Genomic DNA, 115244 nt, shown 5'->3' with positions numbered 1-115244 from the left:
ATGAAAAAACCAACTTTCCAACCGAATAATCGTAAACGTAAAAAAGTACACGGTTTCCGTACGCGTATGAGTACTAAAAACGGCCGTAATGTATTAGCTCGTCGTCGTCGTAAAGGAAGAAAAGTATTATCTGCATAGGCCACTGAATGTCAGTGGTCTTTTTCTACTTTTAAAAGAAGGAAGTTATGAGTAGAATGTTGAATGATTAAGTTCAGATAATATCTTGGATGCTTGAGGTGTACGTACATGAAAAAGGAGCAACGGATCAAGAAAAATGAAGATTTCTCGTCCGTATTTAAAAAAGGGCAGTCCGTTGCCAATCGGCAATTTGTTCTGTATTCCTTAAAAAAAGAGGGACAAGCTAGTTTTCGAATTGGGTTGTCGGTCAGCAAAAAGGTAGGGAATGCTGTTGTGCGTAATCGGATTAAGCGTTATGTAAGAACGGTGTTCCAAACATACCAAGATGAGCTTCCAGGCGGCTATGATTTTGTCATTATTGCAAGACATCCAGTTAGTGAGATGGATTTTCACCAAGTGGAATCAAGTCTTAAGCATGTGATGAAAAAAGCTCGTCTTTTAAAAAAAGTTGATCATACGTCACAAAAATGATTAGAACTTTCTATTAGTAAGTACTTATCATTCTAAGGTAGAGTTCTGATTGATTCGTGCGTTCATATAAATAGAACGAAGATGGACAAGGAGGAGAGCTCGTGCTCAAGAAGTTTGGCCTAATAACAATGATAATTGGTCTGCTCTTTGTTATGACTGGGTGTTTTGACATTGATCAGCCGATTACAAGAGACAGTGAAGGGTTTTGGAACTCTTACTTTGTTTACCCTCTATCATGGCTCATTATTTATTTTGGAGAAGCCTTAAATAGTTACGGACTTTCTATTATTGTCGTAACCATTTTATTACGTCTTTTAATTCTTCCGCTTATGATTAAGCAGACGAAGAGTGCAAAAGCAATGCAGGCGATCCAGCCTGAAATGCAAAAACTACGTGAGAAGTATAGTGCGAAGGATCAAAAAACGCAGCAAAAACTTCAGCAAGAAATGATGGCGATGTTCCAAGAACGCGGTGTAAACCCGTTAGCTGGGTGTTTGCCGTTATTTGTACAAATGCCGATTTTACTTGCGTTTTATCATGCGATTATGCGTACTGATGTCATCGGTAACTATTCGTTCTTATGGTTCGAACTTGGTGCACCAGATCCATTTGTTTTGCCGATTGTTGCAGGGATCACAACATTCATCCAACAAAAGATGATGATGGTCACAGACAATCCGCAGATGAAGATTCTTCTTTATGTAATGCCAGTTATGATTTTTGTCTTTGCGATGTTCTTCCCAGCAGCTCTTACGCTATACTGGGTAGTAGGTAACCTTGTTATGATTACTCAGACGTATTTCATTACAGGTCCAAACGTTGGCAAAGATAAAACGGCAGAAGCTGCAGCAGGAGGGAAGAAAAAGTGACCCATGTGACTGTATCAGGTAATACGATTGAAGAAGCTGTTCAAAAAGCATTGTTGGAACTTGAAACAACGGAAGCACGTCTTTCTTATCAAGTAGTCTCTGAACCGAAAAAAGGTTTTCTTGGATTTGGATCAAGACCCGCAACAATTGAAGCTCACATCAAGCCTGATCCGATCATGGAAGCTTATTCATTTCTCGAATCGACCGTTACATTAATGGGTGTTTCTGCAACGATTGTTCAAGAGGACATTGATCAAGGCGATAAACAAGTTCGCTTTGATATAAAAAGTTCGAATGAAGCAGGCCGTTTAATTGGGAAGAGGGGGCAAACGCTTGAGGCGCTTGATTACCTCACCAATCTTGTTGCTAACCGCCATAAAGAGGCAGGATTTGTAGCTGTTGAAGTTGATGCTGAAAATTACAGAGAGCGGCGCAGAGAAGCTCTAATGCAGCTTGCTCATCGCGTGGCTGAAAAAGCAAAAGCAATAAATAAACCTGTTTCACTTGAACCAATGAGTGCTAAGGAACGAAAAATTATTCATTCAACACTGCAGTCTGTTTCAGGTGTTGAAACCTATTCAAAAGGGCAAGGACGGGATCGTCATATTGTTGTCCGAGCGAAATAAGGATTAATCAGGATGGCTCTTTTTGAGTCATCCTTTTTCTCTGAAAATAACGAGAGCCTATGACATAGCTTTTCAAGTAGGCGTGTGCTATTCTAAACATTTAGGAGTTACTTTTTTAATGTTGTATGTAACCATATCATAGATGTTAACAATAGAAAGAAAAGGAAAGACTGTGAGGTGAAGGATGATGGAATTTGATACAATAGCTGCGATTTCTACGGCTCTTGGCGAGGGGGCGATCGGGATTGTTCGCTTGAGCGGTGATGAGGCCGTGGCAATTGCTGATAAGATCTATAAAGGAGCAAAGCCGCTTTCTGAGGCTGCTTCTCATACGATCGTGTACGGCTATATTATGGACGGTGAGACAAGAGTTGAAGAAGCGATGGTCTCAATTATGCGTGCTCCTCGCACATTTACAAGGGAAGATGTTGTAGAAATTAATTGTCATGGCGGACTGGTATCTGTAAATAAAGTGCTGAAGCTCGCATTAAAGCATGGTGCAAGATTAGCTGAACCCGGTGAATTTACAAAGAGAGCCTTTTTAAATGGACGAATTGACCTTTCTCAAGCAGAAGGAGTGATGGACTTAATCCGAGCAAAAACGGATAAAGCAATGAATGTCGCACTCGGCCAAGTTGAAGGACGTTTGTCGAAGAAAATAGCTATCCTGCGCCAAGCCTTGCTTGAAACGGTTGCTTCAGTAGAAGTGAATATTGATTACCCGGAATATGATGCAGAAGTCGTAACACATGACTTATTAATAGAAAAAGCGAATTTCGTCGAACGTGAAATTGACAAGCTTCTTGGGACGGCGAATCAAGGAAAGATTTTAAGGGAAGGTCTGTCTACTGTTATCGTAGGCCGTCCTAACGTAGGAAAATCTTCATTATTGAATAGCTTGGTTCATGAAGAAAAGGCGATTGTCACAGATATTGCAGGTACAACTCGAGATGTGATTGAAGAGTACGTCAATGTACGAGGAGTCCCGCTGCGTTTGGTAGATACGGCAGGAATTCGTGAAACAGAGGATATGGTTGAACGAATTGGTGTCGAACGATCTAGACAGGTATTAAAAGAAGCGGAATTGATCTTGCTCGTATTAAATTACGGCGAGGAATTGTCTAGTGAAGACGAGGCGTTGTTTGAAGCAGTCAAACATTTAAATGTTATTGTAATTGTGAATAAGACAGATGTTGAACAGAAAATTGACTTGAATCGTGTAAGGGAGCTTGCAGAGGGCCGTCCGGTTGTCACTACTTCTCTTATAAAAGATGAAGGAGTCGATGAACTTGAGAGTGCAATTGCTTCACTGTTCTTTGAAGGAGATCTTGAGAGCGGTGATGCAACATATGTATCAAACTCTAGACATATCGCATTATTAGAACAGGCAAAATCCACTATTCAAGATGCGAAGTCAGCGATTGACATGGGTGTGCCGATTGACTTAGTGCAGATTGATATTACTAGAACGCGGGAGCTTTTAGGAGAAATTATTGGTGATAGTGTACATGAAAGTTTAATTGATCAGCTGTTTTCACAGTTCTGTTTAGGAAAATAAATAATAAGGAGGTTTTATTATGAGTTATAACGGTGGAGATTTCGATGTTATCGTCGTTGGTGCAGGACATGCTGGTGTCGAAGCGGGACTTGCATCGGCTCGGATGGGTGCTAATACGTTAATGTTAACGTTGAATTTAGATGCAGTTGCCTTTATGCCGTGCAACCCTTCAGTCGGAGGTCCGGCAAAAGGGATCGTTGTGCGTGAAATTGATGCATTAGGCGGTGAGATGGGCCGTAATATTGATAAAACGCATATTCAAATGAGAATGTTGAATACAGGGAAAGGCCCTGCCGTACGTGCGCTGCGTGCTCAAGCAGATAAATTTCTTTATCAGCATGAAATGAAAAAGACGATTGAAGAACAAGAGAACCTTTTGCTTCGTCAAGGGATGGTTGAACGTCTTATTATTGAAGATGGTGAGTGCAGAGGGGTTATTACCAATACAGGAGCAGAGTACCGCAGTACATCTGTTGTTATTACAACTGGAACATACTTGCGTGGAAAAATTATTCTAGGGGAACTGGCATATGAAAGCGGACCGAATAACATGCAGCCATCTGTGCAGCTGTCCTATCACTTGCAAGAACTAGGCTTTGATATGGTTCGCTTTAAAACAGGGACACCTCCGCGTGTAAACGGGAATACCATTGATTATGATAAAACAGAAATTCAGCCAGGGGATGATACACCTCGTGCATTCTCATATGAAACGACGAAATATATTACAGATCAGCTGCCTTGCTGGTTAACTTATACAGGTGAAGAGACGCATCAAATTATTAACAACAACCTATCACGTTCTCCTATGTATTCAGGGATGATTGAAGGAACAGGTCCACGTTATTGTCCTTCTATTGAAGATAAGATCGTTCGTTTTAATGATAAGCCGCGTCATCAAATCTTCTTAGAGCCAGAAGGCCGTAATACGACTGAGGTATACGTTCAGGGGTTATCAACAAGCTTGCCTGAAGATGTTCAACTTAAGATCTTAAAATCTATTCCTGGACTCGAACAAGTTCGTATGATGAGACCAGGTTATGCGATTGAGTATGATTCGATTGTGCCTACTCAATTATGGCCAACTCTTGAAACAAAGAAAGTGCCTGGTTTATTCACTGCAGGGCAGATCAATGGTACATCAGGTTATGAAGAAGCAGCGGGCCAAGGAATTATGGCTGGTATTAATGCAGCACGTAAAGCTAAAGGAGAAGAATGCCTTATTTTAGACCGCTCCGAAGCTTATATCGGTGTGCTGATTGATGACTTGGTGACCAAAGGAACAAATGAACCATACCGCCTTTTAACCTCTCGTGCTGAGTATCGTTTACTTCTTCGTCACGACAATGCAGACTTGCGCTTAACGGAAAAAGGCTATGAAATGGGTCTGATCAGTGAGGATCGCTTTAACCGTTTTGAACTGAAGAAAGCAGAAATTGCAGCTGAGAAAAAGCGTCTTGAAAAGATTATTATTAAGCCGTCTGATGAAGTAGCTGCTGTACTTCAAGAAGCAGGAGCCACTCCTTTAAAAGAAGCTGTGAGTGCTGCTATGCTCTTAAAACGTCCTGAATTAACGTATGCACATGTGTCTAAATTAATCGAGGCACCTGAATCTGAAATTAGTGATGACGTAGGCGAACAAGTAGAAATCCAAGTGAAATATGAAGGGTATATTGAAAAGCAGCTCCAACAAGTCGATCGTTCTAAGAAAATGGAAAGCAAGAAGATTCCTGAAGATCTTGATTACCATGCGATTAATGGGCTTGCCACGGAAGCGAAACAAAAATTGAGTGAAGTACGCCCATTATCAGTCGGACAAGCATCGCGTGTATCCGGTGTAAATCCAGCGGATATTTCAATTTTGCTTGTTTATTTAGAACAAGGGAGATTAGCAAAGGTAAAGTAAAGGCTTGGAGGCTATTAAATGAGTAAAGATGTATTTGTATCATTAGTAAAAGAACGCGGAATTGACTTGAGTGAAAAGCAGCTTCAACAATTTGAGCGTTATTTTAACATTCTTGTTGAGTGGAATGAAAAAATGAATCTAACTGCCTTAACAAGCGAGGAAGATGTATATATTAAGCATTTTTATGATTCAATTTCAGCAAGTTTTTTCTATTCATTTGAAGCAGGACAAAAGATCATTGATGTTGGCGCTGGGGCTGGTTTTCCAAGCATCCCTCTTAAAATTTTATACCCGGAAATACATGTGAGCATTGTTGATTCTCTTAAAAAACGTATCGGGTTTTTAGAGCATTTAGCAAGTGAACTCGAGTTAGATGGAGTAGCCTTTTATCACGATCGTGCTGAAACCTTCGGACAAAATCCAGCACATCGTGAACAATATGATATTGTAACCGCTCGTGCAGTAGCTAGAATGTCTGTGTTAGCTGAGCTATGCTTGCCGCTCGTAAAAGTTGGCGGGGAGTTTATTGCAATGAAAGGTGCTGGAGCTGAAGGCGAGCTTACAGATGCTAAAAATGCGCTTATCCAACTAGGGGCTAAAGTGAAGGATGATCATACGTTTAAGCTGCCAATTGAAGAGAGCGAACGTCATATTATGATTATTGAAAAGCAAAAAGCGACAAAGAAAAAGTATCCTAGAAAGCCGGGGACTCCAAATAAGCAGCCGTTGTAGATCTCTATAGGTCATGTTTCACGTGAAACATGACCTTCCTTTTATAAGCGTGACACAAGGTTTTACTTGACGGTATAGGAGAAAGCAGGATATAAAAGAACTAGGAATAAAAAGAAGGAAATTGGCAGTCTTTATCGAATATAGCAAGACGGTTATTATCAGAAGGTGGTGTCAGGCGATGAAGCAACCGTTTTCACGCCTATTTGGCTTTAGTGATAAGCATGAAGAGGTTGAAGTGAGCGGGAATGAAGAAGTACAGCAAATTGCAATTGCAGATATTGTTCCTAATCGTTTTCAGCCGCGGACAGTATTTGATGAGGAACGGATTGAAGAACTCGCTCAGACCATCCGTACCCATGGTGTCATTCAGCCAATTGTTGTACGTGAACGCGATGGGAAGTATGAGTTAATTGCAGGGGAAAGACGATGGCGTGCTGTGACAAAGCTTGGTTGGGAGAAGATCCCTGCTTTAGTAAAGGAATTTAACGATTCTCAAACAGCATCAATTGCCTTGATCGAGAACTTGCAGCGCGAAGGATTAACTTCGATTGAAGAAGCTATTGCGTATGCAAAATTAATTGAACTTCATGGACTAACACAGGAAAGCTTGGCGCAAAGATTAGGCAAAGGTCAATCGACTGTCGCGAATAAATTACGTCTGCTTCACCTGCCTGAAATAGTCCAGCATGCTATTTTAGAACGTCATATATCAGAACGACATGCAAGAGCCTTGCTTGCTTTGAAAAATGAAGAATTACAAGTCCAGCTTCTTGAAGAAATTGTCGAGAAGCATTTAAATGTGAAACAAACGGAAGAAAGAGTTCGAGTGCTTCTTGAAGGGCAGCCTGAACCTAAGAAAAAAGCAACGCGGAAATCATATCCAAAAGATATGCGAATCGCTATGAATACCATTCGACAATCAGTTGATATGGTTTTAAAGAGTGGTTTGCAGGTGGATGCCGATGAAGAAGAGAATGAAGAATTCTATCAATTTACGATTCGTATACCTAAAAAATAATCTATCGACAATCGGTAGATTATTTTTATTATTAGTTGATTAAACATATCTAGCGAGAGATGAAACGGCACTTTTAGAGAAACAGTATAAGTCAGAAAAGAAATTTTGAACTCACGCAACTTTCTAAATTTTTTCATGTGAACTGTGTTAAAATGAAGTGGAACTTATCAAATTTTGAACGATTATTACAAACCATTCATTCAAACATGTACGTTAATGATGATAGTGTACATACATGATTTATTAAGATAATAGTTGTTTCACATACAACAGTAAGGTGAACGGAAAGTGGGTGACAGCATGGCCAAAGTCATTGCTGTAGCAAATCAAAAAGGCGGAGTTGGAAAAACAACAACGGCTGTTAATTTGAGTGCTTGTTTAGCTTATATTGGAAAAAGAGTTCTATTAGTTGATATCGATCCTCAAGGAAATGCTACAAGCGGAGTAGGTGTTGAAAAAGGCGATGTAGATGAATGTGTATATGACATTTTGGTCGAGGATGTTGAGGCGGTTAGCGTTATCAAAAAAACATCGGTAGAAAACCTTGATGTCCTGCCGTCTACCATTCAACTTTCTGGAGCTGAAATAGAGCTTGTACCGACGATTTCACGGGAAGTTCGTTTAAAAAGAGCGCTGCAGACTGTATCGAAGAATTACGATTATATCTTTATTGATTGTCCTCCCTCGCTAGGTTTATTAACGATTAATGCTTTGACTGCTTCAGACAGTGTATTGATCCCAGTTCAATGTGAGTACTATGCCCTCGAAGGATTAAGTCAGCTTCTAAATACTGTACGACTTGTACAAAAGCATTTAAATACAGAGTTAGCTATTGAAGGGGTTTTATTAACAATGCTTGATGCTAGGACGAACCTCGGTATTCAAGTTATTGAAGAGGTGAAAAAATACTTTCGTGAAAAAGTATTTGATACCATCATCCCTCGTAATGTGCGTTTAGGAGAAGCGCCGAGTCATGGTCAACCGATTATTATTTATGATGCCAAATCTCGGGGTGCACAAGTATATGTAGATCTAGCAAAGGAAGTGGTGTCTAGTGGCTAAAGGATTGGGCAAGGGCTTAAAAGCCTTTTTTCCAGAACATAATGAATCAGCTCCAGATTCAGTCCAAGAAATTGCTATCAATGAAATAAGACCGAATCCATATCAACCACGAAAGCTTTTTTCAGAAAAAGCGATTGACGAGCTGGCCGAATCTATTCAAAGTCATGGAATATTACAGCCAATTATTGCAAGGAAAAGCATTAAAGGCTATGAAATTGTGGTAGGAGAAAGAAGATTCAGAGCGGCTCAAAAAGCCGGTCTTAAAGCGGTTCCTGTTGTTGTACGTGAATTAGATGAACAAAAAATGATGGAGCTTGCTTTAATCGAAAATCTTCAACGTGAAGACCTGAATCCGATTGAGGAAGCGATGGCCTATGAAAAGCTGATGGAGCATCTTGGATACACACAAGAGCAGCTGGCATCTCGTCTTGGTATGAGCCGCCCGCATATAGCGAACCATATCCGTTTGCTGCAGCTGCCTAAGCCGGTGCAGGAGTTTATCTCAGAGGGTACGTTATCAATGGGGCATGGAAGAGCTCTACTTGGTGTGAAAGACAAACAAAAACTCGCAGTATTAGTTGAAACGATCATCAATGAGAGTTTAAGTGTTCGCGAGGTTGAAGAGTTAGTTAACAAGATGAATGACCGTGTTTCACGTGAAACGTCTCGTAAGAAAATTCAGCTTACTCCGCAGCTAAAAGAATATCAGGATACGCTGCGTTCTCGTTTTGGTACATCGGTGTCTATTAAGCCGGGTAAAAATAAAGGTAAAATTGAGATCGATTATTTTTCAGAAGATGATTTAGAAAGAATTTTAGCTTTGCTGAAATCTGAGAAATCTTAAGTGTTAAAATGACTAAGAACATGAATAAATGGAGAAGTCATCAATTATGATGGCTTCTTTTTCTAGCAGATATCAGGATTAAGCAAAAAGGAGAGTCTTTATGATTTATTTTGATCACGCCGCATCGTCTTATCCTAAGCCAAAAGCTGTAGGGGAAGCGATGATAGAAGCGGTGAATGAATATGCGGCTAATCCTGGAAGGGGCGGACACCAGCTCGCTGAAAGAGCAGGCCGAGTGATTCAGGAAGCAAGAAACGAATTAGCTGCCTTTTTTAATGCACCTAATGGCAAGCATGTTTGGTTTTATCAGAACGCAACGATGGCATTGAATCAGGCGATAAGCGGGTTTCCTTTTGAAGAAGGGGATCATATTGTGACAACAGCCTTTGAACATAATTCTGTCTTAAGGCCCCTGCATCAGGCTGCTAAGCTAAGAGGCATTTCGGTTACGTATATCCAACCGGATGAAGATGGCATCATTTCAATCGATGAGATGAGAGAGGCTGCAGGAGAGCGTACGAAAGCAATTATTGTTTCACATGCTTCTAATGTGACGGGCGCTATTGTTCCTTTAAAAGAGGTGAAGCAGATTGCCGAAGAGGTTGGTGCCATCCTTATTGTCGATGCCTCACAAACAGCAGGAACCTTGTCCATTGATATGGAGAGAGACGGAATTGACCTGTTGGCATTTGCAGGCCATAAAAGTTTATTAGGACCCCAAGGGACAGGGGTCCTAATTTCTAAGCATGATTATCAGCTTGAGCCCCTTATGCACGGAGGCACTGGGAGTTACTCAGAGAGCAGTACTCAGCCTTCTGAGTGGCCGGATCGTTATGAGGCAGGGACATTGAATACACCGGGGATTGCAGGATTACTCGCCGCTTTAAAAGATGTTAAAAAGCGAGGAATTGATGAGGTCTATCAACACGAGCAAAATCTTTTAGCCTTGTTCTTAGAAGGGCTTAGGAAGCTAGAAACAGCAGAAGTTTTCGGTCCTGCTCATTTACATCAACGATTAGCCGTTTGTTCCTTCCGGTTAAAAGAGGTGGAAAGTCATGAGCTGGCATTTATTTTAGATGAGCATTACGGAATGGCCGTACGAGCAGGCCTTCATTGTGCACCAATGACTCATCATGCACTTGAAACCGTTGATACAGGGCTCGTTCGTGTAAGTTTTGGCCCTTATAATACAGAAGACGAAGTCAAACAATTAGTAGAGGCATTAATAGAGATAGAGCAAGCATTTTAGAGAAGAGTAGGAGAGAGTGTAGAGATGGTGTTGACTGGGACGCTTGTAAATGGACTTGCCATCATAGTGGCAGCTTGTATTGGATTGTTAGTGAGAGGGATACCAGAGCGAGTGAAAACGACTGTCATGCAAGCAATCGCTTTGGCAGTTGTCGTGTTAGGGATCGACATGGGACTTAAGAGCGAACAGTTTTTAGTCGTTATCGGAAGTTTAGTCATTGGCGGATTAATTGGTGAGAAATTAGATTTAGAAAAGCGTTTAAATCAGGTGGGTGCTTTTATCGAAAGGAAGCTCGGCTCAAAAGAAGAGGGGTCGGTAGCAAAGGCATTTGTCACGACAACTCTTATTTATGTAGTAGGGGCAATGGCTGTACTCGGTGCACTTGACAGCGGACTTCGCGGAGATCATTCGGTTCTTTATACAAAAGCGATGCTTGATGGATTTTCAGCCATTATCTTCACTTCCACCTTAGGTATAGGAGTTATTTTCTCAGCCATACCTGTCGTGCTGTATCAAGGCGGGATAGCAATTTTAGCAACTCAAATTAATGCTTATGTTCCTAGTGAGCTGATGGATATGTTTATTGTAGAAATGACAGCTACAGGCGGAGTGATGATTGTTGCTATCGGGTTGAATATTTTAGGAATTTTGCAGATAAGGGTGGCTAATTTACTGCCAAGTATCCTTGTGGTTGCAGTATTAGTTACGGGCATTTATTTAATTTAATAGGAGATAATAAGAGATCAAAAAGAGACACCTTTAGACGGAAGCTCCGTTTAAAAAGGTGTCTCTTTTTTTGTTTTGAGAAAAATATTAGGCTTTAAGTTTTCGAGTAAAGACGTTGGCTTTGTTCGGTGCGGCAGCTGTTGATCTACAGAGTAAATGACATCAGAAATCGTATCAGCCATTTTCATAACGGTAAACAATCTAGTGTTCTGCAACACAAAATACTCCATCATTCCGCCGATATTGACGATTCCGGTGATATGGATATCACCAACAGCCGGCAATTGTTTGTTAACGGCAGCCCCTGGCTGAACAGGGCCATTGGCAAGTGAGATCTTTCCAATACTGTTCACTCGCCCTAAGCAAGCATCAATGGCTAAAATGTAAGGCCGGTAATGCGATTGTTCGATTTCCTTCATGCGGTCAGCCAAGTTAACGGCATGAACTGGCTTCTCAAGTGTTCCATACACATGAAAACGCTGCAGCTTTTTCTCCGATAATTTAGTACCAATTAATGGACCTAATGAATCTCCAGTTGAGCGGTCTGTTCCGATACAAACAATAATAAGTTCGCGGCGGGTGAGCTCATTTGTATGAGTGAAGAGATTGTGTATGAGTGTTGATTTGGCATCATCTTCATCCATGTGTACTCGAATAGGGGTCAAACTTTTTCCGAAAAGGCGATGGTTTGTACTCATAACATCGGCTCCTTTGCCATAGTAGTAGCAGTATACGGATATTTTTTCCTTTCTATACGTATAGTTGTGAAAATAGATTGTGAAAATTTAGAAAGATACCTTTATGGAGGTCATTCATAGGTTTCACGCAATGAAGGAGAGGAGGGTGCGGGATGTGGTCAGGCGGGTTTAAATGGATGTTTTTAATTATAGGTACGATGATTGGGGCTGGGTATGCTTCTGGTCGCGAGTTATGGGAGTTTTTTGGGGCCGAAAGCGGACTAGCCATCTTTTTATTTGCACTCTTATTTACGATTTGTACAGCGATCATTATGGGGATCAGCTATCAAAAACGGTCTAAACATTATTTACCGATCTTACATGTACTGATGGGGAAAAGGCTTACTAAACTATATGATTTTATGATCGTTCTCTACCTTTTCTCGACAACAGTAATAATGCTTGCTGGGGGCGGTGCTACTCTTGAAGTGCTTCATCTTCCATATTGGTTAGGAATTGTTTTTATCGGAGGCTGTGTCGTACTGCTTTTTGTATGGGATACAAAAGGAATGACGTCAATGAATGCAGTCATTATTCCTGTTTTAATCGTCTGCTTACTTGGTGTGTTGGTTGCTTTTCAGACGTTAAAAGGGTTTCCGATCTCTTTTCGATTAGATGAGCAGCATAATTGGCCGGCGGCGTTAACCTTTACATCTTTAAATGTTCTACCTCTTGTAGCCGTTCTTGCAGCCGTAGGAGGAGAAATTCGCCATAAGGGTGAAATTTGGATAGCGAGTTTAGGGAGCGGCCTTATTCTTGGAGGGATTTCCTTTTTATACAACGAATCACTGCTTCAAGTAGCTGGTGATATTATGCTTTACGAGATTCCTTTATTTGCTATTTTAAAGCACTATCCTTATTTTATGGTCATTGTGATGTCAGGCTTATTGTGGATGGCTATTTATACGACAGCAGCAGCAGGGGTTTTCGGTCTCATCTCTCGCTTACGAGGATATATAAAGGGGAAGGCGTGGCTGATTGCCTTATTCCTCATTTCGTTAATGGCGCCTCTTACAACATTTGGTTTTTCAACCTTAATTGCAATTTTGTATCCTCTATATGGCGTGTTGAATCTATATGTGTTTGGAAGCATCTTGCTTTATCCGATTTTAAACCATTCAGCCAGTGTGAAATAGTTGCTTCCTAGTTTGGTTTACTTGTCCCGTCTAATGTCGTTTTGGTGTATAATACTAAGCAACAAAATGGATAGCTTGGATAGGAGGGCCTAGGATGACAGATAAAGAATTTGCACTCGGGGATGTCGTAGAAATGAAGAAGCAGCATCCGTGCGGAGAGAATCGCTGGAAGATCATACGCATGGGAATGGATGTTAGAATTAAATGCTTAGGGTGTCAGCATAGTGTCATGCTTCCAAGAAAAGAGTTTACAAAAAAATTGAAACGGATTTTAGAGAAGGCGCCAAATTCATAAATAATTCTCAGAACAAGGTAGTGATTCATGATCATTACCTTGTTTTTTTGTGGGTCTGTATCTATAATTGGTAGGGATATTAAGAGAGTATGATCACATAGGGTGTACATTTGATAACTATGTGAATTTGATAAATAAAGGAAGTGAGCCGTTATGGCATTAACAACTGGGATTGTTGGATTACCAAACGTAGGGAAATCAACACTTTTTAATGCAATTACACAAGCAGGCGCAGAATCTGCAAACTACCCATTCTGTACAATTGACCCGAATGTAGGGATTGTAGAAGTGCCTGATCATAGATTACAAACGTTAACAGACCTTGTGGATCCTAAAAAGACAGTACCTACTGCATTTGAATTCACAGATATTGCAGGGATCGTAGAAGGAGCTAGTAAAGGCGAAGGACTAGGAAACAAGTTCTTATCTCATATTCGCCAAGTTGACGCTATTTCTCATGTTGTTCGTTGCTTTGCTGATGACAATATTACTCACGTATCAGGCAGCGTAAATCCGCTTAATGATATTCAAGTGATTAACTTAGAGCTGATCTTAGCTGATTTTGAATCAGTTGAAAAGCGAATCGGCCGTGTGGCAAAGTTAGCTAAAACAAGGGATAAAGAAGCAGTTGCTGAGCTTGAAGTATTAGAGCTTCTTCGTGATGCATTTGAAGAAGAAAAGCCAGCTAGAAGCATTGAATTTACAGAAGAACAAGAGAAGATCGTTAAGCAGCTGCACCTTCTGACAAGTAAGCCGGTACTATATGTTGCTAACGTTAGTGAAGAAGATCTTCTTTCTCCTGAAGACAATGATTACGTGAAGCAAGTAAAGGAATTTGCAGCTGGTGAAAACAGTGAAGTGATCGTAGTTTGTGCGAAAATTGAGTCGGAAATTGCTGAGCTTGAGGGCGATGAAAAGCAAATGTTCCTTGAAGAGCTAGGCATTGAAGAGTCAGGTCTAGATCAGTTAATTCGTGCAGCGTATAACTTGCTTGGCCTTGAAACTTATTTCACTGCAGGTGTCCAAGAAGTACGTGCATGGACATACCGCAAAGGAACAAAAGCACCTCAAGCAGCAGGAATCATCCACACAGACTTTGAACGTGGATTTATCCGTGCAGAGGTTGTATCTTATGATGACTTAGTTGATGCCGGTTCAATGGCAGTAGCCAAAGAGCGCGGAAAAGTTCGTCTAGAAGGAAAAGAGTATGTAGTACAAGACGGAGACGTAGTACACTTCCGCTTTAATGTTTAATTCTATTTACTAGATAAAACATATGAAAAGGTTTGGGCAGGAAGAAACGATCTTTAAGTGAGAAACCAACATCCACCTCTTAAAGTAGTTGTTGATTTCCGCTGCAGGCAATCGCTTTCCGCGGGCGGTCCGGGAGCCTCCTCATCGCTACGCTCTTGTGGGGTCTCCCCTGGCCACGCACATCCCGCAGGAGTCGATTGCCTTCCGCTCCAATCAACAGAGTGTGAAGAAAATAGAATACACTTGCACAAAGAAAGACGACTTGTTATTTCAAAAATGACTAACTCGTCTTTCTAATTTCAACAATAAATATCTTTAAATAGAATGGTTATATCTAACATGCTGAGAAACGAACCAGGCGCTAAACTTAGCGGATGAACTATACGGAGACTCCAGTGGGGACTAGAGCAAAAGTAAGATCCCGGAGTGCGATAGCACAAGGAAGCTCACTAGCTCCCCACGGAAAGCGAAGTATAGTTCAGGAGCGGTGTATAAGCACCCGCATTCGTACTTACTAGTTCATTTTCTCATTTATCAAAACATAGTTCCTAGTCTTTTTTCTATTGAGATGATGCTTGCACCCTATCTTTCATTCTGATATAATCTACTAATGCGAGTGAAATGACTCATTAGATGAGTTTTGCTCCTTGCTCCTTAAATGGAGCCGTTAGACCAAAAGGAGGTGACCGGAATGCGTAAGTACGAAATTATGTACATCATCGCTCCAAACCTAGAAGAGTCAGCAAACAAAGAGATTATCGAACGCTTTAATGGTGTTCTTACATCAAATGGTGCTGAAGTTGAAAAGGTTGAAGAGATGGGTAAGCGTCGTTTAGCATACGAAATCAACGATTATCGTGAAGGTTTCTACGTGCTTTTAAGTGTACAAGCTAACTCAGAAGCGATTGCAGAATTTAACCGTCTTATCAAGATTAACGACAACGTTATTCGTGTCCTAATCACTAAAGACGAAGAATAATTAATGAAAAAGTGGGAGGGGTACGGATGCTAAACCGTGTCATACTAGTTGGACGTTTAACGAAAGATCCAGAGCTGCGTTATACGCCGAGTGGAGTAGCAGTAGCGAACTTTACGCTCGCGGTAAACCGTACATTTTCAAATCAGCAAGGAGAGCGCGAAGCAGACTTCATCAATTGTGTTGTTTGGCGTAAACCTGCTGAGAATGTGGCTAATTACCTTAAAAAAGGCAGCCTGGCTGGTGTAGACGGCCGAATCCAAACTAGAAGCTATGACAACAATGAAGGCCGTCGTGTCTTTATTACAGAAGTTGTAGCGGAAAGTGTGCAATTCCTAGAACCAAGAGGAGCAAGTCAAGGACAAGGAAATGCGTATGCAGGAGGCGGAGCACCAACTGGTGGAAACGATTATAGCAGGCAGAATCAACAACCAGATCGTCAATCTGGCGGATTTAACGATGATCCTTTTGCTAATGATGGCAAACCAATTGACATCTCGGATGACGATTTACCATTCTAATGCCTCTTCTGCTTATTTAACGAAAAAGAAGCATGAATTATAAAACATTTCTATTGAAAGGAGTGCTGTCCAATGGCTCGTCGTGGTCGTCCAAAGCGTCGTAAGGTTTGTTTCTTCACTGTAAACAAAATTACGAAAATCGATTACAAAGATACAGATCTTCTAAAGCGTTTCATCTCTGAGCGTGGAAAAATTCTTCCTCGCCGTGTAACTGGAACGTCTGCTAAGTATCAACGTCAACTTACAACAGCAATCAAGCGTGCTCGTCAAATCGCTTTATTGCCGTATGTAAATGATGTTAACTAATAGCATAATTTATAAAAGCATGGTAGAGCTTCTACCATGCTTTTTGTTTTAGGCGCATACTCTATGTCTGTGCTGCTGTTTCTTTGCTTTTATCACTTAGTCTATGCATAATTTTCTTCTGATCGATTAAGATGATGAATAAGAGATTAGAGGATAGTGTTTGGCTGAGAGCTTTAATTTTCCTCGCAATTACGCTAAAATAGACAAGGATATGAGAAACTGTCAAAAATCCTTGCTTGTAAGCAGGTTGATGGTTGGTTGGAAAGATAAATGAGGTGAATGTGTGAAACAAACGAGAACACTAACAGAAGGAGCAATACTCGGAGCTCTTTTTGTCAGTTTATTAGCCATTACGCTGTATGTTCCATTCGCTGCTTATCTTACGATGTGGGCCCTGCCGCTTCCTTTTATCTTATTTGTAGTAAGAAGAGGGTTGAAGCCAGGATTCATGCTTGTTGCTGTAGCGATTTTGCTTTCTTTTATGATCGCAGGTGTTATTGGAGTACCTGGGGCATTATTTTTTGGAAGCGCGGGACTTGTGATAGGTGAGTTATACCGCCGGAAGTTAGCACCTTTTAATGTGTTAATTGGCGGGAGTTTAATATATATGTTAAATATGCTGCTTGTCTATGTGGGGCTGTCATTAGTTATGGATGAGAATCCAATCAGCTTTATGTCAGATCTCTTGCGCGAGCAGATTCGTCTTGCGGAATCTACATTGATCACAATTGGACAAGATCCTGCTGATTCACTAGCACCTATGTATGAAATGGCAGATATGATTGTCCATTTAGTTCCGATTATGATTATTATGAGCGGGATTGCTTTAGCTGTCTTAACAGTACTGCTTGCCACACTTATTTTACGCAGGCTTGGTACAAAGGTTGAGAAATTTCCTCCGTTTCGAGACTGGCAGTTCCCTAAGTCATTCTTATGGTATTACTTAATTGTCATGATTTTATTGTTAGTAGGACAAGAAGAAGGTTCAACGATGTACATTATTGTATGGAACCTCCTGCCGCTGCTTGAGATTGTGATGATGGTCCAAGGTTTTGCGTTTATATTTTATTATTGTTACCATAAAAAAGTTAACAAAGCACTTCCAATTATTATTGTTATTGTTACATTGATTATAAACCCTTTGACACAGCTTATTCGTATTCTAGGGATTATTGATTTAGGCTTTGATCTACGTAAACGTATTAAAAGCGAGAAAAAATAGGAGCTGACACTATGCCGAAGTTCTTAATGAAGCGGTGGCATGGCTACCACGTAATTGCCCTATTTGCCGTAGCGGTGATTTTCAGCAGTGTGCTGATGATCTATCACTGGCAGGTTGGCGTCATAGGTTTATTTATATTAGGTGTGCTAGCCATCTACACGTCACAAGCGCGTTTTGCGTTTGAACGTGATTTAGAAGCGTATATCCAAACGCTTTCCTACCGTGTAAATAAGGCGGGGGAAGAGGCAGTCATGAAGATGCCTGTAGGAATTCTCCTTTATAATGATGATAAGATCATCCAGTGGGTTAATCCCTTTATAAGCCAACATATTGCTGATGATTTAATTGATAAAAGCTTGGACGATTTACATGATGAGCTGGTTCCGATGATTGAAGACAATGTTGAAGGTGATGTGATCACTTTAGGGTCAAGGTCTTATCATGTTACGTTTGAACCGACAGAGAGGTTAATTTATTTTCAAGATGTAACAGAAAAGGAAGAGACAATAGAATTATATGAGGACACGAAAACGGTTGTCGCTCTTATTTATTTAGATAATTATGATGAAGTGACGCAAGGAATGGAAGATCAAGTGAGGAGCCGGCTCATGAGCCAGGTCACTTCTGCTTTAAATAAATGGGCAAATGATAATGATATCTTGCTCAGACGAACAGCTTCTGACCGATTTGTTGCAATTATGAACTATAAATCACTCATGCAGATTGAAGAAGTTCGCTTTGATCTGCTCGATGAAATTAGAACGCTGACAGGCAAAGAAAAAGTTCCTATTACTCTTAGTATCGGGGTGGGTACGGGTGAGACCTCATTGCGTGAGCTAGGAAAGCTTGCTCAGTCAAGTTTAGACTTGGCTTTAGGACGCGGCGGAGACCAGGTAGCCATCAAGCAAAAGAACGGAAAAGTCCGCTTTTATGGTGGAAAGTCAAATGCAATGGAAAAACGGACACGTGTTAGAGCAAGAGTCATTTCACACGCGCTGCGTGATTTTGTCCTTGAAAGTGACCGTGTCATCATAATGGGCCACAAAAATCCGGATATGGATTCAATTGGTGCTGCGATTGGTGTTTTGAAAATTGCTGAAGTAAATGGGAAGGAAGGCTTTGTCGTCCTTGACCCGAGTGATATTAACCACGATGTTCAAAAGTTAATGGAAGAAGTTGAAAGTCATGAGGATCTTTGGTCGCAATTTGTTACACCAGATGAGGTTCTAGATTATGTAACAGATGACACACTTCTTGTCGTTGTAGATACGCATAAACCGTCGCTTGTGATGGAACCTAAGCTGCTTCCTAAAGTGGACCGGATCATTGTCCTTGATCACCATAGACGCGGTGAAGAGTTTATTGAGGATCCTGTTCTTGTGTATATGGAACCTTATGCTTCATCGACAGCAGAATTGGTTACAGAACTGCTGGAATATCAGCCGAAGCAGCTTAAGATGGACAGGCTTGAAGCAACATCGCTCCTTGCCGGAATTATTGTAGATACAAAGAGTTTTGCTGTGCGCACGGGAGCAAGAACCTTCGATGCGGCCTCATTCCTCCGCTCAAACGGGGCGGATACAACATTGGTTCAAAAGCTGCTTAAAGAAGACATGGACCAATATGTAAAGCGTGCTAAGCTGATTGAGAATGCAGAGGTATATCGCGAGGGAATGGCGATTGCTGTAGCTGATGAAAGTGAGAGCTTAAGCCAGATTGTCATTGCTCAAGCAGCTGATACCCTGCTTACAATGAAAGACGTAGCTGCATCCTTTGTGATTTCAAAGAGAAAAGATGATATGGTAAGCATAAGCGCCCGTTCGCTGGGTGATGTGAACGTCCAAGTCATTATGGAACGTTTAGAAGGCGGAGGACACCTTTCCAATGCTGCTACACAATTACAAGGTGTTACTCTCCAAGAGGCGAGAGAGAAACTAGAGAAGGCCATAGATGAAAGTTTAGAAGGGGGACAATAAGATGAAAGTTATTTTCTTAGAAGATGTTAAAGGTAAAGGAAAAAAAGGTGAGTTAAAGAATGTATCTGAAGGATATGCGCGTAATTACCTGCTTCCTAATAACTTAGCGGTTGAAGCAACAAAAGGAAATGTCGCTAATCTTAAAGCCCAAAAAAACAGCGAGCAGAAGAAAGCCGCAGAAGAGCTTGAGGCTGCGAAAAAATACAAAGAAGAGCTTGAAGCCTTAACGGTAGAAATTAAAGCCAAATCAGGAGAAGGCGGCCGTTTATTCGGTGCCGTATCAACAAAACAGATAGCGGAAACACTTTCCGGTATGAAAATGAAGGTAGATAAGCGTAAAATAATGCTTAACGACCCTATTCGCTCACTAGGGTATACGAATGTTCCTATTAAAATTCACCCAGAAGTGATAGCAACAGTGAAAGTTCACGTAGTAGAAAGCGAATAAATAAAGAAATACGCTTTTCTTTAGACGGTCTGATCTCTCTAGGTGCCAAGAATATCTTGCAATCCCTAGCAAGGTCAGACCGTTTTCATTTTTGTATGTTCGTTCTTATTTTTATATTTATTTTTTATAGAAAGGAAGTAGTGCAATGAGTGATTTATTTGCTGATCGTACCCCGCCGCAAAATATAGAAGCCGAACAAGCGGTACTCGGTGCGATCTTTTTAGCTGATGTAGCACTCGTCACCGCATCTGAACGCTTACTGCCTGAAGACTTTTACCGGGCCGCGCACCAGCGCGTGTATCAGGTGATGCTTGAGTTGGCAGAAAAAGGCGAACCGGTTGACCTAGTAACCGTAACTTCAGAGCTGCAAGACCGTAAATGGCTTGATGATATTGGCGGAGTAGCTTATTTAAGTGACTTAGCAAACGCCGTACCGACGGCAGCTAATGTGGAATATTACAGTAAAATTGTTGAAGAAAAATCAGTGCTGCGTCGTCTAATTAAGGTAGCGACGAATATTGCAGCAGACGGGTATACGAGCGAGGATGAAGTTGATGCGATACTCGATGATGCGGAAAAAACGATCTTAGATGTTGCCCAGCGCAAAAATACAAGTGCTTTTATTTCCATTAAAGACGTTCTCGTTGAAACGTATGATCAAATTGAATTGCTTCAAAACCAAAAAGGAGACATTACAGGGATCCCGACTGGGTTTGTGGAGCTTGATAATATGACAGCAGGGTTTCAGCGGAATGATTTAATTATTGTGGCCGCTCGTCCTTCTGTTGGTAAGACCGCTTTTGCTTTAAATATCGCTCAAAATGTAGCCACTAAAACAGACGAGAATGTCGCTATCTTTAGTCTAGAGATGGGAGCGAGCCAGCTTGTTCAGCGTATGCTTTGTGCGGAAGGAAATATTGATGCTCAGAGAATGCGTACAGGTGCTCTAACAGCAGAAGACTGGCAGAAGCTCACGATGGCAATGGGCAGCCTTGCTAAAGCTGGTATATATATAGATGATACTCCAGGCGTGAAGGTTAATGACATTCGTGCTAAGTGCAGGCGTCTAAAGCAGGAGCAGGGACTTGGTATGATCATGATTGACTATTTACAGCTGATCCAAGGAAACGGTCGAAGCGGCGAGAACCGTCAACAGGAAGTTTCAGAAATCTCTCGTACCTTAAAAGCGATTGCTCGTGAACTAGAGGTCCCTGTAATCGCCCTGTCACAGCTTTCTCGTGGCGTAGAGTCGAGACAAGATAAACGACCAATGATGTCTGATATTCGTGAATCTGGAAGTATTGAGCAGGATGCTGATATCGTTGCGTTCTTATATCGTGATGATTACTATGATAAAGAATCAGAGAATCAGAATATTATCGAAATCATTATAGCCAAACAGCGTAACGGCCCTGTCGGCACCGTTGAGCTAGCTTTTGTGAAGGAATATAATAAGTTCGTTAACCTAGAACGAAGGCATGACGAAAGAAGCATGCCGCCCGGAGCCTAGATACAATTAAAAATAGGCTTCGACATCAAAGTGTTTAACTGAATGGGATATGAAAACATAACAGTCGACCCCGCTTCTACTGAATAAGTACCACCTGCAGTAGTTGTCGATTTCCGCTGCAGGCACACGTGAGCCCGAGGAAGCTCAGCAGCTCACCGCGGAAAGCGAAGCATATTTTAGAAGCGGAGAATCCGCTATTACCTTGTTTGATGCATTTTATGAAATGACCAGACGACTTTTTTCATTTAGTGATGGAAAGTCGTCTTTTTTGTGCAATGTTGTCAACGCACTATCCATCTTTACTGTACGTAGTTTAAAAACACTTCTGTCCGGGCCTCTTTTTGCGTATAGTTTGCATCTTTTAGAAACAATCTAATCATAAATGTATTTCCCACACGAACGAATTTGTGTACATTGTATTAAATGTTCGGGTTTTATTGACGATTGACCTGTATGTTGATATACTTGTCAATGGATTTTGAAATTTCTCGGTTAGAACGTCCGAGACGGAGGTGCAACATATGTCATCAGTAGTGGTTGTAGGTACACAATGGGGCGATGAAGGAAAAGGAAAAATTACAGATTATCTTTCTGAAAAAGCGGAAGTAGTCGCTCGTTACCAAGGTGGAAACAATGCAGGACATACAATTGTTTTCGGCGGAGAGAAGTACAAGCTTCACTTAATTCCGTCTGGGATTTTTTATAAAGATAAAGCGTGTGTAATTGGAAACGGTATGGTTATTGACCCTAAAGCATTAGTAGAAGAGCTAAAGTATCTTCATGATCGTAATGTTGATACAAGCAACTTACGCATCTCTAATCGTGCTCATGTCATTCTTCCATATCACTTAAAGCTTGATATTGTAGAAGAAGAGCGTAAAGGTGCAAATAAAATCGGAACAACGAAAAAAGGTATCGGCCCAGCTTACATGGATAAAGCAGCGCGTATTGGCATCCGTATGGCTGATCTTCTAGATCGTGAAGTATTTGAAGAGAAGCTTGAGCGTAATCTAGAAGAGAAAAACCGTATGTTTGAGAAATATTATGAAGTAGAAGGATTTACTAAAGAAGAAATCCTTGATGAATATTATGAGTACGGACAGCAAGTAGCTCACTACGTGTGTGACACATCTGTAGTGTTAAATGATGCTCTTGATGATGGACGTCGCGTTTTATTTGAAGGCGCTCAAGGGGTAATGCTTGATCTTGATCAAGGAACATATCCTTTCGTTACTTCTTCTAACCCAATTGCTGGGGGAGTAACAATCGGATCAGGTGTTGGACCTTCTAAAATTCATCATGTAGTAGGGGTTTCTAAAGCGTATACGACACGTGTAGGTGATGGTCCATTCCCAACTGAGCTTCATGATGAGATCGGTGATAACATTCGTGAAGTTGGTAATGAGTATGGTACAACAACAGGCCGCCCTCGTCGTGTTGGCTGGTTTGATAGTGTGGTTGTGCGTCACGCTCGCCGTGTCAGTGGAATTACAGATCTTTCTTTAAATTCTATTGATGTATTAACTGGAATTGAGACATTGAAGATTTGTACGGCTTATAAGTATCGTGGTGAAGTTATTGAAGAATTCCCAGCTAGCTTGAAAGTTCTTGCTGAGTGCGAACCAGTTTATGAAGAGCTTCCAGGATGGACTGAGGATATCACTGGAGTAAAATCTTTAGATGAGCTGCCAGTAAATGCTCGCCATTATATTGAGCGCGTATCACAGCTTACAGGTATTCCTTTAACAGTCTTCTCGGTTGGACCTGATAGAAATCAAACAAACCTTGTACGTGGTGTGTTTGCATAATTGATCGAAACCGCCTAGACACGGTCTAGGCGGCTTTTTTATAAATTTGATCAGTTGTTAGACATCGTATAAAAAGCTAGAAAAAGATCTTGCGCTATTCGCCAAAGTTCGCTATTCTTAATGAGTGCTGAAGGCCCGCTAACGGTATGAAAAGTTTTTTAAAAAAGTTTTTAAAAAGCCTTGCACAGTTTAGGAATGCATGATATTATTATTCTTGTCGCTGAGAGTTACAGCGAACGATGACAAGCTTTACTGATTAAAGTGAGCGTCATTATCACTAAGAGCCATTAGCTCAGTTGGTAGAGCATCTGACTTTTAATCAGAGGGTCGAAGGTTCGAGTCCTTCATGGCTCACCATTTTCAACCTTTTATGAAAATGGCCCGTTGGTCAAGCGGTTAAGACACCGCCCTTTCACGGCGGTAACACGGGTTCGAATCCCGTACGGGTCACCATTTACATATTCATACTGGTCCGGTAGTTCAGTTGGTTAGAATGCCTGCCTGTCACGCAGGAGGTCGCGGGTTCGAGTCCCGTCCGGACCGCCATTTTACTTTCAATATTCATTGTGGTAAGATGGACAAGAATTAAAAGATTGGCTTGGTAGCTCAGTCGGTAGAGCAATGGACTGAAAATCCATGTGTCGGCGGTTCGATTCCGTCCCAAGCCACCATTTTTGCCGGTCTAGCTCAATTGGTAGAGCAACTGACTTGTAATCAGTAGGTTGGGGGTTCAAGTCCTCTGGCCGGCACCACTTTTATTAAAACGACAGATGTGCTTAGGCACGCTTTTTTTATTTCGTCTCTGTATTTGTGCAGGGACGTTTTTTGTTATATAGAAATTTGTTATATAGAAAAATGCATAGTTTCATTCGTTAATCAGGCGGACGTGAAGCATAATTGGATGACTCCAGCCCAGTCGCCCATGCTTTTCTATTGTCTAGCATAGGCTCCTAAGTGCTCGTGTGCTTCGATCGATCAAATGAAATCAAAGAGCGATTTCATGTTGCTCGCTCTCCAGCCCAGTCGCACCTGAACAGCCGCCCATGCTTTTCTATGGTCCAGCATAGGCTCCTAGGTGCTCGTGCTTTTCTTTTTTCCTACGTCTTTTTGCGTCTTATGTTAGAATGTGGATAGATATTATTTAAAATAGGTACTATGTCGAATAGATATTATGTTGGATTGGAGCGAATTTGAATGGATAAGCGTATTCTCGTAGTAGATGATGAAAAACCAATCGCTGATATATTAAAGTTTAACTTAGAAAAAGAGGGCTTTGAAGTATTTTGTGCTTATGATGGCAACGAAGCTGTTGAACAAGTAAAAAAAGAAGAGCCTGATCTCATTTTACTAGATATTATGTTACCTCATAAGGATGGGATGGAAGTATGCCGTGAAGTACGAAAAAGCTATGATATTCCGATTATTATGCTGACAGCGAAAGATTCTGAGATTGATAAAGTCTTAGGACTTGAGCTTGGGGCGGATGATTATGTCACGAAGCCTTTTAGCACAAGAGAATTGCTCGCACGTGTTAAAGCAAACTTACGCCGCAGAAAATCCGGTGCTGAAGAAGTGTCAACGCAAAAAGAATTAACGGTAGGAGACTTAACGATTTACCCGGATGCTTATCAAGTGAAGCGCCGCGGTGAGACAATTGAGTTGACACATAGAGAATTTGAGCTGATTCATTACTTAGCTAAACACCTAGGACAAGTGATGACGCGTGAGCATCTTCTGCAGGCTGTATGGGGCTATGATTATTTTGGTGATGTACGTACAGTCGATGTGACGGTTAGAAGACTTAGAGAAAAAGTTGAGGATAATCCAAGCTATCCAAACTGGATCATAACACGACGCGGGGTAGGGTATTATTTATCATCGCCTGAAGATGTGGAGCAAGGTTAATGGATCGAAAGGTTGGATTTTTTAGATCAATTCAATTTAAGTTAATTATCATTTATGTATTACTCATTTTTATGGCCATGCAGATCATTGGTGTGTATTTTACAGGAAAGCTAGAAGAACAGCTTGTCTACAACCATGATCAAATGTTAAATGAGCGTGCTAACTTGCTCGGATACAATGTTGCCCAGGAAATGATGGAGCCGCGTGAAGATCGAAGTGAGCTTTATAATGATATTAATTTACTTTTAAGAGAGACGTTTAATATTGAAAATGCAGAAGTTCAAGTGGTCGATGCTAACAGCGAAATTTTAGGTACGTCTAATTTTTCGAACCGGCATATTGTAGGCCAGCAAACGACGAAATACAGGGTTAAACGCGCGCTTCTTGGAGCGCGAGATGCAGCGATTGAACGTGATCCACAGACGGGTGACCGCGTTCAGGTGCTTGCTGTTCCAATTAAAGACCAAGATAATAATACGCTTGGCGCAATCTATATTGAATCTTCAATGGAAGATATTTATGATCAAATGCAGCAAATTAACAGCATCTTATTGAGCGGCACAGTGATAGCTCTCTTAATTACCGCGGTGCTCGTTATTTTGCTTGCGCGGACGATTACGGCGCCGATTATGGATATGCGTAAACAAGCGCTCAGAATGGGTCAGGGAGATTTCTCGAGACAGGTAACAGTTTACAGCACAGATGAAATCGGACAGCTTGCTTATTCTTTTAATGATTTGACTCATAAATTACAAGATGCCACAGCAACAAGGGCCCGTGAGCAGAAAAAATTAAGCTCAGTTCTGGCTCATATGACAGATGGCGTACTTGCAACAGATCAAGACGGTCATATTATTTTGATGAATAAGCGTGCAGAGGAGCTGCTTGGCGTTCAAAGCTATGAAGTGATCAAATCCCTGCTGCCTGAAGTGTTAAGACTGCCAGAAACGTATGAGCTTGAAGATTTATTTGAGCAGACGGATTCCATTCTCCTTGATTTTAGTGATGACGAACAAGAGTTTCTGATCGAAGCTAATTTCTCTGTCATTCAAGAAGAGGATGGGCCGATTAATGGCTTAATTACGGTACTGCATGATGTAACGGAGCAAGAAAAAATTGAACAGGACAGACGTGAATTTGTAGCTAATGTTTCTCATGAGCTGCGTACCCCGTTAACGACTATGAAGAGCTACCTAGAAGCGCTTGAGGACGGTGCACTTGATGAGCCAGAGCTTGCACGCAGGTTTGTTGGGGTTACTCAAAATGAAACAGAGCGTATGATCCGCTTAGTTAATGACCTGCTTCAGCTTTCTAAAATTGACAGCCACGACTACCGCTTGCAGCTGACATGGGTTGATTTTGGTCAATTCCTGCATGAAGTGATTGACCGGTTTGAGATGGTCGCACAGGGAAGAGATATTCATTTCACGCGCCATATTTCAGGACATCCAACGTATGTAGAAGTGGATAAAGATAAATTGACGCAAGTAATTGATAACATTATTTCCAATGCAATGAAGTACTCTCCGGAGGGCGGCAATATTACGACGACCCTCATGCACCAAGGACATAATGTACGAGTGAGTATTTCAGATGAAGGAATGGGGATCCCTCGTGAAAATCAATCGAAGATCTTTGATCGTTTCTACCGTGTAGATAAAGCACGTGCTAGAAGCATCGGCGGTACAGGACTTGGTCTTGCGATTGCGAAGGAATTAGTGCATGCTCATGGCGGAGAAATTTGGGTTTCAAGTGAATATGGATCTGGTACGACGATTTACTTTACATTGCCTTACTCTACATTTAAGGGGGGAGAGGCATGAATTACGAACACGTCAAAACAGGATTATTAATCGGCTTAGTAGGGTTAAGTATCATCCTGACTTGGCAGCTGTGGACGTTTCAGCCTGATATCAACTTCCTAGGTGAATCAGAAGAATTAGAGAGAACCTCACTGATCAGTGAAGAGGTTAGGTTAAGCGATGTTATTAGGCCAGAGAAGCTGATCACTCATGTAGACGGGCAAACAGCCATGATTCCAAGACATACTGATGCATTTGATGAATTTTTTGATCAGCTTCTACAAGCAGAGCTCGATGAAGGAGACATGCTTGCTACCGGTCCTTTTCCAAAACCGGGTGTTAGTGCAGGGATAGAAGTCATTTTTCCTGCAGTTGTCCCTACAGATACGCTGCTCGCGATGTTTGAAGTGGATAGAGAAGTTTTTAACCTTCCAACCTCTGAGGTAGACCGACTCTATGTCTATATAGATAACAATCAGGATGAAGTAGCGATGCAGCTATTATTTGGCGAGGATGAGCGAGTGGTGGAAGTAGAAACCTCTTTTTCTGCAAATGAGTTTCAAGAGTGGATGAGGGGAGACTACATTCCGGTTACTTCTGTATCACAAGGGCCAAATCATACTCAGCTTCATCAGCATGTGTATGTTCCTGTTGAGCCCGTTGAGGTTGAGCGAATGACATACACGACAAGTCCGATTGATGTAAATTATTTTATTAATGAGTTATTCAACGAGCCAAATTCAGTTCGTGCTAATCTGGCGGATCAAAATGAATCCTTTACGGATGGGAATCGGATTATTCAATTGAGAAATGATGGCGAATTTATGGATTATAACAATCCGCTTTTCTCTGAAAATCAAGAGCGAAGCAGCCGTCATATTGTTCAAAACAGCTTCGATTTTATAAATAGTCACGGCGGATGGTCAGATCCTTATATTCTATCGGATTGGGCAGTAGCAGATGTAAGAGAAGAAGCTGAATATATGCTTCATGTCGATGGTACGCCAGTTATCAGTTATGAGGGTCAAAGTATTATGAGTTTAAAAGTCGGCCGGATCGGCTCCCAAATCGTCAGCTATGAGCGTCCGTTATTTGACCTTGATAATCAGCCGATTAATGCGATCCAACGCTTCGAGCTTCCATCAGGGGAAGCGGTGCTAGAGCGGCTGAATGAACAGGAATACTTTGATCCAAACAGACTTGAAAAAGTAATGGTCGGCTATGAAATGAACAAACAAAATGTTTCATTAGTCACACTTGAGCCTTATTGGTATGTGCTTTATGATGGACAATGGCAGAAAGTTACGTTTAATGATGTAGCTAGTGAGGAGGGGATGCAATGAATTGGAGCCGGACAAAAACCATATTCATCATCACCTTCTTATTCTTAAATATCTTTCTTACGTGGCAGCTGATCGAGAAAAATAACTCGAATCAAATGAACATGATCGCTCAAGCGACGATTCAAGAAGTGCTGCGCGATAATAATGTAACCATTGATGTCGAGCTGCCAGAAGAAACAACGACAGCCGGTCATATTTTAGGAAAGGCCGTGCCGTTTAGTGAAAGACAGATGAACGCTCTAAGCAATCAAGAGGCAGACTTATTAGATGGCACAACGATTATCGCAGAGCTTAATGAGCCTTTTGAGTTAAGAGAAGATCAGTTTTCCCAAGATTTAAATCAGTTTCTTACAAGCTATATAACGAACGGCCGTGAGTATCGCTTTGGCCGGTTTGATACAGAAGCAAGACAAATTCTTATGCAGCAAACGTATGAAGGGAAAACAGCCTACGCGTTTGAAGCAGAACCTCTAGTATTACAGCTAAATGAAGATAGAGAGATTGTTGCCTACGAACAAAGCTATTATGAGTTTGAGCCAACAGGCAGAGAACGAGAAGTGCTAACAAGTATTAAGGCCATTGAGGTGCTGTTAAATGCACAGCATATAGGGGTGAACGATACCGTGACGCATGTGGAGTTTGGTTATTACAGCCTCCATAATCTGCAAGGCGGAGGGGCACAGGTATTTGCTCCGATGTGGCGTGTGACGGTTGAGGGTGAGACGTATCTTGTGCATGCGATCAACCCTGAAATACAGCAGCTCTCGTAACAGTAGCAAAAAACAGGAGTGAACCTACGATGTCATTACGTTTTAGTGTGCTGGCTAGCGGAAGTACTGGAAATGCGATTTATGTGGAGGCCGATGATAAAAAGCTATTAGTGGATGTCGGACTTAGCGGCAAGAAGATGGACGAGCTATTCACAGAGATCGGACGCAATCCTAAAGAACTTGACGGTATTTTAGTTAGTCATGAGCACAGCGATCATATAAAAGGGGTCGGCGTGTTTGCAAGAAAACATAAGCTGCCAATCTTTGCGAATGAAAAGACATGGCTTGCGATGGAGAACAATCTTGGCACCATCCCGACTGATCAAAAATTTATCTTCGCAACAGAAGAAGTAAAATCATTCGGCGGATTAGACGTCGAGTCGTTCGGTGTCTCTCATGATGCGGCAGAGCCAATGTTTTACTGCTTTCATCATGCAGGAAAGAAGCTTGTGCTGGCCACTGATATGGGCTATGTAAGCGAACGGATTAAAGGAACGATTAAAGGTGCTGATATGTACATTTTTGAATCGAACCATGATTTGAATATGCTGCGGATGGGGCGCTATCCTTGGAACGTAAAACGAAGAATCTTAAGTGATGTAGGACACGTATCAAACGAAGATGCCGCTCTGGCGTTATCTGATGTGATCAGTGACAACACGAGTAGAATCTACCTTGCTCACTTAAGCCTGGATAATAATATGAAAGACTTAGCACGCCTTACCGTAGAGCAAGTATTAAAAGAACAAGATATGCCAGTAGGCGAGCAGTTTGAGTTATTTGATACAGACCCCCTAAAGCCAACTCCGCTCACTAGCGTATAATCTAGAAAAGTCCTCTTACGATAGAGGGCTTTTTCGTTTTTAAGTGATTATTCCTTACTGTTGTTGGCAATTCTGTAAACAGTATAAAAAATAATCAAAAGTGAAGCATGCTAGTAGATTTCTCCTAAAGAATCGGTATAATAATGATCAAAATCATCCTTTTTATAAAGGATGTAGTATGGCTAAAGTTGTGACCTTTTTCATTTAAATCATAAGGATGGTGTTGGGTTATGGGCTATTATGATGAGCATTACACAGAACGTGATACAAGGCAGAAACGTTCTAGGCGCGGTGGAGCCCTTTCAGCATTTATTGGTGCGGTTGTTGGAGGCTTGGTTGTTCTCTTATCCGTGCCGCTCTTATCTAACTTAGGTATCCTTCCATACAATGCAGGAGACTCCCAAGGGGAAGATACGAGTTTAGTAGCATCTGAACAGCCAGAGGATGTCCAGACAGTCAGCTATTCGGTGAATACGGATGTAACGCAGGCAGTAGATCAAGTATCAGATGCTGTTGTAGGAGTCATAAATATTCAACAATCGAATCCGTTTCAAGAACAAGGCGGAGAAGGGACTGGCTCTGGTGTTATTTATAAGGCAGCTGGAGACAAGGCATTTGTTGTAACGAATCACCATGTTATTGACCGGGCAAATGGAATAGAAGTCAGCTTAGCCGATGGAACGAGAGTCCCGGCAGAGCTATTAGGCTCAGATGTAATTACAGACTTAGCTGTTCTTGAAATTGACAGTGAAAATATTGATACAGTTGCTGAGTTTGGCAATTCTGACTCGCTAAGAGTGGGAGAGCCTGCAATTGCGATCGGAAATCCATTAGGGCTCAGATTTTCAAGTTCGGTGACACAAGGCATTATTAGTGCGACAGAAAGAAGCATTCCTGTTGATTTAACCGGAAACGGCCAGGTAGACTGGCATGCAGAAGTGCTGCAAACAGATGCGGCGATCAACCCCGGAAACAGCGGCGGGGCATTATTAAATATTGAAGGTCAAGTCATTGGGATTAATTCCATGAAGATCGCCCAAAGCTCAGTAGAAGGGATTGGCTTTGCGATCCCAACAAGTGTGGCGCTCCCTATCATTGAAGATTTAGAACGCTACGGTGAAGTCAAACGTCCGCAGCTGGGGGTAGGCATTCAATCACTAAATGAAATTCCAAGCTACCACTGGCAAGAAACATTAAATCTGCCAAGTGATGTACGAGCAGGAGTGATGGTATCAAGCGTCTCACCAATGTCTGCAGCAGAGCGTGCAGGGCTTGAGCAATATGACGTCATCGTAGAAATTGATGGCGAAGAAATTACTGATGGCCATGATTTACGCAGATTCCTCTACACAGAAAAGCAAGTTGGCGATGAAGTGGAAGTCACATACTACCGCAACGGCAGTCGTGAGACGGTCACGGTGCAGCTAGCCGAGCAGCAAAGCTTTTAATAAAAAAGCAAAGTTGGAAGGTTGGTTAGTTGGAAAAGGTAAACATTGAGAGATGTCAGACAGAGTTATTCACATAGCTCTGTCTTTTTTGGTTTCAGTCACAAAAAGGAAGTTGCCCACAGGTGGAAAACGGGTATGCTATAATAAAACACGGTAAATGGAAAGGACGGATTAAGATGGAATTTGCATGTGATGAACATATTGAAGTAGCAATGGATGTAGTCGTTGATGAGTACGAAGCGGCCCCAATTATCGAAAAATTAAATGAGGCAGATCAATTATCCACAACGTGCAGTTACTGCAAGAAGCCCGCTGTTTATTCAATTACGAAATAGTCAGTTACTAACACTGTTGATATGTGGATAACTTCTGTGGATAAAAAATAAAGGATGAGGGAATACACACTGTGAATATCTCAATTATCTCTGTAGGAAAATTAAAAGAGAAGTATTTGAAGCAAGGAATAGCCGAATATACAAAACGGCTTGGAGCATATGCAAAAATTGATTTAATCGAGGTGGCTGATGAAAAAGCACCCGAGAATTTAAGTGAAGCTGATATGGTGCTCGTAAAACAAAAAGAAGGCGAAAGAATCCTCGCCAAAATTGCACCAGATACGCATGTTATCACACTTGAAATCAAAGGTAAACAGCTGACATCAGAGCAATTAGCTAAAGAAATCGACCAGCTCGCAACGTACGGAAAAAGTAAAATTGCCTTTATTATTGGCGGATCACTCGGTCTTAGTGAGGAAGTCATGGCCCGCAGCAATTATGCCCTGTCGTTTTCAAAAATGACGCTGCCGCACCAGTTGATGAGGCTGGTGTTGTTAGAGCAGGTGTATCGCGCGTTTCGGATAAATAGGGGAGAACCGTATCATAAGTAAATGAGGTATCGAGTTATCACTTAAAATCCATGCCTTCCATATAACACGTACCAAAAATTTAAGTTATAAAACCCCTACTAACAGGTATACATATCTTTACAGATGAAATTAGATATGTGGAGGTACTATATGCGTGTTGGTGGTCTAGGTTTAGTTATTTTAGCAGCCATTTTATGGGGCATTTCCGGAGGGTTAGGCGGCTTCTTAATGGATAAAGGCTGGGATCCCTTAGTCATCTCCTTTTATAGGGGAGCAGTAGGTTTAGTATGCATTCTTATTTGGTTCTTGTTCCGTCCGGCAGTGTTTAATAAGCCGCTGTTGTTCTGGTCTGTTGTTGCGGGTATTGGCGTAGCAGGGAATTTTGTTTTTTATTTTGTCAGTATCTCAGAGGGCAGTGTTGCTGTAGCAGCGACATTGATGTATACCGCACCTATTTTTGTTCTCCTTATCTCTTTTATATTCCATCTTGAACAGGCGTCATTATTTAAATGGGTGGCTATTGGTTTTGTGATGGCTGGTGTCGTATTGCTGACAGAGGTGTACAGCATTGGCTCTGAGGGCATTACATTACTTGGGCTTATGACAGGACTCGGTGCCGGGTTATCGTATGCTTTGTTCATTTTTGGCTTTAAATATGCATCTCGCCACGGGCAGCCGCAAGGAATATTAACGATTGCATTCCTTGCCTTTACGATTATAACGCTGCTGTTCATTGACCACAGTGAAGCAGCTTCCGTCTTTTACTCATCTGACTTAGGATGGATCATTCTTTTAGGAATTTTCGGAGCAGGGGTATCATTCTTCTTATATGTAGTTGGTTTGAAAAAAACATCACCGACGTCCGCTTCCATTATTGCAATGGTGGAACCCGTGACTGCCTCCCTTTTTGGATTTATGGTTCTGAGTGAACTGCTTACAGTAACCCAGCTTGGAGGCATGGCAATTATCCTCGTGACAGTGACGATTTTAAGCGTGAAGCAGGGTTGATAAAAGCACCTGTAGATTTAACTGTTATTTAGAAAATAAGACAGCTGACCTGACCAAATGATCATGGTTGTCTTGTTTCATATTAGACAATTAACCAAGGTGGGAATACATTGTAATTTATACACAAAAAGAAGTGAATAAATACTCACTTCTTTTTGTTCTCTTAAGAGCTTGAAATAATCAGGAGTTATTCTGTTCTTGATATGCGGGAAAGTACCCTAGTATAAAAGCAATACCTGAAAAAATAGCAGCAAAAATAATTGTCGGTTGTTTTAAAATGTCACGACTTTGAATTACAAGCTCACCATTGCCAATCATAAATCCTATTAATTGGCTTACTACCATAGTTAATGCTAGAAGCAAAGATAACAATAAGCATAGACTAAAAAGACGCTCTAATAGAAGTTGCATCTTAAATCTCCCCCTTAGACTGGTAATATTCCCATAGCTATTAACCATCCGATAAGAATTACAGGACAAACATAATAGAGTATTAAAATTAAAAATGTTTTTTCAGGTCTTGCTCCAACAATTCCAGAAGCTATATATATGGAGCCGGAAGCTGGAGGCATTTGGGCAGACGTAGAAGCAAAAGTCATAATAACAACTGCTGAAATAAGGGGAGAGAACCCACTAGATACTAATATTTCGTAGGACACTAAACCAACAGCAGTAAGTGTTCCTGTTGATGTCAGAGGTCCTGCAATAGCAGTAATGCCAAGCCCTAGTAATAAGACAGTAAGCCAACCTGGTGTATTAGCTGCATTCATCAATTGTGAGATATTTTCTGATAAGCCTAAGGCTGTTAAGACTTCACTTGAAGCCACGGCGAAAAAAATTAATGAGCCAATAACAGTAAAACGTGGAATTGAATTTTTTGTAAATTCAAGAAGACCCGTAAATGATTTAGGCATGGTCTTTCTTCCTAAGAGAAATGCGATACCAATCATTAGAGTTGGGATCCAAATAACAATATCAACACTGTTTAGTGCTTCTTCTCCTAAAGAGGGGATATTTGCTATAAAATCAGCCAATGGACCAATTGTTAAAGTTAATGGAATAATTGCTCCCATATATATAAAAATTGAACTCCAACCATTTTTAAAAGAAACACTTAGTGGATCTAATGATTCAGCACTGAATGCTTTAATATTCTGCTTCTTAACAAAATATCCAATCAAAATTAATCGATGTAAAAACTGATATGCTCCAGCAATTAATAGAGCGAAAAAAAATTCTCCTGTTGTAATAGCTGCTGCTACTGGTGCAAAGCCTAAAATGATAAACATTGATGTTGTAGGGGGGAGGGCTGAGGCCATTCCTCCATTTCCGACCATAACAGATGCTGCTATTTCTTTATTCCATTTGTTGCGGAGCATCCAAGGACCGGTAATGGATCCAGTCGCGGCTGTGTTTCCTGAGTCACCGCCAGAAAGTGTTCCCATTACTGAAGATCCAACGGCATCCATAATTGCAGGAGCACCTGGGAGTCTGCCTACCAATGAATTCAAAATAGCTAGAAGCCGTTCTACAATCCCGAATTTATCGATTACATAAGCCATGAACACAAAAGCAATTGCTGCGTACAAAACTGAAAACGTAGAAGCAAAGCTAATTCCTTGTAAAAATAGTGAGAGTGCTTCTGAGCCTCCTAAAGGTACAATTGCTAAAAAGCCTACTAGAGCAGCTTCTCCAAGATTCCTTCTTAACTTAATGCTCCAAAAAACTAAAACGCTTACAAAAATAATGAGAGCGACTATCCCCATTAAAAACCCTCCTTAGGCATTTTTTCTACGTTTCATTGATCTTCTGCATTACTTCTTTCCAGTGCAACGGTGCTTTTCCATGAAATTTTTCTTTGATACTTGAATTTGTAATTGTTATTAATTTATTTCGTGTGGCTTTGGTCATTTCAGCTTCTACATGATTATTTAGCATAAAATCAATAACATTATCCATTTCTTTGATACGTCTTTCTGAATGCAGGACATTACCTGTAATTAAACGATTAATTACATTTTCAAAAGGTTCTTTATCAATAGTTTTAGTTATTGAATCTAAAATAGTATCATCTAAATTTAATTTATCTGCTATCTCCATCACTTCAAAGAGAAGGGTAGAAAGGCCTTTTGTAAAAATGCTTCTGATGAATTTGATATTGGTTGCATCTCCTGCCAGCTCACTAACATAAGAGAGATTCATTTCAAAGTTTTTTCCCCATTTTATAAATTCTTTTGCCCCGATGCCGCTTACGATCATAGGAACTTTATGTTGGTTTCCTTTGAGTGGACCCATTATGGCAGCATCTATAAAAGTAATATCTTTGTTGCTCAATTCTTTACAAATTCTCTGTTTGGTTTCTGAAGAGGCTGTTGAAAGATCTACACATAAAGTGTTTTTATTAAGCCCTGGCAAGATGGAATTCCATGCTTCAGATGAATATGAAGCAGGAACTGCCACAAATAAAATATTTAGTTCTTGTTGTACTACTTTTAACGGCTCATCAAAAAGAGCTGCCTGCACTTTCTCTGCCCTATTCTTTGTTTCTATGTTTTTGTATAAATGATCATAAACAAATAGATTTAAATTCTTGCCTTGGCTATAAAAACCTTTAGACATTTCGAAGCCTACTTCACCAAATCCGATAAAGCCAATATTCATTTTCATCACCTTTCTCTCTAGTTACTAGGTTTGAGGTATTGAGGTATATAATTTATAAATTAAGTTTCTTTAATTTGTCTTGTAGCCATTTCGGCTCAATGTCTGACTTGTCTTGTTTATTTTGCTTTTTATAAATATTGATTGTCTCTAATCGATTTAATTCATACGCTAATTTCTTTTCAGCTTTTTTCACGATTTCTTCAACATTCTGTTGAGGAACGACAACCACTCCATCCTGATCTGCAATTACGAAATCATAGGGGGATACAATGGTGCCCGCGCAAGTAATTGTAATATCAAATGAACCTGGTCCTTCTTTACTTGGACCGGATGGTGAAAATCCTTTAGCATAAATTTGGATATTTAATTGACGAAGCTCCCGTTTATCACGAACAAGCCCATCAATAATAATCCCTTTTATTCCTAATGCTTCTGCTGCACCTGCCATAAGCTCTCCTAAATATGCAGCCCCAGTAAAACCTTGACCGTTGACGATGATAATATCGTTAGGCTCTGCTTGATAGATTGCATGATGTAAAAGCAAATTGTCACCTTTAGGTACTGAAACGGTTCTTACACGTCCTACTAAAGGTTCTAAAAAATTTACAGGTTTCACGCGGTAATCCATTGTATTCTGATTATCCATTACGTCCGCAAATACGGTAGAGCCAATTTTTTTTATACGCGATAAAAGCTGAGAACTATCAGAATGTTGTGAGCTGTTCATGTCCATCACCTCAAGTAATATTTATTACTAAAATTATTATTTAAGTAATATTTATTACTATATCAATCCGGTTAATAAAAGTAAACCCTTACATTTTGATAATTAAAAAAGCTTTTCAAAAGACACAATAAAGTCTTTTGAAAAGCTTTTTTAATTATTTATTGGTGTTTTAATAATGGTAATTCATATCTTTTAGCATTTCATTTATTTTATCTAAACGCTTTCTTGTCTCTTCTGATTGTCCAATAGCTGTGGCATTAATAAGATAGTCTGCCACTATCATTGCAACAATAGGAGAATTATGAAATGCAAGACTATCAGAATCACAAGGTAAAACGATGTCAGCGTATTCAACAATTGGAGATGAGTAACTATCTGTTATGGCTACAATCTGTACCCCGTGACATTTGGCTGCTTTTACGAAATCAATGATTCGCTTTGCATAACGAGGAAAACTTGTGGCGATTATTAAGTCTTCTGATTTCATTGTGATGATTTCATCTACCCAATCACTAGTGTCAGCAATGACTAGGCGGCAATTCCCTAATGTCCTATTCAACCCATGAGTTAGATATTGACCAATTGGAAGTCCGCTTCGAACACTTGTACAAATGACTTGTCTCGAAGAAGTTATTTTTTTTACAACTTCATCCAACTGTGATTTAGGCATTTGCTCCATTACTTTTTGAATCTGATAAAGGTGATGATTAATTGTATTGCCCCATAAATCATCTTTATTAACGTTCTCTAAATTAATTTCTAAACGGGTTTGAGGAGCAGTTTGATCTCGTATTAACTTTTGCAAACCTTTTTGAAATTCACTGTATCCTGAATAGCCTAAATTAGACATTAGTCGCATGATCGTCGTTGAACTCGTATTCACACGTTGAGCTAAATCATGAATAGTTAGAAAAGCTACTTCTGAAGAGTTTTTTAATATATAATCAGCAATGATACGTTGAGCATTTGTTAATTTTGATAAATGTTCTTTTATGACGGTAAGAGGATTTGTCATTTTACTCTCCTTTTATTATTAAATTAGTGCACTTGCTGTATTATTTTTAAATATAAAAGTTCATCAACTTTTTAGCCTTAACATTCTAGCTTATAAATAAAGAGAAAAGCATTTAATTAAACATTATTTTATTTACTATAGTATATCAGTTATTATTCTTTAATCTGCAAGACAAAAATAGGGGGAAGTGCTTATAAGCAAAAAAAACAGGCATCGAATGTACTCGATGCCTGTTTTTTATACATTTATTAATTCCTAATTAAATAATCAAACGCTGCTAGTGATGCATTCGCACCTGAGCCCATTGAGATAATGATTTGGTTGTAAGGACCGTCTGTGCAGTCTCCTGCAGCGAAGAGGCCAGGAACGGTTGTAGCACCGCTCTTATCAACCATGATCTCACCCATACGGTTGCGTTCAACAAAACCGTCTAACCAGTCTGTATTTGGTACAAGACCGATTTGAACGAAGACACCTGCTAATTCAACATGATGCTCTTCTTCCGTTTCACGGTCGATGTACGTAATACCATTTACGCTGTCTGTGCCAGTGATTTCTTTTGTTTGAACATTTTTCACTACCGTTACATTCGGTAAGCTGTATAAGCGTTTTTGAAGGACTTCATCTGCTTTTAGTTCAGGCATGAATTCAAGGACAGTTACGTGGTTTACGATTCCAGCAAGGTCAATTGCTGCTTCAATTCCTGAGTTACCGCCGCCGATAACTGCAACATCTTTTCCTTCAAATAGAGGACCATCGCAGTGAGGGCAGTAAGCGACACCTTTGTTCTTGAACTCTTGTTCGCCTGGAACGCCAACATTACGCCAGCGAGCCCCAGTTGATACAATGACGCTCTTACTTTTCAGTACAGCCCCATTTTCAAGCTCAAGCTCAAATAAGTCGTTTTTCTCAAGGTTCTTCGCACGTTGTAAGTTCATAATATCAATATTGTACTCTTTTACGTGCTCTTCAAGGCTTGCTGCAAGCTTTGGACCTTCTGTGCTTTTCACGCTAATAAAGTTCTCGATGCTCATTGTATCAAGGACTTGTCCGCCGAAACGTTCAGCAACAATACCTGTGCGGATCCCTTTACGTGCTGCATAGATCGCTGCACTTGCCCCTGCAGGACCTCCGCCAACCACAAGAACATCATAAGGATCTTTATTTGAAAGTTCAGCAGCATCAGGACCTGTTCCCAATTTTGCTAAAGTTTCTTCTAGTGAAATGCGTCCGCCGCTAAAGAACTCACCATCTAAATAGACAGCAGGAACAGCCATGACATTTTTCGATTCTACTTCTTCTTTAAATGCCGCACCGTCAATCATCGTGTGAGTTATACCAGGGTTTAGGACACTCATCATATTCAGTGCTTGAACAACATCAGGACAGTTATGGCAGCTTAGGCTGACATACGTTTCAAAGTGATATTCCCCGTCCATGTTTTTGATCTGGTCAATGACGCTTTGATCAACTTTTGGTGCTCTACCACTCACTTGCAGTAAAGCGAGCACGAGTGATGTAAACTCGTGCCCTAAAGGAATACCAGCAAATGTAACGCCTGTCTCTTCTCCGATACGGTTTACACTAAAGCTAGGTGTTCTCTCAAGCTCTGCTTGTCTAACAGAGATCTTAGAGGACATGGATGCTAGCTCATCAACTAGTGCAAGCATATCTTTTGATACGGAATCGTCACCTGCACTCACTTTAAGAAGGATATCACCTTCTAGGAGTTTCAGGTACTCATTAAGTTGGGCTTTCACATCTGCTTCAAGTAACATGTTTATTGCACTCCTTAGATTTTACCTACTAGATCAAGGCTTGGCTTAAGAGTTTCAGAACCCTCTTCCCATTTAGCTGGGCAAACTTCACCTGGATTGTTGCGTACATATTGAGCTGCTTTAACTTTGTTTACTAACGTACTTGCATCACGGCCAATTCCGCCTGCGTTAATTTCAACAGTTTGGATGACACCATCTGGGTCGATGATGAATGTTCCGCGATCAGCAAGACCTTCTTCTTCGTTTAGTACTTCGAAGTTACGAGAAACTGTTTGAGAAGGGTCACCGATCATTGCATATTTGATTTTACCGATTGTCTCAGAACTATCGTGCCAGCCTTTGTGAGTAAAGTGAGTATCTGTAGAAACAGAGTAAACTTCTACTCCAAGAGCTTTTAAGTTTTCATATTCATTTTGAAGGTCTTCAAGTTCAGTTGGGCATACGAATGTGAAATCTGCTGGGTAGAAGCAGAAGATGCTCCATTGACCTTTTAAGCTTTCGTTTGTAACGTCGATGAACTCGCCATCTTTAAATGCTTTTGCGCTGAATGGTAGTACTTCTTTACCGATTAGTGACATGTGAAAATTCCTCCTAGAAAATGAAATAGATTTTAAGAATGATAGAGAGCTGAAAACAACCCTCTTAAATGTAATCATTCTAATTATATACCAATTATTAAATAATAAATCCTATTTGTCAAGGATTCATGCTCGTCTATTTTATCATGACGAAAAGACGGCACTGCAGAATCATTGCCCTTATTAAGCTTTAGCCTTTCTCTCAATTAATAAACGTAAATGAAATAATTTTTTTATTTTTTTGCAGGGCGATAAACAATAAGAAGAAAGATAAAGCTCCTAAAAATTTTAACATGAATACAAGAACTTCTTAATGAATATGCATTGTAACCTGTAACTTTAAAATAAAGGCTGCATCTTCTTTCTATTCTCACCTATTTTTTCTAAAAATTGTTATAATGGATGAAGATGCAGATGTCTCGAGTTTGATTGAATGTAAAGGGGAGAAGTGAAATGGCTGATAGCAATGAAAGCCCGTTTCTTACAAAGGACGAACCGCGTGATGTGAAGGTAAAAGTAGAGAGAAAAGAAGGGGAACCGACTGCAGCCTTTAAAGGAGCAAGCTGGGCAGCTTTGTTGGTCGGTGTTTCTGCTTATCTTATTGGATTGTTTAATGCGACGATGGAATTAAATGAAAAAGGATATTATTTTGCCATATTAGTATTCGGTCTTTATGCAGCTGTATCGCTTCAAAAAGCGGTACGTGATAAAGAAGAAGGGATTCCTGTAACAGGAATTTATTACGGGATCAGCTGGTTAGCTCTTATCGTAGCGGTGTCCTTAATGGCCATCGGATTATACAATGCGGGCAGTATCATTCTTAGTGAAAAAGGGTTTTATGGTATCTCATTTGTTCTAAGTATCTTTGCAGCGATTACTGTGCAAAAAAACATTAGAGACACACAAGTGGCAAGAGAGCGTGAGTAAGAAAGAAGAGACGATATGTAAGCTTATAAAAGCAAACGGGTCGTCTCTTTTTCATAAATATAGTGCTCGATTTTTGTTTCATTGCATAGAATGTAGAAGCTGAAAATAAAAAAAGAAAAAAAGAATTTTTTTTAAAAGGTGAGCCTTTAGCAGTATTTTACGCCATCAACAGACTAATTAGTTTGAAATTATCAGATAATGGTAGATTTTTATGGCCATACATCAGTATAATATAAATATGATAGAATAGTAGGTAAAAGTGAGATTAGAGATATAGGTTTGTGTGGCTGGGTGGGCCTTGCTTTTTTTGTGACACCTAAGGAGGAGCGCCTACTCTTTTTTGAAAACTAGAGGATAAGGGTGGTTATCATGAGCAGCATTCGGAGAGAAACAGATGTGATCTTAATTGGTGCAGGAGTTATGAGCGCGACTTTGGGTTCAATGTTAAAAGAGTTAGCGCCGGAGTTGGAAATCAAAGTATTTGAGAAGCTGGCAAAGGCAGGAGAAGAAAGCTCGAATGAATGGAATAATGCAGGGACGGGTCATGCGGCGTTATGTGAACTTAACTATACGTCTGAGAAACCTGATGGATCCATTGATGTAGACAAAGCAATCAAAATTAATGAACAGTTTCACCTTTCAAGACAATTTTGGGCATATCTTGTAAACCAGCAGTTAATCCGTAACCCAGAAGAGTTTATTATGCCAATTCCTCATATCAGCTTAGTTCAAGGGGAAAATAATGTAGCGTTCCTTAGAAATCGTTTGGAAGCGCTATCAAAACACCCGCTGTTTAAAGGGATGGAATTCTCAGAGGATCCAGCGAAATTGAAGGAATGGGTTCCTCTCATTATGGAAGGGCGCAAAGAGAATGAGCCGATCGCGGCAACGAAAATTGATTCTGGAACAGATGTTAATTTCGGTGCCTTAACACGGATGTTATTTGATCACTTACAAAAACAAAATGTAGAAACTAAATATAAACATACTGTTGAAGACTTTAAGCGTATGGATGACGGTAGATGGGAAGTTAAGATTCAGGATGATTCGACTGGAAACATTGAGTATCACATTGCTAAATTTGTTTTCATCGGTGCCGGCGGAGGCAGTCTCCCTCTTCTTCAGAAGACAGGTATTCCTGAATCCAAGCATATTGGAGGATTTCCTGTAAGCGGATTATTTATGGTCTGTAAGAATCCAGAAGTTGTAGAGAGGCATCATGCCAAAGTATACGGTAAGGCAAAAGTCGGGGCTCCTCCGATGTCTGTTCCGCATCTGGATACGAGATATATTGATAATAAAAAATCGCTGTTGTTTGGACCGTTTGCCGGGTTCTCGCCGAAATTTTTGAAAACAGGTTCAAACCTTGATTTAATTGGTTCTGTCAAACCTAATAATGTATTGACGATGCTTGCTGCAGGGATGAAAGAGATGTCATTAACAAAATATCTTATTCAGCAAGTGATGTTATCAAATGAACAGCGTATGGATGAACTGCGCGAATTTATGCCAAACGCCAAGAGCGAAGATTGGGAAGTAGTAGTTGCAGGACAGCGTGTGCAGGTAATTAAAGATACAGAGGCTGGCATGGGAACGCTGCAATTTGGAACAGAAGTAGTGAGTGCATCTGATGGCTCAGTGGCAGCATTACTAGGAGCTTCACCAGGCGCTTCTACAGCTGTTCACGTCATGATTGAAGTATTCCAAAAATGTTTCCCAGAGCGCATGAACGAATGGGAGCCAAAACTTAAAGAGATGCTTCCAACGTACGGAGTGTCACCAGAAGTGAACCCAGAGCTTTTTGACCAGGTTCATGCTTCTACTTCTCAAATCCTTGGTTTGGGTGTAGAAGAGCCGGTATTTGCATAATATTCAAAGCGAACGAGGAGAATACCTCGTTCGCTTTATTTGTTTTTCAATTACTCCCCTTAAAATATCCATGACAAAATATAGAGCACAATATCATATAAATGAATGATAGATGCAATAAAAGGGGGCTTTGATTAATGAGATCATTCCTTGAAATGACTCAAGAAGGGGGCTATATCTTATATGCTAGACACGGGGAAGCAACAATTGGCGTAGATCAGCCAAATTGGTTGGTTGAAGACTGTTCTACTCAAAGAAACTTATCTACTATTGGGAGAAGACAAGCCGTTGCTTATGGAGAAGCATTACGGAACTTGCAAATACCAATTTCCTTCCCGGTCATCGCTAGTCCCTTTTGTAGAACGATAGAAACAGCACTGCTTGCTTTTGGAAGCGCGAATGTCCAGGTAGATCCTTTATGGACCGAGGTGTATCAACTTAGTGACAGCCCGTCTAGTGGAGAGATAGAGCAAGTGTTAAATAAGGCCACGTTAAATTTAGAATCTAAGCCTGCTGCAGGGACAAATCAAGTAATCATAGCTCATAGCTTTCCAGAAGGAGTAGGGCTAGGAAGAATCCCGAACATGGGAACAGTGATTATCAACCCTCTAGGAAGAGGTAAAGGGTATGAAATTGTAGGTAACCTCTCATTGAACCAATTGCTATTGGCAAGTCACAATACTTCTCACAGAAACAGACTGCGGTGAAAAATTGGGGCAGTCTGTTTTGCATCAATTATGTAGAAACCTTCCGATCAACCGCTTGAGGAGGTTCTTCTAGCCACTGATTTTCAATCATCAAAAATAAACCTTCCCCGTAATACTTTCTAAACCCAAGAGATACTTTTGAGAGTTTGATAAAGAGATCCGTCCGCAAGCTGGAATTCAACGCTTGAGTAATCATTACAAAACAGTACATTCCAAGACAAGTATTCACGAAGAATAACATCAGCTTGTCTGAAAAAGGAGAGGTTTGTACTGGGTTAATCTTATAATGACCGGATGCAGCGACAGGGATATTTTCTTTCGTGAAAATCTCATTTAGCTGATCTATCGCATATTGCAAGCCTTCTTGCCCTTTTTGAAAATGTTTTTTCAGCTCTTTTGTAGAAGCTGTTTGACCAAAGGCTGTCATCACCATTTTGGAAAATTGTGCGCGGTGCGTAATTCTTGTGAGGTTAGCGATTTCCGCGACATTTAATGGTCTGTGTTCACTTAGCCGCTCTGTAAGGTATGTTTTACTCTCCACAAACTCCACTTTAGAATCGAGTGCCACTTGAGGAGACTCTATGTAGAGACTTTTTCTTACTAATACTTTCACAATGTCATTTTGTATCTCACACGTAAACTGCATACACTTTTGAAAATGATCCCGAACGTCAGTATTTTCACAGTCAGATAATGCACTTGAATAGGTGGTCATCGATAATAATGTGATGTCCTGGCAAAAGTACAATATAAACGAATCACCGAATAGCTTGCCAGCATGAACATTCATATCTTTTTCGGTAAAGCCGATAGGGAGGGTTACTTTATAGTCACTAAAGGTTTTCTTAAGCTGCTTCATATTTTTTTGAGAATGAAGAAGCATCTTTTTAATGATTTGTTTGGTTTCTTTATCATCTGCAGTCATGAAGAAATATCGAAATAACTGATGTTCCATACTATTTTTTAAATAGGAAGACCAGATATTAGACACTTCAGTAGGTGATAAATCTTTTACATGTTTTCGACTAGGAAACGCACACATGGTATTCACTCCTTTCATTATAGTGTTGCTCTAAATAGGATAATTATTTACATAATCATTTTTCAAATAAAATTCTCTCAAGCTATTGAATATTTATACATAATAATGATATATTATTAATTATTATAAAGATAAAATCATTACTTAATGTATTAAATATACAATTTATTGACTATAGGAGAGAGAAAAATGGGAGCTAAATCATTACAGCATAAAGAACAAACGTCATCTTATACAAAAGAATATACAGCCAAACAATATATGAAGTTTTGGCTGCCTTCCTTAATTGGGGTGTTACTTTTTTTAGTACCGATTTCTGTGAATGATAAAGTGACAATTGGGTTAGGGGTTCTTGCAGACGGCTTGCAGGGAGCGATTGCTGATTACATCCCGCTCTTTATGACCACTGTTTTATGTGCATCAGCTGCCGGTAGTTTGCTAGTGAAGGGGACAAACCCAGATTTCTTTCAAAAGAATGCTTTTCTAAAAGGGTTGTTCGATGTGTCACCGCTCTGGCTTGTCCTTAGATGTCTAGGCGCCGTATTTGCTGTTATGACGTTAACCGAGATCGGACCAGGGGTGGTTTCGTCTGAATTTACAGGCGGTGTCGTATTGTATGATTTAATTCCTGTATTAATGGTTTGGTTTTTATTTGCTTGTCTGTTTATGCCTTTGTTGCTTCAGTTTGGCCTTATGGACTTTATTGGTTCCTTGGTTCGTAAAATTATGCATCCATTATTCAAGCTGCCTGGACGTTCTTCTGTCGATGCGCTTGCATCCTGGATGGGAAGCGGAACCGTTGGAGTATTGCTGACTACACAGCAGTATGAATCAGGATACTATACGAAGCGGGAAGCATCGGTTGTAGCGACTAACTTTTCGATTGCCTCAATTGCATTTAGTTTGGTTATTGCGACGTTTTTAGATATTAATCATATGTTTATTCAGTTTTACTTCACGGTTATTATAACGGGAATTGTGGCAGCGGTAATATGCCCGAGAATTCCTCCGTTGTCATGGAAGAAGGACACGTATTATGAGCCTATCGGAAAACAAATTGATGAAGTAGTGCCAGAAGGTGTGTCCAGCTTTAAATGGGGCGTGCAAAAAGCAGTGGAAAAAGCGAGCGAAGTAAAAAGCTACCGCAGTGTTGCATGGGGCGGTGTAAAAAATGTCATTGATATTTGGTTTGCTTTAATTCCATTAGTCATGGCGCTTGGAACAATTGCGCTCATTATTGCAGAATTTACGCCAATCTTTACGTACTTGTCTTATCCATTTGTCCCGTTCCTCCAGCTGCTTGGTATTCCAGAAGCTGAAGCTGCAGCACCTGCGATGATCGTTGGGTTTGCTGATATGTTCCTGCCGGCTGTTATCGGAAGCGGCATTGAATCTGAACTGACTCGTTTTGTGATTGGGGTTATGTCATTAACGCAATTAATTTATATGTCGGAGATTGGTATTCTGTTATTAAAATCAAAAATTCCTCTTTCCTTCGTTCAATTATTTGTGATTTTCTTACAAAGAACGATTATTACCTTGCCAGTTGCAGCGGCAATGGCTCATCTTATCTTTTTCTAAATGATATACTGTGTAACAAAGGAAAGCATTGGCAAACACCAATGCTTTTCATTATGTTATAACGAATAATGTCTGTGATCATATAGGAGTGATAATGTGAACATTGAATCTTTTTTATCAAAGCATAGTAAACCAGCTCTTCAAAATGATCCTCCGGGAAGCTGGATGCCTCAGCTGCCAGAGAAGTGTATACGTCTTTCTTCAGGGTATCCTGATCCCTCTTTAGTGCCTGTAGAGCAGTTGAAGAAGGCAGTAAACAGTCTGCTCGAAGAAGAGGGGGACCTGCCTTTGCACTATCTTGGCAGCCCTAGAATGGACCAATTAAAAGCGCAGATTACTCATCGATTGAAAGAGCGCGGCATGGATGTAGAAGAAGAGGAACTGTTGATTACCTCTGGTGCCTGCCAAGCGATTGATCTGATTGCCCGGGTTTTCATTGATGAGGATAGTGTAGTGGCTGTTGAATCTCCTACTTATATGGAGGCACTTGAAATCTTTCAAAACTACACGAACCATTTTATCAGCATCCCAATTGATGAACAGGGGCTTCAAACAGGGAAATTAGAAGAGATACTAGCAGATCGAAAAAAGAAGGGTTTGCCGCTCCCTCGTCTTTTATATACGATACCAACTTTTCATAATCCAACGGGTACGACGATGACTGCGGAGCGACGCAAGCATGTGATGAAGCTGGCTGAAGAGTACAATTTTCTCGTTTTAGAAGATGATGCGTATGGAGATTTATATTTTGAGAAGCCAGAAGCCACGCTTAAGTCATTGGATCAATCGAATCGTGTTCTACATGTGGGCTCGTTATCAAAAGTAGTCGCACCTGGCATGCGAATCGGCTGGGTTGCAGCAGGGAAAGAATGTACGGAAGCTCTAAATTGGTTTAAAAAAGATCTAGATCATCCATTTGCGCAAGCATCGATGGCTGCTTATTTAGAGCAGATTGATTTGAATGAGCGCCTTAATACATTACGTACCGCCTATCAACAAAAACGTGACGTGGTGATCTCAGCGCTTGAAGAGCATCTGCCTGATTCAGTGTCCTGGTTTGTCCCAAAAGGAGGGTACTTTATTTGGGTGAGGGCTGATGGTGTGGATACGGATCATTTGTTAGAGCAGGCACTTGATGCGGGAGTTGCATATGTCCCTGGAAAGTACTTTTTCTTACCTGCCGATGAGAAAGCTGCATATTTGAGGCTTTCCTTTAGCTATGCATCTGAAGACGAGCTTGTAGAGGGAGTTAAGCTGCTTGCTAGTGTTCTAAATAAGTCTTAATAATAAATAAGCATAGAAGTCTCGAATTTTGATGAAACGAGGTCTTCTATGCTTCTTTTGATTGGTAGGGCACAATATAGATGCCATCGTCATACAGCCAATCGGCATAAACGATATCTTCTGGCCTGTTGTAGCCATGAGAGATCAGCTGACTCATCAGCCAGTCATGATTAAAACCAAGCTCCTTTAAGTTATCTTCTATAATCTCCCCATCTGTAATCAATGTGGTGCAAAGATATGTGGTGCTTACAGGGAGATTTAAGTCTTCAAGGGTCACCTTTTGATATTTATTTTTCTTTAAAATGCTGATCGAACCGTTAGACTCTAAGATTGCATAAGCGACTTCGCGCAGAGAAAAGGTTTCACTTTGACGCAGTGAACTAAGCAGCTGATTGATGTTCATGCGGTTTTTTTTAAGCTGCTCTCGGTCAATCTTGCCGTTACGAATGATGATAGACGGCTTTCCTTCCAAAAGCCCCCTCACAGAACGGTGCTTGAGCAAATACTTTTCCATCACAATCATTAGAAATCCCCATAAGAGAACAACGTAAATGATATAGAAAATGCTGACGTTTACCTCAAATATCCCATTACCTAGCAGCTCTGATAATACAATAGCTGAGACAAAATCAAACGGAGTCAAATGACGGATCGTCGTTTTGCCAAGTAATCTAGTAATTAAAAAAAGCAAAAAGAATCCTATTACAATTTTAATAGACATATCCATAAAACCTGGCTCCATACAATCCTCCCCTAGCAGACTAGTATATGGTACTAGTTATGGACAAGGAGGGAGGAGTTTATGCAACCGACGATGATAACCTTTAAAAGTTACTCTTCTTTAAGACGAATGATTTGTATTTATTTTGCCAATCTATGTATGCTAAAAGAAGCAAATAACTGGAGGTGTCTTGCAATGGGTACAGAAGGTGAACGTGTGATACGGGATCATTGGAAGGTGAAATACAATAAGAATGGATATCCGCATGTCCAGCAAGGCTGGGTTCTCCCGCCGGATAAGATGACAGAGTATGATCCTTTTATCTTAATGGCTGATGATTGGTTTAAGCGAGGGACATTCTCGGATCATCCGCACCGAGGGTTTCAGACGATCACTTATGTTATTGATGGCAGGTTAGAACATACAGATAACAATAGAGGCCATTCAGTGCTTTATGCAGGTGATGTTCAGTATATGAATGCCGGAAGCGGGGCGCGCCATGCTGAGGAAGCTGTGGATGATGATCTTATTCACACGCTGCAGCTGTGGCTGAATTTGCCTAAAGCATTAAAGGGAACGGAATCATCCTATCAAAATGTACTGGTGGAAGACGCTCCTAAAGTAGAAATCGATGGCGGGTATCTGCAGATTTACTCAGGAGAAGCAGAAGGGGTTAAAGGGCCGATGGATTCATTAGTGCCAATTAATATGTTTGAGCTCTACTTAAAAGAAGGGGAGAGCTATTCCCTCAAATTGCCCCAAAATCACAATGGCCATATTTATATGCTCCAAGGAGAAATGACCTTTGCAGATAAAGTGACAATGGGGAAAACAGAAGCCGGCCTGCTGTCTTATCAAAAAGGGGCAGATGACGATGCGTTTGATCATTTGCATATTAAGGCAAATGAGAGATCAAGAATGCTTATTTATACAGGCAAACCGATTAATGAGTCTGTAGTGGCTCGCGGGCCGTTTGTGATGAATACAGAAGATGAGATTCATGAAGCCTTTAATGACTTCAGAATGGGACGGTTTGGTCCATCTTCTCAGTAAATCTCTATTGTTTATCCTTATGCAGCGAGGGATGAAGATCTGAGTGTTTGCATCAACTAAATGATTCTGTCACGATAAAGGCAGGAAAGAGCACTGCTTTTATAAAGGAGGCGTACTAATAATGAGGCTAGAAGGCAAGAAAGTCATTCAAATAGTCAGTAAGGATTTTGAAGATCTGGAATTATGGTATCCTGTTCTGCGCTTGCGTGAAGAGGGTGCAGAGGTGCATATTGCCGGTGAAAAAGCCAATGAGACGTATATCGGGAAATACGGAGTGCCGATTGTTTCTGAGTACTCATTTGAAGAAATCAATCCAGAAGAGTATGACGCGATCTTAGTACCAGGGGGCTGGTCTCCTGACTTATTAAGAAGATTTGATTCCGTGTTGAATATGGTTCGTACGTTAAATGACCAGAACAAGCCGATCGGGCAAATCTGCCATGCTGGCTGGGTTTTGATCTCAGCGAAAATTCTTGAGGGCAAGACGGTGACAAGTACTCCTGGAATTAAAGATGACATGATGAATGCCGGGGCCACTTGGGTTGATAAGCCAGTTGTTGTAGACGGTAATATCGTATCCAGCCGCCGCCCGCCTGACCTTCCGGATTACATGAGAGAATTCATAAAAGTTCTCGAGTCATAATGATCTGCTAAAGAGGGTCAGCGAAAAAGTACCTTCCGCTTAAATCAAAGGGGCGAGAATATTAACGAGCTGCTCCGCACACAAAGAAAGCACCTGGCAAAGGTGCTTTCTTTGTTTAATATTTAGTTGAGCAATCCTCACCCAATTTCCGCCTGCACTTCAGAGTAAACCAATAACCCAGCGGATGAAATATACGTAGACTCCTATGGGAACTAAAGCAAAGCTGAGACCCCACAGGGCCAAAAGCCCGAGGAGGCTCAGCAGCTTCCCATGGAAAGCGTAGTATATTTCAGGAGCGAAATACATAGGCCGCATCAGTGTCATTTTTACCGCCTCTTCCTCTATATCTTATTGCTATTTACTTGGAACGTACTCCTCACCTACTTAACTGCACATTGCAGGCTTCAGGAAGTTCCTTATACCTATCTTCCTTACCTATTAACTATGTATGTAATTTTGTACTAATTTATGGTATTTTAAGTAGTAGGTAAGACCTGATTAGGCAGAGTGGGTGAGGAACGTATGGGAGTAGAGACGGATATTAAGTCCTTTATAAAGAAACGAAATCGATTAATGATCATTGTATTGTGGCTCTCATATGCGTTGACGATGGCCGTCTTCATATTTGATCCAGTCTATTCATCTAAATGGCCTCCAGTCGGCTTTTCTTTATTAGTTGGATTAATGATTATTAGAAAGCTGCTTAAAAATGAATATTGGATGATGTATATTATCTCCTTTACGATGTTCTTCTACTTATTTGTACTGAATGTCGAGTTTCCGTATTTAGTAAACTATATTTATATCTTGCTTGGAATTATTATTACATCCCTATACCAGCATTACGGGGTAACGATCTTCTCAGGTGTACTGGCGATCTTTTCGTTAACATACTTTTTTTATTTTTCGTTTGAAGAGATATTTACTACCGTTGAGCCCGTTGATATTGCTTATATTATTGCCTTGTCGATCATTATTATGATGTTCTTTTTATTTCATATTAAATTTACAAAAAGCTTATGGGTGAAGGCTAGGTTAGGAGAGAAGCAGGCGAAGGAGAAGCTTGCGTCCACTGAGAATTATTTGGATGCTTTCTTTACACAAACGAGTGAGGCTATTGTTGTGTATGATTCAAATGGAAAGATTATAAACGTAAACGAGGCATTTAGTTCTTTATACGGGTGGGAGTATGAGGAGCTGGTTGGTTATCATATTAATGAGTTTATTCCGCCGCAATGGGAAGCAACCTCTGAGCTTGAGATGATACATAAATCTAGGGAAGGCAAGCCATTATCAGTAGCCATTGCCATTTCCTATATTAAAGATACAAACGGAAAAATTGTCGCTTATTTAATGATGATCTGGGATATTTCTGAACGTAAGCGCACAGAAGCTCAGTTAAGACAATCTGAGAAGTTGAAGGTAGTCGGAGAACTAGCAGCTGGCATTGCTCATGAGATCCGTAATCCAATTACAGTGTTGTCAGGATTTACACAGTTAATGGAAAACTCTCATCATAAAGAGATGATGCAGGCTGAATTGAAGCGGATGGATGGAATTGTCGAGGAATTATTAATTCTTGCAAAACCTCGTGCAGCAGAGCTGGCACCTATTTCTATTAAAGAATTGATCGAAGAAGTGATCTTGTTATTTGAATCAATTTGTATGAATCAAAAGATTAATGTGAACTGGAATAATAATCATAACCCTCTTATCTACGGAGATTATAATCGATTAAAGCAAGTGCTGATTAATGTGTTTAAAAATGCGATTGAAGCGATAGAATATAAAGGATGCATTGAGATTACATTATCCACTATTAAAGATCAGGTATGTATTCATATTGAAAATGACGGTCCGCCGATCCCTAGTGAGATGCTATGTGAAATTGGTTCTCCTTTTTATACAACAAAGGAAACAGGAACTGGGCTTGGGTTGATGATCTCATCTTCAATTATGAAAGAGCATGAAGGTTCTCTTTCAATTAAAAATCGGGAAGAATCCGGAGTTGTCGTCACCCTTACTCTCCCTAGGCATAACGGGGAACGTATGTAATTTCCATATAGAGACACAGCATTAAGGATTGTCAAGTACTTTGGCAATCCTTATAATGGGTTATAGTGTGTCTTTTTAGGGCACGATGGTTGAGGGTGTTCTCTAGATATGGGACAATGAAGAGATGCAACGTTGTGTATACACTGGCTTATAATAGATGTCACTTAGACTTTGGGAAATATATAAATTGAAATGAGGGTTTTACATGCATAAAGAATCCATTTACGGTTTAACGATGGATCAGTTGACTGAATGGCTGATGGAGCGTGGACATAAGAAATTCCGTGCGACTCAAGTTTGGGACTGGTTATATAGAAAACGTGTGAAAAGCTTTGATGAGATGAATAATGTAAATAAAGACTGTCTAGAGCTTTTAAGAGAGAATTTTGTAATTTCTACTTTAACAGAGCATGTGAAGCAGGAATCTAGTGACGGTACCATTAAATTCCTCTTCAAACTGTATGACGGCAACTTAATTGAAACAGTCTTAATGAAGCATAAATACGGTTTGTCTGTTTGTGTTACGACTCAAGTAGGCTGTAATATCGGCTGCAGTTTCTGTGCGAGCGGCCTGTTAAAGAAAAGCCGTGATCTATCGAGCGGTGAAATCGTTGAACAGATTATGAATGTTCAGCATCACTTAGATAGTGTTGGGAAAGACGAGAGAGTCAGTCACATTGTTGTGATGGGGATTGGTGAGCCATTTGATAACTTTGACAATATGGTTGATTTCCTTGAAATAATGAAAGACCATAAAGGACTTGCTATCGGAGCTCGTCATATTACTGTATCTACAAGTGGATTGGCAGATAAGATCTATGAGTTTGCAGACCTTAAGCTGCAAGTAAACTTAGCGATCTCACTTCATGCTCCTAATAACGAGCTGCGAACGAAGATTATGAAGATCAACAAAGCGATTCCGATTGAAAAGCTGATGAAAGCTATTGATTATTATCTTGAGAAAACAAATCGTAAAATTACGATTGAGTATATCTTGTTAAAAGGCGTCAATGATCAACGAGAGCATGCAAAAGAGCTTGCAGAAATGTTCAAAGATAAACGTCATTTAACGTATGTCAATTTAATTCCGTACAACCCAGTTGATGAGCATGGTCAGTATCAACGAAGCATTAAAGAAGATATTTTAGGCTTCTATGATGAACTAAAGAAAAATGGCATTAACTGTGGTGTTCGTCTTGAGCACGGAACAGATATTGATGCAGCATGTGGCCAGCTAAGAAGTAAACAAATTAAAAAAGACAAATCAAAATCCAAAGTTAAAGCATAATTACATGCTTAATCAACGTGATTAGATTTATTGCGAACCTGTTTAGACAGGTTCGCTTTTTTGTGTTTATCACAAGGCAAGGTAAAAACTATCTATATGTAAGAATTTACATAACTATTTTCTATGTCATCCTTGTGACTTAAGGACCATCTATTAGACTGGCAACATTGCTTCAAAATATTTCAAAACAAGAAATGAAATGTTAATAAAATGTCGCTAAAACCAGTACCTGTATGATTTCCTGATGGCTAAAGTTGTAAAACTAACCCTGTTTGTAATGAAAATACTGGTAATTAATTTAAACAATACTAAAGACTCGTTTTAATCATTATTTTCTAAGGAATAGACTCGTAGCCGACAGAATTTGGTTGTTCTTCGTTTGGTAATGATAAGCCTATGATTAAGCGCAAGAAACAATCCATAAAGGAGTGAGCTAGATGAGTATTCAAAAAAGTACGGATAGTTCAAGTCTGGCAGAAGTGATTGACAGAATCTTAGATAAAGGAATTGTTATTGATGCCTTTGTCAGAGTCTCATTAGTTGGAATTGAAATTTTAACGGTTGAAGCGAGGGTTGTGATAGCTAGTGTGGACACTTGGCTGCGTTATGCAGAAGCAGTAGGGCTTTTGCGTGATGAAGTGGAGGAAGAAGGCCTGCCCGAGAGAGGTCAGAATACACAGCCGCAATTTAGTTTCTAAAGATATATAACGATATCACTCTATTTACAGTATCTATCGAATTTATAAGAAAAGAGGTTGAAAGGATATGACAACAAAAGAAGAGAGCAAACAAAGCACAGAGAAAAACAACCAAACGAATTCTATGAACCTAGCGTTGATCGGCGGGGTAGTCGGAGCAGGAATTGGTTTGTTATCAAGTCCAGGTACAAGCAAGAAGGTAATGAAAAGTTTAAGTGAGTCTGAAGTTATGAGGTCGGCAGGAAAAGAATTAAAACGGACAGCTCAAGAAATTTTAACGGAGCAAGCAATTAACAGCTTTAGACAAACGGCATCCGGGTATATGAACGGCGGAGGATTTTTACCGAAGAAAAAAAATGAACAGCAAGATGAAGAACAGGATCAAGACCAAGACGAACAACAAAATAAGAGTAAGGAAGAAGACTCTTCACAAGAGCAGTCGTCTTCTGAATACGACGAAATAAAAGAAGAAAATAAACAATTAAATGATCGTTTAGAAAAAATTGAAGAAATGCTCAACAACTTAGTAGAGTCTAAGAAATAGCGTTCATGGATTCAGAGTAGAGGAGGAGGAATTCGATGGGCACATTTAAAAAAGCTGCCGGCAAAGCGGCTAAAAAAATAGTCGAATATACTCCAGAACCAATCAAAGATGAAATAAAAGAAACGGTCAAAGACAAAGCAAAGGAAAAGTTTGTTGAAAATGTCCAAGATAAGGCTGATGATGCGACTGATAAGCTTGAAGATGCGAAAGACGAGGGCGCAGAGAAGCTGCACGATAAGGCAGAAGAAGGTAAAGAGAAAGCACAAGATGCCTTACTGAAAGTGAAAGATAAGATAGGCAATGTAGTAGAAGCCGGGGAAGACTTTCAGGAAAAAATCAAATCAAATCAGAATGATAAAGATGACAAAAGAATAAAAGGTGTCAGCCAGATTAAAGGAGTTTCAAGCATCAAAAGTTATAAAGATGTGAAGAGCTCAAAGGATATCAAATCTTCAAATGATATTAAGACAATGGGTTCTTAATTCGGAAAGGGGAAAGAAGAATGGCTGTTCAAAAAAGTACCGATAGTTCAAGTTTAGCAGAGGTAATTGACCGGATTTTAGACAAAGGGATTGTTATTGATGCTTTTGTGAGAGTTTCGGTAGTAGGGATTGAAATTTTAACAGTTGAGGCACGTGTGGTTATTGCAAGTGTGGATACTTGGTTACGTTATGCAGAAGCAGTAGGTCTCCTGCGTGATGAGGTAGAAGAGGAAGGGCTGCCTGAGCAGCCAAATGAACGAAATGCTGCATTTAGTATTTAAATGGCGTTGTCGGCCGGCTTAAGTCGGCTGCACATTGCCTGATAAGCAGGAGGGCACTATGGGAATAAAAGAAATCATGAATAATGTTGCTGACTTCTTCAATGAACACGTTGCGCCTCTTCATAAAATAACGGCAGTTGAAGAAGCGGAGAATGGCGGCTGGCACTTAATTGTTGAAGTCATTGAAGAAAAGGAATATATGAAAAAGTATGCAAAAGACGAAATGATCGGTGTATACGATGTAGCTCTAAATGAGGATAAGGAAGTGACTTCTTTTAGAAGGCGTGAGGTGCGTTACAGAAGTGCCATAGATCAATGAAAGAATAGTAATGAGTAGGAGGGATGCCTAGTGACTGTATTAAAAGATAAGGTCAAAACAAAAACTGAAGCTCTAATCCAAGATGAAGACACAAAACAGCTGCTAACTCGCTCCTTGCGTTATTTAAAAGCAGGCTACCCTATTCATTACACAGGTCCAACAGGGGCCGGGAAGACATCTCTGGCACTCGCCCTTGCTAAGAAGAGGAGACGTCCGGTTATGCTGATTCATGGGAATCATGAGTTAGATAATAAAGATTTAATTGGTGGTTTTACAGGCTATACAAGTAAGAAGATCGTTGATAATTATATACGCTCTGTTTACAAAAAAGACGAAAATGTCCAAGAAACATGGAGAGATGGACGGCTGCTTGAAGCGGTTAAACATGGTTATACGCTTGTTTACGATGAATTCACAAGATCTAAGCCTACAACTAACAATCTATTTTTATCCATTCTTGAAGAGAAGATCTTGCCCCTGTACGGTTCAAAGAAAACCGAACCGTTTGTTCCTGTTCATCCTGATTTTAGAGTCATTTTCACAAGTAATCCAGAAGAATATGCCGGAGTGTTTAAAACCCAGGATGCTTTATTAGATCGCTTAATATCGATTGTTGTGGATTATAAAGATCAAGACTATGAAGCGAATATTGCAGCGGGTAAATATGGACTTGAAGAGAGTCAGGCAAAGAAGATTACGACTCTTGTCTCGAGGTTAAGAGATGAGTGTTCAGGTGAGAACGGACCAAGTTTAAGAGCTTCACTCATGATTGCGAAACTGGTCGTAGAAGAGGGCATAGCCATTGATGGAGAAAATGAGGAGTTTAAGCAGTTATGTTTAGACATCCTAAGTCATCAACTAAGCCGCTGTATAGAAACAGAGCAACCAATCAAAGCAGCAGAAGAACTAATAGTGAAAGCACTAAAACAAATGAATGTCTCTAATTAAGGTCAGGAGATAGAAATAGCATAAATAAAGGGGTTTTTAAGAATGAGTCAAGAGACAAAAATGGGTACGTATATATTTTGCGGGATAGAGACGGATGTAGATGATGATTTTGGAGAAGTAGAAATTGAAGGCGAGAAGCGAAAACTTTTTACAGTGCGTTATAAAAATGCCGCGATGGTAGCAGCAGATGTTCCAATGAAGATCTATCACCCAAACAAAGAGAATCTGATGATGCATCAACACGTTGTTTCAGTCGTAATGGACAAAAAAGACACAGTTATTCCTGTTAGTTTTGGTAATGTATTTCAGTCATCAGAAGACGTGGGGGTATTACTTGAGAATTTATATCCCCAATTTACAAAGCTGTTTCCAGAAATAAAAGGAAAAATTGAAGTCGGACTAAAGGTGATTGCTAAAAAAGAATGGCTAGAAGCTAAAGTGAAGGAAAATACAAATTTAGAGAAGATGGCGCATTCTGTTAAAGGGAAATCTGAAGCAGCAAGTTATTATGAACGGATTAAAATTGGAGATGCCGCTCAACAATTTATGAAGACCTTGCAAAACGAAGTGAAGGAAAAGGTCTATGAGCCATTAGAAAAGGCGGGAGTGGCTGCAAAAGCCAATGATCCGATAGGAGAAACGATGCTGTTAAACGCCTCTTTTCTCGTCGATCGGGATAAAGAAGAAGAATTTGATCAAAAGGTTAATGAGGCTCATGAAAAGTGGAATGACAAAGTGGACTTTAATTATACAGGTCCATGGCCAGCCTATAATTTTGTGAATATCAGGTTGAAAGTAGAAGAAAGCTGATGATTCATAAGCTGGTAACGGCCCCTATTAACCTAGTTATAAAAATCGGTGAGAAAGTGAAAGAAGAAGCAGATAAAGAGCTTTATGATCTGCCGACGATTCAACAAAAACTGATCCAGCTCCAAATGATGTATGAACTTGGCGAAATTCCTGAAGAAGCTTATAAAGCAAAGGAAGAAGAGCTGCTTACTCGATATGAAGTGGCTAAACAGCTTGAGATTGAACAGTGGGAGCAGATGGCTCAGCGAAGAGAGAAGGAGTAGGAAAGATGGAACAATTAATTTATTTATACGGGCTCATTCCAACATCTGAATTAAGCAGCGAGCCGCTTCCACCAATGAAAGGGTTTGATCAAGAGGGTGAGCTTTATCCCATCCAAATAGGGCAGCACAGTGCTGTTGTTTGCAAATTAGATGGTAGTGAGTATTCAGAAGAGAAGATCAAAGAACGTGTTGATCAAGATATGGAATGGCTTCAGGAAAAAGCCTTCCATCACCATGAGACCGTGATGCAGCTAGCTAAAAGCTATACGACAATTCCACTTAAATTTTGTACGTTGTATAAATCAGAAGAGAGTTTAATGAAAACCATTGAAGATCACGAGATAAAACTTGCTGAAACGTTCAGCTCTCTTAAAGGCAACGAAGAGTGGAATGTTAAGATCTATTGCGATGATCAGCTGCTTCATGAAGAAGTAGCAAAGAATAACCCTGCAGTGGAAGCTAGAAAAGAAGAGATCAAAGAGTTACCGAGAGGCAAGCAGTTTTTTGAGAATAAAAAACTAGATAAAGTCATCGCAGAGGAAGCAGAAGCTGAAAAAGAACGTGTCGGTGAAGAGGTCCATAATCATCTGCTCAATTATGTGTTGCAAGGTACAGTGAAAAGAAACTGGAACAAGGATGTAACCGGAAAGAAAGAGAACATGACGTGGAATGGAGTATATCTCATTCCTAAAGAAAAGGTAGAAACGTTCTTAGAACAAATTCAAGACTATGAAAAGAAAATGGGAGAAAAGGGATGGCAGTTTATCGCATCCGGTCCGTGGCCAGCCTACCACTTTTCCCAGTTTTCATAAGTGAGGAATCAATATGCCTCTAAGAGAATCAATTGAGGACAAAGATATCGCATTGATTGATATTTTAGATGTAATTCTTGATAAGGGAGTAGCGATTAAAGCTGATTTAGTGATCTCTATTGCGGGGGTAGATCTAGTTTATCTAGATTTAAGAGTTTTAATTGCCTCTGTAGAATCTCTCGTTCAGGCACAACAGAATACTCCTGTTTCATCAGAAAACTTTGATTTACAAAGGGAGGAGTTAATGGATGCAACCGGCCAGCCGAACAAATGGAAGAATTAATCTAGATCCTGATAAAGCTGAACATGGCTTAGCACAGCTAGTTCTTACCGTCATCGAGCTCTTGCGGCAGATTGTTGAGCGGCATGCAATGCGGCGTGTTGAAGGTGGTACGTTAACGGATGAACAAATTGAAAATTTAGGTGAAGCTTTAATGAATCTAGAAGAGAAAATGGAAGAGTTAAAAAGTATATTCGGCCTTGATGCCGATGACTTAAACATTGACCTCGGTCCCCTAGGAAGTTTGCTTTAACTAGATTGGTAAGGAGGACTTGATTATGGCAGTCGAACACTCGATGCAGTCAAGCACGATTGTAGATGTGTTAGAGAAAATATTAGATAAAGGCGTTGTGATTGCAGGTGATATCACAGTTGGTATTGCTGATGTGGAGCTATTAACGATTAAAATCCGTTTAATTGTAGCCTCAGTTGATAAAGCAAAAGAAATTGGTATGGACTGGTGGGAAACAGACCCTTACTTAAGTTCAAAAGCCTCAAATAACAGCACAAAAGCTTTAGAAGAAGAAAATGAGAAGTTAAAAGAGAGATTAGAGTCTCTTGAAAATAAATTAAATACAAACCGTTTAGACCAGACGGAGTTTAATTATTAATAGGAGGTTTTTATGATGGCAGAACAACAAAAAGTAGAGAATCAAACAGAGGATCAGCAAACAAATAATGAAGGTACATCGAACGAGGAAACAGGTTCAAACGGCAGTCCTATTAAGCGTTCCATTGCGGGGGGATTAATTGGAGCAACAGTTGGTTATTTGGCTACACCTGAGAATGCAAAGAGAATTAAAGACAGCATCGACAGCGACAAGCTAAAGAGCAAAGGATCAGATTTCGGCCAAATGGCAAAAGAAAAATCGAAGCAAGCGGCAGATTCGATTAAGAATTCCGCTATGAGCTTATTTAACCACAACGATGACTCAAAAGATAAGGATGATAATGAAGAAGAATCATCAAATGAAGAAACAAATGAGGAAACAAATGAAGAAGAAAATACAGCTCCTGGGAACTCTGATAGCACAGAAGAAAGTTCCAAAAATGAAGACTATGAAGCATTGAAAGAAGAAAATGAAAACCTTCATGACCGTCTAGGCAGACTAGAAGAAATGTTAACAAAATTAGCAGACGGTCAAAATGAGAATAAAGAAGAAAAGAATGATGAAGAAGAAAAGAATGATGAAGAAGAAAATGATGAGGATTCAACTGATGAGGAAGACTCAAAGGAAGAAGAGCCAGAAGAAGTAGAAAACACAGGTGAAGAAGAGAAAGAAGAAGAAGACAAGGAAGACAAGGAAGACAAGTCTTCTAAGAACGATGATAGTAAGGATAAAGAAGAAGACTCAGACGAAGATGAAAAAGAGGAAGAGTCTGATGATGAATCGGATTCTGATGAAGAGGACAAAAAAGATTCATCGAAAAAAAATACAACAAGTAAAAAAGGAAACACAAGAAGAAAACGTACTTCTTCAAAAAAATCATCACAATCTAAATCTAAAAATAGTACAACCCTCTCAAGTGATGATGATACTTCGTCAAAATAAGTTGAGAAGGGAGATGGTCATATGAGTAACGCACAAGATAGTATACTAGAATACTTCGTGCACGCAGCGAATAAGCATGATTTTTCTTTAAATATTACGTTAAATGTCGGCGGAGCTATGGTTACCGGTACAATGATCTCAGCAAAAGAATACTTTTCGTTATTAAGTGAAAAGTTTGAAGGTGGAAATGATATTTCAAATCACCTCAGTGAGCAGTTAAAGCAAGCAGGGGAGTCTGCAAAAGGCGATGAAGAGACCCCTGCAAGCTTTATCCACTTAAATGAAGCGCAAGTTTATTGTGGAGATCGCGAGCCTACTCCTTCTGAGGGAGAAGTGTTGTGGAGAGGAAAATTAAGTGAAGTAGACGGTTTCTTTTTAGGGAAGATTTCTGCTGGGGAAACCACCTCGGATCAAGAAAAGGATGGTCATGATTCTAGCAGCAATAAGCTGAACAATCGCTTAGACCAACTAGAAGAGAATATTAAAGGGTTATTCGGAAAAGAGAATGATGATAAAGATCAAGAAAAAAAAGAGTCTGAGGAAGAACCTGAGGAAGATGAAAGAATAGAAGAGGAAGAACAAAAGGAAGAACAAGAGCAAGAACAAGAGCAAGAAAGCACAGATCCTTCTAGTGAAGAAGGCGAAACAGATGAGGAATCTGGCGAAGAAAAAGAGGCAGAAGAAGAAACGGAAGAGAAAGAAGAAGAGAAAGAGAAAGAGAAAGAGAAAGAGGAAGATCTAGAAGAAGAGCCGGAACAAGAACAAGAAAAAGAAAAAGAAGAAAAGAAATCGGATCAGTCAAAGAATTCTTCGAGATCAAAACGTTCTTCTAATACAAAAAAAACTAGCAAAAGCTCTAAAAAAGAAGAGTAAAGTCGATAAAGCATATAAGAGTTAATCATATTTGAGTTAAACGTATAAGAGTGAATCATATCGACTTCCTTAGGCTGCACGGTGAGAGGAGATGGAAGGGTGAGGAATGAATTAGTTCTAAAGAAAGATCCCATTCTTGAATTTTTCGTGCAGGCAGCTAATAACCGAGGGTTTACGTTAGACCTTACGTTACAAATAGAAGGTTGTCTTATAACAGGGACGTTGATGTCTGCCAAGGATTATTTTATGGACTTGAGTGAAGGATTTGAGGATAGCGATGATATAACTCAAGCTATATCTAAGCAGATGGCATCTGCAAGTGAAGAAGCAGGAAAAAGTGGAAAAGAAGAGGCGAATTATATCCACTTAAAGCATGCTGACATTTATTATGGAGACAGCAATCCTATTCCACAAACAGGCGTTAGATTATGGAGAGGAAAGTTGAGTGAAGTGGAGGGTTTCTTTCTAGGGAGGATTACTAATACCTCGTAGAAATAGGGTGCCCTAACAGGTCCTGAAAAGTATTAAATAATAAGAAAGAAGCTGCCCCTTAGGAGCAGCTTCTTTTACTAGTATCTTTAAGAGCTCAGGTAACCAGTTTTCTTAAGTAAATAAGTCGAGGCTTGCTTGAAAGAGCCATATATTTTGGCTTCTGGTTTCACTTTTTGTGCTACTAAGTTCTTTATAAGCGGTATTTGAAACCCTACATATATAGGCTCTGCGCCAATTAAAGACACTGTTTCTGAGATTGTTGCAATTTGATTGACCACTAGCTCATGATCTTCAACTATCATAGCGCTGAAATCAAAAACGACGTACTCTATCCCCAGTTTGGCGCACTCGTTTAATAATTTTTGCTGCAACAGATCAAAGCGCTTGCTATCGTACGTTCCGATCAAGGGAACTAGCAGGGAGTCATCGACAGCCATAGGGAGGATGGGGGTACTTAACTGCTCTAACAGTGACATTTGCCTCTCATTTTCTTCCTCAGCAGCTGTTACATCATCCCAGGTAAGAATGTAGCCAACCTCTTCATTCTTCTCATTTTTAAGTCTTGTCACTTTTAGCAAGGCCGAATACTTCCCATAAAGCTTGATTTTTGTTTGATAAGGAAGATGGTGCGTTAATATATGTTGTTGGTGATTAAAGTTACGATGGAAAATTGATAAATTCTTTCCTAGTACATCATGTGAATTTGATATATGAATATCATCTTTTATTTCTTCTAGTAGTTGATGGGCAGAATTATTCATCCATACTAACTGAAAGTCATTATCAGCAATGAAGATATTTTCTCCAATAGAGTTTAGTACGGCAAGCGTTTCAGCTTGAGTGATGACATTAAACACAAGCATCTTTCTCCTCTTTTTAATTGTCACTTACGTTCATTTTTGTATTATAACAAATTAAGTAGAGAGGGTGGAACTATCTTTATTTACCAGTGAGTCGAATACTAGTGAAAACAAAATAGATCGAAAGTCACCTCTTTTAAAAATGGTCATCATTTTCTTGTTTTACTATTCATTCCAAAGGGTAGAGAGTATTGGATATTAACCGTAAATAAATGATTGCATGTTTAAGGGAGGATAATGAAATGAGTAATGAACGAGAAATGCAGAATAAAAAAGATCAACAGCTAGAATCATTTCGAGTGGAAGATGAAGGGAAAAAATTGACAACCAATCAAGGATTAAAAGTTTCTGAAGATGAATTTTCCCTTAAGGCTGGCGAACGTGGGCCAACTTTAATGGAAGACTTTCATTTCCGTGAAAAAATGACTCATTTTGACCATGAACGGATTCCTGAGAGGATTGTTCATGCCCGTGGATTTGCAGCACACGGTGAGTTCCAAGTATATGATTCTATGAAAGAGTTTACAAAGGCAAAGTTTTTGCAAGATCCATCTGTTAAAACACCTGTTTTTGTCCGCTTCTCTACAGTAGCAGGTTCAAAAGGTTCTGCTGAGACAGTTCGAGATGCTCGTGGATTTGCGACTAAATTTTATACTGAAGAAGGAAACTACGATTTAGTGGGTAATAATATTCCTGTTTTCTTTATCCAAGATGCAATTAAGTTTCCAGATTTAGTTCATGCCCTTAAGCCAGAACCGCATAATGAAATCCCACAAGCACAATCAGCTCATGATACATTTTGGGACTTCATTGCAAACAATCAGGAATCTGCCCATATGGTCATGTGGGCAATGTCAGACCGATCCATCCCCCGCAGCTTCCGAATGATGGAAGGCTTCGGAGTCCACACTTTCCGATTTGTTAATGAAGAAGGTAAAGCTCATTTTGTTAAGTTTCATTGGAAGCCGGTGCTTGGTATTCATTCGCTTGTGTGGGATGAAGCACAGAAAATTGCTGGTAAAGACCCCGATTTCCACCGTCGTGACTTATGGGAATCGATTGAAAATGGAGATTATCCTGAATACGAACTAGGTGTTCAGCTTATTAGCGAAGAGGATGAATTTAACTTCGACTTTGATGTACTCGATCCGACAAAGATATGGCCAGAAGAAGAAGTACCTGTGAAAATCATCGGGAAAATGACATTAAACCGTAATGTAGATAATGTATTTGCTGAAACGGAGCAAGTTGCCTTCCATCCAGGACATGTAGTACCGGGAATTGATTTTACAAATGATCCTCTCTTGCAAGGTAGATTGTTCTCCTATACGGATACACAGCTGATCCGCTTAGGAGGTCCTAACTTTCATGAGCTGCCGATTAATAGACCGGTATGCCCTTTCCATAATAACCAGCGAGATGGGTATGGGCGTCAAACGATTAATAAAGGACAGGTAAGTTATCATAAAAACTCTTTAGCAGCTAATACACCACAACCAGCATCTGAAGAAGAAGGAGGCTATGCTCATTATCAGGAGAAGGTAGAGGGGCGTAAAGTTCGTAAAAGAAGTGAAAGCTTTAAAGATCATTTTTCTCAAGCTAAATTATTCTGGAATAGTATGAGCGAGGTTGAAAAAAATCACATTATTGAAGCGTTCAGTTTTGAGCTCGGAAAAGTTCAAAGTAAGTCGGTTCAACAGCAAGTCGTTGAGATGTTTGCCCATGTAACATCGGATTTAGCAAAGCCGGTAGCTGAGGCGATTGGAGCGAATCTACCTCAATCTGAAGGTTCTAGTGTGACAAAATCTTCTCTGGCTCTTAGTCAGGAAAATACAATTAAAAAGCCTGATACTCGTAAAGTTGGGGTTATTATAGATAATGGATTTAACGGAGACGAAGTGAAGCAAGTTCTTAATGAGCTTCAGTCTAAAGGGATTCAAGCAGAGTTTATCAGTGATAAATTAGGCATTAAAAAATGCGCAGGAGGCAGCGAAATTGAAATTGATCACACCTTCCTGACTGGCGAATCTGTATTGTTCGATGCTTTATATGTAGTCGGTGGAAAGGAAGTTGATCCATCGTTTAAAGACGATGCTGTGTACTTTATTAAAGAAGCTTATGCTCACTTCAAGCCAATCGGGGCGACTCATGTAGGTATTAAGTGGCTAGAAGAACAAGAAATTGTAGAAAAAGAAGGAGTAGTAACTGGAACTGATATGAACATTTTCAGTCAAAACCTTACTGGAGCGGTTATGGAACACCGCCATTGGAACCGTTAAACGATTCCAATGCATATGTATGCAGAGAGGGGACATGTCCCTTCTCTTTTTTGTCTTTTTGTAAAGGACAAGTTATTCTAATATAAATGTAGTTTTATACATATATCAAGAGAAATATAGTGAAAGTATTTAGTGAGGCTAAATAAATCGTCAGGAAATCAACCCTTCCCATACAAATATAGTTTCTAAAAATAATAAAAAAATAAAATTTTCTGTTAATACTGTTTACAATCTTGTAATAGTGTAGTAATTTTGTATGTGTCAAAAAGACTATTTTAGAGGAGGATGTCATGATTAAAAGCAAATTCTTCAGAGCTGGTGTTTGTTCTATTGGTATGGCTTTGGCACTTGTGGGCTGTGCAAGCGAACCAACATCTAATGGCGAAACGACAGATGAGACTGGGCAAGGAGTAGAAGCAGAAGGAGGCGGCGAGCTTGTAGTAGCGGTTTTATCGGATGCTACGTCACTTGATCCGCATACGTCTAGTGATGTTCCAAGCGGGAATATTCAGTCAAATATCTACCAAACACTCGTAAAGTACAACACCGACATGGAACTTGAGCCTCTGTTAGCAGAAGAATGGACGCCGGTTGAAGAGGACGTTTGGGAGTTTAAGCTTCGGGAAGATGTGTATTTCCATGATGGCAGTGAATTTAACGCTGAAGTCGTAAAGGCGAATGTTGAACGTATCTTGAATGAAACAACAGCATCTCCGCGTGCTATTCTTTTTGAAATTGTGGAAGAAATTAATGTAGTAGATGACCATACAATTCAGTTTAAAACAGAGCAGCCATTTGCTCCGCTTCCTGCTCATATGGCACATTATGCATCAAGTATGATCAGTAAAGAGGTTATTGACGGGGATAACGAAGCAGTAGAAAATGGAGAACAGCCTGGTACATATGTAAATGAAAACCCTATTGGAACTGGATTCTTTAAATTTGATAACTGGCAGCCTGGTGATCATCTCGTTCTAGATAATTTTGAAGATTATTGGGGTGAGAACGCTAAGGTAGATACAGTAACATTCAGAGTGGTACCTGAAGACTTAACACGTATTGCTGAGCTTGAGACAGGATCAGCTCATATTATTGACCCTGTACAGCCAAGTGATTTAAGCCGTGTTGAAAATATGGCTGGAACTGAAGCTTATGTTCGAAATGCCGCAAGTATCACATATCTCGGCTTTAATATGGAGAAAGAACCGTTTGATAATAAATTAGTTAGACAAGCGATTGCGATGACGCTTGATAAAGAAGCAATGCTTAATGGTATTTTAGATGGTACAGGTGAAGCTGCTATTGGCCCAATCAATGATACGAACTTCGGATTTAGCGAAGAGGTAGATGCGATTGAGCGTGATGTTGAAGGAGCGAAAGAACTTCTAGCTGAAGCGGGTTATGAAAATGGATTTAATACAACAATCTGGACAAATGATAATCGTGAACGTATTGATATTGCTGAACTTACACAAGCAAGCTTAGCTGAAATTGGGATTAATGTTGATATTCAAGTGGTAGAGTGGGGGGCATACTTAGATGCTACTACTGCTGGTGAACATGATATGTTTATTCTAGGCTTATCTCTTGGTACAGGTGATGCTGATTATCCTATGCACATGTTATTCCACTCTGATAGTGTAGGCTCTGGTAATCGCGTATTTATGCAAGATGAAGCGTTTGATCAAATGTTATATGAGGCACGTATAGAACAAGATGAAGATACGAGACTTCAAATGTATGTAGAGGCAACAAACTACTTAAATGAGGAATCACCGATGGCTTTCTTATATCACCCATCTCATATTATGGGAGTAGGGGAAGGTGTTGAAGGGTTCTGGTCTGATGCATCTGGTGTATATCAGCTGCAAGATGTAACGATTCAATAGAAGTAGTATAAAGTCAGCCAGGTGAGAAATGTTTCGCCTGGCTCTTTTTTGTGGAGCCTTTCTAATGATCTTAGTATAGTTTGTACCGCACTCATTTTTTATAGCTCAATGGAGCGTGCTAGCGTTCTGAGCTGGACTTGAAAGAAGAGGATATGACGTTTCTAGTAGTCTAATTGTGCCCAGTAGAAGGATATTAATGGAAATTTCATAATGTATACAAAAATGTATACAAGAAAACAAAATGTAAACTGTGTGTATACAAAAATGTGAACATGTATACAAACAAGTACACATGCTGTTTTGAAGCCATGTATACATAATAGTATACAAGTATACAAAAATGTAAACATGTATACTATTTGAATGCAACTATTGGGTGATTGACGGAAAGATGGTGCTGAGATACTCTTAAATAGAAATGGTAAAAGATAGATTTAGATCCATTAATCTATTTAGCCATTATTTTATATGGAAAGGTTTGATACATGTATGACGAAAAGTAGAATCGCAGCTATTGATGTTGGTAATGATTCAGTTAAAGCCTTATTTGGAAAAGCTGATTTTGAATTAAATATCCCAAATGTAATTGCTAGAGATACAGAGGATCGTCCTGTTATTGGAATTGAGGAATTAAATGATAAAGATCCTTTAGAAGGAATACATATCCGTGTCCATTCACCCGCATTAAATGATAATAATGCGATCTATCGTGTGGGGAATTTAGCGACAAAAAGCGACAATGCGACAGAGCTTGACCCAGGCAGCAGTAAATCTGAAGAAGATCAAACGCTTGTTATGCTTTTTGCTACATTAGCGCTTGATGCAGTTCGTGCGGAAAACGGCGAGCTGTTTAAAAAGTCTAATCAAGTAATTGATGCAAATTATACGTTAGGGACGGGCTTGCCGCTTCGTGAAGTAAAAGAAGGAAAAGATGTTGGATATCGTTCTCAGCTTCTAAGCTCTGTTCACCAAGTAGAGTTTTTAGTGACACCTAAATACCAAGGATTAAAAGTTAACATCCGCTTTGACCAAGTAAAAGTATATCCAGAAGGCTTTGCTGCCTACATTAACTTAGTAATGGATAAAGATTTAAATATTATTAATCGTGATCTAGTAGATAAGCGTATTTTAATTCAAGATATCGGCGGCCTTTCAACAGATATCGCTGTTATTAAAAACCGTAATGTTGATGATGATAAGGCTCAAGGCTTTAACCTTGGGGTGTCTGAATCTCTTGAGGCCATCCGTGAAGAAATTAGAACGAAACACGGTGTTGAGCTAGATACTCGCCGCGATGTAGTTGAGGTCATTACGAAAAAGCAAGACCGCAATCACATCATGGTTAAAGGAAGCCGTACGAGTGTTCATGACATTACAGACCGCATTTTATTTGAACTTGCGAAAAAGCAATACCGCCATCTTCGTAACGTATGGCAAAAGAATTCGCAAACAGAGATTTGCTACTTTGTAGGCGGCGGTGCGATGGTATTAAAAGAGTACTTGAAAACATTAAATAATAATTTAGACGGTTATAATATTGCGTTCTTTGAAGATGAGAAAGAGAGCATCTGGATGATGGCTAATGCATACTACAAGCTGATTGCTGATTTTGATCGTAAAAATAATCAAGTCGCAGCAGCGAAAGATCCTCAGTCTCATCAAGAGAAAAAAGCGGCTAAGAAATAATAGGTGCTATGATGAAAAAAAAGGGGTCAACAGGAATTGAAAGGGGGCAGGCGATTACTTTTCGCCTTCCTTCTGATACTCCTGATCATATTCTAAGGCAGCTTCAGAAGTTAAAAGAGACGGAGAGAAGAAACTTTTCAAGCAAGATGGCTGAATATGTATTAGAAGGGGTAAGCCATTCACTTTCACAAGACAGAGAAACGGTTACGATTCCTTTGCCTAAACAGTTAAGCAAGGAACAGCGTAATTGGCTTAAGCACTCTCATTCTGAAGCCTTGTTAGGGAGCATTGTTTATCAGCTGCTGGCTGATCCGATGCGTGCCACATCTGTTTTAGCGGCTCTCAATAGTTCTTCACTTGATATTGATGAGGCTCTTTATCTTCAAGAAATTGAGCTTTCTTCTTTTGATGATCAAAAAGAAGCTATAGAAGAAGTTGCAGCAACAGAAGAGGAGGAGCATACACCTCCTCGCACATCAGATGATGAACTTATGAACTTTGACTGGAGCCAAATGAACAAAGAACAGGCAGCTACAGAAGAGTTAGAGGATACTGAAGAAGAGGATGCCGATGATTTGTTAGGTGATTTTCTTTCTAGAATGAATAAGTGAGTAGGACAGCTTACTTCTGATTTGTATCGGGGGGAGCTGTTTTTTTATGGTTTTGCCTTATTTGGGAATGATATAGATGAGGTGATTACCATGTATGATTGTGTCATTGTTGGAGGCGGAATTGCTGGTCTGCAAGCAGCTATTCAATTAGGAAGATACGAGCATCGTGTCCTTGTCATTGATAGCGATGGAGGCAGATCATTATTATGTAAAAGTTATCATAATATATTAGGTTACCCCTATGGTGTAAGTGGAGACTATTTACGATCAATTGGAAAAGAACATGCTGTACGATTAGGAGTCCAGTTTTTACAAGGGAAAGTTGAGACCATAAATAAGCATAAAACTTATTTCACTCTTCAAACCGATCACAGAGAAGATATATTAGGAAAGCGAGTATTGCTTGCTACTGGAATTATGGACCGGTTTCCTAAACTTGAAGGGCTGCTTCCTTGTCTTGGGAAAAGCGTGTATGTTTGCCCGGACTGTGACGGCTATGAAATTAAAGACATGAAAACTGTCATTATAGGGAGTGGCGATGTTGGAGCGAATATGGCCCTCACTCTTCTTTATTGGAGCAAGAACTTACTGTATATAAACCATGAAAAAAAGACAGTTTCTAAAGATTTGCTTAAACAACTTAAAGAAAAGGGCGTTGAATATATCCAAGAAGAGGTTTCAGCTTTGACGGAAGAGGATGGACTTCTTTTGGATGTGAGATTAAAGAACGGAAATGTGATAAAGGTAAATAAGGGGTTCATTGCGTTTGGCGGGAATGAGGTGCGTTCTGATTTGGCTCAGCAGCTAGGAGCTGAGAGGCTTTCTAACAAGCATATCGTAGTCGACCCTCGCTCTAAAATGACCTCAGTGGAGCATGTATGGGCAGCAGGCGATGTAGCTGCTCACTCAGAACAAGTGACGATTGCGATGGGAGAAGGGTCTCAGGCAGCCATATGGATTCATAAATCCCTATGCTAATAAATAAACACAATGGTCCAAAGGCCATTGTGTTTTATTTGCATTACGCTCGTAAATCTTCTAATAAATGAATCAGATAAATTAGTTCTTCCTCTTTTAATTCTTCGAGGGCATGCGTAAACTGCCTTAGTAATTCAACCATTTCAGGACTGATCGTTTCACTTGCTGATTCAATTATCATTCCTGTGACAGCTCCAACAAACGTCGACAGCTGAATGGCTGGATTTTTTGAGATGTTCAGCATATTAAGAGTAAGATGTTGTATGTTAGGACCTTGGTTATTTAAATAAACGAGAAGAACTCCTAAAAACTGAGCACATACCTCAATTTTATAAGGGGCATGGGGCATACGTTCTAGCAAGGGAGTGATTTGATTATCTAATGATTTCGTTTGATGGATAAAAGCCAGCACATTTTCTTTAATACCCATCCATTCTTCTTCGCTTGTGATATGAACTCTTTCTTTAAGAAACATATCCTTCGATTTTTCTGTAGGAACAAAAACGACAAGGGAACGTCCTGTTTCATTAGGATTGACTGAATATGTTTTCTCAAGGAATTGATGCTTTTCGAGCTCTTTTAAAATATCGTAGGCGGTCCATTTGCTGACACCAATCGTTTTAGCGATCTCGGAGTAATGGATCGGTTCATTTGTTTTAGCATAGATATGAACTAACTCCTCTAAAAATTGTTTTCGCCGGTTTGTCAGGCTCAATCGTCTACCTCCTAGTTTAAATAAACATTTACTTTGAGTTTTTTGGTCTTTTGGGTATATAGTAAATATATATATAAATAGTATAGCAATTAAAGATACTTTCTTATACTTTTTGGGTTTTTTGGGCATAAAATGAGCTAAAAGAGGGGGGATATCATGCGTATATGCTATTACAGGTCGTATCAGGCTATTTATAAAATCATTTCTACCTTCCTGCCTTGGCGCTATCCTTCTTTACTAGAAGGAGAAGGCAGCTTAGATGAACTTCCTGCCATTATTAAAGATAAACAGGTCGATTGTTTGTTAATCGTAACTGACCAGGGAATCATTTCAGCAGGCCTGCTGTATCCTTTTGTGGAACAAGTAAAGAGTCTTTCTATTGATGTGTGTATTTATGATAAGACCGTACCGAACCCGACCATTCAAAATATAGAAGAAGCATTGGAACTTTACCATTCCAATCGATGCATAGGGATTGTTGCATTTGGAGGTGGGTCTTCTATTGATTGTGCAAAAGGAGTAGCAGCACGGGTGGCTCGGCCGGATAAAAGGATTTCAGAAATGAGAGGTCAGTTAAAAGTGAAGAAAAAAACCCCTCTTTTGTTTGCTGTACCGACGACATCAGGGACCGGGAGCGAAGCGACATTAGCGGCCGTCATCTCTCACACAGAAACTCAGGAGAAGTATGCAGTTAATGATCCTGTTCTTATCCCTGATTATGCTGTGCTTGATCCTCTTTTGACTATAAAGCTCCCTGCTCATATTACGGCAGCTACGGGAATGGATGCATTGACGCATGCTGTTGAAGCATATATTGGCAGAAGCAATACGGAAGAAACGAAACAATGCAGTTTGCAATCAGTGAACCTCATTTTTAACCATTTACCAACAGCGTATTCGGATGGACTGAATAAAGAAAGCCGTAAGTCTATGCAGAAGGCGTCTTATTTAGCAGGTGTGGCTTTTACCAGGGCATATGTCGGATATGTCCATGCTATTGCTCATACACTTAGCGCGTTTTACGGTGTACCTCATGGGCAAGCGAATGCGATCATTCTACCTCATGTTTTAGAGTACTATGGCTCATCAGTATATAAGCCATTAGCGGAGTTAGCTGAGGCAGCGGAGATTTGTGCGTCGGAAGAATCGGATAAAGAGAAGGCCGTAAAGTTCATTAGATCAATTAAAGAACTTAATGCCGCTATGAATATTCCAGATAAAGTGAGCGATATCAAAGAAGAGGATATTCCTTTAATGGTAGAGAGGGCGCATAAGGAAGCGAACCCGCTCTATCCTGTACCGAAAATCTTGCTGAAAGATGATCTTACCCGTCTTTATCATTTAATTAAAGAGTAAAATAAAAAGAGGTATGAGCACTTATGCTGCTCTACCTCTTTTTTAATGGAAACGAAGATTGCACCCTCTATTTAACGAACAACTTCTGAAACAATTTCAAATGAGCGGAGTCGTGCTTTGTGATCATAAATTTGTGCATTTACCATCATTTCATCAGCTCCTGTTTCATCTAAGAACGCTTGCAGCTGCTCTTGTACCATCTGCTTGTCTCCAATGACAGATGAACCTAGCTGCTGGTTAAGTGTTTGTTTTTCAAATGGTGTCCATAAGTCATCCATGCTATCAACTGGAGGCTGGAGCTGCGTTGGCTGATTACGAACGAGATTTAAAAATTGCTGCTGCATCGATGTCGATAAACGATGTGCCTCATCAGCGGTATCTGCCGCAATGACATTAACTCCTACCATCGCATATGGCTCATCTAGAACTTTTGATGGTTTGAAGTGATCACGATACACTTTTAATGCAGGCAATGTGTTATCAGGTGAAAAATGGCTGGCAAACGCAAATGGCAGGCCGAGTGTCCCTGCTAATTGCGCACTGAACCCGCTAGAGCCTAACAGCCAGATCGGAATATCAAGTCCTTCTCCAGGCACAGCACGAACGCGAAGCTCTTCAGTTGGCTGCAAGTATTCACGTAATTCGGCAAGCTGCTCTGGAAAGTCTTGGCCGTTGCTTCTGCGGTCACGTCTTAACGCATAAGCCGTCATTTGATCGGTCCCTGGTGCCCTGCCAAGGCCGAGATCAATTCTTCCGGGGAATAAAGACTCTAGTGTCCCAAACTGCTCTGCAATAACTAACGGGGCATGGTTTGGAAGCATAATCCCCCCGGAACCTACTCGGATGCTGTTTGTATGAGCGGCAACATGTCCGATGACTACAGACGTAGCAGAGCTGGCAATACCAGGCATATTATGATGCTCAGCCAGCCAATACCGCTCGTAACCCCATTTTTCAGCATGTTGAGCTAGGTCGACTGTATTTTTAAATGAATCACGAGGCGTTCCTCCTACAATAACCGGTGCAAGGTCAAGAACGGAAAATTTAATATCTTTCAGCGTTTTCGCTTTTTGATTTAATGACATCATCTCAACTCTTTTCATCAGATAGTACTTGGAAGGTACCGTGCACAACATAGTATGCGCGCGAATAGTTCAAAACTTCCATATATATATTGTAACAACTATCTTTCGGGTAGCGTAATAAAACGACTTGAAAGATTGAAAAAGTGGTAAAGCTCCTGTCACTAATTAAACTTTTGCAAAAGATGGTCGACGAGATTGTTTAAGCAAAAAAGTAGGATATGAGCAAGAGGTGTCGAATGAAAAGAGAAATAGATAAAGGAGTGGTTCCTATGGCAACGATTGAAGACTTTTTAGAATTAGATATCCGAATTGGCACGATACAAGCAGCCGAACCGCTTGTAGGCGCTCGCGTGCCTGCCATTAAGCTTACGATTGATTTTGGAGAAGAGCTTGGTATAAAAGGTTCAAGCGCTCAAATTACTAAACGATACAACCCAGAAGAGTTGATAGGCAGGCAAGTGACAGCGGTTGTCAATTTTCCACCGAGAAGGGTAGCTGGATTTAAGTCAGAGGTACTTGTGTTAGGCGGTGTGCCTGAAGAAGGGGACGTGGTGCTGTTAAAGCCCGATACAAATTTACCAAATGGCACAAAAATAAGCTGAAAACCTCCCAATCAATGGGAGGTTTTATTTTTGGGCTGTTTTATTTGTTTTAGAAAGCCTTTTATAGCAGGGAACCAGTCAAGCAGCAGCAGGGTAATCCCCATAAGTAGAGACAGGCCCGTCCAAAAGGAAATGCCGGTTGAAATGGAGGAATAGCCTCCATCAAAGTAGTTCGCTTCTGTTGAATTCAAGTTCATGACCATCATCGCGGCTGTCATATGTTTAGAGGCATATAAAAAAGCAGACACTGCAATAAAAAAGCAGCCTAGAATTACTTTATTTGACATACACTTTAACTCCTCATCCAGTATTTACCTTAATGTTACTACGAAATGGCTGATCATGAATGAGAAATTAGGGCTAAACGTGAAGAAAACCTCGCAAATGCGAGGTAATACTAGAGGCAGCACCCGGATTCGAACCGGGGATGAAGGTTTTGCAGACCTTTGCCTTACCGCTTGGCGATGCTGCCATATCTTTATACCTTACAATATGCATTAGATTGGGGTTTAGAACCAATAAGTTAAAGTCGATCATATAAAGCCAACCATATAAAGTCTAACCATGATGTTTGAAAAGCGAGTGAAAGGGTATCTTAATTACATAAAAAGGAGGCGTTATCCTTGGGACGATTAATTAAACGTATTATCAAGTGGGCACCTATTATTTATCCGATCGTAAGAAAGTTTTTAAATAAACGCAAACAGCAAAAGCATACAAATCCAGGATCCCCTAGATCCTAGAAATTAAGTCGGTCTCACAAGCGTGAACCGGCTTTTTTCATCTGGATTCATAACTCCTTCATGTTTAAACTCTCCGTAGGAATCATTCTTTAGCCTCCCTAACAAAAACATATTTCGCTTATAGGAAAAATTAGTTAGAATAAACAGAAAGAAGTCTGCTTTTAGGTCGATATAAAAGAAAAGGTCTAATCGAATCATGTTATAGATATCTGCGCAATTCTGCTAGAAAGAGGTGATTTGATGAATGAGAGCATTGGAAATAAGACGATTCAATTAAGAAACATCATAAAAACGTTAGAAGAGCTTCATGATATTGTATTTTTGATGGAGTACGTAGAAGGACGTTTTAAATATGCTTATTTCAGTCACGGGGCACTAGAATATGCTTCTTTAACCGAAGACTGCCTAGGGAAATATATAGATGATGTGTACCCTGCTTATATCGCAGAACACCTCCAACAAATGTATCTTGAAGCGATTCATAAAAGAAAACCTGTAACCTATAAGGATAAAATGAATGTTGATTCGATGAATCAAATGGGTAAGTCAGTGATCACCCCGATCGTAGAAGAAGATGGTTTCATTAACTATTTATTATGTTTCACAGAAAAGCTGACTCATGATGACTTTTTTGACTCGCTGACCGGACTGCCGAGCATTAAGGGTTTAAAAGAAAAGCTTGAGAGCAAAGTAAAAAATGCACCAGATAAGCAGCTAGCTGTATGCTATTTGAAAATTAATCAATTTGAGCGGATTGTGGACTTGATTGGCCATGAATCGATGGATGAATTTACGGTTGAAATGACAAATCGTATGCTGCGTGTCCTGCAATTTGAAGAAAGCGGATTGGCTCGGGTTGCTGGAGATGAATATATTTTTTATGTTGTGTCTGATAAGGAAATTTGTCAGGTAGCTGCTGAGATTCAACGTCAGCTTCAGGCGCCGTATTTAATTGATGAAATGAATTTATCGGTACAGTCCGTTATGGGGATCGCCTACAAGCGTAACGAGGAATTGCCGATTGAACATTTAATTAACCAATCGTATCACGCTATGTTTCAAGCGAAGCAAAAAGGCGGACAAGCTATTACGGTCTTTAATTTTAATAAGCATACGAACGAAGTGATGAATAAGCCTATTCTAGAACGTGAGCTCCGTAAAGCGATTTCTAGAAAAGAATTGACTCTTTATTTTCAGCCAATTGTTCATGTGGAAACGTCAACCGTTCATTTCGAGGCACTTCTTAGGTGGTTTAGTCCTAAGCTAGGCACGATTCCGCCTGATGTATTTATACTCGTTGCAGAAGACAGAGACTTCATCCAGCTGATCGATGAGTGGGTCATTGAAAAAGCGTGTGAGTTCCTGCGATCATTAAACGATCCTAAAGCAAAGGTGGCTGTTAATTTATCTCCTAAAACATTAGCCGCACCGTCTATCGAAAGCCGCTTAATTGAAGGGATATCGGAATATGGAATTTCTGCAGAGCAGATTGAATTAGAAATAACAGAGCATTCCTTATTAAAAAATGAGCAAGCGATTATTCATAAGTTATCACGCTTAAAAGAGGTAGGTTTTAGTGTAGCAATTGATGATTTCGGTGTCAGTAATGCTTCATTGAACTATTTACGTCTGCTGCCGGTCGATAAAATTAAAATCGATAAAGTCTTTATTCATAATATCGAAAACGAGACGAAAGAATATCATATTGTCCATTCGATTATTTCGCTTGCTAGAAAACTTGGACTGCGTGTAACTGCAGAGGGTGTGGAAACAAGCGAGCAGGCAGAAATGCTTTTAGAATCTAAATGTGATGAGCTGCAAGGGTACTATTTTTCAAAACCTGTAGATGAGCATTCATTACCAGAAGCAGTTAAAGAGCTTCAAGGCCGGCTTAAAGTATTAGTTAACCAGTAAAATAAGCTCGATCTGAGTTACAGCCTCAGATCGAGCTTATTTTTTATTACATATTAACAGGGTGATCTTCTTTTAAGACAAGAATGACTTTACCTTGATCTAGTTTGTTCTCTAAATTTTCTGCTTCTGCTTCAGTGAAGCCGAGCTCTGAGAATTTAGCGCGCAGTTCATCACCTTTTTTGCGGAACACATTCTTAATGGAGGTACCAAGACCTACTTCGCTCGCTCCAACTGTATTGGCATCTGAATTATCTGCAATGCGGTCTGTACGATCATCATCATGTGTGATGACATACATTGTTGCTGGGTCTACACCTTTAGCCTTCAATGTTTCAATTTCACGTACAACTTCTTCGTCATTTTGGAACTCTTTATAGTTTGGTTTCATCGTTATCGCCTCCTTGGTGAAAATTTACCCGTCTCAGACATTTTAAAACCTGAGAGGTGTTTTTTTCGAGGCTGTATAGAGGGGAGAATTGCCACGAGCCAAGCAGTATCAAAGGGTTATTTTTAATTTGTGAAATTATGAAAATAAGACATTTTCCATGTCGTTGTGCACTGATTGTCTAAAAGGTGTTTAAGAAACGTACAAAATAGGAAAAGCTTTTGTAGGTACTTTTCATATAAGGAGGCAAAAGGATGGATCCACATAAATTATATATAGCAGGGGAGTTTATTGATTCAACGTCAGAGGAATTTATAGATGTCGTTAATCCTTCTACAGAAGAAGTGATTTCAAGGATTGCAAACGGTACTGAAGAGGATGCAAACAAGGCAATTGATGCCGCGTATGATGCGTTGCAATCATGGAAGACGGTTCCTTCAAATGAAAGAGGAAAAATTGTCCGAGAGTTAGGGGATGCCCTTAAAGAAGAAAGAGAAACATTTATACGTCTTCTAATCGAAGAGCAAGGTAAGAGTTATGACCTTGCAGTGGGCGAAGTCGATATGGCAATTGATTATTTTTATTATATGTCTGAATGGTCGAGAAAAATCGAAGGTGAAATCGTTCCAAGTGATCAGAAGAATGAACAAATTTTCATACACAAAAAGCCGATTGGTGTAATTGCAGGAATTGTGCCATGGAATTTCCCAGTGTTTATTTTGGCTAGAAAAGTAGCCACTGCGTTAATTGCAGGCTGTACGATTGTGCTTAAGCCGAGTCAGCAGACTCCAAACACAGCAGCGAAATTTAATGAGCTTGTTCACCGTTCTTCCTTGCCAAAAGGGGTTTATAATTTTGTGACGGGTAAAGGCTCCGAAATTGGCAACGTCATGGCATCACACCCTAAAGTAGGGATGGTGACGATGACCGGGGGCATTAAAGCGGGAACGAAAGTAATGGAGGCCGCTGCCCAGCAGATTACAAAGGTTAATTTAGAATTAGGCGGGAAGGCACCAGCAATCGTTACAAAGCATGCTGATCTCGATCTGGCTGTGAAAAGCATTAAAACGTCACGCCTGACAAACTCAGGGCAGGCTTGTACAAATGCTGAGAGAGTATATGTTCATGAGGATGTAGCAGATGAATTTCTACTGAAAATGGTTGATGTGATGAAAGCTGCAACGTATGGCAATCCGCTAGAAGATAAAAAGGCGGATATAGGGCCATTAATTAGCAAAGATCATTTAGAGGGCATTTATGATATGGTGAAAGAAGCCGTGAAAGACGGGGCTACGATTCTTGTCGGAGGACAGCCAGCTGAAGTAGAAAAAGGCTTTTTCTTTGAACCTACCTTGTTAAAAGACGTGAAGCATGATTCGGCGATTATGAAAGAAGAAATTTTCGGGCCCGTTCTTCCGGTCACAACTTATCGTGATTTTGATGAAGTGATTGAAATGGCGAATGATTCCGAGTACGGGTTATCGTCTTCTATTTACAGTGAAAATTATCATGAAGTGATGCGTGCCACTGCTCTCTTGGAATATGGCGAGACATTTGTTAACCGTGAGAATTTTGAAGCGATACAAGGGTACCATGCTGGCATGAGAAAATCAGGGCTCGGCGGTGCTGATGGAAAACACGGCTTAGAAGATTATTTAGTTACACATGTTGTGTATATGCAATATAAAGAAGATTAAGAGGAGGAGGGTTGACCTGCATAATGGTCAGCCCTCTTTGCAGGTGTTAAACAGAATCTTTCTTACATACATAGATCAATTGCTTGCTCTTTGCATGCATTGGTGTCTTATTCCAATCGCTATAAGCGTGTAAAATGGTAAATCCATGTCCTTCTAGGAGCCGTTTCATTTCTTGTGGGAGAACATAGCGAAGGCGGATCGTTTCTTTCTCTTTTTGTACCTTTTCCCCATCTATTTTTATCACTTGTGATACGCATTCTAGCACTTGCTCTAGGGGGTGATAAATGTCTTCATAAACCTCTGTGACCTTTCTGCCAAGATGATCTGTGAAGGATGCCTCATACGGTTTCACCCCTAAAATATCTTCTATTTCTAGAAAACGAGTACCGAACAAGAAAATTCCTTCCTCCTCAAGGTGCGCATGAATCCCGCTTAAGAGGGCATCCTGCTCTTCATTGGTTAAGAAATGTTGAAAGGCATTACCAACTAGAAAAAGAAAGGGACTCTGTACTGAGAGATCTAGTTTTGTTGCATCCTGCAGGTGGAAATCTACTTTGACATTTTTGGATTCTGCTTTCTTCCTAGCGCGGTCTAACATTCCTTGGTGAATATCGACCCCAATGATGTGATGGCCTCGTTCTGCTAGATATACCGCACTTCTTCCCGTGCCGCATGCAAGGTCAATAATCGGGCCGTGACATATATCAGCATATTCTTCTATGAGAGATAAGTCTTTTGTGTACGTATCATTTTGAGCGTCATAAAGCAGAGGGTCATGGTATTTTTCAAGATTAGTTAATTTCAAACGGTTCACTCCTAAATCTGTTATTAGAAAATTCTAACACATTTGGTTGCAGCGGGGTACATTTAGTTCTATTTAGAATAATGATATAATCACCCTACAGAACAAGTACGTGCAACCCCCGTGCATGGCATGCGGGAAAATAGGCAATGTTGGGTGGACGAAATAGATGAACGAGTTAAAAGTAACGATAAACGATTCACATATAAAAAAAATAAAATCAGGCTCTCCTTTGCTTGAGAAAGAGGCGATCCAAAATATTAAGCCGTTAAAGGAAGAAGGAATGCTTCTCTCACTTGTTGATACGCGTGGAAACTTTATTGGCAGAGGCTATTATGGACGCCAGAATAAAGGGTATGGATGGATTTTAACGAGAAGTGAGCATGAAGCAATTGACTCTATGTTCTTTTTAGGGAGAATTCATCAGGCCATTAACCATAGAAACTCTTATTTTGAATCAAATGATACAACCGCATTTCGTGTATTTAATGGTGAAGGTGACGGAGTGGGCGGTCTCACAATTGATTATTATCACGGTTATTATGTGATGACATGGTACAGTGAAGGGGTCTATCGTTTCCGTGATTGGGTTATTGAAGCACTGCAGTCTGCTCCCAATTTTAAAGGGCTGTATGAAAAGAAGCGGTTCAATAAAAAAGGGACGTATGTAGAAGATGATGATTTTGTTACTGGAGACAGGGGAGAGTTTCCGCTGCTTGTTTTAGAAAATGGAATTCAGTTTGCAGTGTATTTAAATGATGGCCCGATGGTAGGGGTGTTTCTCGATCAAAAAGAGGTACGAAAAAAGATCCGTGATTCTTATGCAGAGGGTAAAACGGTACTGAATACATTCTCTTACACAGGAGCTTTTTCAGTAGCTGCAGCATTAGGCGGAGCGACCAAAACAACGAGCGTTGATTTAGCTAATAGAAGTCTCCCTAAGACGATTGAGCAGTTTAGTGTAAATGGAATCGATTACGAGGCCCACGACATTGTTGTTATGGACGTATTTAAATATTTTAATTATGCTAAACGTAAGGACTTGAGCTTTGATATAGTTATTTTAGATCCACCAAGCTTTGCTAGGTCAAAAAAACATACGTTCAGTGCACAGAAGGACTATACAAGTCTGCTGCAAGAAGCGATTCAAATTACGGAAGATAACGGGGTTATTGTGGCTTCTACAAACTGCAGTACATTTGGAATGAAGAAGTTTAAAGGCTTTATCGATCAAGCGTTTAAGAAGGAAGGATACCGCTACAAAATTGAAGAAAGCTATTCTCTGCCGCCTGATTTTAAAACGACGAAAGCTTTTCCTGAAGGAAACTATTTAAAAGTGGTTTTTGTAAGGAAGTTGATATAAGAAAGTGGATACAGTGAAACAGCCAGGCCCTATAATTAAAATGTACCCTATAGAGTAGACACTTAAAAAAAGTCTACCTATAGGGTACTTTTTTGTATAATAAATAACATTACTACTAGAGAAATACATCATGAGATGGGAGTACATAATGAGTAAAAAGGACTTTACTAAAAACGAGATTAAGCGATTATCATCTAATAAGTACGTTAGATCTGTTAGTTCAAAAAGCATCACTTATACAGATGAATTTAAACACATATTTATAGCGGAAAAAGAGAAAGGGAGGTTTGCCAGAGACATATTTGAAGTATGCGGATTTGACGTTGAAGTTTTAGGAACAGAAAGGATTAAATCAGCGAGTAAAAGATGGCAAAAAGCTTACAATCAAGACGGGTTAATGGGACTACGTGACACGAGAGCTGAAAATTCAGGGCGTACAAAGGAAAAGGAGCTTTCCATGGAGGAGAAGAATGCTCGCTTAGAAGCTCAAATTAACTTACTAAAGGCGGAAAACGAACTTTTAAAAAAGATTCGGTTCGCGGAAAGGGGGATGAAGAAATAGTCCTTCCCCCTAGCCAGAAGTATATCCTCATTCGTACTGTGATTGAAAAGTATCAACTGAAACATATGGTTAAATATCTTTGTGAATTAGCTGGTGTCTCAAGAAGCGGGTACTATAATTACTTTTCATTAAAGTCACAGGAACACAGGAAACAACGAGATAAAGCCGATCAAAAAGTGAAGAAGGTCATCCTAAAAGCTTTCCATTTTAAAGGTCGTAAGAAAGGGGCACGTCAAATTAAAATGACATTGGCGGGTCAATTTAGTGTTGTCTACAATTTGAAGCGGATCCGACGAATCATGAAGAAATACAACATTATTTGTCCTATTAGGAAGGCCAACCCTTATAGACGAATGATGAAAGCTACACATGAACATCGGACAATGCCAAACTTATTGAATCGGGAGTTTAGGCAAGGTATTCCAGGAAAAGTCCTCTTAACAGATATCACCTATTTATTTTACGGTAAAAATCAAAAGGCTTACTTATCAACCATAATAGATGGTACCTCTGGACAAGCTTTGGCTTATCATGTGTTAGACCGCCTAACGATGGACTTAGCTACAGACACTCTTTTAAAGTTAAAGAAGAATAGAAACTTCAAGAAAGCAAAGGATGCTTTCATTCACTCGGATCAAGGATTTCATTACACAAGTCCTGCTTTTCAAAAGTTAGTGAAGAAGATGGGATATCATCAGTCGATGTCAAGACGAGGAAACTGTTGGGATAACGCCCCTCAGGAATCTTTCTTTGGCCACCTTAAGGATGAAGCCTCTATTAAAGAATGTTCAACTCTAGATGAAGTAAAAAAAGAAATGAAACGATATATGACCTACTACAATCACTATAGATACCAGTGGAATAGAAATAAGATGACCCCTGTTCAGTACAGAGATCATCTTATTAAGGCTGCCTAGGCTTTTTAAAAATGTCCTTTACAAAGGGTACACTTTAAATAAGAGCCTGGCTTGTTTTTTTAATTAGCAAATACGTGGCTGCCAATACGATGTTCTACTGTTCTTGTTTGGATCCATTCAGATGTCGCGATGTCTGGGTTAAAATAATATAATGCCCCCTGGCTTGGATCAGTACCTTTGTATGCTTCTCTTACGGCTTGGTATGCTGTCGCATCAGGTGTTAACTCATATTGTCCATCATGAACCGCAGTAAATGCATTACGCTGGTAGATGACACCGGCAAGAGTTTGAGGAAATTCATCAGACTCTACTCTATTTAATACAACACCAGCTACGGCTACTTGTCCTTCAAAAGATTCTCCACGTGCTTCACCGTAGACAATTTTTGCTAACTTATGTACTTCTTCTAATAAACTATGTGTAGCAACTCCTGCAAGTCCGTCTACAACTAACCCAAAATCACTTTGGAAGTTTCGGACAGCCTGGTCGGTTTGAGGTCCGTAGTAACCCGTTGCATCTGTATCTAAGTAATCTAGTTGAATTAACTGCTTTTGTAACTCTTCTACCTCTGCACTAGTATCTCCTTGTTTCAGCAAGCTGTGAGCTTGTCCTTCTGTTGGTGAAATGAAAAATAGAATAGCTAATGCTACAAATGTTTTACTTAACAAAAATAGTTGTTTCATGTCATCACTCCTCATAAGATTCCTGTATGTATTGACCAAAACTGTTTACCACGAATGAAGCTTTTTTAAACATTGCTGTTTAAAATGTCTCAGTCTATACAGGGTGATTGTTGATTAATTTTATTGTTTCATAGCCTTTCTACTGTAAACAAGAGACCATCATCCGGGACACAAAGGATGTAAACAGGGACATTTTTATTTGTTTTACTCAAAATTAGTAAGATGACCTGCATAGAAGGACACATTTTTTCTTTTTTTTATATTTATTGGTAAAAAGATAGAATGAAGTAGTTGGTTATTTCAATATATTTACAAATATAATGACTAAATGACAGCAATTACCTTCTTTTTAAAGCGTTTGGCATACCATAAACTAGGCAGAAATAAATGAAGTTAACTTTTTCCGGTTGACATTAAAAAGGGAAGTTGAAATAATGTAGGCAATTGAATACATGTTGTTTTCTAGGGTTCCGCAGCGATTCAGCTGGACTGGTCCGAGAGAAAACCCACAATGAAACCAATTGTGACACGGAGGGATAAAAGCCCGGGAGATATTCTTTTTAGAAAAGAGTATGTCCCGGGCTTTTTTTGTTGTGATAAAGGAGGAGAAGAGAGAATGAGCAGGAGAACAAATGAGAAATTAAATGTAGAGTGGGGAAAGGTCGTCATTGCAGCATTTTTTGAGGTTGGCTGGGTAATTGGATTAAAACATGCTTCCCTGTGGTGGGAGTGGATGATCACGATCATAGCGATTGCGGTCAGCTTTTACTTGTTAATTCAAGCAGGGAAAAGACTGCCGGTTGGAACTGCCTATGCTGTATTTGTAGGGCTGGGTACTGCAGGTACCGTTTCTGCAGAATTTTTATTATTTGGAGAGCCGTTAGAAATAATAAAGGTTCTTCTGATAGGGTTGCTTTTAGCTGGGGTTATAGGATTAAAGCTTGTAACGAGTGAAGATCAAAGCCAGCATGAGAAAGGGGTGGAGTAAGAGTGGAATGGGTGTATTTAATTTTAGCAGGACTATTTGAAATGGCTGGTGTAGCAATGATTAATAAGTGGCATCATGACCATAAAATGACCAGCTTACTCATGCTAGGAAGCTCTTTTGTGATCAGCTTTCTATTCCTGGCAGCTTCGATGGAAGGATTGCCGATGGGGACGGCCTATGCTGTATGGACAGGAATCGGTGCAGCAGGAGGAGCGCTTCTAGGAATGATCTTTTATAAAGAATCAACCGATTGGAAAAGGCTTGTCTTCCTTGCAATGATTCTGAGCGCAGCGATTGGGCTTAAATTGGTAACATAGAACGTTTCACGTGGAACAATAAAGGATGTTTCACGTGAAACGCCAATGCGATATCTTTTTAACAGCGGGGGTGCTATCATAATTGGAGGATGATTTGTCGATATGTTTTGGAGAATTAATAGAAAGGGTGTTTGAATGAAAAAGTCTGTGGTACTAGCAGAAAAACCTTCCGTAGCTAGAGATTTAGCGCGTGTGTTGAAGTGTGAAAAAAAAGGAAATGGATACTTTGAAGGCTCAAAGTATATTGTGACCTGGGCTCTTGGTCATCTTGTCACACTAGCAGATCCTGAAAGCTACGGTGATACATATAAATCATGGAAACTAGAAGATTTACCGATGCTGCCGTCGAAACTTAATTTAGTGGTTATAAAAAAAACGAGTAAACAATTCCACGCCGTGAAAGCTCAGCTTAATAGAGGAGATGTGGAACAAGTCATTATTGCTACCGATGCGGGGAGAGAAGGGGAGCTCGTTGCACGGTGGATTTTAGCGAAGGCGCATTGTCATAAGCCGGTCAAGCGTTTATGGATATCATCGGTTACTGATAAAGCGATTCAAGAAGGGTTCTCTCAGCTGAAAGATGGAAAGAGATATGAACCCTTATATGATGCTGCAGTTGCTAGGTCTGAAGCAGATTGGTATGTAGGACTGAACGGGACTCGTGCATTGACAACGAAATATAATGCGCAATTATCTTGCGGGCGTGTACAAACACCGACACTTGCAATGATTGCTAAAAGGGAAGCAGATATCCAAGCATTTAAACCGAAGTCATTTGATCAGTTATTTATCACGGTAAAAGATAGTCTTCGCTTTCAGTGGTATCAAAAAGAGAGCGGAGAACGCAGAATCTTCGATGATCAACATGCCAAGAACTTAAAAGAAAAGCTTGAAGGAGAAAAGCTCACCGTTAAAGCAGTCAAGAAACAGAAGAAGAAAACGTTGGCGCCTAAATTGTATGATTTAACAGAACTGCAACGTGAGGCGAACCAGAAGTTTGGCTTCTCGGCAAAAGAAACGCTCTCCACGTTGCAAAAGTTATATGAACACCATAAGGCAGTAACGTATCCAAGAACAGATTCACGTTACTTATCGTCAGATCTGGTTGAAACACTAGACGACCGCTTAAAAGCATGTGATGTACAGCCTTACAGGAAATTCGTTTCAGACATAAGGAAGCGCCCATTGAAAGCGAACACTCATTTTGTTGATGACCGTAAAGTGACGGACCATCATGCGATTATTCCTACAGAGCAGGCCCCGGCACCTTCTGCTTTATCAGAAAGGGAATACAAGCTCTACCAGCTGATTGTTAGACGTTTTTTAGCTGTTTTGTACCCGGCATATGAGTACGAGCAGACTAAAATAGAGGCGGAAGCTTGTGGGGAACAGTTCGAGGCGAAGGGGGACCAAGTTCTCAAGTTGGGATGGAAAGTCGTGTATGACACAAAAGAAGAAAGCGAAGGGCTGCCTGTTGTAAAGGAAGCTGAAGAATTCACGATTAAGAATTGCACCCTCACAAAAGGGGAAACAAAGCCTCCCGCTCGATTTAATGAAGGGACATTGCTTTCTGTGATGGAGCGTCCTCAAGCTTTTATGGAAAATAAAACGGAAGAGATTGCCGAAACGCTTGGAAAGACAGGCGGGATTGGGACGGTTGCTACAAGAGCTGATATTATCGAAAAGCTTTTCCAATCCTTCTTAATTGAAAAGCGAGGGAAAGATCTTTTTATCACGTCTAAGGGCAAGCAGCTGCTTGATCTTGTTCCAGAAGATTTACGTACTCCTGCACTTACGGCTGAGTGGGAACAAAAGCTTGAAGCGATTGCGAATGGGAAGCTGACAAAGCAGGCTTTTATCTCTGACATGAAGCAGTATGCCAAATCAATTGTAGGGTCGATTAAGGCAAGTGATAAAACCTTCCGTCACGATAATATAACAGGAAGTAAATGCCCTGAATGCGGCAAACTGATGCTTGAAGTGAATGGTAAAAGAGGGAAGATGAGAGTGTGTCAGGATCGTGAGTGCGGCTATAAAAAGAATATAGCGAAGGTCACCAATGCTCGCTGCCCTAAATGTAAAAAGAAACTTGAGCTTAGAGGAGAAGGAGAAGGTCAAACATTTGCTTGTGTGTGCGGTCATCGTGAGAAGCTGTCGGTCTTTAATGAACGCAAAAAGAAAAATAAGCATAAACAAGTCTCAAAGCGTGAGGTTTCAAACTATATGAAAAAGCAAAACAAAGATGAAGACTTTGGAAATACCGCTCTTGCGGATGCATTAGCAAAGCTTAAATTAGATAAATAAAAAGACTAAGACCCTAGCCTGAGTTCACTCAAGTCAGGGTCTTTTCTGTCTTTATACTTTAAAACGATTCATTCGCTCAGTAAGAAGTTCACTTGCATCTGTCAGCACCTCAGCAGAGTCAGATACGGTAGCTAGGGCACGCATTTGTTCTTCTGTGGAAGCTGTTACTTCTTCAGCGGCTGCTGCTGATTGCTGAGAAATAGCAGCAATGTTTTCAATGGATGCGACAACAGAATCTTTACGTTCATTCATATGTCTTACTTCTTCTTTAATAAGGTCAATCGCTTGGATAATATCGCCTACAACGTATTCAATTTCATTAAACGATTGTTCTGTTGCGGCCACTGCTGTATTTTGTTCAGCTGTAATTGTCTTTGTAGAATGTACTTCACTAACGACTTTAGATGTTCCGCTTCGATCCCTTCAATTGTGTGGCGGACCTTTTCTGTCGCTTGAGAAGTCTGCTCAGCGAGCTTTCGAACCTCATTAGCCACAACAGCAAATCCTCGTCCGCTGTCACCAGCTCGAGCCGCTTCAATACTTGCATTTAAAGCGAGTAAGTTCGTTTGATTCGAGATATCGTTAATTGTATTAATTACTTGCTCTACTTCTTTGATGCGGTTAGCAAGAGTTTCAACGACACTCTCGACATTTCCAATTACTGTATTAAATGCTTTTGTTTTCTCTTGCAGAAGAGCTACTTGCGTAGAGCCTTTTTGGTTTTCTTCTGTTGCTTTTTTAGATAGAACGACCAATTCATCCGAGTGGTAATCGACTTTTTCAATTTGATTGGAAAGCTCGATCGTTAAATCTTTTGCCCCATCTACATCTTCCGCCTGCTGGGTAGAGCCGGATGCCACTTCGCTAATGGCATTTGCCACTTCCTCACTTGAAGCGATTGTCTCCTCAGAAACTGCACTTAGGCTTTCTGCCGAATCATTTACTTGTTCAACCGATGCTTGAATCGATTCAACCAACTCACGCATAGATCCTACCATGACATTAAAATCATTGGTCAATTGTCCGATTTCATCTTTAGATGTGCTGTTCATCGTCGTTGTAAGATCACCGTTTGCTACACGGCTTACTTCTTTCTTTAATGCAACGATTGGCTTAGTGATTCTTCTTGAGAAAATATAAGCAATACCGCCTGATAATAAAATAGCAGCAAGGGCGATTACAATGATCGTTGTGCGGATATCTCGAGCGCCAGCCATCATATTTTCATGTGAGAATACAGCGCCTGCCCTCCAGCCTGTTTCTGAAACTGTATTGTAATAAAGAAGACGGTTTTCTCCTTCTGATTGATAATCCATAAAGCCGTTATCATTAGATGATTGAATTAATTGGGACACAACCGGATGATCTGCTTGATTCCCGCTTAGTGTAGGGTGGACAAGAGCAATGCCAGATTGGTCAAATAAGAAAAAGTAGCCATCGTACCCAGGGCTGCTAGCATTAATAATCGATGTTAAGTTTTCTAAATATAAATCAAATGATACGACTCCGAGCACGGTCGTACCAGATGTTACAGCTTTGGCTGCAGTGACTACATATTCACCCGTACTAGCGTCTTCATAGGGCTCTGTCCAAATGACGGCTGCTGGATTTTCTTCTGCTGCTGTATACCAAGGACGCGTACGCGGGTCATAATCTGAACCTACATCAATAAACGGTTCCGTAAAAAATTCACCTTCGTTTGAACCGATATATGTAACAGCGATGTGTTCATTTAGGGAATTGAACGTTTGAAAGTCTTCGTTAACAATCGTCCACGCAGCTTCTTGTTCTTCTTCTGCTGCTTCGAGCATGTCTATAATGCGTCCATCTTGACTGTAACGGTCAAGAGATGATGCGAAATTCTCTAAATACAATGAGATGAGATCTGTTTTTTCTTGTACAAGGGACTCCCCTTCAACTCGAACATTGTCCTCAACCTGTTGTTTTACTTGAAAATACGTTAAAGTGGAAACAACACCTAACGTAATCAAGAGCAGCGTACAGATGAGGGTGATTACTTTTGCTTGAATCGATTTCACTTACTCCATCCTCCTTATAAATGCATACCTCTATATACATATCGGTTTAATAGTAGGAATTTTTAATAAAAAACGACAAAGGGGCTAGGTCAAAGTGCTTAAAATAGTTGATCTTCATCATGTAAGTCTTGTTGTGAAGGATTTAAATCAATCGATACAGTTTTATAAAGAAATTTTAAAACTTGAAGAAATAGAGCGTCCTGGCTTTGATTTCAGAGGGGCTTGGTTTCAAATTGGAGGAGGCCAGCTGCATTTAATCGAAGACCGTAACAAAATAGAAGAGAAGAAGATAATAGATCCAAGGGGGCATCACTTTGCTATTAGAGTAGAAGATTATGACCAGGCTTTAAGCTGGCTTAAGAAGAAGGGGATAGAGGTCATCGAAAAGCCGCTGAGCAAAAGCGGATTCGCTCAGATTTTTTGTCTCGATCCTGATGGGCATATAATTGAGCTTCATGTAGAAAGAAAAGCATAAGAAAAGGAGGCCTCCTCTTCTTATGCTTCTTCTAGAATTTCTTTTACACGTCCTACTTGGCCATCTGCGAGCATCACCTTTATGCCGTGCGGGTGATGAGGTGATTTCGTTAAAATGCGTGAGATGATGCCTTCTGTTAACGTACCAGAGCGTTGGTCTTTTTTTAAAACAATCTGAACGCGCTGGCCGATTTTAATAGAGGAGCGGTTTTGACCATTCATGGGACCACAACCTTTCTAACGTAAGTGATCCACCTATCATACCTTAATCTATTAGATGTTCCTAGTTAGATTTATAAAATGGCTGAGACAAAACTGGAGCAGGTAATAAACGCAGACACTGCAAAAAGTATCCATCCTGACAGGGGGGGGTGATTTCCGCTCTAATCAAAGGAGGAAGGACGTTGTAAAGTGCTCCCTTGTTATAAGAAGTTGTTAAGTGATCTTAACTTTTAGTAAAGTTAATTAATTTATCATTCGATTGGTCTGATCGAAATAGAAAGCATCCCACTATATACGTTTCAAAGACAGTACTTAGTGGATGAAATATGCGTAGACTCCTGCGGTGCCTAGAGCAGGGCTGAGATCCCGCAGGGCTAAAGCCCGAGGAAGCTCAGCAGCTCACCGCGGAAAGCGAAGCATATTTCAGGAGCGGCGGCATGACCTTTTACTTTGCAATTCCTTTAATGTAAGCACCTTATTTATCTTTTAATGACTTCAGCGGCTTTGTTGCTGGGCCTTCAATGACCTCGCCTTTGTAAGAGAAGCGTGAACCGTGACATGGGCAGTCCCATGTGCGGTCGCCATTATTCCAATTGACTTCACAGCCCATATGCGTACAGGTTGTGTCGACCACGTGGAGACACCCTTCTTTATCCTTATACGCGCCTGCTCTTTTTCCGTCTACTTTTACAACTGCCCCTTCATCAACCGAGATTTCATCTATTGATTTATCTGCATCATCAAACTTGCCTTTTATAAGATGCTTTGCGACATCAAGGTTTTCAGACATGAAGTGGCGGATACTCGGGTCAGCGACAAAGCGTGAGGGCTTAAAGAGCTCTTCGTATGGACTTGGACGATGTGTAATGAGATCACAAATCACATGAGCGGCAACCGTGCCGTTTGTCATCCCCCATTTTCTAAAGCCTGTGGCAACAAAAATATTTGGATGCATGCGTGAAAGTTTTCCGATATAAGGGACCTTATCAAGCGTCACAAGGTCTTGGGCAGACCAGCGGAAGCGGACCTTGGAATTAGTGAACATCTTTTGGCTGTATTCTTCTAGTGCCGCGTAATGATACATAGTATCCATGCCTTGCCCGGTTTTATGTTGTTCACCACCAACAATGACGAGCCTTTTGCCATCCATATCCGTGTAGCGTAGAGATCGTTTCGGCTCATCACAGCTTAAGTACATTCCTCCTGGAAATTCCTCATCACACTCGACAGCAACAACATAGGAGCGGTCTGCATGCAGTCTAGAAAAGTAAAAACCAGCGCCGTCATAGAACGGGAAATGGGAAGCAGCTACTACATATTGAGTTGAAATCCGTTTTCCATCACGTGTGACCACAATAGGAGCTTCGCCTTCTTTTACATCATCTGCAACCGTATGCTCATATATTTTACCGCCCATTTCAGTAAATCCTTTAATAAGATGAGCTAAATATTTCACTGGATGAAATTGTGCTTGGTTACGCATTTTGATTCCTGCTTTAATAGGAATATCGAGCGGCATGGAGGTAATCCATTCAGAATCAATGCCAATTTCCTGATAAGCTTTAAATTCATGTTCCAGCTTGCTGACACCTCGGTTATTAGTGGTGTAGAGGTAGGCATCCTCATCTGTAAAATCACAAGCCATTTTCTCTTCTTTCACTAACTTACGGATAAATTGAAGAGCAGCATCATTTGCCTCGTAATACAACTTTGCTTTTTCAATGCCGAGATTATGGATTAATTCATCATAAATCAGGTCATGCTGGGCTGTTATTTTAGCGGTTGTATGGCCTGTCGTTCCGTTGACTAATACATCTGCCTCAATTAAGGTCACATCTAATCCTTCTTTGGCGAGCAGGTAGGCCGTTGTAATTCCAGAAATCCCACCACCTACAATACAGACATCAGTCTTAATGTCTTCTTTAAGGGGGGGAAAGCTTGCTAACTGGCTTGTTATTCTCCAATATGGCTCTGGTCTCTCAGGCAGCTGATTGGGTGTTTGCTCATTCATTAAATTGAACCTCCTCAGTTCGTAATCTACTTCCATATTTTGTCCTAGTTGGTATGTTCTTATGTATCACAAATTAAGCTTCTTTAAACGTGAGGAATAAGTTGAGCGCTGCCCGGTGATGTTTTCCAAACAAAAAAAGCTGCCCCGCTTAAGTGGGGCAGCCCGGGAGGAAGCAATTAATAATAAAGAACACGAGTGATTCCGCATTTAGTGCAGCTAAGCGAATAGGAGTCTCCGGAAAAGGTATGTTCGCATGTTGTTTGCAACGTTATAATCTCTTTTTCAATTTCTTTTATTCTAGCGTTGAGCGCAGCTCGTTCTTGTTCAAGCTTTGCAAGCCGGACAAGCTTCATATCTAACACCACCTTATTTATATAGCGTGCTGCCGTGCTCCTTAAATTGCTGTGCCTTCTCCTGCATTCCTTGCTCAATTGCTTGATTGGTTTCAAGGTTATTTTCTTTGGCATAATCGCGAATATCCTGAGAAATTCTCATACTGCAGAATTTAGGACCGCACATCGAACAAAAATGCGCCGTCTTCGCTCCTTTTGCAGGGAGAGTCTCATCGTGATATTCGAGTGCTCGTTCTGGGTCGAGGGATAAATTAAATTGATCTTCCCAGCGGAATTCAAAACGAGCTTTTGACAAGGCATCATCTCTTTTTTTAGCACCAGGATGTCCTTTTGCTAAATCGGCTGCATGAGCAGCAATCTTATACGTAATGACCCCCGTGCGGACATCTTCTTTATTAGGCAGACCAAGATGTTCTTTAGGCGTGACATAACAAAGCATGGCCGTGCCATACCAGCCAATCATTGCCGCTCCAATGGCCGATGTGATGTGGTCATAGCCTGGTGCGATATCTGTTGTAAGCGGGCCAAGAGTATAAAAGGGTGCTTCATTGCATGTCTCAAGCTGTTTATCCATATTTTCTTTAATTAAGTGCATCGGTACATGGCCGGGCCCCTCAACCATCACTTGCACATCCTGATTAAAGGCTGTCTTAGTCAGTTCACCTAGTGTTTCAAGCTCAGCAAACTGTGCGTCATCATTGGCATCAGCAATTGATCCAGGTCTCAGCCCGTCACCTAGTGAAAAGGCGATATCATATGTTTTCATAATGTCGCAGATTTCTTCAAAATGAGTGTAGAGAAAGTTCTCTTTATGATGGTACAAGCACCACTGAGCCATAATGGATCCGCCTCGTGAAACGATGCCGGTCATTCGTTTAGCTGTCAAAGGAACGTAGCGCAGCAGGACTCCTGCATGAATCGTAAAGTAATCCACACCTTGTTCTGCCTGCTCAATTAATGTATCCCGGTAAATCTCCCATGTTAAATCTTCAGCGATCCCATTCACCTTTTCTAGAGCTTGATAAATAGGAACAGTCCCTACAGGAACAGCCGCATTTCGAATAATCCATTCTCTCGTTTTATGAATATCAGAGCCTGTTGAGAGGTCCATGATTGTATCGGCACCCCACCTGGTCGCCCAAGTCATCTTTTCTACTTCTTTTTTAATAGAGGAAGTAACGGCAGAGTTGCCGATATTTGCATTTATTTTAACGTGGAAATTTCGGCCGATGATCATCGGCTCTGATTCTGGATGATTAATATTGTTTGGAATAATGGCACGACCAAGAGCAATTTCCTCCCGTACAAACTCTGGTGAGACCTGCTCTCTGATCGCGACAAACTCCATCTCCGGCGTAATCATACCTTTTTTCGCATAATGAAGCTGTGTGACATTATTTCCTGCTTTCGCTCTAACGGCTGTCAGGCTTTGGCGAGGAAATTCTTGATAGGACGCTCTAGGATCATTCTCACTTTTATACCCATTATCCATTGCACACACTTTTCGCCCGGAATAGGTTTCTACATCACCGCGTTCAAAAATCCAATTGCTCCGAAGCGGGGGGAGCCCCTTATCTAGCTCCACCGTGTGCTGTGGGTCAGTATAAGGTCCGCTTGTATCGTAAACACGAAGCGGGGGATTTTGTTCCTCACCGAATGAACCCGTTGTGTTGGATAAGGAAATCTCTCTCATAGGGACTTTAAGGTCTTCTCTTGAACCTCTCACATACACTTTTTTACTTTCTGGAAATTGGGACATGATTGATAAGTTTTTTTGCATCGTATCAGACATTTTTTTCTCTCCTCTGCTTGTGATATGGAGGACGAGATCGGTACATAAAAAGGATAGGGGAGTACATAAAAAGCCGAGTCCAAATGATAGATTTGGGCCCGGCTTATACTATGTAGAAGTAGTCAAATAGACATGTAAATACTTAGGAGTCTCTAACTTCCCTACGCTGGTATGAGCCAGATCAGGTCCGAAGGGTTAAAAAACTTCAACGCGTTTTTCTCTCAGCCCAGCTCGTTGGACACCCCTAGTTAATGCTATTAAGTTCTTTAAAACAAAATCTCTTACAAACCAAATCCTAACATGAGAAAGTTTGGAAGATCAAGTCAAATTTTCGCTCTTTTCAAACAGAATCATTATAATGGTGTTCAAAGGAGTGACTTCAAAATGAACCGTCGTGCATTAATACTTGGGGCAACAGGGCTTGTAGGAAAGCAAGTTGTCAACCAATTATCTCAGTCGAAGGAATACAAAGAAGTACATTTACTAGTGCGCCGTCCTGTGGATAAGTCAGATTCTAAACAAATCATCCATAAGGTTAAATTTGATTCGTTGACAGAAAACGATATTCCAGCAGTAGACGATGTCTTTATTTGTATTGGAACTACGATCAAAAAAGCTAAAACAAAAGAAGCGTTTAAAAAAGTTGATTATGAATATCCGATAAAGGTTGCCAGGATAGCGAGGGAGAAAGGGGCTTCGCGTTTACTTGTTATCTCTGCGATAGGAGCAGACTCAGAGTCACGGGTTTTTTACAGCAGAGTAAAAGGCGAAATGGAAGAGGCAGTGAAGAAAGTAGGTTATCCACATGTGGATATCTTCAGACCTTCTCTTTTGTTAGGCAATCGTGAAGAATTTCGCTTTGGGGAAAAGGTGGGTGAGCATGCAGTGAAAGTGATGAAGCCTCTCTTGTTGGGCCCGCTTAGAAAGTATAGAGGAATTGAAGACGTGGTGGTTGCACGGGCGATGGTTAAACAGGCGTCAGAAAATAGAAGTACAGGTACAGTGATTCTTCAATCAAATGAGATTGAAAAGGCTGGGAGAGAGGAGTGAAGTAAATGTTAGAGCGGCTAGATAAAACGGTCATGCATAGTTATCCTGGCATGGTGGCGCTAGTGACGGTGGCAGTTGAAGAGGAACATAATATAATGGCATGTGGATGGCATACTTATATTTCTTATGAGCCTCCTATGTACGGGGTAAGTATTGGACGAGAAAGGTATTCATACCAGTTGTTGAAGAAAGCAGGGAAATTCGCGATAAACTTTCTACCGTTTGAGAAGGCGGAAGTTATTCAAAAAGCAGGGGTGACCTCAGGAGCTGATACAGATAAACTATCAACCCAATCTTTTATTGAAGGTGAGGCAACGGGAGCTCCTATTTTAAAAGAGGCCTATGTTGTGTATGAATGTGAGACGGTTGATGTTAAGACATATGGAGACCATGATTTTTTTGTCGCCGAACTTGTGGGCTTTTACCGAGATGAGGCTCTCTTTTTGAGTAATGGGCTGCCAAATTTAAAACAACTTTCAATTCCTTTATATCTAGGGAGATCGAGGTATGTGAAGCTTGATGATAGAGTAGGGTATAAAGATTTTTTAAAATAAAAAGATACTTTAATAAAAATGAAGAGGATTCCCCCGATATGATGTTAGTGTCTGAAAACAAACATTAAAAAGGAGGATCCTCCCCGTAAATAATAATGAAGCAAATCGAATGAATCAAGTCTATGAAAAAAATTTGCCTCTTCTATTTCTGACTTTTTACTTCCTCTTCTCAACCTTCATCATGAGCCCGCCTTTAGGCCGAAGTGTGATAAGGGGCTGTGGTGTTACTTTTTGTTGGCTGCTTGTTAAGGTGAATTTATAATTCTGAGCAATCGCAGCTAAAGCTAACGTAGCCTCCATCATAGCGAAGTGGTTTCCGATACAGACTCGCGGCCCGCCGCCAAATGGGAAATAGGCAAAAGGAGGCAAGGTTTTAAGAAAATTATGATCAAATCGTTCCGGTTTGAAAATGTTAGGTTCATGATAGAATGATGCGTTTCGATGCATAACATACTGACTGATTAAAACCATCGCCCCCTTGTTAAATAAGTAGGGTCCAATTTCTATGTCTTCTTCTACTTGCCTTCCGATCACATAGGCCGGAGGATAAAGTCTCATTGATTCAGATATTACATTTTGCGTATAAGTAAGCTTGGTGTAATGTTCTGGTAAGAGCGCTTCTCCATTTGTGACCTCTTTTATTTCTGCGTACAGTCTTTCATCAGCACTTGGATGTTCTGATAATAAATATAACGTCCATGCTAAGAGGTTAGCTGTCGTTTCATGTCCAGCAAGAAATATTGTCATTAATTCATCTCGTAGCTGCTGATCAGACATTACAGCCCCGTTTTCTTCATCCCGAGCTTTCATTAACATCCCTAATAAATCTTCTGATTGATTATCCTCTAATCTTCTTTTGCTAATGATAGAAAAAAGGACATCATCCAGCTCTTTCACTGCCTTTTTCAGTTGTCGATTTGCCTGAGTAGGGACCCATAAAGGCAGAGGAGAGAGGGAGCGCATTCTTTTGATACCAAGTTTCATGACTGCTTCCATCGGTTGTTCTATCACATCTGCCCCTTGTCCCATCTCCATGCCAAACATTGTTTTTGTAATAATGCCAAGAGCTATATTCATCATGTCAGCTGCAATATTTCTCTCTTCTTCGCCCTTCCAACCTTTTATAAATGCGTTTGTTGTTTCTATCATATCTTGAGCGTACTGGTGGATATGTGTTTTTTTGAAGGCAGGCTGGATAAGTCTCCGCTGCTTCAGGTGAGACTCTTTTTCATTAGTTAATAGACCTTCTCCTACCACAGCTTTTAGCATTTGGATATCCCGAGATTTAATGAATGCTTTTTGTTTTGTCACCAAGATTTCTTTAATAAGATCTGGATCATTGACGAAATACACTTCTTGAAATGGTCCGAAACGAAAAGAGCTCACAGGCCCGAACGTCTCAGCTTGGTTGCTTAAAAAGCGAAGCGGATCAGATGTGAATGCTTGTAAGCTCCCTTTTAACCAATGTTCTTTTGGCCCTGGTATTGGTTTTCTCCTTTGAAATCTATTAGTCATTGTTCATCATCCTCATTTTTTACTAGTAACGGAATTAGGATATGTAGAAGAGAGAGATTGGAAAGGTATAGATGCGGAAGAACAGAGATAATTGGTTCGTTTGCTTGATTTTCTTAAAGGTAGGTTAATCTATGAACGGATTACCCGCAGCGTGTGTATAGTATAAAAGGCAAATTTCACAGGAAGAAGTATAGAAATAGAGGGAGAGAAGGAGAGTAGAAAATGGGTAAAAAATCAAAATCAAAATCTAAAAGAGCACTCGTGACGTCTTTTGGCAAAAAACTAGAGAACGAGATGAATCAACAGGTTAAAGAGTGGGTAGAATCTGCAGAAAGTGTTGAGCAGATGAATGCTATGCTAGAGAGTCATGTCCATTCTTTAAAGAAAGTAAGAGGATACTCTGAGCTTATTTCTCAGCAGCTGAATATACCATCAAAGGACGATGTAGCAAGAGTTGCTAATCTTGTTATTCAAGTAGAAGAAAAGATTGATAGGCTAGAAGAAAAGGTTGATCGTTTGGGGGAGGAAACAAAAACCTTAAAGAAAAAGTCAGAGGGAGTTAGCCAAAGAGAGAAAACGAATAAGAGAAATGACAGCAGGCAAACCGTTATAAATAATGATCATGCGGCATCACCAATGCTTATGGTGAATCCTCATATCACAGATCCTCGTCTGTTTCAGTATGAGCTTGAATGCATGCTAGATGAGGAGTGGGAGTAGATGGATCAGTTTGATAGATTAAACCCTCATATAGGACAAACATCTCGAGTGGCCGTTTGGAAGAAAAATAAAGCGACGCTCTGGTATTATCCAGCGAAGAAAAAAACGTATCGTGTTCCTTTATTTCTCGTCTATTCCTTGTTGAATAAAGCCTATATTCTTGATTTGGCACCTGGAATGAGTATGGTGGAGGCTTTTACTAAGCAGGGGTACGATGTGTATTTGCTTGATTTTGGAGTGCCGGGATATGAGGACGGACATCTTACTCTAGATGATTATGTGTTGAAGTATATCAAGCAGGCTGTCAAACGAGCACTTGCTCATTCTAGGGCAGAGGAAATGAGTGTGATTGGTTATTGTTTAGGTGGTACGTTGGCATTAATGTATACGGCTTTAAGCACGGAGCCTATTCGGAACCTCATTCTATTTGCGCCGCCGCTTGATTTTGATAAGCCGCCTTTTTTAGAAAAGTGGGCGGAAGCATTGAAGAAAGAAGAGATTAGCTTTGATGAGGTAATCGACCAATATGGTTTGATTCCTGCTAAGCTAGTAGAGATTGCTATGCGGACGATGACCAAACCATTTACCTTTACAAATACATGGTCTCCTGCATTTCAAAGCCATGCCAAACGTTCAAAGAAAGCAGAACTTGTAAGCAAGTGGGTGGAGGAGCATATTCCTTTTTCAGGGGCTGCATTAAAGCAGTTAATGAATGAATTGGGAAAGAAAAATAAATTGATTTTAAATAAACTTTATCTGGGCGGGGAACATGTTAACCTTCGAAACGTAACGGCGGATTTGCTGGTTGTTTCTACGACTGACGACTTAATCGTACCAGAACATTTAACAAAACCATTGATGAAAATGATAGGGAGTGAAGACCGGACATATAAGCGCGTAAAAGGGGGCCATATCAGCCTTGCGCTTTCAGGAGAAATTCCGGATTTTCTCGAAAGCTGGCTAGAAGAACGGTCAGACCGGATATAAATAAGGCTGGAACAATAAAAGATTGAAATAAACATATGTTAGAGGAGAATGGCCGCTCCTGAAATATGCTTCGCTTTCCGGGGTGAGCTGCTGAGCTTCCTCGGGTTTTGGCCCTGTGGGATCTCAGCCCTGCTCTAGGCACCGCAGGAGTCTACGCACATTTCATCCGCTAGGTTTCGTGGTTTTTAAAGAATTTAATGGATGATTTCGTTTTCGATCAGACCAATCGAAACTCAAATTATATTATTTTCACTAAAAAAGGTAAGTCACTGAACACCTGTTTTCAATGAGAGGAACCACTTATTAACCTACGCGCTCGGTTGACCTCGCTATAGGCACCGACTCCTGCGGGATGTGCGTGGCCAGGGGAGACCCCACAGGAGCATGCGACGAGGAGGCTCCCGGACCGCCCGCGGAAAGCGAGTGCCTGTAGCGGAAATCAACCACACTGTAGGGAAAACTTTTTAGGTAGCCTCTTGTAGAGCGGGGCTTACTAGCTCCCGCGGAAAATGAAGCATATTTCAGGAGTGGTCCACATAGGCCACTCCTGCTGTTCGTATTTCTATAAGTTAATATTTTCCGAGCCTTAGTATTATTGTTGTTGTCTACGTACATTTTGAATAATAAAACGGCTTTTCGGTATGCTTGGCATTCTGCTTAGATCATACGTGAGGTCCTGCTTCGGCACGTCATACGTAATGTTCTGAGCCAATTGAGATAAGCTGATCTTCATTAATTCAATCGTGATCCACTCGCCTGCACAGCGATGCCCTTTATGTTCATCGCCGCCTCCTTGAGGAATAAAGGAGAAAGGACTGCCTTCCCAGCCTTTAAATCGTTCAGGACGGAATTCATTTGGGCTCTCCCATAGTTTTGGGTGGCGATTGGTCCCATATATATCAAGCAAAACGAGTGTGTTCTCTTTAAATTGATGAGAGTTCCACGTGAAATCCTTTTTCACTCTCGCACCAGTAAAGGGAGCAAACGGATAATAACGACGCACTTCTTGAGTGAAGAGGTGACTGTATGTGCCATCTTGATCTTGCATCAGCTTCTCGCGTTCTTTTGGAAACTCATGCAGCCCAACAGCCCCAAACGTAATAAAACGACCTACCGCAACCGTTGGACGGATGACATTGATTAATTCAATAGCGGCCATCTTAGCATCCATTAAGGTCCCGTCCAGTTCCTTATGCCAAGCCATTTGATAAAGAGCCGTTGATTCACGAGGACTCCGCTGCTCAGATCTTACTTCTTCAATTAAGGACGTTATCCATGCTTCCGTTCTCTTCCTTGCGCTTCTTCCGCGAGCGTGGCGTACACCAACAGCTCCAAAAGCATCAATCATGTCACCGAAATCCTTCGTACGCTTTTCTACCTCTTTTTCTTCTAACGGCACTCCAGCCCATTCACAGGCAACCTTTGTCAGCATCGCTTCCATTTCATCAAACAGGACAATTTTCTTTTGCGTTTCCCATTTCTTTATGTAAAGAAGCCATTGCGCACGCGTAATTTCATTTAATTCCTGAAGACGTTCACGAGACATTAATGACATAAATAGCTGCTTACGGTGACGGTGCGCTTCGCCGTCCATGGATTGAATGGCATCCTCTCCAAATAAAGTTTTTTGAACACGTTTTGGGGCAGCGCCTTCCCTTTTGAATTTATCATTATCATAAAAAACTTTGGCTCCATCTTCACCTCTAAGGCAAATCGCCTCTTCACCCATCAGCCTTGTTTTGAAAATATCTGATTGGAAGTCTTGAGCACGTTTGTGAATAAATAAATAGCCGTCTTTAAGGAGTGAGAGGCTGTGATCTAATCCTTTTTCACTTGGGATGTTTGCTTGTGATGTTTTCATAACCGATCCGCTCCTTCTGCTGTAGTATCCGTATCTCTTTTGAACTTTCCCAGATATCTCCTTTAATAAACGTTGGGTAAATTAGAGGTTTGTACCTGTTTCATTAGTGAAAAAGGTAGGAGAGGGGGGGATGAGCGTGGTTTCAATGCTGTTAATAGCCATCACGATTTTATTTTTAATCGGAAATCTTTATTATTTCTTTACAAGTAAATCCTATAAACAGAGCTATTTTTGCCCGACTCTATTTTATAAATTATTTTTCGTCCTAGTAGGGATTACATTCGGCTTTGCCTTTCTCTATTACTTCCTTTCGTTTCATGAGCCTGTTCTTCTAATTAATGATCCTACTGGAGAAATTGCCGAACAGACCTTTTTAGATTTTCTGTATTTCAGCGGGGTAACAATGTTATCTATTGGATACGGGGATCTTGTCCCTGTTGGAAGTGCGAGGTTTTTCTCGATCATTCAGGCTAGTCTTGGCTTACTCTTACCCGCTGCTTATTTCATGAAAGGATTTAGTGTTGCAGCTCAAAGTGAGGAGACTTCATAAAAAAAGTGAGCGACCATTAGGCCTGCTCACTTTGTACGATACTATTTTATTCAGTAATAACGGCTTCTACCCCGAAGTGGTCAGAAACAATGTCACGATTGCGCCCGTTGAAGATCACTTTTGAGGAAAATACGTTTACTTTTTGGTTTGTTAGGATTAAATCGATACGTATTCCTCGTTTATTTTGATCCCATCCGGCAATTTTTCCTTCAACGGTAACACCAGAATCTTTTTCGTCCGCTAATGTAAACGTGTCATAAAATCCATTTTGAATGAGGTAATCATATCCTTCGTTACGCATATCGGCATGATTATTGAAGTCACCCATTAAAAATACTCGCCCATCAGCTGGAATCTGCTCTAGCAGCGCATCCATTTGGCCGCGTGCGGGCTCTTCTGTATCTTCCCACCAGCCAAGGTGACAGGAGTAGAAATGAATCGGTTTGTTATCGATCTCAATGAGAGCACCAACAATATTTCTTGATTTCCAATTTTTCATTTCACGGCTCTTCGTTACATAAAAGTCAGTTGACTCAATAATAGGATGGCGTGTGAGGAGGGCAATGCCTTCCTCAAACACCTCATATCCGTAGTGACACGGAGCCCAGACCATTTCATATGGAGCTGAGCCGAGCTCTTTTAGTTTCTTCTGCAAAATGTACCCGTAGTTGTCAGCTTTAATTTGACCTTCTACCACATCTTGGTCACGATGCTGACTCACTTCTTGCAGAGCTATGACATCGTATTGTTCTTCAAAGATTGTTTTTACTAGATGATCGAGCTTCTTTTCTTGATTTTCTTCCTGCCATGCGTGAACGTTTAATGTTAACAGCTTCAAAGGCATCTACGCTCCTAATCGGTCTTGTACATCCGACTTAATTATATCTGCTTTTGGACCATAAATAACTTGAACACCACGGTTTTTCACGATCAAACCAAGGGCGCCCGTTTCTTTCCACTCCGCTTCTTTCGCTACTTTTTCTGGATCTTTTACTGTTACACGAAGACGAGTCATGCATGCATCTACATCTTCAATATTTTCTTCTCCGCCAAGTAAGGCAATGATTTTTCCAGCAAGGCCGTCTTTACTTACTTCCGCTTTTTCAGATGAGCCTTTTCCTTCTTCTTCGTTTTCTAAATAGTTACCGTTACGTCCTGGTGTTGGAAGGTTCATTTTCTTAATTAAGAAATTAAAGACGACGAAGTTTAATCCAAAGAACACAAGGCAGACAACAACAAAGTTCAGAAGGTCGCGAGCAAGGCCTGCATAGATCGACATTGGAGTTCTTGTTAATAGCTCGATAAATCCAAATGAGTGAATTCGCAAGTTAATGACATCAGCAGCTGCAAAGGCAAAACCAGTTAATACAGCATAGACCACATAAAGAAGTGGAGCTGCAAACATAAACATGAACTCAATCGGCTCTGTTACACCGGTTAAAAATACAGCTAAGCCAGCAGATAAGTACATAGGCTTATATTTGTGACGCTTTTCTTTATCAACATTTAAATACATAGCTAATGCAGCACCAATCAGGGCAGCAGATGAAAGAATCATTTGACCAATTTTAAAGCGTGCAGGTGTAACTTCTTCAAGTAATTGATTATATCCAGCCACATCGCCAGCACGAAGCATGTTTGTTAAGTCTGTTACCCACGCAAGCCAAAGCGGATCTTGCCCGGCAACCACACGGCCGATATTTTCACCAGTTTGAATTACATACGTACCGCCAAGTTCTGTATAGTTAATCGGTACCGTTAACATATGGTGAAGTCCAAATGGCAGCAATAAGCGCTCTAGTGTACCAAAAATAAATGGTGCAATGACAGGTGCGGTATTTCGTGAAGTTGCAATCCATTGTCCAAAGTCATTTAACAGCGTTTGCACAAACGGCCAGAATGATGACAGAACAAGTGCGGTAATAGTAGATCCAAATATCACGACAAAAGGTACAAATCGTTTTCCATTAAAGAATGATAAAGATTGCGGTAACTTATCAAAGTTATAGTATTTATTAAATAGTACAGCTCCTAAGAAACCAGCTATAATACCAACGAATACGCCCATATTTAGGGCAGGTGCTCCGAGTACTGATGTAAAGTAATCGCTAACAACTAATTCACGGCCAAAGAACGTAATCGTTGCTTCAGGGTCTTGCAGCATATCATTATTAACCCCAAATAATGCACCAGTAATACGGTTAATTAAAATGAAAGCAATCACTGCAGCGAAAGCTCCGCCTGCTCTCTCTTTCGCCCACGACCCACCTATTGCAACAGCAAATAGAATATGAAGGTTAGTGATAATCGCCCACCCGATGTCTTCCATTACGCGGGCAGTTGTTGCAACTGCTGCCAAATCGCCGCCGCTCATCGCAATGAGTTTCCCAAGCGAGATCATAATCCCTGCAGCAGGCATAACAGCTACAACAACCATTAATGCTTTCCCTAGCTTTTGCCAAAAATCAAATGAAATAAGCTGTCTCATGTAAATCCTCCTCAATTAACTAAAGTTATATTAAATAAATATAAATTAAATCGTTTTCAGAATCCGTTTTCAAAAAGCGAGTTGTGCGCTCTAATGCAAACGTTTGCTCAGAAGTTATTCTAGTAGAGATTTTTTTAACTTGCAAGTGTTTTTTACCGTGTTTTCTCTCAGTTCTTATTCTAGATCGTTGTCCTGCCTTGCTTAAAAGACAATATTTATTTTTGTGGAGTGCGGGAAATAAGGATGGTTTCGTTTATTTTCGTTAGGGATTTTAAGAGGGAATCAAGAGAAAGCGTTGTAACTTTTTATAATCCGTTCTATAATAAATGAGCAAAGAAAATGTGCAAACGTTTGTCTGAAGCTGTCAACATACGTTCCTAAGGCAGATATGAATTTATAAATATTTAATAATGTAAACGTTTTATTTTGAATGTTAAACAGTTGGAGGGATTCAAATGGATAGAAAATGGTGGAAAGAGGCAATAGCTTATCAAGTGTATCCACGAAGCTTTATGGATTCGAACGGTGATGGGATTGGTGATCTGCAAGGGGTGATCCAAAAGCTTGATTACATTAAAGGTCTAGGAATTGATGTGATCTGGATCTGTCCAATGTACCGTTCACCGAATGATGATAACGGGTATGATATTAGTGATTACCAAGATATTATGGAAGACTTCGGGAATATGGATGATTTTGATCAACTGTTAAAAGAAGTTCATAATCGTGATATGAAGCTGATTATTGATTTAGTAATCAACCATACGTCTGATGAGCATCCTTGGTTTATCGAATCACGCTCATCCGTCGATAATCCAAAACGTGATTGGTATATTTGGCGTGATCCAAGTGCAGACGGAAGTGAGCCTAATAACTGGGAGTCAATTTTTAACGGACCCGCGTGGGAATTTGATGAGAAGACAAAGCAGTACTACATGCATATTTTCTCTACAAAACAGCCAGATTTAAATTGGGAAAACGGTGATGTTCGCGCGGCGCTGTATAACATGATGAATTGGTGGATGGATAAGGGAATTGACGGTTTCCGCGTTGATGCTATTTCGCATATCAAGAAAATCGACGGGCTGCCTGATCTTCCTAACCCAAAAGGACTTGATTATGTCCCTTCTTTTGATGGACATATGAATCGCCCGGGAATCCATAAGTTCCTTCAAGAAATGAAAAATGAAACGGTAGCTAAATACGATGTGATGACCGTTGGGGAAGCGAACGGTGTAAAGCTTGATCAAGCAGATGATTGGGTAGGAGAAGATCGCGGTGCATTTAATATGATCTTCCAATTTGAGCATCTAGGTCTTTGGGGAAAGGAAACGGGCGGTGAGCTCGATCTTATTTCCTTAAAAGAAACACTGACTAAGTGGCAAAAAGGGTTAGAAGGCCGCGGGTGGAATGCATTATTCCTTGAAAACCATGACCAGCCCCGGAGTGTATCGACTTGGGGAAATGATAAAGAGTATTGGTCTGAGAGTGCAAAGGCGCTTGGAACGATGTTTTTCTTCATGCAAGGCACGCCATTTGTTTATCAAGGTCAAGAGATCGGCATGACGAATGTACAATTTGATACGATTGAAGAGTATGATGATGTCTCGATGAAAAACTTCTATCGGATTGAAACAGCTAAGGGCCGTTCTCATGAAGAGATAATGGAGATTATCTGGGAGCAAGGCCGCGATAATTCGAGAACGCCGATGCAATGGGATGACTCGAAAAATGCTGGTTTCTCTACAGCCGAGTCAACTTGGTTTGGCGTGAATCCTAATTACAGTGACATCAATGTAGCAAAGCAGGAGCAGCTAGAGGACTCCATTTTACATTACTACAAAAAGATGATTGCACTTCGCAAATCAACAGACGTTTTAATGTATGGTCAGTATGATCTAGTTTTCCCTGAGCATAAAGAAGTATATGCTTATACGCGGACACTCGGGGAGGAGAAATATGTGATCCTTGTGAACATGTTTGGTACAGAGGCTGAAACGGACTTAAGAAGCCTAGACTTATCAGAAAACTCTCCGCTCGTACTTGCGAATTATACAGCAAACGGTTCGCTCGATTCTCTTCGTCCTTATGAGGCGAGAGTGTACCGATTAGCATAAAATGATCTATTTTGGGCAGTCTCTTTAATAAGGGACTGCTTTTTTGGGTGTAAATAGTGGCAGTTTTGTTAATGAACTAAATAATAAAGTTTCCTTACGTTGCTTTTCTATGACCCACGTGGTATGATTGAATTTGTTTTTAAAAGGAAATTTGCGCCGACCTTTTTGGGAATAGGCGACACATAGCATCGTTATAACGACCATATTCCAGATCGTTGTGGGGTATGGTCTTTCTACGTACGTATATAATAGCTAATAGAGAAGATGTTAGGCTTACGGGGAGCCAAAAGAGGTGATTGAACTCTTTTATGTGACATCTTTTACGTGTCGCAGGATAGGCTCACCAAGGCGCTAAAATCAGATAAGATAAAGGAGATTTTCGATTTGGCAACTTTTTATGAATTTGGTTTGAACTCTGAGGTAGTTCGAGCAGTAACACAAATGGGTTTTGAGGAAGCAACTCCGATTCAAGCGGCTACGATTCCAACAGCCCTAGAAGGTAAAGATATTATTGGTCAAGCACAAACAGGTACGGGGAAAACCGGAGCGTTTGGTGTACCGTTAATTGATCGCATTAATATTGAAAATGATCACGTGCAAGCATTAATTCTTGCACCGACTCGCGAACTTGCAAATCAAGTAGCGGAGTCATTATTTAAATTTGGTAAATACAAAGGTGTTCGTACTGTAGTTGTATACGGCGGACAAGATATGCGTAAGCAGATTCGTGACCTTAAAAATAAACCACATGTTGTTGTAGCAACGCCTGGTCGTTTAATGGACCATATGCGTCGTAAAACGATTCGTCTAGGACAAGTAGAAACGGTTGTACTTGATGAGGCGGATGAAATGCTTAACATGGGCTTCATTGAAGATATTGAGACAATCTTAAGTGAAGTACCTAACGAGCGCCAAACATTACTTTTCTCAGCAACTATGCCAAAGCGTATTGAGAAATTAGCACAAACATTTATGAGCGAGCCTAAGCTGATTGCTGTTAAATCTAAAGAAGTAACAATGGAGAACATTGAGCAGCAATACGTTGAAGTTCATGAGCGTCAAAAGTTTGATACACTTTGCCGTTTCATTGATATTCATACGCCTGAGCTTGCCATTGTGTTCGGTCGTACGAAGCGTCGTGTTGATGAGCTTTCTGAAGCGTTAACGAAGCGTGGATACCGTGCAGAAGGAATTCACGGTGACTTAAACCAAGCAAAGCGTGACAGTGTCCTTCGTAAATTCAAAAACGGACTTGTTGATGTGTTAGTAGCAACAGATGTAGCTGCACGTGGATTAGATATCACAGGCGTTACTCATGTGTATAACTTTGACTTGCCGCAAGATCCTGAAAGCTACGTTCACCGTATTGGACGTACAGGGCGTGCTGGTAAATCAGGATTAGCTTTAACGTTTGCTACACCTAGGGAACGTGAGCACGTGAAAACAATTGAACAAGTATCTAAGAAGAAAATGACTCGTCGTGAAGTTCCAACGTACGAAGAAGCGATTAAAGGCCAGCAAGAGCTAGCTGTTGAGCAGCTTCGTGGATTAATTGCTGAAGGCGGAGCGGATGCTTACCGTGCAATTGCTAAGGATCTTCTACAAGAATCTGATGCGACAACAGCACTTGCTGCAGCATTAAAGCTTCTTACAAAAGAGCCAGATACTACAGATGTGAAATTAACGGGTGAAGCACCTTTACGTGTGAAAAAGCATCGTTCAGGCGGCAGCGGCAAGCCATACCGCAGCGGCGGCGGACGTCGTGATGACCGCAACCGTGACCGTCGTCGTCCTGGCGGCAGCTTCCGTAAAGATGATCGTAACCGTGACCGTCGTTCAGGTGGTCAAGGAAATCGTTCAGGCGGCCAATACCGTAAATCAAAACAAGCATAATTTCTTAGTAAGCCATTCTCATTAGAGAATGGCTTTTTTTATGTGATTTTTAAGAACAATTGATTAGTTTCTTGAAAAAAGTAAGAGAAATTAATTAAGAATGATTGACATTCTCATTGATAATGAATATCATTGTTGTTGAGAATGATAACGAATATCAATAAAATAATGTGTTTAAATCGTTAAACCAAGTTAGGAAGAGCTATGAAGATTAAATACTTAGTACTTTTATTTATCTTATTGTCATTTGGTTCCTTATTTGTAGGAGTATCTGATATTTCGCCTTTAGAAATATTCAATATGACAGACGAGCAGAAACATATTTTCTTAACGAGCCGGATTCCGCGTCTGATCAGTATTATCATCGCAGGCGTTGGGATGAGTATTTGCGGATTAATTATGCAGCAGCTGACAAGAAATAAGTTTGTTTCACCGACCACCGCAGGAACACTTGATTCAGCAAGACTGGGTATTTTAGTGAGCATGATCTTATTTGCTTCAGCAAGCCCGCTGCAAAAGATGATTGTTGCTTTTTTATTTGCGCTGGCAGGAACGTTCATTTTTATGAAAATCCTTGAGCGGATCAAAATTAAAAATACAATCTTCATTCCTCTTGTCGGCTTAATGTTTGGAAACATCGTCGGATCGGTGACCACCTTTTTTGCTTACCGTTATGACTTAATTCAGAACATGTCATCCTGGCTGCAAGGGAATTTTGCGGTCATTATCCGCGGTCGTTATGAATTGCTCTATATCAGTATTCCTTTATTGATTGTCGCGTACATATTTGCTAACAGATTTACGATTGCTGGAATGGGTGAGGAATTTTCAAAGAACCTAGGCTTGAAGTATAAGCAAGTAGTTAATATCGGCCTGGTAATTGTCGCTGCCATTACTGCAGTTGTTGTTTTAACTGTAGGAATGATTCCATTTTTAGGGCTGATCATTCCAAACATTGTAACGATTTATAAAGGAGATAATTTAAGAGAGAACCTGCCGCACACGGCGCTTCTAGGAGCTGTATTTGTACTGTTTTGTGACATTCTTGGGCGTATTATTATTTATCCGTACGAGATTCCAATAGGATTAACTGTCGGTGTGATTGGAAGCGGAATCTTTCTTTATCTTCTACTCGGGAGAAAAAAACATGGGTTATAAAACGAAGTTAATTGTATTAGCTGGATTGTCGCTTACGCTTGTTGTACTCTTTTTATTCTTTGATCTAAACAACTGGGAATACGCCCTTCCTAGAAGAGGAACGAAAATCTTTGCCATTGTTATCACAGGTGCAGCGATAGCTTTTTCAACGGTAATTTTTCAAACGATCACGAACAACCGAATTTTAACGCCTAGTATTATCGGGCTTGATTCCTTGTATATGCTGATCCAAACCTTTCTTATTTTCATGTTTGGCTCTACGAGTGTGATGGTGTTAAATAAGCACCTAAACTTTGGGATCTCAGTGATCGTAATGGTGTTATTTGCTGGCCTGCTTTACAAAACATTATTCAAAAAAGGCGGCCAGAATATATTCTTCTTGTTATTAGTAGGGATTGTCCTTGGGACGCTGTTTGGCAGCCTGTCTACATTTATGCAGGTTATTATTGACCCGAATGAATTTTTGTCGGTGCAAAACAGGATGTTCGCAAGCTTTAATAACGTCAATACTGACCTATTATGGCTTTCTATCATCTTGTTCTTCTTGATCAGTCTTTACTATTTCAGGTTTAACAAGTACTTAGATGTGCTCTCGCTTGGTAGAGAGCATGCGATTAATTTAGGGGTTGATTATGATTATGTGATTAAACGTCTCCTAGTCATCGTTGCGATGCTGATCTCAATTGCAACCGCTCTAGTCGGGCCAATTACTTTCCTAGGATTATTAGTCGCAAATGTCGCCTATGAGTTTATGAAAACCTATAAGCACTCCTACATTATCATAGCGGCCATGCTGATTAGTATTATTGCACTGGTTGGCGGTCAATTAATTGTAGAGCGAATCTTTTCATTTGCGACTCCGCTTAGTGTCATCGTGAATTTCGTCGGTGGTGTATATTTCCTCTATCTTTTATTAAAGGAGAGTAAAAAATGGTAGAAGTTACGAAGGTCTCAAAACTGTATGGTACGAAAAAAGTTGTTGATGATGTATCAATCAAAATTCAAAAAGGGAAGATCACTTCTTTTATTGGCCCGAACGGGGCAGGTAAAAGTACGCTGCTCTCAATGATCAGCCGTCTTATTGATGCCGATACAGGGGAAGTCATTATTGATGATGCGAAGATCAATGAAACGAAAAGTGGAGATCTCGCAAAGAAAATATCCATCTTAAAACAAGCAAATAATATTAACATCCGCTTAACGATTAAAGATCTTGTTTCTTTTGGCCGCTTTCCTTACTCAAAAGGGAATCTATCAAAAGAAGATTGGAAGTATATTGATGAGGCGATAGATTATATGGAGCTTCGTGACATCCAAGATAAGTATTTAGATCAGTTAAGCGGCGGGCAAAAACAACGTGCATTTATTGCAATGGTTATTGCTCAGGATACCGAGTATATTCTATTGGATGAGCCGCTAAATAACCTTGATATGAAGCACTCTGTACAAATTATGAAAGTGTTAAAGCGTATGGTTAAAGAACTCGGTAAGACGATCATTATCGTGCTTCATGATATTAATTTTGCTTCGTTTTACTCAGACTACATTGTCGCATTAAAAGACGGCAAAGTCGTTAAGGAAGGGCCGACTCACGAGATTATTAATAACGATGCTTTAAAGGAAATCTATGATATGGATATCCAGATTAATGATATTAATAACCAAAGAGTCTGCGTCTATTTTGTGTAAGGCTAGTGTTTATCATTTTGTAATAGAAGGATGATTAACTGTCATTCTATTAAATAAATAAAAAAAGAAATATAGGAGTGGGTAAGATGAGTAAAACATTACGTTCATTGTCATTACGTCCAATTATGTTCCTGTTCGTATTAGTAATCTTTGCAGGAGTTCTTGCAGCGTGCGGAAGTGACAATGCAGAAGAGGCTTCAGCTGATGTAGAAGCAGAACAAACAGAAGAAGCGGCTGAAGATACAGAAGAAACTGAGGCAGATAGTGATGCCGATTCAGAAGCGTCTGAAGTCACTATTACACATGATTTAGGAGAAGCGGTTGTTCCTAAAAATCCTGAAACGGTTGTTGTGTTTGATATGGGTGTTCTTGATACATTAGATACATTAGGTGTAAATGTGACAGCATTGCCTCAAGAAAATGTACCTGACTATCTTGAAAAGTATAAAGGGGAAGAATATCAAAATGCAGGTACTTTATTTGAGCCTGATTTTGAAGCAATCTATGGAATGGAGCCGGACCTGATTATTATTAGCGGCCGTGCAGCAGAAGCGTACGAAGAGTTAAACGAAATCGCACCGACAATCTTTATGGGTGTCGATACAACAAATTATGTAGAATCATTTAAAGGGAATGTAACGACTTTAGCTGAAATCTTCGAAAAAGAAGAGGAAGCGGCAGAGAAATTAGCTGAAATTGAGGAATCAATCGAAGAGTTGCATGAAACAGCAACAGCAAGTGAAACAAGCGGTCTTTTAATCATGGCTAATGATGGCGATATCAGCGCGTATGGTCCTGGTTCTCGCTTTGGTCTTCTTCACGATGACTTTGGAGTAACTCCGACAGATGATTCAATTGAGGTAACAAACCATGGGCAGAATATTTCGTTTGAGTACATTGTAGAGCAAGATCCTGAGTACTTGTTTGTCATCGATCGTGCGGCAGTCGTTGGCGGTGAGTCATCCGGTCAGCAGACGGTTGAAAATGAGTTAGTCAAAACAACTCGTGCATATGAAGAAGGAAATATTGTTTACCTAGATCCGGTAAACTGGTACATCACAAGCGGCGGATTAACGGCTGTATCTGAAATGGTAGAAGAAGTGAAAGCAGGAATTGAGTAATAGTAAAATAACGGAGACGACTTACATTATGTAGGTCGTTTTTTTTGTGCATAGCTGCCGCTCCTGAAATATGCTTCGCTTTCCGCGGTGAGCTGCTGAGCTTCCTCGGGCTTTAGCCCTGTGGGATCTCAGCCCTGCTCTAGGCACCGCAGGAGTCTACGCATATTTCATCCGCTGAGTTAATGCTCTTTCCAAAAATGGAGTGGAGTGATTTAGTTAATAGGCTCAGTTCTATTCACTAAGTGCTGCTTATAATGAGGGAGCAACATAACAACATCCTTTCTCCGTTGATTGGAGCGGAAGGCACCGACTCCTGCGGGATGTGCGTGGCCAGGGAAGACCCCACAGGAGCAAAGCGACGAGGAGGCTTCCGGACCGCCCGCGGAAAGCGTGTGCCTGCAGCGGAAATCAACAATTATTGCAGGGGCTACTCACTTTTGCTAGATAAATCTAATCTTTTTAGGTGTTTAAAAGGAATTTTGCTAAAAATCGAGAATAGATGACATATACGAAAGGTGTGTTGTTTGAATGGATAACGTAAAATCAATTGGGTTTATCGGCTTAGGAGTTATGGGAAAAAGCATGGCTAAAAATCTAATGAAAAAAGGGTTCTCAGTGAATGCTTATACACGGACCAAGTCGAAAGCAGAAGATCTCATTGAAGAAGGCTGTACGTGGTGTGAATCGGCCACAGAAGCAGCAGAAAAAGCAGATGTAATCATTACGATGCTAGGGTTTCCAAGTGAGGTTAAAGAAATCTATTTTGGTGAAGAGGGGCTGCTTAATAACGCAAGAGAAGGCAGCATCTTGATTGACATGTCGACCTCATCTCCCACTCTTGCAAAAGAGATTGCTGAAGCTGCTGACAAACATCAGATGACCGCACTTGATGCTCCTGTTTCTGGCGGGGACATTGGAGCAAGAGAAGCTCGTTTAACGATTATGGTTGGTGGTAACGAAGAAGCTTATAACAAGGCACTTCCTGTTTTTCAGGCAATGGGTACGAATGTTGTACTGCAAGGCGGACCAGGAATGGGGCAGTATACAAAAATGGTCAACCAGATTGCGATAGCCACAAATATGATAGGAGTCTCAGAGGCAATTAGTTACGCAGATAAGGCAGGACTGAATCCAAATCTAGTACTTAAAAGTATTGGCGGGGGAGCAGCAGGAAGCTGGTCACTTAGCAATCTAGCTCCACGTATGATAGCAGGAGACTATGAGCCGGGGTTTTATATTAAGCACTTTGTGAAAGATATGACAATTGCGCTAGAGTCGGCAGAAGAACTAGGTCTTGATACACCGGGGTTGAAACTTGCTAAGGGAATGTATGAGGAGCTAGTGACGCGCGGATTTGAAGATGCAGGAACTCAAGCATTAATTAAACTCTATGTCGATCAAGCGTAATCGTTTCCAATCTATCGACATTCCTACTAGAATAGAGTGGAAAGACACGTTACAACATACACTTAGGAGGTAGTAAACATGGAACAAACACTATTTAGACAGTTAAACACTTGGCGTGCTTTTACGTTAAAAACACTGCAAAAGGTAGAAGAGAATCAAGTTGATCAAATTCCAGAAGGGTTTAATAATAATATCCGTTGGAACGCTGGCCATATTGTTGTAATCCATGACCGTTTAACCGCTCAAATGCTTGGAGAAGCTCCTAGTTATCCTAAGGGGTATGATACGTATTTCGATAAAGGGACAAGCCCGAAAGATTGGGATGATGCTGTTCCGTCCTTAGAAGAAATTAAAGCAGAGCTTGAAGGCCAGATTGCAAAGCTTGAACAAAAGTTAACGGGCAACTTAGATAGGGAGCCGCTTGGTAATGTGTTTGATATGCCGACAATCGGTGATTTGACCGTTTTTTCAGTCGGTCATGAAGCGATGCATTTAAGCACGATCCATAAGTTAATGAAGTTCACAAAAGTATAAAGAATGTAAAGGATTCGTGAAGTGTATAGAGATCTTATTAAGACTAGCGAGAAGCTGTTGCTAGTGCTTGTGACAATTGATAAGGTAAAGGTGCAGCAAGCAAGCACGACCCCCTTTATCCTTTTTTTGAGTGGGCTGGGAATATTCCCAGCTCCTTTTTTACGTAAAATTAGCTCACTCATATTCCATGTTAGATAATCTAACATAAGTATTGCGAAAATTCACTCAACAACATAAAGTAATAAAAAACAGAGAAAAAATACTTTATGAAAAGGAAGTGGATGGGGATGACAACTGTATCAGTACCAACGAGAGAGAGCCAAATTGAGGAAATTCGTGCAACGATTGAGACAAAACATGTAGAGCTATTGCATATGCAATTTGTAGATATTGAAGGAACATTAAAGCATGTAACAATTACATCTGAACAATTAGATCAAGCAGTAAACGGTCAAGTGATGTTTGATGGTTCATCAATTACAGGCTTCACACCGATTAACCAATCAGACTTATATTTAACGCCTGATTTAAGCACATTTGCTGTACTTCCTTGGACAGAAGAGGAAGGGTATTCTGAAGCGAGGTTTTTATGCAGCGTAAAAAAGCCTGATGGGTCGGACTTTTTGGGCGACCCGCGCAACGTTTTAAAAGAAACGGTTAAGCGTGCTGAGGAAAAGGGCTATTCAATCAATGTGGGTCCAGAGCTTGAGTTCTTCTTATTTGAGACGGACGATGCGGGACAGCCTACATTAAAAACACAAGATGTCGGGGGATATTTTGAGCCATCACCAAAAGATAACGGCGAAAAAGTTCGTTTAGCAATTTATAAAGTATTAAAGAAAATGGGCTTCACGATTGAAGCTTCGCATCACGAGGTGGCAATCGGCCAGCATGAAATTAACTTCAAGTATGCAGATGCCCTTGGGGCGGCAGATGCAGCAACAACGTATAAATGGGTTGTGAAAACAGTAGCAGGACAGCATGGTCTTCATGCCACATTCATGCCAAAGCCGCTTGCAGGGGCAAACGGCAGCGGAATGCATACAAATATCTCGTTGTTTGATATTGAAAAACAAGAAAATGCTTTCTATGATGATACGGATGAGTTAGGGCTGTCTGAAACAGCTTATCAATTTATTGCCGGATTAATTGATAACGTGAAAGATTTTGTAGCAGTGACAAACCCGCTTGTCAACTCATACAAACGTCTCGTCCCTGGATATGAGGCTCCTTGTTATATTGCTTGGTCAGCTTCAAACCGCTCAGCTCTTATTCGTATCCCAGCAACACGCGGCGCTGGTACTCGCGTTGAGATCCGCTGCCCGGATCCATCAGCAAACCCTTACTTTGCATTTGCTGTTGTTGCATCAGCAGGTCTTGATGGAATTGAGCGTGAACTGACTGCACCTCCAGCAGTCAATGATGATATTTTCAGCATGACACGTCAAGAGTGCTTTGAGCGCGGTATTTCGAACCTGCCGACAAACCTTGAGTCTGCTCTAGATCATTTTGAAGCAGGTACGATTGGCCGCAACACTTTAGGTGAACATGCATATTCAGAATATGTTGAACTAAAACGCGGTGAGTGGGATGACTTCCGTACAACGGTTTCTGATTGGGAAGTAGCAGCTTATCAAGCGAAGTTTTAAGAATAGTAAAAGCATGCAGTCATTTGGCTGCATGCTTTTTTAGGTTACATTCCTTTTTCTTTTGTGTGCAGAGGAACACTTCGCCTCGCTGTTAATTTTTTAAAGGCAGGGGTGCCGGAAGTAGTGAAAATAAGGAGTCCGATCCATATGAAAATAAACGCAGCCAATTGGATCAAGCTGAAGGGCTCTTTATAAAGAAATACACCAAACAGAAGCATTAAGGTCGGTCCAATGTATTGAAGGAACCCGATTAATGACAAGGAGATCCTTTTTGCACCAACAGAGAAAAGCAGAAGTGGTATAGCTGTTGCGGCCCCGGCTCCAATTAACAGCATCCATGTTTCAAGAGAGTGTGCTGAAAAAATGCCCGCTTCAGGTTTGGCAAACCACACATAAAGCAGAGCAAAAGGGGTCATCAACATTGTTTCAATTGTTAGTCCTACCAGTGCACCGACATTGACTAATTTTTTCATAAGTCCATAGATTCCAAAGGTAATAGCAAGCAAGAAAGAAGCATACGGAATAACCCCGTAATAAACAGTCATTAATGTCACTCCTATAAATGCGAGGGCGAAAGATACTCCTTGCCAGCGAGTAAACCTCTCTTTAAGAAATATCATGGCAAGAAGGACATTAACTAACGGATTAATATAATAGCCAAGGCTCGCCTCTACCATCCGTTCATTC

The 115244-nt window shown here is 40.4% G+C and carries 113 protein-coding genes, 6 tRNA genes and 2 riboswitches (1 of these 121 only partly in view); of the genes, 90 read left to right on the top strand and 29 right to left on the bottom strand.

Annotated features, from left to right (window positions below):
• The 12 genes from rpmH (at position 1) to BPOF4_RS19150 (ending at position 11199) form a co-directional block, all read left to right on the top strand.
• Positions 1 to 138: a 50S ribosomal protein L34 gene (gene rpmH / locus BPOF4_RS19205; protein WP_012960919.1), complete on the top strand. Its 138-nt coding sequence runs from the start codon at positions 1 to 3 to the stop codon at positions 136 to 138.
• Positions 139 to 246: 108 nt separating this feature from the next.
• The gene (gene rnpA, locus BPOF4_RS19200; RefSeq protein ID WP_012960918.1) at positions 247 to 609 is read left to right on the top strand and encodes a ribonuclease P protein component; all 363 of its coding nucleotides are present in this window, start codon (positions 247 to 249) and stop codon (positions 607 to 609) included.
• A 101-nt stretch (positions 610 to 710) separates the two neighbouring features.
• Positions 711 to 1478 carry a YidC family membrane integrase SpoIIIJ gene (gene spoIIIJ / locus BPOF4_RS19195; RefSeq protein ID WP_012960917.1) on the top strand — a complete coding sequence of 256 codons (768 nt, stop codon included), beginning with the start codon at positions 711 to 713 and terminating at the stop codon, positions 1476 to 1478.
• On the top strand, positions 1475 to 2104 hold the full coding sequence (gene jag, locus BPOF4_RS19190) for an RNA-binding cell elongation regulator Jag/EloR (RefSeq protein WP_012960916.1): 630 nt from the start codon (positions 1475 to 1477) through the stop codon (positions 2102 to 2104). Before spoIIIJ ends, jag begins: the two co-directional genes overlap by 4 nt.
• A gap of 187 nt (positions 2105 to 2291) precedes the next feature.
• Positions 2292 to 3662 carry a tRNA uridine-5-carboxymethylaminomethyl(34) synthesis GTPase MnmE gene (gene mnmE, locus BPOF4_RS19185; RefSeq protein WP_012960915.1) on the top strand — a complete coding sequence of 457 codons (1371 nt, stop codon included), beginning with the start codon at positions 2292 to 2294 and terminating at the stop codon, positions 3660 to 3662.
• Between the two features lie 19 nt (positions 3663 to 3681).
• Entirely contained in the window at positions 3682 to 5568 is a 1887-nt protein-coding gene (gene mnmG / locus BPOF4_RS19180) for a tRNA uridine-5-carboxymethylaminomethyl(34) synthesis enzyme MnmG (RefSeq protein WP_012960914.1), read from the top strand.
• An 18-nt stretch (positions 5569 to 5586) separates the two neighbouring features.
• Entirely contained in the window at positions 5587 to 6300 is a 714-nt protein-coding gene (gene rsmG / locus BPOF4_RS19175) for a 16S rRNA (guanine(527)-N(7))-methyltransferase RsmG (protein ID WP_012960913.1), read from the top strand.
• A 178-nt stretch (positions 6301 to 6478) separates the two neighbouring features.
• Positions 6479 to 7318: a nucleoid occlusion protein gene (gene noc, locus BPOF4_RS19170; protein ID WP_012960912.1), complete on the top strand. Its 840-nt coding sequence runs from the start codon at positions 6479 to 6481 to the stop codon at positions 7316 to 7318.
• 300 nt (positions 7319 to 7618) lie between these two features.
• Entirely contained in the window at positions 7619 to 8380 is a 762-nt protein-coding gene (locus tag BPOF4_RS19165) for a ParA family protein (protein ID WP_012960911.1), read from the top strand.
• Positions 8373 to 9224 carry a ParB/RepB/Spo0J family partition protein gene (locus BPOF4_RS19160; protein ID WP_012960910.1) on the top strand — a complete coding sequence of 284 codons (852 nt, stop codon included), beginning with the start codon at positions 8373 to 8375 and terminating at the stop codon, positions 9222 to 9224. Before BPOF4_RS19165 ends, BPOF4_RS19160 begins: the two co-directional genes overlap by 8 nt.
• A gap of 100 nt (positions 9225 to 9324) precedes the next feature.
• The gene (locus BPOF4_RS19155) at positions 9325 to 10473 is read left to right on the top strand and encodes an aminotransferase class V-fold PLP-dependent enzyme (RefSeq protein WP_012960909.1); all 1149 of its coding nucleotides are present in this window, start codon (positions 9325 to 9327) and stop codon (positions 10471 to 10473) included.
• A gap of 24 nt (positions 10474 to 10497) precedes the next feature.
• Positions 10498 to 11199, top strand: coding sequence for a DUF554 domain-containing protein (locus BPOF4_RS19150; protein WP_012960908.1), 702 nt, complete (start codon positions 10498 to 10500; stop codon positions 11197 to 11199).
• A 50-nt stretch (positions 11200 to 11249) separates the two neighbouring features.
• Here BPOF4_RS19150 and yyaC read toward each other — a convergent pair whose 3' ends face one another.
• A complete protein-coding gene (gene yyaC, locus BPOF4_RS19145; protein WP_012960907.1) occupies positions 11250 to 11897 on the bottom strand; it encodes a spore protease YyaC in 648 nt (215 codons plus the stop codon).
• 152 nt (positions 11898 to 12049) lie between these two features.
• Here yyaC and BPOF4_RS19140 point away from each other — a divergent pair, with 152 nt between their 5' ends.
• The 25 genes from BPOF4_RS19140 to BPOF4_RS19020 all read left to right on the top strand — a co-directional run bounded on the left by BPOF4_RS19140 (position 12050) and on the right by BPOF4_RS19020 (position 33353).
• Positions 12050 to 13072 (top strand): YkvI family membrane protein, encoded by a 1023-nt coding sequence (locus BPOF4_RS19140; RefSeq protein WP_012960906.1) that lies wholly within the window; start codon positions 12050 to 12052, stop codon positions 13070 to 13072.
• A 94-nt stretch (positions 13073 to 13166) separates the two neighbouring features.
• On the top strand, positions 13167 to 13367 hold the full coding sequence (locus tag BPOF4_RS19135) for a DUF951 domain-containing protein (RefSeq protein ID WP_012960905.1): 201 nt from the start codon (positions 13167 to 13169) through the stop codon (positions 13365 to 13367).
• Between the two features lie 153 nt (positions 13368 to 13520).
• Positions 13521 to 14621, top strand: a complete 1101-nt coding sequence (gene ychF, locus BPOF4_RS19130; protein ID WP_012960904.1) for a redox-regulated ATPase YchF — start codon at positions 13521 to 13523, stop codon at positions 14619 to 14621.
• A 691-nt stretch (positions 14622 to 15312) separates the two neighbouring features.
• Positions 15313 to 15600, top strand: coding sequence for a 30S ribosomal protein S6 (gene rpsF, locus BPOF4_RS19125; protein WP_012960903.1), 288 nt, complete (start codon positions 15313 to 15315; stop codon positions 15598 to 15600).
• A gap of 26 nt (positions 15601 to 15626) precedes the next feature.
• A complete protein-coding gene (gene ssb, locus BPOF4_RS19120) occupies positions 15627 to 16118 on the top strand; it encodes a single-stranded DNA-binding protein (RefSeq protein WP_012960902.1) in 492 nt (163 codons plus the stop codon).
• Between the two features lie 72 nt (positions 16119 to 16190).
• Positions 16191 to 16424, top strand: coding sequence for a 30S ribosomal protein S18 (rpsR, locus tag BPOF4_RS19115; RefSeq protein WP_012960901.1), 234 nt, complete (start codon positions 16191 to 16193; stop codon positions 16422 to 16424).
• 283 nt (positions 16425 to 16707) lie between these two features.
• Entirely contained in the window at positions 16708 to 17646 is a 939-nt protein-coding gene (locus tag BPOF4_RS19110) for a YybS family protein (RefSeq protein ID WP_012960900.1), read from the top strand.
• A gap of 11 nt (positions 17647 to 17657) precedes the next feature.
• Positions 17658 to 19622: a DHH family phosphoesterase gene (locus BPOF4_RS19105; protein WP_012960899.1), complete on the top strand. Its 1965-nt coding sequence runs from the start codon at positions 17658 to 17660 to the stop codon at positions 19620 to 19622.
• Position 19623: 1 nt separating this feature from the next.
• Positions 19624 to 20070, top strand: a complete 447-nt coding sequence (rplI, locus tag BPOF4_RS19100; protein ID WP_012960898.1) for a 50S ribosomal protein L9 — start codon at positions 19624 to 19626, stop codon at positions 20068 to 20070.
• Positions 20071 to 20215: 145 nt separating this feature from the next.
• Complete coding sequence (dnaB, locus tag BPOF4_RS19095) at positions 20216 to 21580, top strand: replicative DNA helicase (protein ID WP_012960897.1); 1365 nt, start codon at positions 20216 to 20218, stop codon at positions 21578 to 21580.
• 521 nt (positions 21581 to 22101) lie between these two features.
• On the top strand, positions 22102 to 23388 hold the full coding sequence (locus tag BPOF4_RS19090; RefSeq protein WP_012960896.1) for an adenylosuccinate synthase: 1287 nt from the start codon (positions 22102 to 22104) through the stop codon (positions 23386 to 23388).
• Positions 23389 to 23669: 281 nt separating this feature from the next.
• A tRNA-Lys gene (locus tag BPOF4_RS19085) sits at positions 23670 to 23745 on the top strand.
• A 21-nt stretch (positions 23746 to 23766) separates the two neighbouring features.
• Positions 23767 to 23841, top strand: a tRNA-Glu gene (locus tag BPOF4_RS19080).
• Between the two features lie 16 nt (positions 23842 to 23857).
• Positions 23858 to 23934, top strand: a tRNA-Asp gene (locus BPOF4_RS19075).
• Between the two features lie 49 nt (positions 23935 to 23983).
• Positions 23984 to 24059, top strand: a tRNA-Phe gene (locus BPOF4_RS19070).
• Positions 24060 to 24064: 5 nt separating this feature from the next.
• Positions 24065 to 24140, top strand: a tRNA-Thr gene (locus BPOF4_RS19065).
• Positions 24141 to 24582: 442 nt separating this feature from the next.
• Positions 24583 to 25293 (top strand): response regulator YycF, encoded by a 711-nt coding sequence (gene yycF, locus BPOF4_RS19060; RefSeq protein ID WP_012960895.1) that lies wholly within the window; start codon positions 24583 to 24585, stop codon positions 25291 to 25293.
• A complete protein-coding gene (gene walK, locus BPOF4_RS19055) occupies positions 25293 to 27116 on the top strand; it encodes a cell wall metabolism sensor histidine kinase WalK (RefSeq protein ID WP_012960894.1) in 1824 nt (607 codons plus the stop codon). The genes yycF and walK overlap by 1 nt, the downstream gene beginning before the upstream one ends.
• The gene (locus BPOF4_RS19050) at positions 27113 to 28438 is read left to right on the top strand and encodes a YycH family regulatory protein (protein ID WP_012960893.1); all 1326 of its coding nucleotides are present in this window, start codon (positions 27113 to 27115) and stop codon (positions 28436 to 28438) included. The genes walK and BPOF4_RS19050 overlap by 4 nt, the downstream gene beginning before the upstream one ends.
• Positions 28435 to 29208, top strand: coding sequence for a two-component system regulatory protein YycI (locus BPOF4_RS19045; RefSeq protein WP_012960892.1), 774 nt, complete (start codon positions 28435 to 28437; stop codon positions 29206 to 29208). Before BPOF4_RS19050 ends, BPOF4_RS19045 begins: the two co-directional genes overlap by 4 nt.
• Positions 29209 to 29237: 29 nt before the next feature.
• The gene (locus BPOF4_RS19040; RefSeq protein WP_012960891.1) at positions 29238 to 30032 is read left to right on the top strand and encodes an MBL fold metallo-hydrolase; all 795 of its coding nucleotides are present in this window, start codon (positions 29238 to 29240) and stop codon (positions 30030 to 30032) included.
• Positions 30033 to 30262: 230 nt separating this feature from the next.
• A complete protein-coding gene (locus BPOF4_RS19035; protein WP_012960890.1) occupies positions 30263 to 31480 on the top strand; it encodes a S1C family serine protease in 1218 nt (405 codons plus the stop codon).
• 176 nt (positions 31481 to 31656) lie between these two features.
• Positions 31657 to 31815, top strand: a complete 159-nt coding sequence (locus BPOF4_RS19030; protein WP_022629596.1) for a CxxH/CxxC protein — start codon at positions 31657 to 31659, stop codon at positions 31813 to 31815.
• Between the two features lie 71 nt (positions 31816 to 31886).
• Entirely contained in the window at positions 31887 to 32366 is a 480-nt protein-coding gene (gene rlmH / locus BPOF4_RS19025) for a 23S rRNA (pseudouridine(1915)-N(3))-methyltransferase RlmH (RefSeq protein WP_012960888.1), read from the top strand.
• Between the two features lie 129 nt (positions 32367 to 32495).
• The gene (locus BPOF4_RS19020; RefSeq protein ID WP_012960887.1) at positions 32496 to 33353 is read left to right on the top strand and encodes an EamA family transporter; all 858 of its coding nucleotides are present in this window, start codon (positions 32496 to 32498) and stop codon (positions 33351 to 33353) included.
• Positions 33354 to 33533: 180 nt separating this feature from the next.
• On the opposite strand, the gene BPOF4_RS19015 is transcribed toward BPOF4_RS19020, so the two are convergent.
• From BPOF4_RS19015 to ahpC, 7 genes are all read right to left on the bottom strand, one after another.
• Positions 33534 to 33764: a hypothetical protein gene (locus tag BPOF4_RS19015; protein ID WP_012960886.1), complete on the bottom strand. Its 231-nt coding sequence runs from the start codon at positions 33762 to 33764 to the stop codon at positions 33534 to 33536.
• Positions 33765 to 33778: 14 nt separating this feature from the next.
• Entirely contained in the window at positions 33779 to 35119 is a 1341-nt protein-coding gene (locus BPOF4_RS19010) for a TRAP transporter large permease subunit (RefSeq protein WP_012960885.1), read from the bottom strand.
• 25 nt (positions 35120 to 35144) lie between these two features.
• A complete protein-coding gene (locus BPOF4_RS19005) occupies positions 35145 to 36020 on the bottom strand; it encodes an NAD(P)-binding domain-containing protein (protein WP_081457705.1) in 876 nt (291 codons plus the stop codon).
• A 46-nt stretch (positions 36021 to 36066) separates the two neighbouring features.
• Complete coding sequence (locus BPOF4_RS19000; RefSeq protein WP_012960883.1) at positions 36067 to 36741, bottom strand: RraA family protein; 675 nt, start codon at positions 36739 to 36741, stop codon at positions 36067 to 36069.
• 169 nt (positions 36742 to 36910) lie between these two features.
• Positions 36911 to 37756 carry a MurR/RpiR family transcriptional regulator gene (locus tag BPOF4_RS18995; RefSeq protein WP_012960882.1) on the bottom strand — a complete coding sequence of 282 codons (846 nt, stop codon included), beginning with the start codon at positions 37754 to 37756 and terminating at the stop codon, positions 36911 to 36913.
• Positions 37757 to 38004: 248 nt separating this feature from the next.
• Positions 38005 to 39534: an alkyl hydroperoxide reductase subunit F gene (gene ahpF, locus BPOF4_RS18990; protein WP_012960881.1), complete on the bottom strand. Its 1530-nt coding sequence runs from the start codon at positions 39532 to 39534 to the stop codon at positions 38005 to 38007.
• Between the two features lie 14 nt (positions 39535 to 39548).
• A complete protein-coding gene (ahpC, locus tag BPOF4_RS18985; RefSeq protein WP_012960880.1) occupies positions 39549 to 40112 on the bottom strand; it encodes an alkyl hydroperoxide reductase subunit C in 564 nt (187 codons plus the stop codon).
• 453 nt (positions 40113 to 40565) lie between these two features.
• Here ahpC and yiaA point away from each other — a divergent pair, with 453 nt between their 5' ends.
• The 3 genes from yiaA to BPOF4_RS18970 all read left to right on the top strand — a co-directional run bounded on the left by yiaA (position 40566) and on the right by BPOF4_RS18970 (position 43615).
• Positions 40566 to 41039 carry an inner membrane protein YiaA gene (gene yiaA / locus BPOF4_RS18980; protein ID WP_012960879.1) on the top strand — a complete coding sequence of 158 codons (474 nt, stop codon included), beginning with the start codon at positions 40566 to 40568 and terminating at the stop codon, positions 41037 to 41039.
• A 369-nt stretch (positions 41040 to 41408) separates the two neighbouring features.
• Positions 41409 to 42908, top strand: coding sequence for a malate dehydrogenase (quinone) (mqo, locus tag BPOF4_RS18975; RefSeq protein ID WP_012960878.1), 1500 nt, complete (start codon positions 41409 to 41411; stop codon positions 42906 to 42908).
• Positions 42909 to 43045: 137 nt separating this feature from the next.
• Positions 43046 to 43615, top strand: coding sequence for a histidine phosphatase family protein (locus BPOF4_RS18970; RefSeq protein ID WP_012960877.1), 570 nt, complete (start codon positions 43046 to 43048; stop codon positions 43613 to 43615).
• Positions 43616 to 43643: 28 nt separating this feature from the next.
• Here the strand turns inward: BPOF4_RS18970 and BPOF4_RS18965 are convergent, their stop codons facing one another.
• A complete protein-coding gene (locus tag BPOF4_RS18965; protein ID WP_012960876.1) occupies positions 43644 to 44657 on the bottom strand; it encodes a DUF3231 family protein in 1014 nt (337 codons plus the stop codon).
• Positions 44658 to 44846: 189 nt separating this feature from the next.
• Between BPOF4_RS18965 and BPOF4_RS18960 the strand changes: the two genes are divergently transcribed.
• On the top strand, positions 44847 to 46238 hold the full coding sequence (locus BPOF4_RS18960) for a YjiH family protein (RefSeq protein ID WP_012960875.1): 1392 nt from the start codon (positions 44847 to 44849) through the stop codon (positions 46236 to 46238).
• Between the two features lie 96 nt (positions 46239 to 46334).
• Positions 46335 to 47522: an aminotransferase-like domain-containing protein gene (locus BPOF4_RS18955; RefSeq protein ID WP_012960874.1), complete on the top strand. Its 1188-nt coding sequence runs from the start codon at positions 46335 to 46337 to the stop codon at positions 47520 to 47522.
• 46 nt (positions 47523 to 47568) lie between these two features.
• On the opposite strand, the gene BPOF4_RS18950 is transcribed toward BPOF4_RS18955, so the two are convergent.
• Positions 47569 to 48264 carry a YetF domain-containing protein gene (locus BPOF4_RS18950; RefSeq protein ID WP_012960873.1) on the bottom strand — a complete coding sequence of 232 codons (696 nt, stop codon included), beginning with the start codon at positions 48262 to 48264 and terminating at the stop codon, positions 47569 to 47571.
• A gap of 60 nt (positions 48265 to 48324) precedes the next feature.
• Here BPOF4_RS18950 and BPOF4_RS18945 point away from each other — a divergent pair, with 60 nt between their 5' ends.
• From BPOF4_RS18945 to gvpU (BPOF4_RS18850), 19 genes are all read left to right on the top strand, one after another.
• The gene (locus BPOF4_RS18945; RefSeq protein WP_012960872.1) at positions 48325 to 49296 is read left to right on the top strand and encodes a pirin family protein; all 972 of its coding nucleotides are present in this window, start codon (positions 48325 to 48327) and stop codon (positions 49294 to 49296) included.
• Positions 49297 to 49417: 121 nt separating this feature from the next.
• The gene (locus BPOF4_RS18940) at positions 49418 to 49939 is read left to right on the top strand and encodes a type 1 glutamine amidotransferase domain-containing protein (protein WP_012960871.1); all 522 of its coding nucleotides are present in this window, start codon (positions 49418 to 49420) and stop codon (positions 49937 to 49939) included.
• A 522-nt stretch (positions 49940 to 50461) separates the two neighbouring features.
• Entirely contained in the window at positions 50462 to 51994 is a 1533-nt protein-coding gene (locus tag BPOF4_RS18935) for a two-component system sensor histidine kinase NtrB (protein WP_012960869.1), read from the top strand.
• A gap of 205 nt (positions 51995 to 52199) precedes the next feature.
• The gene (gene rlmN, locus BPOF4_RS18930; protein ID WP_012960868.1) at positions 52200 to 53282 is read left to right on the top strand and encodes a dual-specificity RNA methyltransferase RlmN; all 1083 of its coding nucleotides are present in this window, start codon (positions 52200 to 52202) and stop codon (positions 53280 to 53282) included.
• A gap of 437 nt (positions 53283 to 53719) precedes the next feature.
• Positions 53720 to 53980: a gas vesicle structural protein GvpA gene (gene gvpA / locus BPOF4_RS18925; protein WP_012960867.1), complete on the top strand. Its 261-nt coding sequence runs from the start codon at positions 53720 to 53722 to the stop codon at positions 53978 to 53980.
• Positions 53981 to 54047: 67 nt separating this feature from the next.
• Positions 54048 to 54524, top strand: coding sequence for a GvpT/GvpP family gas vesicle accessory protein (gvpT, locus tag BPOF4_RS18920; RefSeq protein ID WP_012960866.1), 477 nt, complete (start codon positions 54048 to 54050; stop codon positions 54522 to 54524).
• Positions 54525 to 54559: 35 nt separating this feature from the next.
• Positions 54560 to 55006 (top strand): gas vesicle protein GvpQ, encoded by a 447-nt coding sequence (gene gvpQ, locus BPOF4_RS18915; RefSeq protein ID WP_012960865.1) that lies wholly within the window; start codon positions 54560 to 54562, stop codon positions 55004 to 55006.
• A 20-nt stretch (positions 55007 to 55026) separates the two neighbouring features.
• Positions 55027 to 55287 carry a gas vesicle protein GvpJ gene (gene gvpJ, locus BPOF4_RS18910; RefSeq protein ID WP_012960864.1) on the top strand — a complete coding sequence of 87 codons (261 nt, stop codon included), beginning with the start codon at positions 55027 to 55029 and terminating at the stop codon, positions 55285 to 55287.
• Positions 55288 to 55345: 58 nt separating this feature from the next.
• Positions 55346 to 55606 carry a gas vesicle protein GvpO gene (gvpO, locus tag BPOF4_RS18905; RefSeq protein ID WP_012960863.1) on the top strand — a complete coding sequence of 87 codons (261 nt, stop codon included), beginning with the start codon at positions 55346 to 55348 and terminating at the stop codon, positions 55604 to 55606.
• A 30-nt stretch (positions 55607 to 55636) separates the two neighbouring features.
• A complete protein-coding gene (gene gvpN / locus BPOF4_RS18900; RefSeq protein WP_012960862.1) occupies positions 55637 to 56554 on the top strand; it encodes a gas vesicle protein GvpN in 918 nt (305 codons plus the stop codon).
• Positions 56555 to 56596: 42 nt separating this feature from the next.
• Entirely contained in the window at positions 56597 to 57364 is a 768-nt protein-coding gene (locus tag BPOF4_RS18895; RefSeq protein ID WP_012960861.1) for a GvpL/GvpF family gas vesicle protein, read from the top strand.
• The gene (locus BPOF4_RS18890; protein WP_012960860.1) at positions 57364 to 57627 is read left to right on the top strand and encodes a gas vesicle protein GvpG; all 264 of its coding nucleotides are present in this window, start codon (positions 57364 to 57366) and stop codon (positions 57625 to 57627) included. Before BPOF4_RS18895 ends, BPOF4_RS18890 begins: the two co-directional genes overlap by 1 nt.
• A gap of 5 nt (positions 57628 to 57632) precedes the next feature.
• Positions 57633 to 58439, top strand: coding sequence for a GvpL/GvpF family gas vesicle protein (locus BPOF4_RS18885; protein WP_012960859.1), 807 nt, complete (start codon positions 57633 to 57635; stop codon positions 58437 to 58439).
• A gap of 13 nt (positions 58440 to 58452) precedes the next feature.
• Positions 58453 to 58722: a gas vesicle protein gene (locus tag BPOF4_RS18880; protein WP_012960858.1), complete on the top strand. Its 270-nt coding sequence runs from the start codon at positions 58453 to 58455 to the stop codon at positions 58720 to 58722.
• On the top strand, positions 58688 to 58972 hold the full coding sequence (locus tag BPOF4_RS18875) for a gas vesicle protein K (protein WP_012960857.1): 285 nt from the start codon (positions 58688 to 58690) through the stop codon (positions 58970 to 58972). Before BPOF4_RS18880 ends, BPOF4_RS18875 begins: the two co-directional genes overlap by 35 nt.
• A gap of 25 nt (positions 58973 to 58997) precedes the next feature.
• Positions 58998 to 59330, top strand: coding sequence for a gas vesicle protein (locus BPOF4_RS18870; protein WP_012960856.1), 333 nt, complete (start codon positions 58998 to 59000; stop codon positions 59328 to 59330).
• A gap of 12 nt (positions 59331 to 59342) precedes the next feature.
• Positions 59343 to 60272, top strand: a complete 930-nt coding sequence (gene gvpT / locus BPOF4_RS18865) for a YtxH domain-containing protein (protein ID WP_148229552.1) — start codon at positions 59343 to 59345, stop codon at positions 60270 to 60272.
• Between the two features lie 21 nt (positions 60273 to 60293).
• Positions 60294 to 61145, top strand: coding sequence for a gas vesicle accessory protein GvpU (gene gvpU, locus BPOF4_RS22695; protein ID WP_012960854.1), 852 nt, complete (start codon positions 60294 to 60296; stop codon positions 61143 to 61145).
• A 99-nt stretch (positions 61146 to 61244) separates the two neighbouring features.
• A complete protein-coding gene (gvpU, locus tag BPOF4_RS18850; protein ID WP_012960853.1) occupies positions 61245 to 61637 on the top strand; it encodes a gas vesicle accessory protein GvpU in 393 nt (130 codons plus the stop codon).
• An 86-nt stretch (positions 61638 to 61723) separates the two neighbouring features.
• Here gvpU (BPOF4_RS18850) and BPOF4_RS18845 read toward each other — a convergent pair whose 3' ends face one another.
• On the bottom strand, positions 61724 to 62494 hold the full coding sequence (locus BPOF4_RS18845; RefSeq protein ID WP_012960852.1) for a methyl-accepting chemotaxis sensory transducer with Pas/Pac sensor: 771 nt from the start codon (positions 62492 to 62494) through the stop codon (positions 61724 to 61726).
• A gap of 245 nt (positions 62495 to 62739) precedes the next feature.
• Here BPOF4_RS18845 and BPOF4_RS18840 point away from each other — a divergent pair, with 245 nt between their 5' ends.
• The 5 genes from BPOF4_RS18840 (at position 62740) to BPOF4_RS18820 (ending at position 69940) form a co-directional block, all read left to right on the top strand.
• Positions 62740 to 64776, top strand: coding sequence for a catalase (locus BPOF4_RS18840; RefSeq protein ID WP_012960851.1), 2037 nt, complete (start codon positions 62740 to 62742; stop codon positions 64774 to 64776).
• 290 nt (positions 64777 to 65066) lie between these two features.
• Positions 65067 to 66665, top strand: coding sequence for a glutathione ABC transporter substrate-binding protein (locus tag BPOF4_RS18835; RefSeq protein ID WP_012960850.1), 1599 nt, complete (start codon positions 65067 to 65069; stop codon positions 66663 to 66665).
• A gap of 489 nt (positions 66666 to 67154) precedes the next feature.
• Positions 67155 to 68351, top strand: coding sequence for a ParM/StbA family protein (locus BPOF4_RS18830; RefSeq protein WP_012960849.1), 1197 nt, complete (start codon positions 67155 to 67157; stop codon positions 68349 to 68351).
• An 11-nt stretch (positions 68352 to 68362) separates the two neighbouring features.
• Positions 68363 to 68962: a hypothetical protein gene (locus BPOF4_RS18825; RefSeq protein ID WP_012960848.1), complete on the top strand. Its 600-nt coding sequence runs from the start codon at positions 68363 to 68365 to the stop codon at positions 68960 to 68962.
• 90 nt (positions 68963 to 69052) lie between these two features.
• A complete protein-coding gene (locus BPOF4_RS18820) occupies positions 69053 to 69940 on the top strand; it encodes an NAD(P)/FAD-dependent oxidoreductase (protein WP_012960847.1) in 888 nt (295 codons plus the stop codon).
• Positions 69941 to 69983: 43 nt separating this feature from the next.
• Here BPOF4_RS18820 and BPOF4_RS18815 read toward each other — a convergent pair whose 3' ends face one another.
• Positions 69984 to 70655 (bottom strand): Lrp/AsnC family transcriptional regulator, encoded by a 672-nt coding sequence (locus tag BPOF4_RS18815; protein ID WP_012960846.1) that lies wholly within the window; start codon positions 70653 to 70655, stop codon positions 69984 to 69986.
• Between the two features lie 156 nt (positions 70656 to 70811).
• Between BPOF4_RS18815 and BPOF4_RS18810 the strand changes: the two genes are divergently transcribed.
• The gene (locus tag BPOF4_RS18810) at positions 70812 to 72011 is read left to right on the top strand and encodes an iron-containing alcohol dehydrogenase (protein WP_012960845.1); all 1200 of its coding nucleotides are present in this window, start codon (positions 70812 to 70814) and stop codon (positions 72009 to 72011) included.
• 71 nt (positions 72012 to 72082) lie between these two features.
• On the opposite strand, the gene BPOF4_RS18805 is transcribed toward BPOF4_RS18810, so the two are convergent.
• Positions 72083 to 73096, bottom strand: coding sequence for an LLM class flavin-dependent oxidoreductase (locus tag BPOF4_RS18805; RefSeq protein ID WP_012960844.1), 1014 nt, complete (start codon positions 73094 to 73096; stop codon positions 72083 to 72085).
• A 269-nt stretch (positions 73097 to 73365) separates the two neighbouring features.
• Here BPOF4_RS18805 and csaA point away from each other — a divergent pair, with 269 nt between their 5' ends.
• Positions 73366 to 73698 carry a chaperone CsaA gene (csaA, locus tag BPOF4_RS18800; protein ID WP_012960843.1) on the top strand — a complete coding sequence of 111 codons (333 nt, stop codon included), beginning with the start codon at positions 73366 to 73368 and terminating at the stop codon, positions 73696 to 73698.
• Positions 73699 to 73709: 11 nt separating this feature from the next.
• On the opposite strand, the gene BPOF4_RS18795 is transcribed toward csaA, so the two are convergent.
• A complete protein-coding gene (locus BPOF4_RS18795) occupies positions 73710 to 73985 on the bottom strand; it encodes a hypothetical protein (protein WP_012960842.1) in 276 nt (91 codons plus the stop codon).
• Between the two features lie 114 nt (positions 73986 to 74099).
• A tRNA-Cys gene (locus tag BPOF4_RS18790) sits at positions 74100 to 74170 on the bottom strand.
• A gap of 511 nt (positions 74171 to 74681) precedes the next feature.
• On the opposite strand from BPOF4_RS18790, the gene BPOF4_RS18785 reads away from it, so the two are divergent.
• Positions 74682 to 76355: a putative bifunctional diguanylate cyclase/phosphodiesterase gene (locus BPOF4_RS18785; RefSeq protein ID WP_012960840.1), complete on the top strand. Its 1674-nt coding sequence runs from the start codon at positions 74682 to 74684 to the stop codon at positions 76353 to 76355.
• A 46-nt stretch (positions 76356 to 76401) separates the two neighbouring features.
• Here BPOF4_RS18785 and BPOF4_RS18780 read toward each other — a convergent pair whose 3' ends face one another.
• Complete coding sequence (locus tag BPOF4_RS18780) at positions 76402 to 76743, bottom strand: YflT domain-containing protein (RefSeq protein WP_012960839.1); 342 nt, start codon at positions 76741 to 76743, stop codon at positions 76402 to 76404.
• Positions 76744 to 76994: 251 nt separating this feature from the next.
• On the opposite strand from BPOF4_RS18780, the gene aldA reads away from it, so the two are divergent.
• A complete protein-coding gene (gene aldA / locus BPOF4_RS18775) occupies positions 76995 to 78437 on the top strand; it encodes an aldehyde dehydrogenase (RefSeq protein WP_012960838.1) in 1443 nt (480 codons plus the stop codon).
• A gap of 46 nt (positions 78438 to 78483) precedes the next feature.
• Here the strand turns inward: aldA and BPOF4_RS18770 are convergent, their stop codons facing one another.
• Positions 78484 to 79242, bottom strand: coding sequence for a class I SAM-dependent methyltransferase (locus tag BPOF4_RS18770; protein ID WP_012960837.1), 759 nt, complete (start codon positions 79240 to 79242; stop codon positions 78484 to 78486).
• 166 nt (positions 79243 to 79408) lie between these two features.
• Here BPOF4_RS18770 and BPOF4_RS18765 point away from each other — a divergent pair, with 166 nt between their 5' ends.
• On the top strand, positions 79409 to 80602 hold the full coding sequence (locus BPOF4_RS18765) for a class I SAM-dependent rRNA methyltransferase (protein ID WP_012960836.1): 1194 nt from the start codon (positions 79409 to 79411) through the stop codon (positions 80600 to 80602).
• Positions 80603 to 80750: 148 nt separating this feature from the next.
• Positions 80751 to 82081, top strand: a protein-coding gene (locus BPOF4_RS21780; protein ID WP_235806211.1) for an IS3 family transposase whose coding sequence is annotated in 2 segments (ribosomal slippage) — positions 80751 to 81132 and positions 81132 to 82081 — 1332 coding nt in all. Because the reading frame shifts where the segments join, the coding sequence is not laid out codon by codon here.
• Positions 82082 to 82140: 59 nt separating this feature from the next.
• On the opposite strand, the gene BPOF4_RS18750 is transcribed toward BPOF4_RS21780, so the two are convergent.
• Positions 82141 to 82764, bottom strand: coding sequence for a cell wall hydrolase (locus BPOF4_RS18750; protein ID WP_012960835.1), 624 nt, complete (start codon positions 82762 to 82764; stop codon positions 82141 to 82143).
• A 451-nt stretch (positions 82765 to 83215) separates the two neighbouring features.
• Positions 83216 to 83317: riboswitch (guanidine-I (ykkC/yxkD leader) on the top strand.
• A 63-nt stretch (positions 83318 to 83380) separates the two neighbouring features.
• On the opposite strand from BPOF4_RS18750, the gene BPOF4_RS18745 reads away from it, so the two are divergent.
• The 3 genes from BPOF4_RS18745 (at position 83381) to BPOF4_RS18735 (ending at position 86373) form a co-directional block, all read left to right on the top strand.
• Positions 83381 to 83752, top strand: a complete 372-nt coding sequence (locus BPOF4_RS18745) for a DMT family transporter (RefSeq protein ID WP_012960834.1) — start codon at positions 83381 to 83383, stop codon at positions 83750 to 83752.
• A 2-nt stretch (positions 83753 to 83754) separates the two neighbouring features.
• Positions 83755 to 84069 carry a DMT family transporter gene (locus BPOF4_RS18740; RefSeq protein ID WP_012960833.1) on the top strand — a complete coding sequence of 105 codons (315 nt, stop codon included), beginning with the start codon at positions 83755 to 83757 and terminating at the stop codon, positions 84067 to 84069.
• 135 nt (positions 84070 to 84204) lie between these two features.
• Complete coding sequence (locus BPOF4_RS18735; protein ID WP_012960832.1) at positions 84205 to 86373, top strand: DNA topoisomerase III; 2169 nt, start codon at positions 84205 to 84207, stop codon at positions 86371 to 86373.
• Positions 86374 to 86424: 51 nt separating this feature from the next.
• On the opposite strand, the gene BPOF4_RS21350 is transcribed toward BPOF4_RS18735, so the two are convergent.
• Positions 86425 to 86718, bottom strand: coding sequence for a hypothetical protein (locus BPOF4_RS21350; protein ID WP_012960831.1), 294 nt, complete (start codon positions 86716 to 86718; stop codon positions 86425 to 86427).
• Entirely contained in the window at positions 86673 to 88412 is a 1740-nt protein-coding gene (locus BPOF4_RS18730; protein ID WP_012960830.1) for a methyl-accepting chemotaxis protein, read from the bottom strand. The genes BPOF4_RS21350 and BPOF4_RS18730 overlap by 46 nt, the downstream gene beginning before the upstream one ends.
• Positions 88413 to 88506: 94 nt before the next feature.
• Between BPOF4_RS18730 and BPOF4_RS18725 the strand changes: the two genes are divergently transcribed.
• Positions 88507 to 88887: a VOC family protein gene (locus BPOF4_RS18725; RefSeq protein ID WP_012960829.1), complete on the top strand. Its 381-nt coding sequence runs from the start codon at positions 88507 to 88509 to the stop codon at positions 88885 to 88887.
• Between the two features lie 20 nt (positions 88888 to 88907).
• Here BPOF4_RS18725 and BPOF4_RS18720 read toward each other — a convergent pair whose 3' ends face one another.
• From BPOF4_RS18720 to thiC, 4 genes are all read right to left on the bottom strand, one after another.
• Positions 88908 to 89108, bottom strand: coding sequence for a YwbE family protein (locus tag BPOF4_RS18720; RefSeq protein WP_012960828.1), 201 nt, complete (start codon positions 89106 to 89108; stop codon positions 88908 to 88910).
• A 475-nt stretch (positions 89109 to 89583) separates the two neighbouring features.
• The gene (locus tag BPOF4_RS18715; RefSeq protein WP_012960827.1) at positions 89584 to 91119 is read right to left on the bottom strand and encodes an FAD-dependent oxidoreductase; all 1536 of its coding nucleotides are present in this window, start codon (positions 91117 to 91119) and stop codon (positions 89584 to 89586) included.
• 176 nt (positions 91120 to 91295) lie between these two features.
• Positions 91296 to 91472 (bottom strand): hypothetical protein, encoded by a 177-nt coding sequence (locus BPOF4_RS22305; RefSeq protein WP_012960826.1) that lies wholly within the window; start codon positions 91470 to 91472, stop codon positions 91296 to 91298.
• Between the two features lie 13 nt (positions 91473 to 91485).
• Positions 91486 to 93264 (bottom strand): phosphomethylpyrimidine synthase ThiC, encoded by a 1779-nt coding sequence (thiC, locus tag BPOF4_RS18710; protein ID WP_012960825.1) that lies wholly within the window; start codon positions 93262 to 93264, stop codon positions 91486 to 91488.
• Between the two features lie 141 nt (positions 93265 to 93405).
• A riboswitch (TPP riboswitch) is annotated at positions 93406 to 93520 on the bottom strand.
• Between the two features lie 128 nt (positions 93521 to 93648).
• Between thiC and BPOF4_RS18705 the strand changes: the two genes are divergently transcribed.
• The gene (locus tag BPOF4_RS18705) at positions 93649 to 94314 is read left to right on the top strand and encodes an oxidoreductase (RefSeq protein ID WP_012960824.1); all 666 of its coding nucleotides are present in this window, start codon (positions 93649 to 93651) and stop codon (positions 94312 to 94314) included.
• Between the two features lie 5 nt (positions 94315 to 94319).
• Complete coding sequence (locus BPOF4_RS18700) at positions 94320 to 94868, top strand: flavin reductase family protein (RefSeq protein WP_012960823.1); 549 nt, start codon at positions 94320 to 94322, stop codon at positions 94866 to 94868.
• Between the two features lie 156 nt (positions 94869 to 95024).
• Here BPOF4_RS18700 and BPOF4_RS18695 read toward each other — a convergent pair whose 3' ends face one another.
• Positions 95025 to 96383: a cytochrome P450 gene (locus BPOF4_RS18695; RefSeq protein ID WP_012960822.1), complete on the bottom strand. Its 1359-nt coding sequence runs from the start codon at positions 96381 to 96383 to the stop codon at positions 95025 to 95027.
• Positions 96384 to 96605: 222 nt separating this feature from the next.
• Here BPOF4_RS18695 and BPOF4_RS18690 point away from each other — a divergent pair, with 222 nt between their 5' ends.
• Together BPOF4_RS18690 and BPOF4_RS18685 are read left to right on the top strand one after the other, a co-directional pair.
• Positions 96606 to 97103 (top strand): methyl-accepting chemotaxis domain-containing protein, encoded by a 498-nt coding sequence (locus tag BPOF4_RS18690; RefSeq protein WP_012960821.1) that lies wholly within the window; start codon positions 96606 to 96608, stop codon positions 97101 to 97103.
• Positions 97104 to 98090: an alpha/beta fold hydrolase gene (locus tag BPOF4_RS18685; protein ID WP_012960820.1), complete on the top strand. Its 987-nt coding sequence runs from the start codon at positions 97104 to 97106 to the stop codon at positions 98088 to 98090.
• Between the two features lie 592 nt (positions 98091 to 98682).
• Here the strand turns inward: BPOF4_RS18685 and BPOF4_RS18680 are convergent.
• Complete coding sequence (locus BPOF4_RS18680; protein WP_012960819.1) at positions 98683 to 99951, bottom strand: CYP152 family fatty-acid peroxygenase CypC; 1269 nt, start codon at positions 99949 to 99951, stop codon at positions 98683 to 98685.
• 130 nt (positions 99952 to 100081) lie between these two features.
• Here BPOF4_RS18680 and BPOF4_RS18675 point away from each other — a divergent pair, with 130 nt between their 5' ends.
• Entirely contained in the window at positions 100082 to 100501 is a 420-nt protein-coding gene (locus BPOF4_RS18675; RefSeq protein WP_012960818.1) for a potassium channel family protein, read from the top strand.
• 46 nt (positions 100502 to 100547) lie between these two features.
• Here BPOF4_RS18675 and BPOF4_RS18670 read toward each other — a convergent pair whose 3' ends face one another.
• Both BPOF4_RS18670 and BPOF4_RS18665 read right to left on the bottom strand, forming a co-directional pair.
• On the bottom strand, positions 100548 to 101339 hold the full coding sequence (locus tag BPOF4_RS18670) for an endonuclease/exonuclease/phosphatase family protein (RefSeq protein ID WP_041823096.1): 792 nt from the start codon (positions 101337 to 101339) through the stop codon (positions 100548 to 100550).
• 6 nt (positions 101340 to 101345) lie between these two features.
• Positions 101346 to 102989 carry a PTS transporter subunit IIBC gene (locus tag BPOF4_RS18665; RefSeq protein ID WP_012960816.1) on the bottom strand — a complete coding sequence of 548 codons (1644 nt, stop codon included), beginning with the start codon at positions 102987 to 102989 and terminating at the stop codon, positions 101346 to 101348.
• A 455-nt stretch (positions 102990 to 103444) separates the two neighbouring features.
• Here BPOF4_RS18665 and BPOF4_RS18660 point away from each other — a divergent pair, with 455 nt between their 5' ends.
• The 9 genes from BPOF4_RS18660 (at position 103445) to glnA (ending at position 114557) form a co-directional block, all read left to right on the top strand.
• On the top strand, positions 103445 to 105106 hold the full coding sequence (locus BPOF4_RS18660; protein WP_012960815.1) for a glycoside hydrolase family 13 protein: 1662 nt from the start codon (positions 103445 to 103447) through the stop codon (positions 105104 to 105106).
• A 384-nt stretch (positions 105107 to 105490) separates the two neighbouring features.
• Positions 105491 to 106999 carry a degradosome RNA helicase CshA gene (gene cshA, locus BPOF4_RS18655; protein ID WP_012960814.1) on the top strand — a complete coding sequence of 503 codons (1509 nt, stop codon included), beginning with the start codon at positions 105491 to 105493 and terminating at the stop codon, positions 106997 to 106999.
• Positions 107000 to 107203: 204 nt separating this feature from the next.
• Positions 107204 to 108157: an ABC transporter permease gene (locus BPOF4_RS18650; RefSeq protein WP_012960813.1), complete on the top strand. Its 954-nt coding sequence runs from the start codon at positions 107204 to 107206 to the stop codon at positions 108155 to 108157.
• Entirely contained in the window at positions 108147 to 109094 is a 948-nt protein-coding gene (locus BPOF4_RS18645) for an iron chelate uptake ABC transporter family permease subunit (RefSeq protein ID WP_012960812.1), read from the top strand. The genes BPOF4_RS18650 and BPOF4_RS18645 overlap by 11 nt, the downstream gene beginning before the upstream one ends.
• Complete coding sequence (locus tag BPOF4_RS18640) at positions 109088 to 109846, top strand: iron ABC transporter ATP-binding protein (protein ID WP_012960811.1); 759 nt, start codon at positions 109088 to 109090, stop codon at positions 109844 to 109846. Before BPOF4_RS18645 ends, BPOF4_RS18640 begins: the two co-directional genes overlap by 7 nt.
• 86 nt (positions 109847 to 109932) lie before the next feature.
• On the top strand, positions 109933 to 110967 hold the full coding sequence (locus BPOF4_RS18635; protein WP_012960810.1) for a siderophore ABC transporter substrate-binding protein: 1035 nt from the start codon (positions 109933 to 109935) through the stop codon (positions 110965 to 110967).
• A 528-nt stretch (positions 110968 to 111495) separates the two neighbouring features.
• Positions 111496 to 112374: an NAD(P)-dependent oxidoreductase gene (locus BPOF4_RS18630; protein WP_012960809.1), complete on the top strand. Its 879-nt coding sequence runs from the start codon at positions 111496 to 111498 to the stop codon at positions 112372 to 112374.
• Positions 112375 to 112452: 78 nt separating this feature from the next.
• Complete coding sequence (locus tag BPOF4_RS18625) at positions 112453 to 112908, top strand: DinB family protein (RefSeq protein ID WP_012960808.1); 456 nt, start codon at positions 112453 to 112455, stop codon at positions 112906 to 112908.
• 281 nt (positions 112909 to 113189) lie between these two features.
• Positions 113190 to 114557 (top strand): type I glutamate--ammonia ligase, encoded by a 1368-nt coding sequence (glnA, locus tag BPOF4_RS18620; RefSeq protein WP_041822524.1) that lies wholly within the window; start codon positions 113190 to 113192, stop codon positions 114555 to 114557.
• A gap of 44 nt (positions 114558 to 114601) precedes the next feature.
• On the opposite strand, the gene rarD is transcribed toward glnA, so the two are convergent.
• Positions 114602 to 115244: the 3' portion of an EamA family transporter RarD gene (gene rarD / locus BPOF4_RS18615; protein WP_012960806.1), read on the bottom strand. Its footprint extends 311 nt past the window's final position; 643 of the gene's 954 nt are visible here — the last part of the coding sequence; its start codon lies beyond the right edge, outside the window — the gene reads right to left on this strand; the stop codon is at positions 114602 to 114604.

The organism is Alkalihalophilus pseudofirmus OF4, assembly GCF_000005825.2.
Lineage (GTDB): Bacteria > Bacillota > Bacilli > Bacillales > Bacillaceae_D > Alkalihalophilus > Alkalihalophilus pseudofirmus.
This window is presented reverse-complemented; position numbering and strand designations above follow the sequence as displayed.

Coding starts and splice junctions, on each gene's coding strand:
- rpmH (WP_012960919.1), top strand. CDS start 1: ATGAAAAAACCAACTTTCCAACCGAATAATCGTAAACGTAAAAAAGTA.
- rnpA (WP_012960918.1), top strand. CDS start 247: ATGAAAAAGGAGCAACGGATCAAGAAAAATGAAGATTTCTCGTCCGTA.
- mnmE (WP_012960915.1), top strand. CDS start 2,292: ATGGAATTTGATACAATAGCTGCGATTTCTACGGCTCTTGGCGAGGGG.
- mnmG (WP_012960914.1), top strand. CDS start 3,682: ATGAGTTATAACGGTGGAGATTTCGATGTTATCGTCGTTGGTGCAGGA.
- rsmG (WP_012960913.1), top strand. CDS start 5,587: ATGAGTAAAGATGTATTTGTATCATTAGTAAAAGAACGCGGAATTGAC.
- noc (WP_012960912.1), top strand. CDS start 6,479: ATGAAGCAACCGTTTTCACGCCTATTTGGCTTTAGTGATAAGCATGAA.
- BPOF4_RS19165 (WP_012960911.1), top strand. CDS start 7,619: ATGGCCAAAGTCATTGCTGTAGCAAATCAAAAAGGCGGAGTTGGAAAA.
- BPOF4_RS19155 (WP_012960909.1), top strand. CDS start 9,325: ATGATTTATTTTGATCACGCCGCATCGTCTTATCCTAAGCCAAAAGCT.
- BPOF4_RS19150 (WP_012960908.1), top strand. CDS start 10,498: ATGGTGTTGACTGGGACGCTTGTAAATGGACTTGCCATCATAGTGGCA.
- yyaC (WP_012960907.1), bottom strand. CDS start 11,897: ATGAGTACAAACCATCGCCTTTTCGGAAAAAGTTTGACCCCTATTCGA.
- BPOF4_RS19140 (WP_012960906.1), top strand. CDS start 12,050: ATGTGGTCAGGCGGGTTTAAATGGATGTTTTTAATTATAGGTACGATG.
- BPOF4_RS19135 (WP_012960905.1), top strand. CDS start 13,167: ATGACAGATAAAGAATTTGCACTCGGGGATGTCGTAGAAATGAAGAAG.
- ychF (WP_012960904.1), top strand. CDS start 13,521: ATGGCATTAACAACTGGGATTGTTGGATTACCAAACGTAGGGAAATCA.
- rpsF (WP_012960903.1), top strand. CDS start 15,313: ATGCGTAAGTACGAAATTATGTACATCATCGCTCCAAACCTAGAAGAG.
- ssb (WP_012960902.1), top strand. CDS start 15,627: ATGCTAAACCGTGTCATACTAGTTGGACGTTTAACGAAAGATCCAGAG.
- rpsR (WP_012960901.1), top strand. CDS start 16,191: ATGGCTCGTCGTGGTCGTCCAAAGCGTCGTAAGGTTTGTTTCTTCACT.
- BPOF4_RS19105 (WP_012960899.1), top strand. CDS start 17,658: ATGCCGAAGTTCTTAATGAAGCGGTGGCATGGCTACCACGTAATTGCC.
- rplI (WP_012960898.1), top strand. CDS start 19,624: ATGAAAGTTATTTTCTTAGAAGATGTTAAAGGTAAAGGAAAAAAAGGT.
- dnaB (WP_012960897.1), top strand. CDS start 20,216: ATGAGTGATTTATTTGCTGATCGTACCCCGCCGCAAAATATAGAAGCC.
- BPOF4_RS19090 (WP_012960896.1), top strand. CDS start 22,102: ATGTCATCAGTAGTGGTTGTAGGTACACAATGGGGCGATGAAGGAAAA.
- yycF (WP_012960895.1), top strand. CDS start 24,583: ATGGATAAGCGTATTCTCGTAGTAGATGATGAAAAACCAATCGCTGAT.
- walK (WP_012960894.1), top strand. CDS start 25,293: ATGGATCGAAAGGTTGGATTTTTTAGATCAATTCAATTTAAGTTAATT.
- BPOF4_RS19050 (WP_012960893.1), top strand. CDS start 27,113: ATGAATTACGAACACGTCAAAACAGGATTATTAATCGGCTTAGTAGGG.
- BPOF4_RS19045 (WP_012960892.1), top strand. CDS start 28,435: ATGAATTGGAGCCGGACAAAAACCATATTCATCATCACCTTCTTATTC.
- BPOF4_RS19040 (WP_012960891.1), top strand. CDS start 29,238: ATGTCATTACGTTTTAGTGTGCTGGCTAGCGGAAGTACTGGAAATGCG.
- BPOF4_RS19035 (WP_012960890.1), top strand. CDS start 30,263: ATGGGCTATTATGATGAGCATTACACAGAACGTGATACAAGGCAGAAA.
- BPOF4_RS19030 (WP_022629596.1), top strand. CDS start 31,657: ATGGAATTTGCATGTGATGAACATATTGAAGTAGCAATGGATGTAGTC.
- BPOF4_RS19020 (WP_012960887.1), top strand. CDS start 32,496: ATGCGTGTTGGTGGTCTAGGTTTAGTTATTTTAGCAGCCATTTTATGG.
- BPOF4_RS19015 (WP_012960886.1), bottom strand. CDS start 33,764: ATGCAACTTCTATTAGAGCGTCTTTTTAGTCTATGCTTATTGTTATCT.
- BPOF4_RS19010 (WP_012960885.1), bottom strand. CDS start 35,119: ATGGGGATAGTCGCTCTCATTATTTTTGTAAGCGTTTTAGTTTTTTGG.
- BPOF4_RS19005 (WP_081457705.1), bottom strand. CDS start 36,020: ATGAAAATGAATATTGGCTTTATCGGATTTGGTGAAGTAGGCTTCGAA.
- BPOF4_RS19000 (WP_012960883.1), bottom strand. CDS start 36,741: ATGAACAGCTCACAACATTCTGATAGTTCTCAGCTTTTATCGCGTATA.
- BPOF4_RS18995 (WP_012960882.1), bottom strand. CDS start 37,756: ATGACAAATCCTCTTACCGTCATAAAAGAACATTTATCAAAATTAACA.
- ahpF (WP_012960881.1), bottom strand. CDS start 39,534: ATGTTACTTGAAGCAGATGTGAAAGCCCAACTTAATGAGTACCTGAAA.
- ahpC (WP_012960880.1), bottom strand. CDS start 40,112: ATGTCACTAATCGGTAAAGAAGTACTACCATTCAGCGCAAAAGCATTT.
- yiaA (WP_012960879.1), top strand. CDS start 40,566: ATGGCTGATAGCAATGAAAGCCCGTTTCTTACAAAGGACGAACCGCGT.
- mqo (WP_012960878.1), top strand. CDS start 41,409: ATGAGCAGCATTCGGAGAGAAACAGATGTGATCTTAATTGGTGCAGGA.
- BPOF4_RS18970 (WP_012960877.1), top strand. CDS start 43,046: ATGAGATCATTCCTTGAAATGACTCAAGAAGGGGGCTATATCTTATAT.
- BPOF4_RS18965 (WP_012960876.1), bottom strand. CDS start 44,657: ATGTGTGCGTTTCCTAGTCGAAAACATGTAAAAGATTTATCACCTACT.
- BPOF4_RS18960 (WP_012960875.1), top strand. CDS start 44,847: ATGGGAGCTAAATCATTACAGCATAAAGAACAAACGTCATCTTATACA.
- BPOF4_RS18950 (WP_012960873.1), bottom strand. CDS start 48,264: ATGGAGCCAGGTTTTATGGATATGTCTATTAAAATTGTAATAGGATTC.
- BPOF4_RS18945 (WP_012960872.1), top strand. CDS start 48,325: ATGCAACCGACGATGATAACCTTTAAAAGTTACTCTTCTTTAAGACGA.
- BPOF4_RS18940 (WP_012960871.1), top strand. CDS start 49,418: ATGAGGCTAGAAGGCAAGAAAGTCATTCAAATAGTCAGTAAGGATTTT.
- BPOF4_RS18935 (WP_012960869.1), top strand. CDS start 50,462: ATGGGAGTAGAGACGGATATTAAGTCCTTTATAAAGAAACGAAATCGA.
- rlmN (WP_012960868.1), top strand. CDS start 52,200: ATGCATAAAGAATCCATTTACGGTTTAACGATGGATCAGTTGACTGAA.
- gvpA (WP_012960867.1), top strand. CDS start 53,720: ATGAGTATTCAAAAAAGTACGGATAGTTCAAGTCTGGCAGAAGTGATT.
- gvpT (WP_012960866.1), top strand. CDS start 54,048: ATGACAACAAAAGAAGAGAGCAAACAAAGCACAGAGAAAAACAACCAA.
- gvpQ (WP_012960865.1), top strand. CDS start 54,560: ATGGGCACATTTAAAAAAGCTGCCGGCAAAGCGGCTAAAAAAATAGTC.
- gvpJ (WP_012960864.1), top strand. CDS start 55,027: ATGGCTGTTCAAAAAAGTACCGATAGTTCAAGTTTAGCAGAGGTAATT.
- gvpO (WP_012960863.1), top strand. CDS start 55,346: ATGGGAATAAAAGAAATCATGAATAATGTTGCTGACTTCTTCAATGAA.
- BPOF4_RS18895 (WP_012960861.1), top strand. CDS start 56,597: ATGAGTCAAGAGACAAAAATGGGTACGTATATATTTTGCGGGATAGAG.
- BPOF4_RS18890 (WP_012960860.1), top strand. CDS start 57,364: ATGATTCATAAGCTGGTAACGGCCCCTATTAACCTAGTTATAAAAATC.
- BPOF4_RS18885 (WP_012960859.1), top strand. CDS start 57,633: ATGGAACAATTAATTTATTTATACGGGCTCATTCCAACATCTGAATTA.
- BPOF4_RS18880 (WP_012960858.1), top strand. CDS start 58,453: ATGCCTCTAAGAGAATCAATTGAGGACAAAGATATCGCATTGATTGAT.
- BPOF4_RS18875 (WP_012960857.1), top strand. CDS start 58,688: ATGCAACCGGCCAGCCGAACAAATGGAAGAATTAATCTAGATCCTGAT.
- BPOF4_RS18870 (WP_012960856.1), top strand. CDS start 58,998: ATGGCAGTCGAACACTCGATGCAGTCAAGCACGATTGTAGATGTGTTA.
- gvpT (WP_148229552.1), top strand. CDS start 59,343: ATGATGGCAGAACAACAAAAAGTAGAGAATCAAACAGAGGATCAGCAA.
- gvpU (WP_012960854.1), top strand. CDS start 60,294: ATGAGTAACGCACAAGATAGTATACTAGAATACTTCGTGCACGCAGCG.
- BPOF4_RS18840 (WP_012960851.1), top strand. CDS start 62,740: ATGAGTAATGAACGAGAAATGCAGAATAAAAAAGATCAACAGCTAGAA.
- BPOF4_RS18835 (WP_012960850.1), top strand. CDS start 65,067: ATGATTAAAAGCAAATTCTTCAGAGCTGGTGTTTGTTCTATTGGTATG.
- BPOF4_RS18830 (WP_012960849.1), top strand. CDS start 67,155: ATGACGAAAAGTAGAATCGCAGCTATTGATGTTGGTAATGATTCAGTT.
- BPOF4_RS18825 (WP_012960848.1), top strand. CDS start 68,363: ATGAAAAAAAAGGGGTCAACAGGAATTGAAAGGGGGCAGGCGATTACT.
- BPOF4_RS18820 (WP_012960847.1), top strand. CDS start 69,053: ATGTATGATTGTGTCATTGTTGGAGGCGGAATTGCTGGTCTGCAAGCA.
- BPOF4_RS18810 (WP_012960845.1), top strand. CDS start 70,812: ATGCGTATATGCTATTACAGGTCGTATCAGGCTATTTATAAAATCATT.
- BPOF4_RS18805 (WP_012960844.1), bottom strand. CDS start 73,096: ATGTCATTAAATCAAAAAGCGAAAACGCTGAAAGATATTAAATTTTCC.
- csaA (WP_012960843.1), top strand. CDS start 73,366: ATGGCAACGATTGAAGACTTTTTAGAATTAGATATCCGAATTGGCACG.
- BPOF4_RS18795 (WP_012960842.1), bottom strand. CDS start 73,985: ATGTCAAATAAAGTAATTCTAGGCTGCTTTTTTATTGCAGTGTCTGCT.
- BPOF4_RS18785 (WP_012960840.1), top strand. CDS start 74,682: ATGAATGAGAGCATTGGAAATAAGACGATTCAATTAAGAAACATCATA.
- BPOF4_RS18780 (WP_012960839.1), bottom strand. CDS start 76,743: ATGAAACCAAACTATAAAGAGTTCCAAAATGACGAAGAAGTTGTACGT.
- aldA (WP_012960838.1), top strand. CDS start 76,995: ATGGATCCACATAAATTATATATAGCAGGGGAGTTTATTGATTCAACG.
- BPOF4_RS18765 (WP_012960836.1), top strand. CDS start 79,409: ATGAACGAGTTAAAAGTAACGATAAACGATTCACATATAAAAAAAATA.
- BPOF4_RS18750 (WP_012960835.1), bottom strand. CDS start 82,764: ATGAAACAACTATTTTTGTTAAGTAAAACATTTGTAGCATTAGCTATT.
- BPOF4_RS18745 (WP_012960834.1), top strand. CDS start 83,381: ATGAGCAGGAGAACAAATGAGAAATTAAATGTAGAGTGGGGAAAGGTC.
- BPOF4_RS18735 (WP_012960832.1), top strand. CDS start 84,205: ATGAAAAAGTCTGTGGTACTAGCAGAAAAACCTTCCGTAGCTAGAGAT.
- BPOF4_RS18720 (WP_012960828.1), bottom strand. CDS start 89,108: ATGAATGGTCAAAACCGCTCCTCTATTAAAATCGGCCAGCGCGTTCAG.
- BPOF4_RS18715 (WP_012960827.1), bottom strand. CDS start 91,119: ATGAATGAGCAAACACCCAATCAGCTGCCTGAGAGACCAGAGCCATAT.
- BPOF4_RS22305 (WP_012960826.1), bottom strand. CDS start 91,472: ATGAAGCTTGTCCGGCTTGCAAAGCTTGAACAAGAACGAGCTGCGCTC.
- thiC (WP_012960825.1), bottom strand. CDS start 93,264: ATGTCTGATACGATGCAAAAAAACTTATCAATCATGTCCCAATTTCCA.
- BPOF4_RS18705 (WP_012960824.1), top strand. CDS start 93,649: ATGAACCGTCGTGCATTAATACTTGGGGCAACAGGGCTTGTAGGAAAG.
- BPOF4_RS18700 (WP_012960823.1), top strand. CDS start 94,320: ATGTTAGAGCGGCTAGATAAAACGGTCATGCATAGTTATCCTGGCATG.
- BPOF4_RS18695 (WP_012960822.1), bottom strand. CDS start 96,383: ATGACTAATAGATTTCAAAGGAGAAAACCAATACCAGGGCCAAAAGAA.
- BPOF4_RS18690 (WP_012960821.1), top strand. CDS start 96,606: ATGGGTAAAAAATCAAAATCAAAATCTAAAAGAGCACTCGTGACGTCT.
- BPOF4_RS18685 (WP_012960820.1), top strand. CDS start 97,104: ATGGATCAGTTTGATAGATTAAACCCTCATATAGGACAAACATCTCGA.
- BPOF4_RS18680 (WP_012960819.1), bottom strand. CDS start 99,951: ATGAAAACATCACAAGCAAACATCCCAAGTGAAAAAGGATTAGATCAC.
- BPOF4_RS18675 (WP_012960818.1), top strand. CDS start 100,082: ATGAGCGTGGTTTCAATGCTGTTAATAGCCATCACGATTTTATTTTTA.
- BPOF4_RS18665 (WP_012960816.1), bottom strand. CDS start 102,989: ATGAGACAGCTTATTTCATTTGATTTTTGGCAAAAGCTAGGGAAAGCA.
- BPOF4_RS18660 (WP_012960815.1), top strand. CDS start 103,445: ATGGATAGAAAATGGTGGAAAGAGGCAATAGCTTATCAAGTGTATCCA.
- BPOF4_RS18650 (WP_012960813.1), top strand. CDS start 107,204: ATGAAGATTAAATACTTAGTACTTTTATTTATCTTATTGTCATTTGGT.
- BPOF4_RS18645 (WP_012960812.1), top strand. CDS start 108,147: ATGGGTTATAAAACGAAGTTAATTGTATTAGCTGGATTGTCGCTTACG.
- BPOF4_RS18640 (WP_012960811.1), top strand. CDS start 109,088: ATGGTAGAAGTTACGAAGGTCTCAAAACTGTATGGTACGAAAAAAGTT.
- BPOF4_RS18635 (WP_012960810.1), top strand. CDS start 109,933: ATGAGTAAAACATTACGTTCATTGTCATTACGTCCAATTATGTTCCTG.
- BPOF4_RS18630 (WP_012960809.1), top strand. CDS start 111,496: ATGGATAACGTAAAATCAATTGGGTTTATCGGCTTAGGAGTTATGGGA.
- BPOF4_RS18625 (WP_012960808.1), top strand. CDS start 112,453: ATGGAACAAACACTATTTAGACAGTTAAACACTTGGCGTGCTTTTACG.
- glnA (WP_041822524.1), top strand. CDS start 113,190: ATGGGGATGACAACTGTATCAGTACCAACGAGAGAGAGCCAAATTGAG.